Genomic DNA, 113,676 nt, shown 5'->3' on the forward strand with positions numbered 1-113,676 from the left:
TGGCGGCAGCGGAACTCAAAGTGATGTTTGGAGTCGGAATGATATCAATGGTTATTGAGTCGTAAGGATTTGAACATCCAACGACTTTGACATCATATGTTGTTTGAGTTGTAGGATTGACTGTAAAACTGATAGGATTATTATTGCCAGAAACAGCATCTAATACTGATCCTCCTGATATAATTTCGTAACTATATCCACTTTGGCTACCACTCAAAGTAATAACAACAGCATCGCCCGAGCATACTGATGAAACATTTGAAGATAGTGTAAAACCAGCTGCGCAGTTTTGACTAAATCCATATTGTATATAAAGTAAAAACAGGAATCCAAAAAAGTAGCTTTTTTTCATGATCCTCAAGGTTTGCGTTAGACAAATTGTTATTATTTGTATAGGAACCTTGGTTTTTGGGAAAATAATTTAGAGAACTTTGAATTCTACGTGTTTTAACCCTTAAAGGCTTTGTTTTTTGGAATAGTATTTAAAGCTACTTATTTAATTTTTATTGTTGTACCGTTGATGAATGCTTTTCGATGAATTGGTTTTTACGTTCGATGAACTACGCTCACTGTTTTTGAAAACTATATTTTTTAATTGCATTAGTTCGTTTTTTACAGACTTAGAACTCTTTATAAATTATTAGCCCCGATTAAATCGGGGCTTTGGGTTATTTAATACTTAATTTTTCGCTGTGAATTTTCGAGTTCATGGTCTTTAATTGCACTATATATATTCCTGTACTCAGATTTGTTTTGGGAATTTCTATCAGTTGCTGGTTTCTGTTTTCGGTATTTATGGTTTTTATTTTCTGACCGAGAATTGAAAATAAGGTTACTTCGGTAATGATGTCATTTTTAAGTTGATTACTAATTTGAATCTGCTCTGTGTTAGCATTGTAGAAAATGTTGAAGGAATCCGCTTGCGCAATGTCATCAACAGATAAGGTTTCCTGAGTGAAACGCAATGTAAAGCGGGATGCAGTGGTGCCAGCCGGAAGCCACAATTCAAAAATGTGATTTCGGATGTCGTGATAGCTGTCTGTAACTTTATCATAGATATAAATCGGTTGCCCGTTGTCAAAATTTTCAATCCCGTCAATCATAAATTTAACTGTTCCGGCTGTACTCGATTGAATGGTCAGCGGAATAATTCGTGCTGTATTGAAATGACCCACACCCTGAATCAGCAGTTTTCTGTCACCCAATTGAAAATACATGTCGTTGGTTTGTATATCTAATACTTCTGCATCGTAACCCAAATTGAAATTGTCATCGGCATTCTCGTTCATGAAACCAAGCAACAATTGACGGTGCAGGTTTGTGACTCCTGTAAACCCAAGTCTGATTTTCCCGAAAGTATCGTTTTCAACAACATCATCATTATTGTTGTTATTATTGTTTTCGGTTTCATTGGTTCTGAACATAATGTTGGAATCGATATTGTCCTCTTTAATAAATTTGCGTTGACTGTTCTTATATACAAGCTGTCCCCCGACTAAATTCCCTTTGATAAAAAAGCCTTGTCCAACCGGAATAAATCTTCCCGGGATTCTTAAACTTGAGCCCAAACCACTAATAAGGGCCGGTGAAACAGGAATGGTTCCGCCAACTAAATTTCGGACCGCGTATCCACCCTGGTACCCCGCTAAAACATGGGTGTTGTTGGAAGGATAATGCTCCCAGAAATATAATGCTCCTGTTGTTCCGGCTAAGTTGTCGGTTATGAATTCATTGGCATCCAATGCAGAAGGGTAAGGGTTTCCTACCAAATTTTGATTGTTTGCCGCCACCTGAATTTCCACATTATTAATCAAACCATTATTTGGCTTCCCTTTGAATACATAATTTTGGGTGTTTATGGCAGGCGCAACTGCAATTCCGCTTCCTTTCATGGTAAAGGCCTGACCGGTTTGAAGAAGCGTGTTTTCATTTATCCGTTGCCAGTTTGCGTATACCGGACTCAGATTGGTGAATTTGAAAAGCCAGTATCTTGCCAGACGCATCGGATTTGCCGAACCGTCATAGCCACCTATCCAGGAGATAGGCTGTGGTGACAACGGATTTGTACCGTCCCTTAAGACGTTATTTACGGTGAATCCGGTATTGTTCGAAGTTGTGCTCGCTTGTGTGCTTACCGGAGAAGACCAGTAATTGTAATTGAATTTGTTACCAGTTCCCTGTTGATCCCTTTCCAGTTCTCCTGTACTTGCCGGGTCTAAATCGCTGTCGGCAGTCTGAACCAGTTGTGAACGTCCCTGTAAATCTATTTTTCCGTCTAATTTCAAATACCATTCGTTCTGAAGTTTGCTGTCGTTGTTAATCTCAACAAGTACGGACGGAGCCACAAACATTCCCAAATTGGTATGGTTTGATGTGGAATTGATATTGTGGTTGACTTGTATGATAGCCCAATTGTTGTCGGTCACATCCAAGCCTCTGATCTGTTTGGTGACAGAATTTGCCGCAGTGGAAAAACTTCCGTCCTGTTCTGTGATAAAAGGCATTGGGGCTTGTTGGGTATTGATTGTTTTTACGTTATAAATTCTCGCTCCGGGCGCAATGTCAATTGTTGCTGTTGCATGATTGTCTATCACATCGTCTTTATAGTTATCCATTCTGAAGTAGCGGATCATGTTAGTCCATGACAGACCGGTTATGTCCTTAGGAACAATTTCACCTCTCACGATACCGGAATTGTTTTTGATTTCCTGATAAATCATTTTCTGTAAATCAGTATCGCTTAAAGCAACATTGAAAAGGCGTACTTCATCGATTTTTCCTTTAAAGAAATTACTGCTTGAAGCCGGATTTTTACCTATGGTGAACAGGGAAGTGTCAGCTCCCAAATTGCCGGAAAGGGTAGTGGTAGCTACAGCTTGTCCGTTTACATATAATTTTCCGATACCTGTAGTGCCGTTGTATGATACTGCAACATGTATCCATTGTGAAGTTACTAATGGGGTTGCAGCTGTAAGTGTCGAAGATTTAACTACAGCCTGAAGGTTTTCGGAATTGTTCACTTTCAACTGGAAATTATTTTGCCCCACAATTACACCTTCAGATGTAAATGCGCTGTTAATATTTATCCAGGCCATTAAGGTGGCGTTGGATAAATTGTTTGTCAGATTGACATCAGTGGCATAATCGTTTCTGCCGTCAAAATCGAGAAGTAGTTTGCGTTCAAGATTTCTCGGAGATCCGAATTTAGCAGTATTGGTGTCGAAAGCATCTAGGATTCCGTCATGATCTATATCGGCTGTTCCGTCTATGATACCATTGTTATTTGCGTCAAGACTTGCGTAAAGTCCGAGCGAAATATCGAAATCAGTGCCATTTGATTTTACATCCATATAATCATGTATTCCGTCACCATCCGTGTCTTTAACGTAGTTTAAGAATGGTGCCACAGTACTCCCTTGGTCGAGATTACCGTACGAATTGAAGGCATAATCATAAATGTCTAATACTCCGTCACCATATCCTTCTGTGATTCCGTCTCCGTTGGTGTCTTTGTTTCTGAAAGTTTCGGATTCAGGACCGTCACCAACACCGTCACCATTGATGTCGCCGTCCCCGTTTTCATACCCTGCGTAGGCATTAATATTTCCTGCCCATGATTCATCAACATCAAAAACGCTGTCGTTATCGCTGTCTAAATCCATGTAATTTGGAGCGCCGTCACCATCAGAATCCAGTAATGTTAAAGCTTCGACACTATCGTGCAGACCGTTTGTATTAGCATCGGACCAGGCAACATCAAATCTCCCTTTTCCATTGCTCAGGTGTCCCAGCCCAACTTCAAGTATGTCTTCAATCCCATCGTTATCGGAATCTAAATCAAATACATCAGCCACACCATCACCGTCTAAATCGCATAAAGTTTGTGATATTAAGATGTCATCAAGTGCCAGGTCATTTCCTGCACCACCGGTTTCGTTATTAATGAATATTACTTTAAAAGCGCTTACGTTAAGGGTTAGGTTTGAGGTGAAGTTGTACCAGTCACCGGCAAGATTACCTGCAGTTGTCGGGGGGATGTCTCCTGTTTCAATGAAGGTAATCAGGTTGTTGCTCATGTCTCGGAATTCCACTCTCACATCCGGTCTTAGGCGGGTAGCTATTCCTGGTGCATTTGTTCGGTCTAAATTTAAAACCCAGAAACTATAAGAGATTGGAATATTGGGCAATGCCCCTGTAATGGTTGCGGTATAAAAAACTCCCGGAGTGTACGAAGCATTAAAAATAGCCATTCGTCCGTTAGTATCTCCTGTATGATCACCACCCATATGCCAGTAGGAAGCTGCCCAAGATGCTATTTGTGCGGATGCGCCTACAGTATACTTTCCGTCGTTCAAATCCGCGGAACTTAAATCCGGGCATTGTGGAGTGTTAGGTTCTCCCGTAGATCCGTTTTCATAGCAATAAGTGGTTGTGGCATTGTATGTGGTGTTGATAGTTGTTCTTGTTCCTGTTCCGAAAGTTTCGTTTAAAAATTTGTAATTCACTTTAGGACCATTAGCTAAGAGGCAATTGTTTTCTTCAACGCTATCTCTTATACCATCATTATCGTCGTCAATATCCACGTTGTCCAGCAGGCCGTCGTTGTCACTATCGTAGAAGGTCTGGATACCCTGTCCGGTTATTGCGAAAACATAGGGGTTTTCATCCGTGTCATTGCTGGCAATGGAAATCTGAGCAGATTTTGTTCCTATTGAGCTGGGGTTAAAAGTGATTTGAAACGTAGTTGAGCCTGAAGTGTTAATTGGAGTTATGGGCAATGAAGTAACTGAAAAGTCAGTGCTTCCGATTATGTTTACCAAGGGTGATCCGGTTAGGTTAATTGTGCTTGACCCAATGTTTTTAATGGTGAAATTTCGAAGAACCGGGGATGCTGCGATTTGCGTCTGTCCAAAATCGGTGCCGTTTGTGGTTGAAGCCAGCGAATTGTGTGCAACCGTATTATTGGATAATCCGGTTATGGTAATGGAACTGTTAATAGTTCCGTAAAGACTTACATTATCAATCAGATAGTGGTGCGTGGTGTTGTTTTCACCGTTATCTTCATCAAAACGAATTTTTATTTTTACTTGCGTAGTACCGTTGGGAATATTAAATGTATATGGAGAACCTTGCGTATTTCCGGTTGAGGCAACATGAGAAAAACCAAGATTATCACTGGTATCATTTTTACCATCGATTAACTTTATTGAGTTAGCTGAATTATATGTGCTTCCATTATCGTATGAGACATCTAAATACAAATCGTCTTTGTCAACCGGCGATCCGTCTGATGAAAAGGAGAGTGTTATATAACAGTTGGTATATGCACTTATGTTTACATTGTCAAATGTGATGTAGGGATCGTTGTTTGACGGGCCACCTCCCCCCGAGTTGTTTGATCCTGTAAGACGCAATGAATTTGGGGAAGATACAAAAGTAGTAGAATAAGTCGCAATTGTACCTGTGTTTAAAGTGTTTGTATAGGGCCACACATCTGAAGGTGTACTGTCAAATCCCTGGTAGGTAATAAGTGTTTGGGATTGGGATGTCAAACAGCCTAAAAAAAAGAAGGCAACGATTAGCAGTAGGTGGTAAATAGTTAGGGTATTTTTTCTTTTCATAATCCACTTTTTTGATTAAACAAATAACTTTTTCATTATCTGATTAACTCAAAAAAACAATTAATAAAGTAGGTTTGACCAAGACGGTAAGCATGAATTAAGGGCATTTAATTCGTGTTTACTTTTTATCAATTAGTAGTTTTTATACTTGTTGGAGCATTTAAAATAAAAATGAGTAGTCTTCGTCCATATTGATGTTTTTTCTGAATTAATATGCTTAAAACTAATTAATTAAAATTTGGAGAGGATAAAAATGTGCGAATTTTCGATGAATTGACTTTAACATTCGGTGAACTGCTTATTCGGGTTTTTAAAATTATATTTTATTAATTGTACGATTTTACTTTTTTTGTTTCAGAATACGGAGACACAATTAAAAAGCCCCGAAATTATCGGGGCTTTAAATTATTTGATACTGATTTTTTCGCTGTGAATTTTCGAATTCGCTGTCTTTAACTGTACTATGTATATTCCCGTACTTAGGTTTGCTTTGGGAATTTCTATCAGTTGCTGGTTTTCGGTTTCGGTATTTATGGTTTTTATTTTCTGACCAAGAATCGAAAATAAAGTTATTTCTGTTATGGTGTCTGTTATTGTTTCTGTTTTGTTAGGGTTGTAGATCTGAATTCGTGCCGTGTCGCTGTTATAAAAAACATTGTAGGGATTTTGCTGTACTTTGCTATCTGAAGCTTTCGATTTTTGCTGACGGAATCGCAATGTGAATCGGGATGCTATTTCCCCTGACGGAAGGGATAATTGAAGTATGGAATCACTTATGTCGTGGTAAATGTTTGTCAGATTGTCATGAATGTAAATGCGTTGATTGCCCCTGAAGTTTTCAAGGTCGTCAATCATGAATTTTACGGTACCTGGGGTTTCATTTATTACAGTCAGTGGATAGATGGAATTGATGTTAAAGGAGCCAACACCCTGAATTTGCAATTTTTTGCCTTCTAATGGGAAATACATATCACTTGATTGTGTATCCAGTATTTCACCATCATAGCCAAAATTAAAACCGGCATCAGCATTTCTTTTCATGAAGCCCAGTAGCAGTTGGCGGTGAAGGTTTGTTACACCTGTAAAACCAAGTCTGATTTTTTTGAAATCTTCATTTTGTGAAGAGTCATCGTCGTCATCGTCATCGTTATCATGATCGTGATTGCGATTGTCGGCATTATTATTTGTATGATCAGGTTGTGACCCGCTGGCAGTCTCTTTGGAATTAGTATCTCTATTTTTAAACATGATGTTCGAATCAGTGTCGTCTTCTTTGACGAATTTGCGTTGACTGTTTTGGAAAATAAGTTGTCCTCCTGTTGTATTTCCTTTTACAAAGAACCCTTGGCCTACCGGGATAAATCTTCCGGGGATTCTGCTACTTGATCCAAGACCGCTGATTTCAGTGGGAGAAACCGGAGTGGTCCCTCCAACTAAATTGAGTGCGGCATAGCCTCCCTGATAACCTCTTAAAACATGCGTGTTGTTGGTAGGATAATGTTCCCAGAAATATAATGTTCCAGTGGTTGCGGCTAAATTATCGGTTATGAACTCATTGGCATCTAAAGCAGAAGGATAGGGATTTCCGATTAAACTTTGATTGTTTGCTGCCACCTGAATTCCCGCATGATTGATCAAACCATTGTTTGGTTTTCCCTTAAATACATAATTTTGGGTGTTAATGGCAGGAGCAATTGCTATTCCACTTCCTTTCATCGTAAAAACCTGGCCTGTCTGAAGAGCTGTGTTTTCAGTAATACGTTGCCAGTTCGCATAAAGTGGACTCAGATTGGTGAATTTGAAAAGCCAGTATCTTGCCAAACGCATCGGATTAGCCGAGCCGTCATAGCCTCCTATCCAGGTAATTGGTTGTGGAGCTAATGGATTGGTGCCATCTCTTAATACATTATTTACCGTAAAGCCGGTATTGACAGCATTAGCAGTTGCTTCAGTACTAACCGGTGAAGACCAGTAATTATAATTGTATCTGTTGCCGGTTCCTTGTTGGTCTCTTTCCAATACTCCCGTACTTGAAGGGTCCAAATCACTGTCGATTGTCTGAACCAGTTGCGAACGCCCCTGTAAATCAATTTTTCCGTCTAATTTTAAATACCATTCGTTTTGAAGTTTGCTGTCGTTGTTGATTTCAACGGTTGCCGCAGGGTTAATAAACATACCCAAATTAGTGTGATTTTCAGTGGAATTGATATTGTGATTCACCTGAATAATCGTCCAGTCGTAATCAGTAACGTCCAAACCTCTGATTTGTTTAGATACAGAATTTGCAGCTGTTGAAAAACTTCCGGCCTGTTCGGTAATAAAAGGCATTGGGGCTTGTTGGGATTTGATTGTCTTTACATTATAAATTCGTGCTCCCGGCGCTGTGTCAATTGTTGCTGTTGCGTGGTTGTCAATCACATCATCCTTGTAATTGTCCATTCTGTAATAACGGATTAAATTTGTCCATGAAAGACCTGTTATGTTTTTAGGGACAATTTCACCTCTCACAACTCCGGAATTGTTTTTGATTTCCTGATATACCATTTTCTGTAAATCGGAATCGGTTAAAGCACTGTTGAATAAACGCACTTCGTCTATTTTACCCTTGAAAAATGTGTCATTGGCAATAGGGTTTTTTCCGACAGTTAACAGCGAAGCATCAGCAGAAATGTTTCCGGATGTTGTCGTACTCATTACCATTTCTCCATTAACGTACAGTTTCAGCAGTCCGTTGGTTCCTTCAAAAACCGCAGCGGTGTGAATCCATTGTGAATCATTTAAAGGAGTGTTGTAGCGTAATGTTGCTCCGTTTGCGGTTACCTGAAGTCTTTTTGAATCATCAATGCTTAGTTTAAATTGGTTCTGACCTGCAATAACGCCTTCTGTTGAAAATAAACTGTTTATGTTTACCCAGGCCATTAATGTGGCATTTGGCCATCCGGATATAACATTTGCATCGGTTGCATAATCGTTTCTTCCGTCAAAATCAAGGTACAGCTTGCGTTCAAGATTTCTTGGAGAACCGAATATTGTTGTATCGGTATCGAAAGCATCCAATATGCCATCATGATCGATGTCGGAAGTACCGTCAATGATACCATTATTATTTCCGTCTAGAGTAGTGTAAAGTCCTAATGAAATATCGAAATTGGTTCCGTCTGATTTTACATCCAGATAATCCGGAATACCGTCACCATCCGTATCTTTAACATAGTTTAGAAAAGGAGCTGTGTTCAAGCCTTGATCAATATTTCCGTACGAATTGAAGTCGTAATCATAGATGTCCAGAATCCCGTCACCAAATCCTTCGGTAATTCCGTCTCCGTTAGTGTCTTTGTTTCTGAAAGTTTCCGATTCGGGTCCGTCACCAACACCATCACCGTTAATGTCTCCGTCTCCGTTTTCATAACCGGCATAAGCGTGAATGTTTCCCGCCCAGGATTCATCCACATCGAAAACACTGTCGTTATCGCTATCTAAATCTATGTAGTTTGGCGCTCCATCCCCATCGGAATCCACTATGGTTAAAGCTTCGGCGCTGTCGTGAAGACCGTTACCGTTGCCATCAGTCCATGCTGTGTCGAATCGTCCTTTTCCGTTGCTTAAATTGCCCAGACCTGCTTCAATTATATCCTCAATGCCATCATTGTCAGCATCCAAATCGAAAACATCGGCCACACCATCACTATCTAAATCACATAAAGTTTGCGATATTAAGATATCGTCAAGTGCTAGGTCGTTTCCGGTTCCTCCAGTTTCGTTATTGATGAAAATCACTTTAAAAGCACTTACGTTAAGGTTTAGATTTGAAGTGAAATTGTACCAGTTACCGGCCAGATTACCCGCTGTGGTCGGGGGAATGTCACCTGTTTCAATGAAGGTAATCAGGTTGTCATTCATGTCGCGGAATTCCACCCTTACATCCGGTCTTAAACGGGTTGCGATACTTGGTGCGTCAGTTCGGTCGATATTCAAAACCCAGAAGCTATAAGTGATAGGGATATTTGGTAATGCTCCGGTAATTGTTGCAGTATAAAAAATGCCAGGTGTGTAGGAGGCATTAAAAATGGCCATACGACCGTTTGGGTTTCCGGTATGATCGCCACCCATGTACCAGTATGACGGAGCCCAGGAAGCTATTTGAGCAGATGGACCAACGGTGTATTTACCGTCATTTAAATCAGCAGTGTTTAGATTAGGACATTCTGTGGTGTTGGTTTCACCAGTGGATCCGTTTTCATAGCAATAAGTTGTTATTGCATCGTAAGTGGTGTTGATTGTGGTTCTTGTTCCGGAACCGAAAGTTTCGTTTAGAAATTTGTAATTTACTTTTGGGCCATTGGCTAAATTGCAATTGGTTTCTTCCGTACTGTCTTTGATGCCGTCATTGTCATCGTCTATATCGATATTATCTAAAATTCCATCATTATCACTGTCATAAAAAGTCTGAATAGATTCTCCTTTTATTTCGAAGATATAAGGATTTTCATCAGCGTCATTACTGGCAATGGAAACCTGAGCGGTTTTTAAGCCTGCAGAGCTCGGATTAAAGGAGATTTGGAATGAAGTTGAAAGTAGGCCGTTAATAGGAGTTGTTGGTAATGCGGTAACTGTAAAATCGGTACTTCCAATAATATTAACCAAAGGTGTTCCGGTTAAATTGATTGTATTCAAGCCTATGTTTTTTATGGTAAAATTTCGGGTGACTGGGGCTAATCCAACTTGTGTTTGTCCGAAATTGGTTCCGTTTGTGGTTGAGGCTGATGAATTATGAAGGACAGGGTTGTTTGATAGTCCTGTAACGGTAATGGAATTTTCGATCGGGGTTCCATACAGGCTTATATTATCAATATGATAGTAATCAGAGGTGTTGTCTTTGTTGTTGGCTTCGTCAAAGCGCACCCTTAACATTACCTGTGTCATGCCACTGGGTATGCTAAAGACGTAGGGAGAGCCTACGCTAGTTCCGGCTATTGCGGTATGTGAGAATGATAAATTGTCTCCTGAGTTTTTGCCGTACACCAATGTTGCTTGAGTCAGATAATTTGCTCCGCCGTCGTACGAAACTTCTAGGGTCAAATTGTCATTGTCATCCGGTGATCCGTCTGAATAGAATGAAAGGCTTATGAAGTTATTGGCGTAACCGCTTAAGTTTGCATTGGAAAATGTTATATAAGGGTCACTTGATCCTCCGTTGTCTGATCCTGTAAAACGTAATGAGTTTGGAGTAGATACAAAAGCAGCAGTGTTAACAGCAATTGTGCCGTCGTTTAAAGTGTTTGTGTACGACCAAACATCCTGAGGGGTACTGTCAAATCCTTGATAGGAGAGAAGTGTTTGGGATCGTAAAGTTGCAGAACTTAAAAAGCATGTGAAAACACATAGTAGGTAATAAATAGATAGAGTAGATTTTCTATTCATAATATTGGGGGTATTAAAGATTAGAATTATTGCTAAAATAATTAAAATATTTTAACAAAAGTGTTTAATTGTTAGTTTATCAATAAAATAACAATTTTTTTGTTGTAAATCTTTTTGTCACGGTTAGTTGCGGATTTGTTATTTTTTAAATAAATATCTTACAAAAAAATAGATATTGAAAGGAAAGTTGGTAAGAATTGTTTGAAGCGAGAAATGACGGTTTTCTGGTTTTGACTTGAAGAGTATCGGTTATGAGTGACAGATGTGGTGATTTTTGTATATTTAGGATGATGTTATTGTATAAAAAAAGAAGGCCGCCTATCAGACAGCCTCCCTTCCTTTTTGGAGAATCGTTTTATCGGATGATTACTTTTTTACTGAATGAGCCATCGGATGTTTTCGGTTTTACAACATAGGTTTCGGAACGAATGTGTTCCACAGGAATTTTAATATTTTTCTGTTCTTCATCTGCCACATTCCATTTTGTAATCGATTGTCCTAAAATATTGAATAGATGCACAGACTCTATTCTGGTGTCCAAAATAGTATTTTTGATATTCAGGATATTATTGGATCAAGTCTAAAAGTTGTGGGGAAGTGTAAATAGTAAAAAACCCTAACTATTTGATTAGTTAGGGTTTTGCCTTTTGTAGCGAAGACGGGAGTTGAACCCGTGACCTCAGGGTTATGAATCCTGCGCTCTAACCGACTGAGCTACCTCGCCATTTTTTTCGGTTGTACATCCTTGCTGAATGCGGGTGCAAATATAAGACTTAAATTATAGCTTCCAAATATATTTTGAAAAAAAAATATTTTTTCTTTTTTTTCTTTTTTTTCTTTTTTTTATTAAGGTAAATGCTATATATTTCAGGAAAATTTATTGCAAATATGGAAGGTAAAGTAAGATACGAATTAGAGTTTCCCATCATGTCATCGCCCCAATTATTATATCAATACATCTCAACACCTTCAGGATTGTCAGAATGGTTTGCTGATAATGTGAATTCCCGAGGAGAGTTTTTTACTTTTATCTGGAATGATTCAGAAGAGAAAGCGCGTCTTGCTTCCAAGAAAACAGGGGAAAAAGTTAAGTTTCGATGGATTGACGAGAATAATAAGGATGGTGATTATTATTTCGAATTGCGGATTCTGGAAGACGAAATAACCAAAGATGTTTCCTTGATGATTGTAGATTTCGCCGAAGAAGATGATTTGTCGGAAGCAAAAATGCTTTGGGAAAACCAGATTTCCGATTTAAAACATGTTATCGGTTCCGTTTAAAAAGTCATTTTTATAACCTATATTTGCCCCGATTAAATCGGGGTTTTTTTATGATTAATTATAACGGGTCATTAGTAAGTAATTCGGAAATTACGTTGCATCAGAACAGGGGTTTTCTTTATGGAGATGCTGTTTTTGAAACTATTAAAGTGTTGGATGGTAAAGTATTGTTTCTTGAAGATCATTACTTTAGGCTAATGGCTTCCATGCGTATTGTTCGTATGGAGATTCCTATGAATTTTACCTTAGAGTATTTCGAGGAACAAATTTTGAATCTGGTTCGCGAAATGGGTGTCTCCCCGTCATTTCGGGTTCGATTCTCTGTTTTTCGCAAGCCGGGCGGATTTTATCTTCCGACAACCAATGATGTTGAATTCATTGTTGCTGTTGAGCCTCTCGAGGTGGCTATGTATTCTTTTGATTCTAAAGCCTATGAGGTGGAATTGTTTAAAGATTTTTATGTAACCAAACAATTGTTGTCTTCCATTAAAAGTAATAATAAATTGGTTCAGATTACCGGAAGCATTTTTGCGTATGAAAATGGTTATGAAAACTGTCTTTTAATGAACGACGAGAGGAATGTGGTAGAAGCGCTTCAGAGTAATTTGTTTATGTTAATCGGATCTAAATTGGTTACGCCTCCGGTCTCGGATGGTTGTTTAAATGGGGTAATGCGAAAACAAATCTTAGCTATAGCACTAAAAATGGAAGGTTTGGAAGTGGTAGAGGAGTCGATTTCTCCTTTTGATTTGCAAAAAGCCGATGAGTTGTTTTTGACAAATGTCATAAAGGGTATTCAGCCGATCACCAAATACCGTAAAAAAGAGTACAAAACTGAATTTGCTGCAGGATTGCTAAAGAAGCTTAACGCACAAGTACGCCTGGGTTAGTTCAAGATCGGATTTTCCGGTGCATTAGACCAAATTAAATAATCGCCGCCCTGTTCCATGATTTTTTCTTTCCAGAAGTGAGTGGTTGATTTTCCGATAATTTTGTTCTGATAGCTGTTTTTGGAGACAATCCAGGAGTTTTCTTCGAGTTCGTCTTCCAATTGGTGGGATTCCCATCCTGTATAGCCTAAAAAAAAGCGAATATTGGTTCTTTTTATTTTTCCTTCGTTGATAAGGTTTTTGGTGTGTTCAAAATCTCCGCCCCAATAGATGCCGTTCGAAATTTCGATGCTGTTCGGAATCAGTTCAGGGATGTTGTGGATAAAGTACAAGTTGTCTTGTTCTACAGGACCGCCATTATAAATTTTGAAATTGGCATTAATTTCAGGAATCAGATCATGGATGGTATACTGCAAGGGCTTGTTCAAAATAAATCCAACAGATCCTTCTGTATTGTGGTCTGCAAGCAGGACCACAGATCTGTTAAAAGATAAATCTCCGATAATTGAAGGTTCTGCTACAAGCAAATTTCCTTTTTTAGGTTTAACTGATATCATCTTCCTGCGAGTTTAGAATTAAATTTAGAAAAAAATACCTATCCAAGCAAAATAAAATCGTTGAAATGTAAAAAAGCCTCGCTATTGCGAGGCTGTATTTTTTAAGCGGGATAGACTATTTTTTGTTTAAAGAACCTTCTAGCTCAGCTCCTGCTTTAAATTTCACTACATTTTTAGCAGCAATTTTGATAGTTTTTCCTGTTTGAGGGTTTCTTCCTTCTCTTGCAGCTCTTTGAGATACTGACCAAGAACCAAAACCTACTAATGATACTCTTCCACCTTTTGTTAAAGTTCCTTCTACATTGTTTAAGAAAGACTCTAAAGCTAATTTAGCAGCTGCTTTAGTAATACCTGCGTCAGCAGCGATTGCATCGATTAATTCTGATTTGTTCATAATAATAGTTATTAATGGATTGATTAATTAATTATTGTCCTACAAATTTATATGAATTTCCCGATTACGCAAGTGTTTTTCGGTTTTTTACAGGTTTTTTGCTAAAAATGTTGATAACTTGCCTTTATTGTTAATAAACTTACTTGTATTTTTCAAAATTTCGGCAGTCTTAGTGTTTATAGGGGTTACAGCGCTATGGCTTTTTCGCTGAATGATATTCCGTTTAAAAGTTCGTGGGTCAGCATTCTTTTCTTCCCCGGAAACTGTAAACTGTGAATTATCAGGAAACCGTCTTTTACCGCAATTTTCAATTCTTTCTTAGTCGAAATAAGTCTTCCTGATTCATGCTGATGTGTTGCTTTATCAAACAAAGTTTCGTAAATCTTAACATTCCACTCCTGTTCGTTGTCCTTAATAAAACACCAAGCGGCAGGATACGGACTCAAACCGCGCACCAGATTGTGAATCTCATTTCCGCTTTTGCTGAAATCGATTTTGCAATTCTCCTTGTTAAGCTTGTAAGCGGTCTTTATATCATCGTTGGTAGGCTGAATCGTAGTGGTAACATTTCCTTTTTCAATCAATGATAATGTTTTTAAAACAGTTCCGCTTCCCAAAACCATCAATCGGTCGTGCAGTTCTCCTGCCGATTCGTTTTCGCCAATCGCAATTTCGTCACTCAGAATCATCGCTCCGGTGTCAATTTTATCATCAATGAAGAAAGTAGTAACGCCTGTTTTGGTTTCACCGTTAATAATCGCCCAATTAATAGGTGCAGCTCCGCGATATTCCGGTAAAAGAGAAGCATGTAAATTAAAGGTGCCCAATTTCGGCATACGCCAAACCACTTCGGGCAGCATTCGGAAGGCAACCACAATCTGAAGGTTCGCATTCAGACTTCGTAATTCCTCCAAAAAAGTTTCGTCTTTCAGGTTAGTAGGCTGCAGCAATCGAAGGTTGTGCTCCAAAGCGTATTCTTTTACGGCCGAATATTTAATCTTTTGTCCGCGCCCCGCCGGTTTGTCCGCAGCGGTGATTACGCCAACGATTTCATAATTATTTTTATATATAGTGTCAAGGATTCCTACGGCAAACTCCGGAGTTCCCATAAAAACAATGCGTAACTTTTCCATTATAAACTAATGTATTGGTTTTGATTATTGATTTTGACTTTATTGTTTTCCAACAAAAGCTGAAGTGCAAAGATAGTTTCCTCCGGACTTAAATCCAGTGAATTTTCAATTTCTCTTGATGATAAAGGCGAATTTTTAAGCAAAGCCAGTATGTTTTGCGCAATTTCAAGCGGACTTTTATCCGACTTTTTCTGAGTGATGCAATACGAACAGATGCCGCAGTCTTTCGAATCGGTTTCGCCGAAGTAATTCAGCAACAATTTGCTTTTGCATTGCTTTTTATCCGATACATAACAAATGACCGATTCAAACTGTTTGGTTTTGATCTCATTCTGTTGTTGCAGAAATTTCGCAATCCGGTTAATCGTCAAATCGTCTTCCCTAACTTCGTTAAAGGTAAGTTGGCTGTCATTGGACTGACTGTGCAAAACACAAATTTCCTTCTGATGCATCCGTTTCAGTACTTCAATTAAATTTTCTTCGGAAGTGTTTGATTTTCGGGCAATCAGACTGGTGTTAATCGCTGTTTCGATTTCATAAATTCCGGTGTAATTCCTAAGAATAGCAGTAATCACGGGTTCGTCAGCCGGATTTAAACTGATATACCGCAACATTTCCCGACTGTCCAATAAAAATTGAAGACTAATCTTCTCTGAAAATTCTTTTGAAAGCGAAATAATGCCCTGGTTGTCCAGAAACTGCATTGCATTGAAGGTTTTCAGTACGGGAAATTTATACTGATGACAAAAATGATTCAGATTAAAGGAAAAAGTTTCGTTAATCCCTTCGCCATAACCCACCTGAAAATAATTGTTCAGTTTGATGTAGACTTCTTTTAAAAAAATCTTATCGGGTAATACGGAGAGAAACTGACTTTCGGTTGTTTGAATGTCTGAAGGAGCAAGCAGTAAAACCGCAAAGGCTTTCGCGTCGTTTCGTCCTGCACGACCGGCTTCCTGATAATAATTTTCCAGATTTTCGGGTAACTGAATGTGAATTACCGTGCGAACATTGGGTTTGTCAATTCCCATTCCGAAGGCATTCGTGGCGACCATCACCTGAACGTCTTCCAGTAACCACGATTGCATGTTTTTCACTTTTTCTTTCTGGGTCAGTCCGCCGTGATAAAACGTGCTTTTGAAACCCATCGCTGCGACCTGCGCCGACACATCATGGCAGGCTTTGCGGTTGCGGACATAAATAATGGAGGGCTCCGGGTTTTTAGTCAGTATCTGTTTGATGCGAAAGAGTTTGTCTTCGGCTTCAAAAACCATGTAGGCAATGTTTTCTCTTGCAAAGGATTTTTTAAAAAATACCGGACTTTCCAATCCCAATTGCGTGCTGATGTCGTCCTGAACTCTTGTGGTAGCCGTAGCTGTTAATGCCAAAAAAGGTACTTTCGGAAAATGTTCCTTGAGTTTCGAAATTTTAAGATAGGCGGGACGGAAATCGTGTCCCCATTGCGAAACACAATGCGCTTCATCAATGGCGATCAGGTTTATCGGTAGTCCTTTGATGCGTTCCAAAATCCAGTCGGATTGCAGTCGTTCCGGGGAAAGATAAAGGAATTTGTAGTTTCCGAACTGACAATTGTCCAGTAAATCAATGGTTTCATCAGAGGAAATCCCGCCGGTTAAGGCAATGGCTTTAATGTTTCGTTTTTCCAGATTCTGAATCTGATCTTTCATCAGGGCAATCAGCGGAGAAATAACCAGACAAATTCCGGGTTTCATCATCGTCGGCACCTGAAAACAAATCGATTTTCCGCCTCCGGTTGGCAATAGCGCAAAAGTGTCTTTCCCTTCCAGAACCGATTGGATAATTGCTTCCTGCGGTTCACGGAACGAATCGTGATTCCAGTATTTTTTAAGAATTTGTTGCGCTTCCAAATTGTAAAACTTAATATCTCTTACGAATATAGCTTATTAGTATTAAAAATCAGTAAAAAGCTGGTGTTTTAGTGTGTTTCGTTTTGACTTTAAAAATAGTTTAACTGTAAATTGTAAATATCTTTGGAAGATAATTTGTGTTAATCTGTGTAATTTGTGGCCTATTAAGAAAGCTGTTTTTTTAATTGTGTTAGCTAAATTTAATATTCTAAAATATAGTTTGAGATTGTGTGTTTTAGTGTATCCGGTTTTTAGCTGTTTTTTTTTGCCACGAATTACACAGATTGGCACGAATTAATTTTATAAAATTAGTCAATTCGTGGCTAAATATTTAGTTTATAGTAGCTTTAAGTATATAATGTGCTATTTCGCAAGACTTTCTAAAATAAAAGCAATCCGGTTTTCCAAAGTGTCTTTCGGAACTTCAATCAGCGAATAACCGTAATTTTCGTAGGTTTCGATAAGGTGTTGTTGAATAAGAAGCGCCTGTTCGTAAGTTTCATAACGGGCCTCATCACTGGTGTAAATTTCCTCCCATGGCGGAAGGATGAAAACTTGGGAATATTTGTGATCGCGACACGCCTGATCAAAAAACGAAGGGTAAGCGTCGCCAATATAATGCATGTAGGCCAAAACATCAGGAATGCCGCGGTCGATAAAAACAAGCTCTTTTTCTTCCTGAACGGCGCTGTGGAACTGTTTTTTTCTTCCTTCCAATAACAATTCGCTGAATAAAAGCGGTTTTTCAAGGAACAATTGTTCGATTCCCTGTTTACGGGCTTCGTGAATCACTTCACGCGAAACTTCGGGATAGCACAGGTATCCTTTTTCGGTCAAACCTTCTATAACAGTGGTTTTCCCTGAGCCTGGTCCGCCGATAATCAAAACAATTTCTTTCGCCACTTTTTTTGAAAATAAGGCGCAAATCTACTCAAATGAATCGGGATTTTAAAAATTAATTTTCGGGAATGTAAGGTAAACACATGGCTGTAATTTATTTAAAATGGTAATGATTCTTGAAAAATCAGCCGGCTTTCGGCGTAAGTCTGCGGAGTCTGCGTGCAACTTTCTCGCTGACTCCGCAGATTTACGCAGATTTTAAAAATAAAAACCTGAATTTACTGAGGTATACTCGAAATTGAGGTTTCGAAATGTTGCTAAAATACGAAATCAAAAAACTCATGTGTTTGTCTTGTTCGGGAACGAATTGCTTGGGCTTTTTCAGGAAACGCAATTCCTGCTGTACGTTGCAATCTCCCGAAAAAAATCGGGAGGATTTCCACTCCCATCAGGGTTAGGGAGGTAATGTATTGATTTTTTGTAAAATTCTTCAATTCATACGGAGTGCTTTATAATTCACAATTATAAGTGTATATTTGCTATTATTTTTTGATTAAAAAATGGATAAGAAGACAGAAGAATTTTACCAAAGGCTTAAAGAAGAATTAATAAACTCAACGATTTGGCCTTCAGAATATTTGTTTAAATTTATAGTTCCCACGGATATGGATAAGATTCAGATTATTGAAACTTCATTCGACGGGATGGGAGCCGTTATCGAAACCAATCAGTCCAAAACAGGAAAATACACCAGTGTTTCGATTAATGTTACCATGAAGAGCGCTCAGAGTGTTATCGATAAATACCTTGAGTTGACAACAGTTGAAGGAATTATTTCTTTATAAAAACAAAACAATGCAATTTACACCACAAGAAGCGGTACATTTTTTAGAATACAATGCGGAACGCCCGCATCTGATTATTCCCGAGTACGGTCGTCATTTACAAAAACTGATTGATCAGGCAACGGTAATCGAGGACCGGGAAGAGCGTAACAAGGCAGCCAGATATATTATTTCGGTAATGGGAGGCTTGAATCCGCACTTGCGTGATGTGCCCGATTTTCAGCACAAGCTTTGGGATCAGATTTTTATCATGTCCGATTTCAAACTGGATGTGGATTCACCATACCCGATTCCGAGCAAGGAAGTCTTGCATCAGAAACCGGAAAAGTTAAATTATCCGCAGAATTTCCCGAAATATCGTTTTTACGGAAATAATATCAAGTACATGATTGATGTGGCCAACAAATGGGAGGAAAGTGATCTGAAAAACACGCTTATCCGGGTGATTGCCAACCACATGAAAAAATGTTACCTGAGTTGGAACAAGGACACGGTAAAAGACGACGTAATTTTCGAGCATTTGTATGAGTTGTCGGGTGGAAAAATCAATCTGCAAAAAACAGACGAAGAACTTTCCAATACCACCGATCTGATGCGCGTGAACAAGAAAATGTCCAACAAAACGCAATTCAACAATCCTAAGATTAAAGGAAATACCGGAGGAAAGAATTTCAACAATCCGAGAAACAGCAATAAGAATAACAACAGAAAACCATTGTAAATTAATTTATGAGACGTGTAATCGCGGCTTTTTGAATTCCGCGACTAATTTCATAATTCAAATTTATAACAGATAATCATACATGGGAACATTTAAGATAGAAGGAGGAATCCGATTAAAAGGAGATGTGCATCCTCAAGGTGCAAAAAACGAAGCATTGCAGGTTTTATGTCCGGTTTTATTGACTTCAGAAAAAGTGCGGGTGACCAACATTCCGGATATTATTGATGTTAACAAACTAATCGCCCTACTTGGGAATTTAGGCGTTAAAATTCAGAAAAACGGTGCCGGGGATTATACTTTCCAGGCTGATGAGATAAACATAAACTATCTTGAAACGGAGGCTTTCAAAAAAGAAGGAGGTTCGCTTCGTGGTTCGATCATGATTGTAGGACCGCTTTTGGCCCGTTTCGGAAAAGGATATATCCCAAAACCGGGAGGTGATAAAATAGGTCGTCGTCGTTTGGATACCCACTTTGAAGGATTTATCAACCTTGGGGCGAAATTCAGATATGAAAGAGCTGATCATTTTTATGGGGTTGAAATCGAGGGAAGATTACAAGGAACCTACATGCTTTTAGATGAAGCATCGGTTACCGGAACTGCCAATATAGTTATGGCAGCGGTTTTAGCCGAAGGAACAACAACAATTTACAATGCAGCTTGTGAGCCTTACTTACAACAACTTTGTAAAATGTTGAACTCGATGGGTGCTAAAATCACCGGAGTGGGTTCTAATTTATTGACCATCGAAGGTGTTGAAAGCCTTGGTGGTTGCGAGCACCGCATTCTTCCGGACATGGTTGAAATCGGTTCGTGGATTGGTTTGGCAGCGATGACTCAAAGTGAAATCACCATCAAAAACGTAAGTTGGGATAATCTTGGTGTAATTCCGAATGTTTTCCGAAAACTGGGAATCACTTTGGAACGACGCGGTGATGATATTCACATTCCGGCTCACAATGACGGTTATGAAGTAAGAACTGATATTGATGGTTCTATTTTAACCATTGCCGATGCGCCTTGGCCAGGATTTACACCGGATTTGTTAAGTATCATTTTAGTGGTAGCCACACAGGCAAAAGGAGACGTGCTGATTCATCAGAAAATGTTTGAAAGCCGTTTGTTTTTCGTGGATAAATTAATCGACATGGGAGCAAAAATCATGTTGTGTGATCCGCACCGAGCGGTGGTTATGGGGCACGATTTCAAATCCCAACTGAAGGCCACTACCATGAGTTCCCCTGATATTCGTGCGGGAATTTCCTTGTTGATTGCTGCGCTTTCCGCAAAAGGAACAAGTACAATCCAAAATATTGAACAGATTGACAGAGGTTATGAAAGAATCGATGAGCGTTTGAGAGCCTTAGGCGCAAACATCATCCGAGCGTAATTATGTTGTACTACTAAATATATAAGAGCTGAATTCGTTTGAATTCGGCTCTTTTCTTTTTACTATGGAAATTGATATCTTATTTTTTCTTTGCCTCGCTTCCTTTGCCGCCGGATTTGTGGATGCTATCGTGGGGGGAGGCGGATTGATTCAGACTCCGGTAGCGTTAATTCTGATGCCTAACGTACCGGTTGCCAATATCATCGGTTCGTTAAAAATCCCGGCGTTCAGCGGAACAAGTTTTGCTGCCTTCCAATACCTGAAAATGGTAAAGATGAATTGGAAACTTCTCGGGGTAATGGCTGTTGTTGCTTTCGCTTCAGCCTTTGCGGGTTCTACATTGTTAACGTATGTCAGTAACGATTTCATGAAACCTTTGTTGCTGGTTGTGCTGACTTTGTTAGCTGTTTATACTTTTATGAAGAAAAATTTCGGGCAACATCAGGAAAAGTTGTTGCCCTTTAAAACGCAATTGCTTTATGCCCTGATAATAAGCATAACCGTTGGTTTTTATGACGGTTTTATCGGTCCGGGAACCGGAAGTTTTTTTGTGGTGGCTTTTGTTTCTGTATTAGGATTTGATTTCATGCACGCATCCGCGAACGCGAAAATGGTCAATCTGGCCACTAACTTCGGGTCGATTTGTCTCTTTGTACTGAAAGGAAAAATTCTTTGGGCAATGGCGCTACCGATGGCGGTTTGCAATGCACTCGGCGGTTTTTTCGGCGCTAAATTAGCTATCAGCAAGGGTAACGGGTTTATTCGCGGGTTCTTTTTAGTTGTGGTTATCGGAACATTGATTCGTTTTGGATATGATGTTTTCTGGAAATAAACGTTGTTAGAAAAGACAATTGTCAGGATACAATTCAGAAGTTTATTTAAGCACATATTTCACAGATTCGCACAAATTAATCTGTGGCAATCTGTGAAATATGTGTTTGATTATTAATGTAATATACTGGTTGTCAGTTTGGATTAATCAAGAATATTCAGGAACTTCATTCCAAACACAATTCCGTCGGTTTGGAAACCATCCTGATAAGAACGCACATAATCAATTCGGAACAAACGGAATTTTCCAAAACCAACATTGTCAAAACCAACAGTATATTCCTGATACGGCTTGAAATTAGGCACGTTCAGCATATGGAAACCTACAACCAGATTCCACTGCAGTTTGTTGATAAGCGGAATTTTATTCATGATAAACCCTTTGTCATTGTGTTCCATGTGGGTTTCCATATAAGCATCATTGGTACTGTTGGTGTAATACGGCAACATGTTGAAAACATTCAGATATTTGTCGGTTGTGCCCACATGCGTCTGGTTTCCGTTAAAGTGCTTGTAATCTACAAAGGAAATGTTATCGGCATTAAAAAACTTCCCTGCTTTCAAACGAATCGCGAAGTCACCTTTATTGCCTAAAGTTTTGTCGTAATCAACCAATCCGGAGATGAAATCATAATTGTAAAAATCCTCGCTTCCGGCAAATCCTTTTTCATAATTAAATGAAAGGGTTGGGTAGTCGCTGTTCGGAATGTTGATTTTGCCGTCCGGTCGTGTGATGTATTTGTTTCCGAAACGAATGCGTGTACCGATATTGGCCTTCATTAAATTGTGTTTTTCAATTGCCGCTGTTGTATTGTCGTCGGGTAAAAGCGGGTTGTTGGAGGTGTATTCCTTGTCATTTTTAATCAATACATAATCGGTCGTGTTGTAAAGCGGCTTTCGAGCGGAATATTCTAAACTTCCGTTTGCCGAAATCCCGTTCAGTACATTCTGACTGTAGCCCAATCGGATGTATTCCTTGTTGTAATACTTTGCATAGTTGTCCTTGAAGAACAGGGTGCTAATGGAATTGATAAGATTTGAGATCGGATTCGAAGCATTAAACTGGTTGATGCTGCTTCCGCCCGATGCTGATACTGCTGCGTAATTCGTGGTGTTGAAACGGTGGTAAACACTTCCGTTAACACGTAAGCGGTCTTCAGAAAAACCATAATTAAAGGTCGAATTTATGGTTGTATATGTTCCTTTATCCTCGTTGCGTTTCGTGAATGAGAACCCGGAATCAAAATTCCATCCCTGTACGGTATTGTAACCAAGGGATGTAAAGTCTAAAACACCTTTATAGGAAGCCGACCAATTATGATAAGAGTCTTTGTAAGTATAACCGGTGAATAGTTTCAGGAATTTGAATTTATTGCCTTTTCTGTCCAAAGAATCCATATAAACCTGCGATTTCCGAATAGTCTGAATACTGTCTTTTTTGTGATAATCGCCAATTTCTTCTTCGGTTAACGGAACCGGACGACTCTGATTCCAATAAATGGAGTCTTTTTTGTTGGCGTCTTTTACGATTTTGGCAATCTCATTGGTGAAGGTTTTTTTCTCGAATTGCTCTTTGAAAACGTAGTTACTGAAGACATGCGTGAACTTTCCGGTAAAACTCATTCCGAAAATAGAAGCCAGAAAATCGATTGTCTGTTGGTTTTTTGCCCATATTCTTGTGTTCGGATTGTAATTATAACTCTGCGTAAGCGTAATGTTTTCTAAAATAGGTTGTTGCATCCGGTAACCTTTACTGGTTAAATCGACCGCGTAAATAGCCCAGGTGTCTTCCACTATATAAATGTATCCTTCAAAAACAGGTTCTTTATCGCGTTTAGCAATTACTTTAATTTTATTAATTAACTGATTGTGATTGTCGGTAAAAATGCTCTCCAGTTTGTATTTGTAGTATGTAAGTGCTTTATCAGCAATGGGAGAAACCATATTCATCCCCATGTCTACATAATTAGTATAGAAATCATAATTGGTGCCTTGAGCGGTATTGAAACTAAAACCGTTGTCGTTTCCGCTGACTTTCGAAGCTATAATTTCTTCCTTTATTTTGTTAGGTTTTTCAAAGGCTATTTTTGAAACCGTTTCCGACAAGTAAAGTATTCCGTTCCCGGTCGAATCTAAAGCACCGTTCATATCCCCGATTTCCATCCCCAGGAATTTTTTCGGAATATTTTTGGCCCTGAAAATTCCACGTGAGTAAAAATCGGCTTCAAATTTATCGGTTTTGTCTGAATTGCTCTTTTTGCTTTTTATAGCGTTTCGGATGATTTCGTAGGCGGGGTCTTCCTTGTTTGGCTTTATTATCATTTCTGATAAAGTATAATTTTCATCTTCCAATACCACATCGACAATATGTGGGAATGACTGAATATCGGCTGAAACTTTTTTTGTTTTATAACCTAATGATTGAAAAATGACGGTGTATTTGCCTTTTTCTTTTACGATCAGTTCATAGGAACCATTTTCATTAGCAGAAGTTCCGTTATAGGTGTTTTCTATGATTACGGTGGTGAAGGGGATGGGTTGTCCTGATTTGTCGGTGACTTTTCCTTTAATTTGCGCGAATAATGTGGCGGATAGTAATAAAAAGGTAATCAGATAAAAATGTTTATTCATGGATTGGTTTTTAACAAGAAGACGCTAAAAGAAGCTTCAGGGTTGTATGGGTTATAAAAAAGATTTCAGGGCCAGTTCATAGCTTTTCATCCCGAAGCCAATGATGATGCCTTTTGCATTTGGAGAAATATAGGATTGATGGCGAAACGACTCTCTTGAAAAAGTGTTTGATATGTGAACTTCCACAACGGGTGTCGAAATGGCTTTTACGGCATCGCCTATACCTATTGAGGTATGGGTGTATGCCGCTGCATTCAGGATTATGCCGTCATAGCTGAACCCGATTTCCTGTAATTTATTGATTATTTCTCCTTCGATATTGCTTTGGAAATAATGCAATTCTACAGTTGTGAATTTGTTTTTCAGGAGAAAAAAGTAGTCTTCAAAAGTCTCGTTGCCGTATATCTCAGGCTCGCGTTTTCCCAGCAGGTTCAAGTTGGGTCCGTTGATGATTATTATTTTCATGACGTTTTGTTTTTTGTAAATGTAGTAATTATCTCTTGATTTTATTTTTGATCTTACCTGAAACGAGTGTTTTTGGGAAATTTATTTGTAATTCTTTTCTTCTTTTTATTGTTTAGTTCGGCGAAATAATTCTTTTTTATAAGAAAAAACGCTAGCTAAATACCCCTTTTTTGTTTTTTTAAGAAAATTTTATGAGAAAAAATGATTTTGTATATTTTTGAAAATCAAATAGATAGGTTTTAATAGTCATTTTCTGAGTTGTTTTTTGATAACTTTTTTTACTGTAAATTTTTTCGGAATGGAATTTTTATACATTTGTCGGGTAAATTTTAAAATTTAAACTAAACATGAAAAAAGTAATTTTAACAGTAGCTACAGTATTCGCTTTCGGATTTGCTAACGCACAAGACAAACAAATGAGTTTTGGTGTTAAAGGTGGTTTGAATGTTGCAACTTTAACTGGGGATGTAGAAAATGTGAAATCTTTGGTTGGTGCTCACATTGGTGGTTTTATGGAGTATAAACTTAATGACAAATTTGCTATTCAACCAGAATTGTTATTCTCAATGCAAGGTGCAAAATCTGAATTCACATTCTCTGATGGTTTTGACACTTATAATGTTGAGAGCACAGTTAAATTGAATTATTTGAATCTTCCGATCATGGCAAAATATTACGCAACTGAGAAATTAGCTATTGAGGCTGGACCACAAGTTGGTTTCTTATTAAGTGCTAAAAATGAAGCTGAAGTTTCTGGATTTGGTTCTGAAGAAGTTGATATTAAAGATGAAACAAATTCAATTGATTTTGGCTTGAATTTAGGTTTAGGTTATGATTTTACTGAAAATATTTCTGCAGGTGCGAGATATAATTTCGGTTTATCAAATATTGATGATTCAGAAGGATCTGATGATACAGTTAACAATGGAGTATTCTCCGTATCTGTTGGTTACAAATTCTAATCTTTAATAAGATTCTTATAAAAAAAGCCCCGCATTGCGGGGCTTTTTTTGTTAATTAAATTGTTGATATCTCTTGTTTTGACTTAGTGATTCTGCTTTGTTTTTATGGATAAATTTATAATGTTAATTTTAAAACAAGGAAATTATGAAAAAAATTATTTTATCAGTAGCTGCAGTGTTTGCCTTTGGATTTGCTAACGCGCAGGAAGAGGCAAAAAGCGAAGCTGCATATGGTTTTGTTAAAGGTGATATGTACGTCGAGGGAGGGATTTCGGTTCGGTCGGATGACGATTCAAATTCTTTCTCTTTCAATCCTAAATTCGGTTATATGATGACTGATCAAATATCGGTTGGAGGTGATTTGGATTTAGGATCTTCTAAGCAGGATCGAATTGGTGCTTTAGATCCGGATATGAAATCTACTAGCTGGGGAATCGGAGCGTTTGCCAGATATAATTTCTTGGAATTAAATGACAAACGTTTTGTTGCTTACGGAGAGGTAGGTTTAGGATTTAGTTCAACTAATGTTGAGAATGATTATATCGATCCTATTCCTGATAGTGATGATACAACAAATGGAATCAAAGCTAACGTTGATTTAGGGATGAATTATTTTATTACTAAAAACTTTGCAGCTGTATTCACTGTGGCCAATATCATCTCATACAATAATGAGAATCCAGAGAATGGAGATTCAAGGAATTCGTTCTCAATGGATATTAACTTGTTTAACAACCCATTTGCTCAGGCTCAATTCGGGTTATTGTACAAATTCTAATTGTTAGAATTTTGAGATTAAAAAACCCGCTTTTCAGCGGGTTTTTTGTTGTTTTGAAAAACGTGATGTAGGTTTGGTTGGCAAAATGTCGCTATTTAAACAAATTGGGTTCTGTTTTTTGAAATCACCGGCTTATTAGTTGTGAAAACCTGGTATTAATCGGTATTTTTTTTATTTTTAGACTCATGAAAGTATGGCCTTCTTTTTTATCGGAATATAAAACCTACCTGAAGTTGGAGCGGGGATTGTCTGAAAATACAATCGTCAATTATGTTTTGGATGTCGAAAAACTAATTCAGTTTCTCGTGGAAAACAAAGTTGAAGTGTCGCCAATCGATATTAAGGAAGAGCAGATTCAGTATTTTATTTACACTATATCGGCAACTCTTAATGCGAGAAGTCAGACCCGGATTATTTCCGGTTTAAAGAGCTTTTTTAATTATCTCATTTTTGAGGGATATCGCAATACCACTCCGCTTGAACTGATTGAAGTGCCTAAAACTGGTAGAAAATTACCTGACACGTTATCCGTTCAGGAAATCGATTTGTTGATAGGTGGTATAGATTTGTCTAAGGATGAAGGAGAACGCAACAGGGCGATGTTGGAAACGCTTTACAGTTGTGGTTTGCGGGTTTCGGAATTGGTCAGTCTGAAAATATCCGATTTGTTTTTTGAAGAAGGTTTTATAAAAATTACCGGAAAAGGGAATAAACAACGTTTTGTGCCGATTGGCTCATCAACGCAAAAATACATTTTACTCTATAAGGATGTCGTTCGTTCGCATCTTGTTATACAAAAAGGACATGAGGATACGCTTTTTCTTAACCGGAGAGGCCGCCAATTAACGAGGGCAATGGTTTTTACTATTATAAAAGATTTGGCTGTTAAAATCAATTTAAGTAAATCGATCAGTCCGCATACATTCCGTCATTCTTTTGCGACCCATTTGCTGGAAAACGGCGCCGATTTGCGTTCCATTCAAATGATGCTGGGACACGAGTCCATAACTACTACAGAAGTCTACATGCATCTCGACAGGAAGTTTTTGTCAGAAGTGCTGAATTCGTTTCATCCAAGAGGGTAGGAGTTGGTGTTTGGTAATCAATGTTCAGGGGTTAGTGTACAATAATCAGTTTGTAATAAAAAAAGAGACCTGTTTTTCAACAAGTCTCTTTTGTGTATAAGTTTGATATTTTTAATCCTGTAAATCACCGCCGACTGAGCACTGATTACTGAATACTATTTTGCAATATTCACCGCTCTGGTTTCACGGATAACCGTAATCTTCACCTGACCCGGATAAGTCATTTCGGTTTGGATTTTCTGAGAAATGTCAAATGATAAGCTTCCTGCCATTTCATCGCTTACTTTTTCGCTTTCCACGATTACACGAAGTTCACGACCGGCTTGAATTGCGTAGGCATTCTTAACGCCGTTGAATCCGTAGGCAATATCTTCAAGATCTTTTAAACGTTGGATGTAAGAATCCAATACTTGGCGTCTTGCTCCTGGGCGTGCTCCTGAAATAGCATCACAAACCTGGATAATCGGGGAAATCAATGATTTCATTTCGATCTCGTCATGGTGTGCTCCGATCGCGTTGCATACTTCTTCTTTTTCACCATATTTCTCCGCCCACTGCATACCTAAGATGGCGTGAGGTAATTCACTTTCTGTGTCAGGTACTTTTCCGATATCATGAAGTAAACCGGCTCTTTTTGCCAATTTCACGTTTAAGCCTAATTCGGCTGCCATGATACCACAAAGTTTAGAAACTTCTCTTGAGTGTTGTAGTAAGTTTTGTCCGTAAGATGAACGGTATTTCATTCTACCAACGATTTTGATTAATTCAGGGTGTAAACCGTGAATTCCTAAATCGATAACGGTACGTTTACCAACTTCAATGATCTCTTCGTCAATCTGTTTTGCTGTTTTGGCAACAACTTCCTCGATACGTGCCGGGTGAATACGTCCATCGGTTACTAATTTGTGTAATGCTAAACGTGCGATTTCACGACGAACCGGATCAAAACAAGAAAGGATGATGGCTTCCGGAGTATCGTCAACGATGATTTCAACTCCTGTAGCAGCTTCTAAAGCACGAATATTACGTCCTTCACGACCAATGATTCGTCCTTTAACATCGTCAGATTCAATATTGAAAACAGAAACGCAGTTTTCCACGGCTTCTTCCGTTCCTACACGTTGAATTGTGTTGATGATGATTTTCTTAGCTTCCTGTTGAGCAGTAAGTTTGGCTTCCTCAATCGTTTCCTGAATATGAGCCATGGCGTTTGTTTTCGCTTCGGCTTTTAAGCTTTCCACCAATTGGTTTTTAGCGTCTTCAGCAGAAAGGCCGGAAATGGTTTCCAGTTGTTCTACCTGACTTTTGTGAAGGCGCTCCACTTCCTGTTGTTTTTTCTCAACGTGCTCTATACGATTAGTGTAATCGTTGATTTTAGCTTCAGCTTCGTCGTTTAATTTTTTGGTTTTAGCTAATTCGTTGGAAACCTGAGACTCTTTGTCACGGGTTCTTTTTTCTGCCTCTGCAATTTTTTTGTCCTTGGCTAAAATCTCTTTTTCGTGCTCCGATTTAAGTTCCAGGAATTTTTCTTTGGCCTGCAGCAATTTATCTTTTTTGATGGATTCCGCTTCGGCTTTAGCATCTTTTAAGATAGAGGCTGCTTCTTTTTTAGCGTTTTTTATCAGGTTGGAAACATTTATTTTTTCCAGGTATTTCGCTATTCCGAAACCAATTCCGATTCCGGCAAGACAGCCAATGATTATGATTAATGTGTTCATAGTTTGTTTGAAAATTATATATAAAAAAAGCCTACATTAGGGGTATTGCATAAACTCGTAAGGACAAGTTTTGAGTTAACTCGCTGTTCAAGGACCTGCTCAGGGCAGTTTGCTTTAGAAACGAAGATTCACTCATTTGAATTTGTTAGTGTTGAGTTTATCAAATAGGTACTAATGTAGGCAGTATCTTAGTTTATGTAAAGAACGTGTTTATTTTGAAAGAATCGAACTCATCTTTTCATCTATTTTTTGCAGGCGTTCCAAAGCGCTCTCTAAATCCGTGGATTTATCGATTTGTTTTTGTTCTACCTGCGAAGCAAACTGAAGTGCGCACATGGCCAACACGTCCTGTTTGTCTCTCACTGCATAGTTTTCTTCGAATTGCTTAATCATGGCATCAATCTTTTTTGAAGCGGTTCTTAAACCTTCTTCCTGCGAATAATCCACGGTTAGCGGATATACCCGGTCTGCAATTGATATTTTTATCTTAAGCTTTTCACTCATTCTTTATTAATCAGAAAGTTGTGCTATACAATAATCGATTTCGCGAATTAATGAATTTATTTTGAGTTTCGTTTCTCTTTTATTTTCGTCACTGCCCAGTAATGAATTCGCCATTTTGAGGGTTTCGTATTGGCTTTTTAATGTGCCAATCTCCTCAGATTGCCTGTCGATAACGGTGGAAGACTTCAATAATTCATTGCGTAATTCCTGATTTGTTCTTTCTAAACTTTCCAGTTTTTGCGCCAGTTTAGAGAATTTAATTTCAAGAGAATCAATGATTTCAGTTAATCCATTCATTACAGACCTGTTTCATTACACGATTTCACAAAGTTAGTATTCCATTTGATATATAACAATACTTTTGTTTAAATTTTCAAAAATGTTTTAACTCTTCGGGTAATAATTTGTGGTGTAGTGAGTTATATAAATTTTAAAGCGGAGTTTATTTAGTGGGTGTTTTTTTATATATTAGCTACCTATTAGCCAAAATTGATAATTATGAAATTGCCGTACTTTCTGTTGTTTTTATCCGCCTATTGTCTTGGTCAGACTCCTGATTATCCCAAAGACTATTTTCAATCTCCTTTAAATATTCCATTGTTTGCTTCGGGTTCCTTTGCGGAATTGCGCGGCAATCATTTTCATTCCGGTTTGGATTTTAAAACCCAGCAAAAAGAAGGGTTGCCTGTTTATGCAGCTGCAGACGGTTTTGTATCGCGTATCAAAATTTCCGAGAAAGGATACGGGAAGGCCATTTACGTTACACATCCAAACGGTTATACCACGGTATATGGACACCTGAAAAAGTTTGAAGGACCTCTTGCCGACTTCATCAAAAAAAGACAATACGCTCAAAAATCTTATGAAATTGAGGTTTTTCCCAGTGCCGGTGAGTTGACTGTTAAAAAAGGGCAGACGATTGCATTTTCCGGAAATACGGGAAGTTCCGGAGGTCCGCATCTGCATTTTGAAATTCGGGACACGAAAACGGAAGAAACCATAAATCCGATGTTTTTTGGTTTTGATATTCTGATGCCGGACACTAAAATTCCTGCGGTTAATGATCTGATAGTTTACGCTGTTGGTGACAGCGCTGTTGTAAATAGTTCGCAACGGCCAATACCTGTTAGTCTTTCTTTACAGCCTGATGGAAGTTATCTCGCAGCTAAAGTTTTAGCTAAAGGAGCGATTGGTTTTGGTGTTAATACCTATGATTTGTCGGATAAAAATTATAACTGGAACGGAATTTTTAAAGCGGAAACCTTTTTAAACGGAAGCAAATGGTTTGGTTATGAGTTCAACCGCTTTGCCTTCGATGAAACGCGTTATATCAATAATTTTATCGATTATTATCGTTACAAGACTTTAAAACAATCTGTTCAGAAACTGTTTTATAAAAGGAACTATCCTTTTTCGCTGGTTAGCGGCAATAAAAAAAATGGTCAGATAGTGGTGCTTCCCAATTCTGTTTACAATTACCGTATCGAGATTTCCGATTTTCACAATAACAAACGTGTTATTAACATTCCGATACAGTATTCAAACGCTGAAGCCACAATAGCAAAGGAGGAAAAGACAACGCCTTATTTTGTGAAATCGAAAAACGATAATAATTACACGAAGGACAATGTTTCGGTTTTTATTCCGGCGGGATCATTTTACGAGGATTTTTATTTGAATTTTAATGTGAAAGATAACGTACTGTTTCTTCATAATGAAACGGTTCCGGTACACAGTAATCTGACGGTAACCTTTGATGTTACGGGTATTCCGGATGTAAACAAGGAAAAAGCATTCATCGCCAGAATGGACGGAACTACTCCGGAATATTTTACGACTTACAAAAAGGGAAATCTCTTTTCCGTCCGAACAAAAGACTTGGGGAGATTTCAACTAATGACTGATACCATTGCTCCAAAAATTTACCGCCCTTCCTTTACAGAAGGTGGAAATCTTGACAAATCGGATTCACTGAGCGTGCGGATAAGCGATGATTTGTCGGGTATTAAAGAATACAGTGGCTATATCAACGGTAAATGGATATTGATGGAATATGATTTTAAAACGAAAGCGTTGACGCATTTTTTCAGTGATGCGGTTTATGAAGAGGGCAAAAACGAATTAAAAGTGGTTGTCTCCGATAAAATGGGAAATTCCACTATCTTTGAAACTCATTTTTTTAAAACCCAAAAACAATCATCTGTTGAAAAACCTAATTAAACTCCTGATTCTTTTTATTTTTATTGCCGGATATACTTCTTTCGCCCAAACAGCCCGGGTTAAAGGTGTTTTGTTGGACGAATCCAATAATCCTATAGAAAATGCCACAATTAAAGTTGGCGAAACCACTACAAAATCAAATGAGAACGGTTTTTTTCAGATTAAAATTCCTGCTAATCAAAAGGTAACGGTGGAAATTACGCATGTGTCGTATAAAAAATCAGCAGTTATCATTGAATTGAAAAATAATGAGGATTACGAACTTAATGTGGTTTTAAGTAAAAATGAAGAACGCTTAGGTGAATTAATTATTTCTGCAGGTGGAAGGAAACGGGTGGAAGGAATTACAACCATCGAGCCACAGGTAATCCGAATGATACCGGGCGCCAATGCCGGAGTGGAAAACATTTTAAAAACCTTACCCGGAGTTTATTCCAACAATGAATTGAGTACGCAGTATGCGGTTCGCGGCGGGAATTATGACGAAAATCTGGTATATGTGAATGAAATTGAAGTGTACCGACCTTTTCTGATTCGCTCGGGACAGCAGGAAGGTTTGAGTTTCACCAACACGGAAATGGTTTCCAATGTGGATTTTTCTGCCGGTGGTTTTCAGGCCAAATACGGTGACAAATTATCATCGGTTTTGGATATTACTTATAGAAGACCGACGAAATTTCAAGCGGCTTTAGATGCGAGTTTGTTGGGAGGTAGTGCTACGGTCGATTTGGTTTCCAAAAATCAGAAATGGAGCAATATCACCGGAATCCGATACCGTAATAACAGCTTGCTGGTGAACAGTCAGGAAACACAAACTAATTATACACCAACATTTGCCGATATTCAGACCCAGGTTAATTTTGATGCTTCCGCAAAGTGGCAATGGAGTTTTCTCGGAAACATTTCCCAAAATAAATATCAATACGAACCGTTAACGCGCCAGACAAATTTCGGAACGATTGACGAACCGATTGCATTGCTGGTTTTTTATGACGGACAGGAGAAAGACGAATATCTGACATATTTTGGGGCTATAAAATCGACCTATCAGCCCAACGATAATTTCAAACTGAAGTTTATTGGGTCTGCTTATCATACTCAGGAACAGGAATATTTTGATATTCTGGCACAATACCGTTTGGGTGAAGTGGATTCCAATATCGGTTCGGATACGTTTGGCGATGTGGTGTATTCCCGCGGTGTGGGTTCACAGCTTACGCATGCCAGAAACAATCTTGATGCCTTAATTGTAAATGCAGAAGTAAAAGGCTTTCATGATATTACAAAAAAAAGCAGTCAGGTCGAGTGGGGGTTCAAGTACACCAGAGAAGATATCCGTGACCGGGTAGTGGAATGGGAAGTGATTGATTCTGCAGGGTTTTCGTTACCACAGCCAGATATCGTTCTACCCAATGATCAGCCTTACACACCTTATTATGGCCCTTTGGCGCCTTATCAGAATGTTCGTGCAACCAATTTTGTTCAGATCAATCGCTTTTCGGGGTACGGACAATGGAATTACCGGGGGAATCTGGGTTCGAGTCAAATTTGGGTTAATGCCGGAGCCCGTGCACACCAATGGCAGGTTCAGGGCGATAACCTGAATGGGAAAAATCAGGTTGTCTTCAGCCCGAGAGCACAGTTTGCCATCAAACCGGAATGGGAACAGGACATGGTTTTTCGTTTATCGGGAGGTTTGTATCAGCAACCGCCCTTTTATCGAGAACTGAGAGATGCAAATGGAACGGTAAATCCGGATGTGAAAGCGCAAAAGTCCTATCATATCGTATTAAGCAATGATTACAGTTTCAAATTGTCGGGCCGACCTTTTAAATTGGTTTCGGAAGCCTATTATAAAATTCTGAGCGATGTCAATACCTATACGATTGACAACGTACGGATTCGCTACCGCGCCAATAATGATGCAGCGGCTTATGTTTATGGTGCCGATTTCCGTCTGAATGGGGAATTTGTTCCCGGAACAGAATCGTGGTTCAGTTTCGGATATCTGAAAACCGAGGAAAATCAGAACGGTCGCGGAAACATTGCCCGTCCGACCGATCAGCGACTGAAGTTCGGATTACTGTTTCAGGATTATATGCCTGCACTTCCGAATATGAAATTGTATCTGAACCTAGTTTATAACACGGGATTGCCCGGAGGTTCGCCTTCGTATGCAGATCCGTACCAATACCAATTGCGTCTGAACGATTACCGTCGTGCCGATGTTGGTTTTTCGTATGTGTTTAAAGACGCATCCATTCAATCCGACAAAAATTGGCTGAAACGATTCAGGGAGCTAACTTTAGGATTGGAAATTTACAACATGTTCAACAATCAGAATGCCATTACCAATACTTGGGTGCGCGATGTATACACCAAAAGTCAATACGCTATTCCGAATTACATGACAACGCGTACATTCAACATAAAAGTGAATGTCAGATTGTAGTTCCTGATTTAATTGTTTTATATTTGATAGACCAAATTGTTCCGAAATGAAAAACTTCTCAAAATATACTGTATTGGTTTTGTTAGCTCTTTTAGCTAGTTGTAAGGAAGAAACTGAAAAGCCGAAAGTAATCTATGAGGAAGAAAAAGATGCAGCTGCAAAGACAGTTGCTAAGGATTCTTCACAAATTAAGATTGCTGATTTGCCAATTCACATGGAAGGGACAAAATACCTTATTCACGCTATCGGAGATGTTCGTGTGTCTGCCGAAAGAGGGAGTTACGGTTCGAGCAAGACGAATTCGATGAGTTATGCAATATCGAATTACAACCGTTTCGAACTCACGGGATATTTTGAAAATTTAAAATTTCAGCATATTGATTCCACGGCGTTGCGTCCGATAACTGACAAGCCGATGCAAATTCAGACGGCAACCTATCTCAATACAATTTCAGACAAATCAAATAAACAGATTTTGGTGTATTCTGTAGTGGATGCCGATACGAACAAAGACGGAAAATTGGATGCAAACGACATCAAAGCACTTTATATAAGTGCCATAAGCGGATTGAAATTCACAAAGTTGTCTGTTGATTTACAGGAATTGCTTGACTGGAACGTGGTGGAAGCTCAGAACCGTTTGTATTTCAGAACGATTGAGGATATTAACAAGAACGGTGCCTTTGATGAAAATGATAAAGTACACTACCATTTTGTGAATTTACTTTCGAAGGATTGGACAGTGGAGGCTTACGAACCGATAAAGTAAGTGCTGATTTAAATCAGAATATCGCTTTCCAGATCTGATTTTTCTATTTCAAAGTCGAAGCCCAGCTTGGAAACGACTTCGATTACTAATTTTTTATACCAGTTTTCACTTTTGGGATGGATGTAGATTTTTTCAATCATTTTGTTGATGTCCACATTTATTTTCAACCCGTCGTTGATGCTTAATTTCTGAGATGTAACATCGGAAATAATGCGGATTTCATTTTCATACTGAAAACTTTTCCGCTTGAAAAGAAAAGGGAAGAACGCATCGTCAAAAGGAATCAGTTCTTTTTTGTAGTCGATGTAATTTACTTCTCCGATATATTGTTCCGTGTACTTTTCCTCCCGCAGGGCTTCTTTGAGTCTTCCTATTGTTGATTGTATTGCTAAGCCTTCGTTGTTTTTGGTGAAAATCTGCCACATGGCAAAGCTTTCATATTCGTTGGTGTGCCAACTGCTGATGACCACATTTTCGCGGTGTGATTTATAATAGTCCAAAAACTTCGGGTTGTTCTCGGATATTTTTTTGATCTCTTCAAATGTAGGCTCACTGAAGGTGCCCTCGTACTGGTCTTCAAACTTATCCGATCGTGACATAAACATTTTACCCGAAATCAACAGGTCTAAAAACTTAGACAAATCCATGTATTTCCAGATAATGGTATCCGGATTTTCAGGGATTTTGATGTTTGGGTTGTTTGTATACATGAAGAAATTATGAATTACGAGTTAGAAATCAGAACATTACTTAGCGATCTAATAATCTAAGCAGTATAATTCTCTACTCAAAAGACTGCATCATCACTAATTTGGAATAGGTTCCGTTTTTGGCTAATAATTCGTCGTGTGTTCCCTGTTCTACGATTTCCCCTTTTTGCATTACGACAATCGTATCGGCTTTTTGAATGGTGGAAAGACGGTGCGCAATCACAATGGAAGTTCTGTTTTGCATCATGTTTTCCAATGCCACCTGAACAAATTTTTCGCTTTCCGTATCTAATGCCGATGTAGCCTCGTCCAAAATCATGATTGGTGGGTTTTTCAGAACGGCTCTGGCAATGGATAAGCGTTGTTTTTGTCCTCCCGAAAGTTTGTTTCCGGCATCTCCGACATTGGTTTCTATTCCGTTAGGAAGGTCTTTAACGAATTCATAGGCATTTGCTATTTTCAACGCTTCAATGATTTCATCGTCTGTAGCATTTTGATTACCTAAAAGAATATTGTTTTTTATCGTGTCGTTAAACAGGATGCTGTCTTGGGTAACCAATCCCATTAAGCCGCGAAGCGACTGTAGATTCATGTCTTTGATGTCAACATCATCGATTTTTATGGTTCCTTCCTGCACATCGTAAAAACGCGTCAGTAAGTTGGCAATCGTACTTTTTCCACTTCCGGATTGTCCCACTAACGCTACTGTTTTTCCTTTCGGAACATCCAAAGAGAAATTCTTTAAGACGTTTTCATCTTCATATCGGAAGTTGATATTCTCAATTGAAATCGTATTTTCAAAAGTTGTTTTTTCAATAGCGTTTGGTATGCTGGTAATTGTGTTTTCCACTTCTAACACTTCAAAAACACGTTCTGCTGCTGCCAGTCCGTTCTTTACGGAATAGGAAGCTTTTGATATTGCTTTTGCCGGGGTAAGAATGTTATATGCGAGTAACATATAAACTAAAAATAGAGATCCTTCAAGTGTTTTTTCTACCAATACTAAATTCCCTCCATACCATAGTAAAATAGCAATAGTGACTATTCCCATAAATTCACTCATTGGTGAGGCCAGATTGTTTTTGTTACCTATGCTGTTGGATAGTTTTAATATACGGTTTATGGAATCATTGAAGTGATTCTTAAAGGTTGGTTCGGCATTATAGCTTTTCACGACTTTTAAGCCGCCTAAACTTTCTTCTACGATTGAAATAAGATAACCGCTTTCACTTTGTGCACGTATGGATTTTGATTTCAGATTTTTTCCAATTCTTGAAATAATAAATCCGGATATTGGAATGAATATAAAAACAAATAATGTTAATTTGATACTGATGTTAAACATGGTGCAGATTGCAAACACAATGGTTAGTGGCTCTTTAACAATCAATTCCAAAATAGAGAAAAATGAATTTTGCACTTCGTTGACATCACCCAGCATTCTCGCCATTACATCGCCTTTGCGTTTTTCGGAATAATAAGAAATAGGAAGCTCTATGATTTTGTTAAACATCTTTTTTCGCAAATCTCTCAAAACACCATTTTTAAGGTGCATGATATGGTAAGATGCCAAATAATTAAATAAGTTTTTGAATAAAAATGTTGTGATAACCAAGGTTACAGCCAGCAAAAGAGCATACTGTGGCCCGTGTTCCTTATTTAAATTTGTGATGTGAAAATATAATAACTCCTTCCCGTAATCCATTAAGTTGCTAATACCCGTATAGATTGGTTTTTTTGTGATTTCCTTACTGGTTTTAAACAAAACTTCCAATAGAGGAAACATTGTTACCATAGAAATAGTACTAAACAAGGCATACAAAATATTAAAAATCACATTCCAAATAATGTGTGATTTGTAAGGTTTTGTGTAAGGGAGTAATTTTATAAGGTTTGTATCCATTAGTTCAATTGCATTTCAGCAATAATATTTTTGATTTTTGTATCTAAATAAGCTTCGGCTTCGGGAACATCGGTAACTGTTTCAATGGCACAGTTTACACTGAAATAGAATTTTATTTTAGGTTCCGTACCACTTGGGCGTGCACAAATTTTACTTCCGTCTTCCAGATAATATATCAATACATCCGATTTCGGAATGGTAATGGGCTCAATTTCATCGGTAAACAAATTACGTACCGTCGAATTCTGATAGTCTTCGATGCATACCACACGTTCTCCGTTTATTTCGCGTACCGGATTTTCACGTAAATCCACCATCATTTTTTTGATTTCGTTCGCTCCTTCAATTCCTTTTTTGGTGATTGAAATCAGGTTTTCTTTGTAAAAACCGAAATCAACATATAACTGAAGCAATTCCTGATAAACGGAACTTCCTTTTTCTTTGGCCTGAGCCGCAATTTCGCAGATTAAAAGAGTTGAAGCCACTGCATCTTTATCCCGAACCGAATCGCCAACCATATACCCGAAACTTTCTTCGCCGCCGCCAATGAATTTCTGATCAGGAAAATCCTTAATCATTTTGGCAATCCATTTGAAGCCGGTCAAACCAACTTTGCATTCAATGTCGTAGGCCGAAGCCAATTCCAATATCATTGGAGTGGAAACGATTGTGGATCCAACAAATTCTGTACCGGTCAGTTTTCCTTGTTTTTTCCATTGCTGAAGCAGAAATTGTGTCATGACAACCATGGTTTGGTTGCCGTTCAATAATGTCATTTTGCCGTTGGTATCACGAACCGCAACGCCTAATCGGTCAGAGTCAGGGTCGGTTCCCACAACAATATCTGCGTTGGTTTGTTTTGCCAGTTCCATGGCTATGGCTAAAGCTTCCGGTTCTTCGGGATTTGGCGATTTTACCGTCGGGAAATTTCCATCAGGTTCAGCCTGCTCTTTAACGATTTCTACATTCGGATAGCCTGCTTTTGCTAAAACAGCCGGAACCAATTTAATGGAAGTGCCGTGAAGCGAAGTGAAAACAATCTTAAGGTTCTCTTTGGCTGAGGCCGAAGTGTTAAACGTGGCATTTTCAATCGTTGAATTGATAAAAGCTTCGTCAATTTCTGTGTCTATGTATTCGATTAAATCATCGTTTGCTTCAAATTTTATTTCACTGTAATCCAGTGCTTCAATTATCTGAATAATTTCGTTGTCCTGAGGCGGAACCAATTGGCCACCGTCTTGCCAATAGACTTTGTATCCGTTGTATTCCGGCGGATTATGTGAGGCGGTCAGCACAATTCCGGAATGGCAGCCTAAATATTTTACCGCGAACGATAATTCGGGAGTCGGACGCAAGTCGGAAAAAAGATAAACCTTAATTCCGTTCGCCGAAAATACATCAGCCACTACTTTCGCCAGCGTATCACTGTTATGACGGCAATCGTAGGCAATCGCCACTTTTAATTGTTCGCCTGGGAATGACTTCTTTAAATAATCAGATAATCCCTGTGTGTTTTTTCCTAAGGTATATTTATTGATGCGATTCGTGCCCACGCCCATAATACCACGCATACCGCCGGTTCCGAATTCCAGATTTTTATAAAAACTGTCTTCAAGTTCTTTCGGGGCAGTGGTCATCATTTCACGAATTGCTTCGTGGGTATCGTTATCAAAAGTTGGTGTTAGCCAAATGTTTACCTGGTCTAAAATTGCTTGTTCAATGTGCATTATATTATTTTTTTAGGAGCTATTCCTGCTTTTCGTTTCTCTCGTCCCAAAAGACGAGATCCACTGCTCCCGATACCTATCGGGACAGGGCTAAACCTATGTGTGATCTTTATTTTTTATACCCAATTTGGGGCCTGTTTGTATTCTCTTCGATTGTCTTGTCTTTTTCAACTAGATAATTCAATGCTTTGTAAATGTCAGGAAACTGATTTTCTATTTCAATAATTCTGTCTTTTAATTCATTATATGTTAAGGAAAATTGCCTAAAAGTAACAAAAGCCCTAATAATAGAGATGTTGACTTCAATTGCTTTTTCACTGTTTAATACACTTGAAAGCATAGCTATTCCTTGTTCGGTAAATGCGAATGGCATATATCTTAATCCTCCATAACTTGAGGACTAAAATTTCGACCTCAAGTTTGCGAACTCCTTTTCAGTTAATTCAAACATGAAATCTTCGGGAAATCGATTTATGTTTCGTCTGACAGATGCTTTAAGTCTTTTGTTTTCAACACCGTATAATGTCGCTAAATCAAAATCTAACATTACGTTTTGACCACGAATTTCGTGGATTTTACTTCTAATGGCTTCTAAATTATTCATTTTGGCTTGTATTTTTAAGTTGTAATTGACTTGAGGTCGCAATTTTCGGCCTCAAGTTTTTAAGGACTCAATTTGTGACCTTAAAGATTATATTTGTTTTTATAAATCGATTTGTATCAATTAATGAAATTCGTTTTTTAAAATTATATATTTATCTCATTCGCTATCTTATAGCGTTCCTCGTTGTTTTTGGTTCGCAGGATGATTTCGCCTAAAAAACCGGCAAGGAAGAGTTGTGTTCCTATAATCATCGTGGTCAGGGCAATATAAAACCATGGGTTGTTGGTTACTAAAATAGCGGTTTCATGGCTGTATATCTTGTATAATTTCATGATACCGATGTATCCGGCAGATAAAAATCCGATAAGGAACATCACCACGCCCAACGCGCCAAAAAGATGCATCGGACGTTTTCCGAATTTCGAAATAAACCAAATCGTGATCAGATCCAAAAAGCCGTTAATGAAACGTTCCATGCCGAATTTGGTCGACCCGTATTTTCGTGCCTGATGAATTACCACTTTTTCACCAATCTTTCCAAATCCTGCATTTTTTGCTAAAACAGGGATATAACGGTGCATTTCGCCGGAAACTTCCACGTTTTTCACTACTATGTTTTTGTAGGCTTTCAGTCCGCAGTTAAAATCATTCAGTTTAACGCCCGACGTTTTTCGTGCCGCCCAGTTAAATAACTTTGAAGGCAGGTTTTTAGCAACAACCGAATCATAGCGTTTCTTTTTCCAACCCGAAACCAAATCGTAATTGTCGTTGGTAATCATGTTGAAAAGCCCTGGAATTTCGTCCGGACTGTCCTGTAAATCGGCATCCATGGTGATGATAACATCGCCTTGTGCTTTGGCAAAACCGGCGTGAAGCGCTTGTGATTTTCCGTAATTCCGTAAAAACCTTATTCCTTTTACATTGGTGTTCGTGGCAGAAAGTTGCTCGATAAGGCTCCAAGAATTGTCGGTGCTTCCATCGTCGATGAAAATAACTTCATAGGAGAAATTATTTTCTTTCATGACTTTTGCAATCCACGAATGGAGCTCGGGTAGTGATTCCTGCTCGTTGAGTAAAGGAATTATAATGGATAAATTCATTGAATTATTCTAAATTCGATTGTTTGTTTCTGAAAATCAAGGCTAAAATTGAACCGAAAATTGCAGTAAATACGAAGCTGAAAACAAGCCCTTTTAATAAGTTCATTACAGAATAGTTGTCTTTATTCTGCATGTCTTCAACTGCTTTTGTTATAGTTTCTGTTGGTGTGTTGAATTTTTTCATCATTTCTACAGAATATTCAATAGCCAACGTATTTATAGTTTCTTTGGCTTCGGGATCAATTGCATTGAAAAGTAAAATGTTAAATAAAACGGACATAGTGGCTCCGATAGCCCCTGCAATAAAGTAAACGGTAAAGGCTTCTTTAAAAGTAATTAAGCCATTTAATTGTTTTTTTGTTTTTGATACCAAAACTATCCCAATAATTAAAAAAAGAATGATGCTTGTAATTCCAATCCACATGTTGATGAATAATTTCAAGTCAATTGCGTAAATTGATGCAGTAATAAGGATTGAAATAATTCCGATGATTATTCCGTAATTTACTCCGTTTTTTTTGATTACTTCGTTCATAGTTTTGTTTTTGGTTTAAATAATTTACAAATATAAGAATTCTGTGCTATCTTAGGTTAGTTAACGAAGTTGAAAAAAAGTTACACAATAATTTGATTTTTAAAAATTAGTTGTACATTTGCACCCTGAAATAATAAAGATTATAAACAAAAAGTTGCAAACGTTTATACCTTTTACAGAATAAAAGCATCAGGACGGTTTGCAGCCAATTAATAAAAACGATTTACCATGAAAAAAGGAATTCACCCGGAAAATTACAGATTAGTAGCATTTAAAGATATGTCAAACGAAGACGTGTTCATCACTAAATCTACTGTTGAAACTAAAGATACAATCACTGTTGATGGTGTTGAATACCCAGTATACAAAATGGAGATCTCAAGAACATCTCACCCTTTCTATACAGGTAAATCTAAACTTATCGATACAGCAGGTCGTATTGATAAATTCAAAAACAAATACGCTAAATTCAGCAAATAATCGCTGTTTTAAGATATACGAAAGCCTCTCAGTTTTGAGAGGCTTTTTTGTTTTTATCTGACAGAAAACTTTGTAACTTAGCAACTCAGAAACTCAGCAACTAAAAACATGAACTATATACTTTTTGACGGAACTGTTCGCGATGCGTTACTTCCCTTTACGTTTACCCGACCTGTTGCCGATATCCGTATCGGGATTTTGACTATTCGTGAAAAATGGGAGAAATATTTAGGATACACCACAACCACCTTAACGGAAGAATACCTGATGGAGAAATTTCCCATGGTGGAAATGGAAGAAAACGTGATGATTAACGCCTCGTTTTTGCCTAATGAAATACTTTCGGAAATGGTTCGTTCCCTCGAAGCTAATCAGGCTATTTTCAGTAACGACGAAGTAGTAGCTTTTTTTAGTCATGAAAATCAGGAAGAAGTTGATTTTGACACCTATGAAATTATTCAGTATACTGAAGAATGTCTGAAAATAGAACATACGTGGGATATCTTTCAGAAAAACGATGCTGCCTTACGCGAAGATTTTGAACTGATTACCGAAGGTCGTTTCTCGCAACCGATTCCGAAAAGTGTCAACGTAATTTCGCCGGAAAATATCTTTATCGAAGAAGGAGCAAAACTGGAATTCGTAACGTTAAACGCTTCCACAGGTCCTATTTATATCGGGAAAAATGCCGAAATTATGGAAGGTTCCGTAATTCGTGGACCTTTTGCCTTGTGTGAAGAGGCGTTGGTGAAATTAGCTACTAAAGTATACGGTGCAACTACGGTTGGGCCACATTGCCGTATTGGCGGTGAAGTGAATAACTCGGTGCTTTTCGGGTATTCCAATAAAGGCCATGACGGATTCTTGGGGAATTCGGTTTTGGGTGAATGGTGTAATATCGGTGCCGATAGTAATAATTCGAACCTGAAGAACAATTACGAAGAAGTAAAGTTGTGGAGCTATGAAACTGGAGGCTTTGAAAAAACAGGTCTTCAATTTTGCGGATTAATGATGGGTGATCACAGTAAATGCGGTATCAATACGATGTTTAACACCGGAACTGTTGTAGGGGTGAGTACCAATATTTTCGGCAGCGGATTCCCTCGTAATTTTATACCGAGTTTCTCCTGGGGTGGTGCATCCGGATTTACAACCTATATTACCAAAAAAGCTTTCGAAACCGCGAAAATTGTAATGTCCCGTCGTCATGTGGACTTCACTGAACAGGATGCTGCTATTTTAGAACATGTTTTTGAGGAATCGAAAAAGTGGAGAAAAGAGTAATCTTAAAAATATAAAGTAGCTTAAACTTTAAGCAAATTATAACACCACGATTGTGAAAACAGTCGTGGTTTTTTTTGTAAATTTATTCTCTAAACTTTGAAAATCATGTACAGAACAGAGAACGATTTATTGGGAGACATGCAGATTCCCGCCAAGGCTTATTACGGAATTCAGACGCAAAGAGCTATAGATAATTTTCATATATCCGGTGTGAAATTGTATCAGTTTCCGGAATTTATCAAAGGATTAGCGTATGTGAAATGGGCGGCCGCTGAAACTAATTTTCAATTGGGTTTATTGGATGAGAAACTCAAAAATGCTATTGTGGAGGCCGCTAAAGAAGTTATATCCGAAAAGTTTAACCTGGAGTTTCCGATCGACATGATTCAGGGTGGCGCAGGAACTTCCACTAATATGAATATCAACGAGGTTTTGGCGAACCGCGCTCTGGAATTGATGGGATATCAGAAAGGCGAATATCAATATTGTTCTCCTAATGATCATGTGAACTTGTCACAATCCACTAATGATGCTTATCCTACTGCCATTCGAATAGCAGGGGTTAATTCCAATATGCAATTGATCGGTCATTTGAAGGATTTGATTGATTCGTTCCGAAAAAAAGGTGAGGAATTCAAAAGCGTTCTGAAAATGGGAAGAACCCAATTGCAGGATGCCGTACCAATGACATTGGGTCAGGAATTCGAAGCTTTTGCGGTAACGTTGGAAGAAGAAATCGATCGTTTAACTCAGAATTCCAATTTGTTTCTGGAAACCAATATGGGAGCAACCGCCATCGGAACCGGACTCAATGCCGCTCCGGGGTATGCAAAACTGTGTGCTGAAAATTTGGCAAAAGTCACAGGTTTGGCGATTGTTTCCGCTCCCAACTTAATTGAAGCGACTCCGGATACAGGAGCTTATGTGATTTATTCCTCGGCTTTGAAACGTATGGCGATTAAAATCTCGAAGATCTGTAATGATTTGCGCCTGCTTTCCTCAGGACCGCGCTGTGGCTTGAACGAAATTAACTTACCGCCAATGCAACCAGGTTCTTCCATCATGCCCGGAAAAGTTAATCCGGTAATTCCCGAAGTGATGAATCAGGTTTGCTTCCGTGTCATCGGAAATGATTTGACCGTAACCATGGCTGCCGAAGCCGGTCAGTTGCAATTAAACGTAATGGAACCGGTATTGACCTATGCGATTATGGAATCCATGCAATTGCTGACGAACGGAATGGATACGTTGCGCCAGAAATGCATCGACGGTATCACAGCCAATGAGGAGCATTGCCGCGAAATGGTATTGCACAGCATCGGAATCGTGACGGCTTTGAATCCGTACATCGGTTATAAAAACAGTACTAAAATTGCTAAAGAAGCTTTGGAAACAGGAAAAAGTGTCTATAATCTGGTATTGGAACACAATATCTTATCGAAAGAGCAGATTGACGATATTCTGAATCCGGAAAATATGCTGGCCCCTAAAAAAAGTTAGCGATTTAAAAAGCCATGAAATATCAATCGTGGCTTTTTTTTATGGGATGCGGATTTAGATTTCAGATAGTTGTTTAGACTTATTTTGGTCAGTCTTCCCATCCGCAAAGTTCTAAGCCTTTATCCAGCGCCGAAGATTTAGTGACTTTCTTAATTTCATGTTTGCAATTCGATAAGCAGTTTTCTTTGTAATGGTATTTTTTAGCATTTGGACTTACACAGATATAAACATCTGATGATGAGAATGATGTTAATGAAGAAAATAGTAAAAGCGCTATTACTTTTTTCATTTTAATGTATTTTTTTCAAAGCTACTAAATTCAACAGGTTAATTCTTAATGGCTTATGTTTTTTGTTTGAGAGTTTCCAAATAATTGAAATATAGCCGGTTAATAATTTTATCGGATGAATATTTGTGTGTAAATTTGCGCTCTTAATTTTTGACAACGATTTCATTAATTAAGCTATCTTATGGAAAACAGAAAAAAAGTCGCTTTTTACACCTTGGGCTGTAAACTGAATTTCTCAGAAACGTCAACCATTGCACGTAATTTTCAGGACGAAGGTTTTGATCGTGTTGATTTTGAAGAGGTTGCCGATATTTATGTGATCAACACCTGTTCGGTTACCGAAAATGCCGATAAGCAATTCAAACAGATTGTTAAAAAAGCAATGAAGCTAAATGATAAAGCCTTCGTTGCCGCAGTTGGTTGTTACGCGCAGTTAAAACCCGAAGAACTTGCCGATGTGGATGGTGTAGACCTTGTTTTAGGCGCCACAGAAAAATTTAAAATTACCGATTACATCAATGATTTGTCCAAAAACGATATGGGCGAGGTGCATTCCTGTGAAATTGAAGAAGCCGATTTTTATGTGGGCAGTTACTCGATTGGCGACAGGACCCGTGCCTTTTTGAAAGTTCAGGACGGTTGCGATTATAAATGTACGTATTGTACCATTCCTTTGGCGCGCGGAATTTCCCGTAGCGACACGATGGAAAACGTGCTGAAAAATGCCAAAGAAATTTCCCAACAGGGAATCCGGGAAATCGTATTAACCGGTGTAAATATCGGTGATTACGGTAAAGGGGAATTCGGAAATAAGAAACACGAACATACGTTTTACGAACTGGTTCAGAATCTGGATAAAGTGGAAGGAATCGAGCGTTTGCGAATTTCGTCTATTGAACCGAACCTGTTAAAAAATGAAACCATCGATTTTGTCGCGCAAAGCCGAACGTTTGTACCGCATTTTCATATTCCGCTACAATCGGGAAGTAATGAGATTCTGAAAAAAATGAAACGTCGTTACATGCGCGAGCTGTACACAGAACGGGTTGCTAAAATCCGTGAGGTGATGCCACATGCCTGCATTGGTGTGGATGTTATAGTTGGATTTCCTGGAGAAACAGACGAACTGTTCCTGGAAACATATCATTTTCTGAATGAACTGGATATTTCGTATTTACACGTTTTTACATATTCGGAAAGAGATAATACCGAGGCTACCGAAATGGAAGGTGTTGTTCCGGCGAATGTACGTGCAAAACGAAGTAAGATGTTACGCGGACTTTCGGTTAAGAAAAGACGAGCATTTTACGAAGGTCAGATCGGGACCAACAGAACAGTATTGTTTGAAGGGGAAAACAAAGAGGGTTATATCCACGGATTTACCGAAAATTACGTAAAAGTAAAAACGCCATGGAACCCGGAATTGGTGAATACGTTACATGAAATTACTCTGACAAGAATTGATGAAGACGGAAGTGTGCGAATGGAATTTTTGAATGCGGAAGTGAGGGATAGAGAATAGAAGCAAGAAGCAAGAGACAAGAAGCAAGGGATGAGAAAAAAGAAGGTAGATATTAATATCTGTTTTTCTTGCTTCTTGTCTCTTGCTTCTTTTTTTTTTCTCTAATATTTATAATGAAAACGCACCTTGGTAATCCGGTATACGTTTTCTCCCAATTGTTCGATGAATTCGAATTTATTTCTGCCCGGTTGTGAGAAAGAAACAATGGAACCGGCATCAATTTCGTAGTACAAATTTTCACCTTCCATCATAAAGCGGTCGCCATTTTTTCGGTAGGCGGAACGAACTAAGTCAAATTCAAATAAATTCCATGTGGATGAATCGGCATTAAAATCACCGGCAGAAGTGCAGATGCCTTCTGTGACTTCGGTTTTGCTGCCGTAGTATTTTTCTATGTTTTCAAAAAAATGAATGATATCGGTGTAGAATTCTTCTGGTGTCATGCGCTAAAAATACACTAATTTTTTAGAAATAAAAAAGAGTTTGTTTAAAAACAAAATTGATAATTGTAATATTTTACCAACAATAGTGGTGGTTTTTGTTTTAAAATTATAGATTTTTTTTTTGAGATTCATGAATCTGTATTTTCGTAGAAACCTTAAAATCAAATCTTATGTATGGAATTTTATCGCCTATGGGAGTGATTGTATTATTGCTGATTTATTTGTCATTAACAATCTTCTCTTTGGTTAAGATGTTTGGAAGGGAAAAAAAGCTGATGCTTTTTCTTTGGCTTTTTGTGATTGTTGCATTTCCTTTTGTTGGTTCATTACTTTATTTACTTTACTTCTATGTAAATAGGTTAAAACCTGTGGTTAATTAAGGAAAGGGGGAATCTGTCGATATAAGAAAAGGTCGGTTTTTTTTCAAAACCGACCTTTTTTAATTTTTAAACTGACTGAAGAATTTTCAGCAATTTTTTTTAGCTTAAATCTTAATTCCTGGAGGAAGTAATTCTCTGTAAACCGGATTCTTTCTGAAAAAAGCGGCAACTTTCGGATGAATCGGAACTACTTTCCATTTTTTCTCTTCTGCTACCAACAGGATTTGTTTTAAAAAATCCGACATGGTTTCCGAACCTTCAAATTGCTCCGGAATATTCACTCTCGACAGAAAAATCTTTTTTTCCTGAAATGAATATTCAACTGTGAGTAACTGGCCATCAACAGTCGTTTCAAACTGTCTTGAGAATTCATTGTTTTTAATAATCATTTAAGGAGTTTTGTTCGTGTATAATTACATTGCAAAGTTACTCATTTGAGAATCAATATCAAACTGTTTCTGAGGGTATTGAGGAAAGTCGGGCTTATTTTAGATTTTAAACGAAAATTTAAGTCATGGAAAACCTTATGCAATTGGGAAAAAGTGCTATTTTTATGAAAATTTCAAGGCTAAAGTTTAACAGAATTCAATTTCCAGTCAATGAGCAAAATACCTGTTTATTTTATGCCGGGTTTGGCGGCCAGTCCGAAAATTTTTGAAAAAATACAGTTGCCGGAAGATCGGTTTGAAATCTATCTTCTGGAGTGGTTTTTGCCTGAAAAAAAAGAAACACTTGTGAATTACGCCAAGCGAATGGCTGCTGAAATAAAACACGAAGATGCTGTTTTGATTGGAGTTTCCTTCGGAGGAATTCTGGTTCAGGAAATTGCGAGAATCAGACTGGTTCGGAAGACCATAATCATTTCGAGTGTCAAATGTCAAAAGGAATTTCCCATGCGAATGAAGTTCGTGAAGAACACCAAAATGTATAAACTTATTCCGACCCGTTTGTTTTCCAATGTGGAATACCTGCTTAAATACAGTAAGAATGAGAGAATGAAAGAGCGATTGGTGTTGTATAAAATGTATCTTTCGGTAAACGATGTGAAATACCTGGATTGGGCCATTGAAAATGTGCTGATTTGGAAAAGAACTGTGGCTGATGAAAAAGTTGTTCATATTCACGGCGATAAAGATGATGTGTTTCCAATCGAAAATATTAAAAATTGTATAGTGGTAAAAGGAGGCACACATGCTATGATTCTGTTTAAATACAAATGGATGAATGAAAACCTTCCGAGAATAATAAGCGAATAAAATAAGGCGTATGAAGTTGATTAAAAGAGCAGCGGTAGTTGCTGCAGTGGTAGTTGTGAGTGGGGTGTTTATTTATGCCGCATCATCGGCAAAAACATCCGATAAAGGGTATGAATTTACAAGAATTCCTGTCACTATAGATTTTGCAGGTGAAAAAACCCCGTTGAGCATTTCTGATGTCCGGGAGCGTTTTGACCGCGAGCTGACCGTAAACATAAATCTGCATGCCACAACCGAGCTGGTTATAAAAAGAGCCAATCGTGTCTTTCCGGTTATCGAACCTATTTTGAAGAAAAATGGTGTACCGGATGATTTCAAATATCTGGCTGTAATTGAAAGTGGTCTGATAAATGTGACATCGCCATCCGGTGCGAAAGGAGTGTGGCAATTCATGCCTGAAACGGCTAAACAGTTCGGAATGGAAGTGAATGATATTGTTGACGAGCGTTATCATCTGGAAAAATCAACCGAATTGGCGTGTCAGTATTTGTTGAAAGCCAAAGCGAAATTCGGAAACTGGACTATGGCGGCGGCATCTTATAACGGCGGAATGAACGGAATGGATCGTTTTATGGAAGCGCAGAAAGTATCGGATTATTACGATTTGCTCGTGAATGAAGAAACGTCGCGTTACGTTTTCAGAATTTTGGCACTGAAAGAAATCATGCAAAACCAACAAAAATACGGCTATGCTTTGCCTGCAGAAATTTTGTATCCACAAATTCCAACCAAAAAAATTGAAGTGACTGCCAATATTGATGATTTGGCGACATTTGCTATTGAACAGGGAATTAATTACAAGATCTTGAAAATTCACAATCCATGGTTGCGCGATAAGAAATTGGTGATTCAGCCGGGTAAAGTTTACACTATAGAAATTCCGTTAGAAGGATATACCAAGTAAAAATGAAAACCATGACCTTAGCTACATTTTTTGCTTTAATGGCTATTGGCCTGTTGGCCGGTATGTTGAGTGGGTTAATCGGAATTGGAGGCGGAATCGTTATGGTTCCGCTTTTACTGTTGTTGGGGTTTTCCCAACACCAGGCACAGGGAACCAGTCTGGCAGTTTTGGTGGTTCCGGTAACGGCCGCCGCAGTTTTTAATTATTACAAAGAAGGGTATCTTGATTGGCGGTATGCAGCTTTGATAGCTGTCTTTTTTGTGGTTGGCGGTTATTTCGGAAGCAAACTTGCTATTACTATCGATCAGAGAATGCTGAAAAAAATATTTGGGATAATATTGCTGATTGTTGCCGGAAAAATGATTTTCGAAAAATAATTATTTTGACAGGCCACTGCTTTGGTATCTGTTTTCGTTGATGAGCAAGGGACTGATACTGTCATAAAACCGATCGTAATTCTGTGTAAAGGATTCTTCGTACGATATTTTTGAACCCAGATTGATTCCGCCTCTCCTGATGTCTAACAGGTTCATGCCTTCGTCAATCAGAAAGGTTGTCGGAATGCCAAGGGTGTGTTTTAAAGTGGAAACCAGTAAATCGTCTTTATTGTAGGTTTCGTGGGCGTAGCAGACTTCAATCGGGCTGTTAAACTGTGAAGCTATTTTTTTTATCTCCTCCTTTCTGTTCCAGAAAACCACGACAATCTGAATGTCTTTCCGGTATTTTTTTGCCAATTTGTTTAAAGCCTGAATTTCTCCGTTGGCTGTAAGGCACCATGAGGTATAAGTAAGCAGGTAAACCGGTTTTTTGAAGGAGTTGAGAAAAAGTCGTTTTTTATTGATGCGCTGAATGCTGAAATTGTCAAATTTTGTACCGATGAGATAGTTGTGAATCAGGGAGTCGAACATTTTTTTGCCTAGATCGGTATCGCCTCTTTCAAATGCGGCATTGGCTTCTTTTATATAAGGTTTGATATTTTTGTGGATGTTGTAGGAGAGCAAGATGTGCGCGTTGTCTTGTGCAGTAACTGTATAAGACAGAAGATAAAAAGCGATAATTTTTAAGTAAAATTTCGGCATCTTCTTTGTTTTTGTCCGATAAAATTACGTTTAAAATCGGCGAATAACTTTATTTCCCGACGAGTGGCTTAAATAGTCGTCAGAATACATTCAGGAATAAAAAAAGCGCTTCGAAAGCGCTTTTAATGTATTGATAATGAAGTGGTTATATTTTTTTCATTTGTTCTTTCATCATTTTGATCTGATCTTTCAGCATGTTTTGCTTGTCCAGTTTTTTGGCTTCGTTCAATAAGCCGGTAGCCTCCACTTTTCTTCTTCGTGTCATGGCGATTCCTGCCAATTGCAATTTAGCCAAAGCCAAATCTTGATCCATGCTTAAACCTAATTCAATGGCTTTTTTGAAAAACTTTTCAGCTGCCGATAAATTGGTTTGTGATACCATGATTCCGTTAAGGTAGTTGTAATACCCCTGTTGTTTGCGTATTAAGGCTGTTTCCGGATTTTTGATGTAGGATAGCCATTTCTGTGCGCCTTCCATGTTTTGTTTTCTTAACTGAAGGAACGCCAACAGTATGAATTCGTTTTTAAAGTACAATAAAATGAAAATCAGGGAGAAAAGGATAAGGAAAATTCCGTTTCCGATGTTGCTTTCAGTAAACTGCCAGATACCTGTGGCGATAATCAGTCCGGCGATAATCAATTTAATATTTCTGTGAAACATAATGTTTTTATTTTTAAGTTTGCAAATGTAATAAATAGTAATGAGCAACTGAAATAGTTTTTTTTAAACTATGATAATTCGGGTTAAAACTTGTTCTAACTGTTTAAATTGTAAATATATGGCGTGAGGAGAAAAAAAAATATCAAACCTCTTGTCAGAAATAAAAGTCTTTGTATATTTGCACTCGGTTTTGAAGCGAGGTTAATTTCAAAGCTGGAACTATTTAAAAACACGATTTAAAGATAAAAGCAATGAGTAAGAGAACGTTTCAACCATCGAAAAGAAAAAGAAGAAACAAACACGGTTTCATGGATAGAATGGCTTCTGCTAACGGAAGAAAAGTATTAGCAAGAAGAAGAGCTAAAGGAAGACATAAGTTAACGGTTTCATCTGAGCCTAGACACAAAAAATAATGATTTTTTAAATCATAAATAGAGCGTTACTTTTTATCGGTAACGCTTTTTTTATACCTTACCGAGAATAAAGACATAACTTTGTGTGTCTTAATAATTACAACAACACAACACAATGCCAAAAGACAATTCAATCAAATCGGTTTTAATTATTGGTTCGGGACCAATTGTAATCGGACAAGCCTGTGAGTTTGACTACGCAGGATCGCAATCTGCACGATCATTAAGAGAAGAAGGAATTGAAGTTATCTTAATTAACTCCAATCCGGCAACCATCATGACGGATCCGTCAATGGCGGATCATGTGTATTTGAAACCACTGACGACCAAGTCAATCATCGAAATCCTTAAAGCACATCCGCAAATTGATGCTGTTCTGCCTACAATGGGAGGTCAAACGGCTTTGAACTTATGTTTGGAGGCTGATGAAAAAGGTATCTGGACGGATTTCGGAGTACGATTAATTGGTGTTGATGTTAATGCCATTAATATCACCGAAGACCGTGAGCAATTCAAGCAATTATTAGAGCGAATTGAAGTTCCGACAGCTCCTGCAAAAACAGCGAACTCTTTCCTTAAAGGAAAAGAAATCGCTCAGGAATTCGGTTTTCCTTTAGTGATTCGTCCTTCGTTTACCCTTGGGGGAACCGGAGCGGCTTTCGTATTCAAGAAAGAGGAATTCGACGATTTGTTAACAAGAGGATTAGAAGCGTCTCCTATCCACGAAGTCTTGATTGATAAAGCACTTTTGGGATGGAAAGAATATGAGTTGGAATTACTTCGTGATAAAAACGACAACGTTGTTATTATCTGTACGATTGAAAATATGGATCCGATGGGAATTCACACCGGAGACAGCATCACGGTGGCGCCTGCAATGACCCTTTCGGACAGAACGTTCCAGAGAATGCGTGATATGGCAATTCTGATGATGCGCAGTATCGGAAACTTCGCCGGAGGTTGTAACGTGCAGTTCGCCGTTTCACCGGATGAAAAAGAAGATATCGTAGCCATTGAAATCAATCCGCGTGTATCACGTTCATCAGCATTGGCATCGAAAGCGACCGGTTATCCAATCGCAAAAATTGCTACGAAATTAGCGTTAGGTTATTCGCTTGACGAATTGCAAAACCAAATTACAAAATCAACTTCTGCTTTATTCGAACCAACTCTGGATTACGTTATCGTGAAAATCCCGCGTTGGAACTTCGATAAATTTGAAGGCGCCGACAGAACATTAGGACTTCAGATGAAATCGGTTGGTGAGGTAATGGGAATCGGACGTTCGTTCCAGGAAGCGTTACACAAAGCAACCCAATCGTTGGAAATCAAACGTAACGGTTTGGGAGCTGACGGAAAAGGGTATACGAATTACGATCAGATCATTGAAAAATTAACCTACGCAAGTTGGGATCGAGTTTTCGTGATTTACGATGCGATTGCGATGGGAATTCCGTTAAGCCGAATCCACGAAATCACCAAAATCGACATGTGGTTCCTGAAACAATACGAGGAATTGTTCGTATTGGAAAGAGAAATTTCAAAATATAAAATAGATTCGTTACCGAAAGAATTGCTTTTGGAAGCGAAACAAAAAGGGTTCGCTGACCGTCAGATTGCTCACATGATGGGTTGTCTGGAAAGTCAGGTGTACAACCTTCGTGAGCAAATGGGAGTGAACCGCGTTTACAAACTGGTTGATACTTGTGCGGCCGAGTTTAAAGCGAAAACACCTTACTATTACTCAACATTTGAAGCGGAAATCGAAAAAGCGGACGGAACACGTTATGTTGATAACGAAAGCGTGGTTACAGACAAGAAAAAAGTAATCGTTTTAGGTTCGGGTCCAAACCGAATCGGACAGGGGATCGAGTTCGATTATTCTTGTGTGCACGGTGTTTTGGCTGCATCAGAATGCGGTTATGAAACGATCATGATCAATTGTAACCCGGAAACGGTTTCTACCGATTTCGATACGGCAGACAAATTGTACTTCGAACCGGTGTTCTGGGAGCATATCTACGACATTATTCGTCACGAAAAGCCGGAGGGTGTGATTGTTCAGTTGGGTGGTCAAACGGCTTTGAAATTGGCTGAAAAGCTTTCAAAATACGGTGTGAAGATTTTAGGAACAAGTTTCGATGCTTTGGATTTAGCCGAAGACCGAGGACGTTTCTCTGATTTATTAACCGATTTACACATTCCGTTCCCGAAATTCGGAATTGCGGAAAGTGCAGAAGAAGCTTCAAAATTAGCTGATTCATTAGACTTCCCGTTATTGGTGCGTCCTTCGTATGTGTTGGGTGGACAGGGAATGAAAATCGTAATCAACAAGCAGGAATTGGAAGAACACGTAATTGATTTGTTAAAATCGATTCCGGGTAATAAATTATTATTGGATCATTATTTGGATGGTGCGATTGAAGCGGAAGCCGATGCGATTTGCGACGGTGAAAACGTTTACATCATCGGAATCATGGAACATATCGAGCCTTGTGGAGTTCACTCTGGTGACAGTAATGCGACTTTGCCACCGTTCAACATCGGTGAGTTCGTGATGCAACAGATCAAAGATCATACGCATAAAATTGCATTAGCTCTGAAAACGGTTGGGTTAATCAATATTCAGTTTGCAATTAAAGACGATATCGTTTACATCATTGAAGCGAATCCGAGAGCATCACGTACCGTACCGTTTATCGCAAAAGCGTATGGCGAGCCGTATGTGAACTATGCAACAAAAGTAATGTTGGGTCACAACAAAGTAACCGACTTTACTTTCAACCCACAACTGAAAGGATTTGCCATCAAACAGCCGGTGTTCTCTTTCAGTAAGTTTAAAAATGTGAACAAAGCTTTAGGTCCTGAGATGAAATCAACGGGAGAAAGTATCTTGTTTATCGATGATTTGAAAGACGATCAGTTCTATGAATTGTACTCTCGTAGAAAAATGTATTTAAGTAAATAGTCTCAAATTATGATAAAAAAAAGCCGCCTGAAAAGTTATTTTAGGCGGTTTTTTTATGCTAAGTATTGATTTGAATCCTAGATCAGGTGCCGACTAAGGAAAGCTATAAAATAATAGGTTTTTTTATTTTTGCGAATTGATATAATCACGCAGATCAATCATCGACTGTTGAGGAACCGTAATATAGTTGTTTTCAGGTCTGTCTAGAATCGCAATCAGGGTAATCACAATTGAAAAGGAAATTGTCAAAATTAAAGTCGACCATGATCTGCTGGAACCGGCTATAGCGGTTTGGTACCCGACAGCAAACATGGACAGAACAATAAGTATAAAAAGGACAGTCCAGATTCCATTCGGAATTCGAGCCTGCCATCCGACTGCTACCCGCATAAAATGGAGATTTATCATCTCATTTAGTGATTCAATATAGAGTGCTGCCACATCGGAATTCATGTCTTTTCGTGCATTTGTTACAGCAATGGCAAATAATTTATCTTGTGTTTTTGTGGACAAAGCTATTTTTTCTTCCAATTGATTGGGGTTTTCAATCTGATGAACATTTGCACGTGAATTTACATATTCTTTAATGAGATTTCTTGTTGTACTGCGGTCGGGTTCCGGCAAAAATTCGGATCTTAACCACGTTGCTCGTATCGCGCCGGCTTCTTGCCGGACAAGGCTTCTCTTTGTATCGTATCGTTCGGATACGATGTTGAAAGTAAAAACTAAAATAAAAACCAATAACCCCAGAATTGATCCAGAGATACCGGATACCGGAGATTCCTTTTCCGAGTCGGAAGTTTTGTGAATGGTCTTCCCAACTCTATATCCCACATCAATCGAAAGTACAACGATAAGGCAAGTAGCTAAGAAAAATACCGAAATTGGAATATTGTCCATACTTGTAATTTATTAAAGATTAATAAACTATTTCAAGGTTGTTTGGCGCTCTATTAAAAGTACGAAAGAATTTTCAAATAGTTATGAAAAAATAAATTGGAATGTGTTTGTCAGGGTATCTGGTTTTTAATTATTGGATATTTTCGCTATTTTTACGGGATAACCAACAGTAAGAAATGGCTTTTTTGAAGAAAATAAATGCAAGGGCAAAAGCCGATGCCAATACCGGATTCGGATCGAATTCATCGAATTATGGCGGTCGTTTTATTACCAAGAACGGAAATGCTAACGTAAAGAAAAAGGGAATCGGTTTTGTAGAAAGTATCAGTTGGTATCACACTATGCTGGTGATTCCGCGTTGGAAATTTATGTTGACTATCTTCGTGTTCTATTTCTTAGTGAATCTCTTTTTTGCCAGTGTTTATTGTCTGATTGGAGTAGAACATTTAAATGGGATTTCCGCTGATAATGCTGTTGATAAATTTGGGCAGGCGTTTTTCTTTAGTGCTCAGACGTACACTACCGTTGGTTACGGACATATCAGTCCGACCGGCTTTTGGGCCAGTTTTGTTGCTTCTGTTGAGGCTTTGTTTGGATTATTGAGTTTTGCAATTGCCACTGGTTTGTTTTACGGAAGGTTTAGTAAACCAAAAGCATTCATTCGTTTTTCGGAGAATGCCATTATTGCCCCATATAAAGACATGACCGCGTTGATGTTGCGAATGACGCCGTATAAAAATACCAATCTTACCGAAGCCGAAGCCCGATTGACACTGGGAATGACATTAGAAGAAAACGGAAAAACAATCAACAAATTTTATTCGCTGGATCTGGAATTACAGCGTATTAATGCATTGACATTGAGTTGGACTTTGGTACATCCCATTTCGGAAGAAAGTCCACTATACAATTTCTCGAAAGAAGATTTTGAGAAAAATCAAGGTGAATTGGTGGTGTATGTAAAGGTTTTTGATGATATGTTCAGTGCTTCTGTGGTGAAAAGAACTTCTTATACTTTTGACGAGATTGTTTACGGCGCCAAATTTATACAGATGTTTTCACGGAGTGATAATAGTATGCACACCTTGCTTTTTATCGACAAGCTTAATGCTTTTGATAAAATGGAATTATAATAAAAAAAGCCTTTCAGTATTTGAAAGGCTTTTGCGTTTTTAGGCTTTTTTCAACAGAATTTTTTCCTGATTGAATTGGTAGGCAGCATCCAGGAAGTCTACCATTTTACCCCAGTTTTTGTTTGGCTGGAAATAATCTGTGTAGTACTTGACGGTTTTGATCGTTAATTTGTTTCCTTCCAATACAGCAGTACTTGTAAAGCCTCCCGTTTCGTTTTCTACAGTTTTATTTAGTTTTTCAATTCCAGTGGCGGTATAGCCTTCCGGGATTTCCAGAACAATCAGGTCTTCGAAAGAACGCGGGAAGGAGAAGTAAATATTGTTGGTTCTTGTTTTTTCTTTTTTAGTCACTTCAAACTGCGATCCGATTAACTTACCGATTTCAAAAATGTAATTCTCACCGGCCTTTTTAATCAGGTTGTTTTTGATGGTGAAATCTTCTTTGTATACAAACGGAGTTGTTTTTCCGAAGCGTCCTGTGTTTACAATTTCCAGTGAATGATCGTCGATTTCAATTCCGTATTCTTTTCCGGTATCTGCTTTGAATTCTTCTTTTCTTTGGTCTTTTAGTTTATTGATAAGCGCTTCAAATTCTTTCGTGTACTGTGCTTTTTTCTTTTTGTTTTTCACTCGGTCCAAAAGCGAAACGGTTCCGTATTTGGCATAATCTTCATTGACATAGTCAAAGAAATACAACTTATCCGATTGTTCTTCATCCTTGTTATGACCGTTTAAAGACGTTTGCCTGTTTAGTTGCATCGCATTAAAATCGGTGTTGATTTTTACGGTGGTAAGCTGTTTTGAGGTGTTGTCATTATACGTAGATGAAGGAAGTTTTACGTTTTCAACATCAACAACTTTTTTTAGTTTTGTTACTTTTAAGGCGTAAGCATCTGTGTTTTCCAATTGTGCCGAAAACTTGTCCAAATCCGAGAACGGGGAGAAGTAATCGATGTAAATCGGGTTTTCGGTATTTACTCTCAACAAAGCCGTAGCGTTTTTTTGAATCAGCAAGTCCTTTATTGGTCCGTTGTGGCGGTTGGTCCCCACAATAATATCGTATTCGATTTTATTATCTTTTAAGAACTCCATAAAGTGATCGATGAAAGCAATGTCTGACCGGAAGAATATAGGGTTGTCACCGTACAAATCAAACGGATACATTATGTTGGCTTCTTTGGCTACAAAAGCTTCTACATATTTGGTGTAGTAACAGTGTCTTGTAAAATAATATACCGCCCTTACTTTTTCTTCAGTATTGGTAAATGTTTTGTTCTTCAAAAATTTCTCAATGTCGTACAAATCTCCATATGGTTTGAACTTGCTTGTGTAATAGTTAAGAACATCCTCTTTTGAAACTGTTTTTTTAACGATATCTTCTTTTTCAGGAAGGAAAGCATCAGCCATTTTTTCGAATTTTCCTGAACGGGCAAAAAATACCTGAAATTTATAACAAGGCAACTCAACTAACGGGTAGAACCATGTTGGGAAATCGTTTTTTTCGATATCTGTAGCCACGATTTCGTACTTTCTTTCGCCGCGTTTATCTAACGAAATTTCTTTAAGTTCAGGACCACCATTGTAGCTGTTGAAGTTAACAAAGAAATCGTTTTCCGTCTGGAAAGTAAGTTTGTAATTCATAATCGGGTGGTTGCCTCCGAAAGTTCGCTCCACTTCGTCAAATCCGTAGTCATAGGTTGACTGAAAGGATTCGGTCGTGTAGTCATAAATATCAATAATATCACCGATTTCCAGATTGGGAACAGCAATTTTTTTATTATTATCAACGGTTACAGCCTCTTTATCAACATCGATTTCAATTTCTTTTCCGTCCGGCTTCAGTACTTTGATTCCGATTACGGTTTTGATAGTTGTTCCGTATCTTGGCTCTGAATTTTTGGGAAAGGTGAATTCGGAAAACTCAGTTACTGCAGCCTGATCCTGAAGCTTTATTTTTCTTCTGATGGCTGATCGGTAGGTTACGCTTTTGCCGAATTTGTGAAAATCATAATCTTCATATTTGCAGATTACTACTGCTGATTCGTTTTTCCATTTTTCAGGAATGGTGTTCACTTTTTTGTAAGCGTCATTATTGCCCCAAAAAAAATCCTTGATTTCTGTCTTATCCTGTGCAAAAGCAGTTACGGAAAATAACAATAGTGTCAGCTTCAGCATTTTTAATTTCATATATGTATAATTTATTTTTTAGTGGTCATATATGTTATCGCCTTATGTTTAATTGATGTTTACTCGCGCAAACTTTTTGTTAATGGCGATTTCATAGTGATTATGATTTTGTTAATGTAATTTGTTCGTTGTAGATTTTGTTCATTTTTTCGATAAAGGTGTTCCATTCTGTGAAATCAGAAGCTTTAACCAATCCTTTTTTAAATTCGAATTTCTTCTTGTACAGAATTTCATTGCCAACCTGCTCATAGCTTATAGTGATGTTGTAATCCGGTTTTTGGATGGATACAGATTCCGGTAATTTGGTGACTTTATAGCCAGCCGGAATTTCAAGTGTAAACAGAGCTTCGTAATTTTCTTTGTGCGGGAACTCAAAATCGTTTTTACGTTCTTTGAAAACTAAATGGTTGAAATCTTTTTTGAAATCCAGATCGATGTAAATGTCATTGTCAAAGCGGGAAACTTTATTGTTTATTTTTATATCATATTCCAATGACAGTTTTTTGTCCCTGTTGGCTAAATCAGAGGTTGTAACGGATGAAATATTTAGATTTTTGTCATTGTCTGTCAAATAATTCTGAAGCGCCTCTTCTTTGTTGTTGTTTTTTATATTGTTGTAGCTGTACAAAAACGTAGCTCTGCTTTCTCCCATGAAAGAATTTGCCGTTTTACCTGTTATCAGATCATTTTCGATGTGTAGTTTTGCAGTGAAAGTTTCAGTGTTGGCAAGTGCATCCGATGTTGGAATTTTTTCTACGATGAAATTGTCTCCGTCTTCAATTAAGACTTCTTTGCCCTGAATGCGTTCAGCATATTCACCAAAGGAGTTGTACTTCTCGGTACCGTCAAGGAAATATTTTTTTCCGTTATGAAAAAGGGTGCAAATCATATGATTGTCTACGGAAAGTGACGGAGTTGTGTAATCATAAGCAATTCTCTTGGTTCCGATCCATGTTAATCGGGCGTCAAATCCTGCTTCTTTCAGCATTTGTTTTGTTAGGTTGGCCATCCCTTTGCAATCACCATAACGCTTTTGAAAAACGTTTTGTGATTCATCGGGTTTGAAGCCTGCAATTCCGTCTTCAAAGGCGATGTAGCGTATATTATCCTGAACCCAATAATAGATATTTTTAATTTTTTCTTCGTCCGTTTTTGCTTTTTCTGTCAGTTCTTTTACTTTGTCTTTCAGTAATGCCGGATTTTCTTTCATCATGTTTACCAGCGATTTGTACCATTTGTACAAATCGGCTGTAGTATTGAAAAGAGTTGTTTTTTTATCGTTTTTTGTATACGATTTTGCAATAAGCAATACGTGCGGATAAATATAACTCGGTCCGGGTGATAGTTTTTCATTTACGCGTGGCGCTACATTTTCTACTGTGTAAGTGTATACTGTATTATTGGATTTTGGATCCGTTTTTATGTCTTTTTTGATTTCAAAACCGTTAAAGTTGAATTCCTTGATTTCCAATTCCAGCCAGTTTGGGATAGTGATTTTGATTTCTTTCTTTATGATAGGATAGTCATCGTTAAAATAGATGGAGGTGAAATATTTTACGTCTTTGTATTTTTTGTTGAGTTCATAATTATATGAGTACCCCTGAACCGGAAAATCGATATTCATGTATTTTACCCGGGCATCGTTATAAAATAAATCGTCACTTTTGTAAAATTCATCCTTAATCATGAAGGGGGCTTTTTTATCATTTCTGAATTTCATTTGAAAAGTTTCTATTTCGCTCTCGCTGTCATAGAATTCAAATTTCTGAATATCGGAACGATGAGTGATATTCATTAAATTTTCTCTGATATTTTGATTTACGGTGACTTTCTCTTGCTTAGCATTAAGGTCAAATGTGATGTTTTCACTGCTGGATAAAAGTGCGACATCCGATTTACTGTGTTTTTCACGGATTTTCTTAGCTAAAGCAATATCGTCTATTGTCGGGTCTATGTTTTTTTGTGAAAACGAATACTGAAACATAAAAAAGGACAGTAAAATAAAGGGTAGTTTTCTTGTCATATGAAGATTGTTTGGAATGCGAATATAGTTAATAATTACAAAAAAAAACGCCTTCAGGTGTTTACCAAAAGGCGTTGTAATATAATAACTAACTAACACAATTTATTTAAGAGTGCAATCAAGGCTTATGTTTACCTGCTTGGAAACCTTGTTGCTTACCATTTTAGGAATTTCAATATCGAAATCATCTGAATTTACAGTAAAATATGAAGTTAAATGAATACCGTCTTCTGTTTTTCTGATCTTAGCCGGAACTGTGATTTTCTTAGATTTTCCATGCAATTCCAGCGTTCCTTTAATGGTGAATTCTTTTTCGTTTTCAGACAGTTTGGCCACGTCAAAGTCGACAACGTTGCCCTTAAAAGTTGCTTTAGGGTATTTGTCGCTTTCTATATAGTTTTCGTTGAAATGCTCTTCCATTAAGGCGACCTTAAAACGAAATCCTTTTATCAGAGCTAATGCTGCGATATCGCCGTTTCCAGTGTTTAGGACAACTGTTGTTGTTTTGTTCTCTGCTTTTACTTCTTCAAAGGAAGGTACGGAGGCTTCAAATCGTACTTCTCCTGTTTTTGTCATCTTTTTAGATTGGGCGAGCCCTAAGAAAGACAGTGAGAGAAGGGTTGCTATGAATAATTTTGTTTTCATGGTTTTTGTTTATTCAGGGAAATCGGCTTCTTCCCAGGCTATTATCTGGTTAATTTGTGACTGTGGTAATCGTTGTCCTCCTCGTGGCATTAAAAAAGCCGCGTCAAAACTTGAAATCCGATCGATCAAACCTCGATTTATAATTGCTTCTTTCAAGTCGTCGTAAGTTTCCAGTGACATTGGTGCCCCGGCTTGGGGAGGCTGCGAATGACACATGATGCAATTTTGTGTGATTATTGGTTTTATTGTTCTGTTGTAAGTGATGTTGTCAGGACTGTTGTCGGTCAAATCTGATTCGGAATCATTTGTACAGCTTAAAACAGCTACGGCAGTCAGGCCTAAAATAATTTTTTCTGATAAATTCATTTTAAATTATTAAATAATTCTAAAGTTATGATTTTTATTGTTAATATGAAAAAATAATTTGTTAATTTTGTAAGAAATAATTATCTAATCATGAAAAGAAATAAAATTATTGCGATTCTGATACTGGTACTAATTGCGGGTTATTTAATTTATTCATACATATATCAGTCCCATCGCGATATTGCCTCCGAAGAGGGGAGTTTTACCGTTACGGCTGATCAAATTCACAACGAATTCAAAACAGACGAAAAGAAAGCAAATGAGAAATATCTTGACAAGACCATTGCTGTAACCGGTACGGTTTCCAGTTTTGATGTGGCGGAAAATACCATAGTTCTCGATGAGAAAATGTTTGCTGTTTTTAAAGATAAACTGCCTGCCGACCTTAAAGTACTTTCCAAAATAAAAATAAAAGGTCGTTTTATGGGGTATGACGATCTGCTTGAAGAATTGAAAATGGATCAATGTGTATTTGAATCGGAATAATATGAAAAAAGTAATTGCGGCTTGTTTGCTTTCTCTTTTTTGTCAAATCGGTTTTTCGCAAGCCGATGTTTTTGACATCGCCAGAAAAGGGACGGTTTCGGAAATGAAAAGTGTAATCGGTGAAAACCCTGCCCTGATAAATTCGGTCAACAAAGAAGGCTATAGTTTGTTGGTGCTGGCGACCTACAGAGGAAACAACGAGGTAGCAAGGTACTTAATTGAAAATGGGGCAGAGATAAACGGGACAAGTAATTACGGTTCACCTCTTATGGCTGCTGTTGTTAAAGGAAATTTGGAAATAGCGAAATTGCTTTTGGAGCATAAAGCCGATACAAGTGTTGCGGATCAAAGCGGGAATACGGCATTGATTTATGCTGTGATTTTTAAAAAATATGATATAGTCGATTTGTTAGTGAAAGCTAAAGCAGATATTGACATAAAGGATATTCGCGGAAAATCGGCGATGGACTATGCAGTAATGACCAACGATGAAAAATTAGTACAACTATTAAAAAAATGAAGCTATGAAAAAAATTACATTTACAATTTTGGGGCTTTTGTTTACGGCCGGTGGATTATTGGCTCAAACGTATTCTACCGGTACTGTTCCTTTTTTTGGAGGAGGTCCAACGTTGGCCTATTCGGGTAAAGTGGACGTTACTGCCACAACAGTAACTGTTACGCTTATTGGTCCTTCTACAAGATGGTTTGGGATTGCTTTTAATGTCGCAGCACCGAATCAGATGGATAATATTGGAAGTGATGTGCTTATTTTTGACGGAACCAATATGACCGACAGAAGTTTTAACGGTCAAGGAATTGTACCGCCTCTAGATACTCAAAATTGGACGGTTACCTCTAATACCATAAGTTCCGGGGTCAGAACCGTCGTAGCTACAAGAAATAGGGTAGCAACTGAGGGGACAGATTACACCTTCCCGTTAGGTGCTCAGCCTTTGAATCTGACATTTGCAAGAGGGGTGTCTTTAACAGTTGCCTACCATGAATCGGGAAATTGCGGAAGTACCGTATCTAATCTTGCCACGGATAGTTTCGACATTATGAGTTCCAAAATTTATCCGAATCCCGCCAATGATTTTGTTACGATAGAATTAGGGGATTTGGTTTATGAAGCCGATATTTTGATTTATGATGTGCAAGGAAAAAAAGTAAAAGAAACAGCAGTAACCCGTGAAAACAATAAAGTTGATCTTGCCGGACTGCACTGCGGTTCCTATCTTTTGAATATAAAAACGGCGAGTGGTGAGGGAAGTAAAATGATAGTAATCAATTAAAATATGAAGAAGCTTTTACTGTTCTTTTTATTGTTTCCGGCATGCGTTTTTTCTCAGGATGATTTGCTTGCTGAAATAGATACTGTTAAAGCTGATAAAAAAGTTGAATCCGCCTTTAAATCACTTAAAATTGTTAACCTTGAATCGACAAAATTAGCCGCAAAAGGCGACTTATACTTTGTGGTGGCACACCGGTTTGATTATATGAAAAATGGCTTTGATGATTTCTTCGGATTGGATAATGCCAACACACAGCTTAAATTCGTATATGGTGTAAGCACATGGCTCACGGTTCACGTTGCCCGAAGTGGTTTTCAGGAAACCTATGATTTAGCGGTAAAATATAAATTAAAAAGACAGGAGAAGGATGGTTTTCCGGTAGAATTGGTTGGGTTCAACAGTATAGCAATCAATTCGGAAATGAAGGAAGAGAATTATCCGGGGATGGAATTTGCCAATCGATTGAGTTATGTAACCCAATTATTGGTTTCGAGAAAATTTGATGAGAATTTATCGCTTCAGGTGGTGCCAACGTATTTTCATGAAAACACGGTTCGTGATGTTTTGGATGATAGCGGCATGCCTATTTTACCGAATCCTCAGTCCAACAGTCAGTTTGCCATTGGCATGGGAGGTAGGTATAAATTAACAAAGCGTTGGTCCGTAAACATGGATTATGCGGCACATTTGAACCGGGCTTCCGAATCGATATACAAGAATCCGCTTTCGGTGGGGGTTGATCTGGAAACGGGCGGACATGTTTTTCAGATGCATTTTACCAATTCCAGAGCGATGCACGAAACCGGTTTTTTGGGACAGACTGCGGGAGATTGGTCAAAAGGGGAGATCTGTTTCGGTTTTAATCTGGTGCGTGTTTTTTAGCACTTGTTTTATACATAAAAAAAGTCCCGATTTTTTCGGGACTTTTTTGTGGGTTAGTTTTTGATAAACTTACCGGAGAATTTTTTGCCATATTCGTTTTCGAGAACAATCATATAGGTTCCGTTTTGTAAATCCTGTACGGATACTGCATTGCCGGAAGCAGTGTCTTTTTTAACCACTTTCCCAGAAATATCATAGATGGAAACCGATTTTATTTTTTCATCCGAATTTGAAGTGTTAAATCGGATGTATTCTCTCGTCGGGTTCGGATACATTGTGAAATTGCCTAAACTGTTATCTGTCATTTCCAATGTATTACTTCCTTCAATTACGGTTAAAACCTGGTTTGAGGTTGGATTAAGAATGGTGTCCACTACTCCCGAAGGCCAGCGGATGATAACCTGAGTGATTTGTGTTTCGGTTCCTATTCCGAAATGCGTGTTCAGCGTACTCATATATCGGAATCCGTCCCCACTTCTTACATCCCGGATTTGTCTACCCCAGGCACCGTAAATTTCCACACGGGCCCCGATTCCGTTACTGTTACTCTGAATACCTCTTAAGTTGATTTTAATCCAATGATTGGCATTTGGGTTGTTGTAATAAATGGTACTGCCGTTTTGGATGTCTAAAAATCCGTCGTTATTCAAATCCCCAATCGGGCCATTGGAAGGTGTAACTGCATAAGGGGAAAAAGTCATGTTTCCGTTATTGATCATAATGGTATTCCCGGCTCCAAAAACATCCACGAAACCGTCGTTATTGAAATCGTGGGCCACATGTTCAATCCCCATGGAGGAAAAAGTATCATAACCGGATCCGGCCGTAACATCGCTAAAAGTACCGTTTCCGTTATTTCTCATCAGTTTGTGCATTCCGTTTGCGCTGGAACTGGCACCAACTAAAGCATCCATGTCGCCATCGTTATCAAAATCACCCCAGGCGGAAGACCAGGTTTGTATAGGGTCTGCCATATTTGCGGCAACACTCACATTGGTAAAGGTGCCATTGCCATTATTTCGGTGTAATTCGTTAATATTTGCGGTTGTTGATCCGCCGCGACACTTGGCAATGAAAAGATCGGAGTCACCGTCGTTATCGTAATCTACCCAAATGGAACCGTAATTCCCACCTTCCGTATGGTCACCTAAACCTCCTTGGTTGTATGTCAGAATACCGCTTCCGTTGTTCATAAAATAAACATTGGGATCAACGTCATGACAGACAAAAGCATCGAGATTACCATCTTTGTTGATATCGGTAAAATTGGAACGCTGACAGAAAATGTACTGTGCATAATTCACAGAATTATAAATCGTACCGCTATTTGCTGTCTGAAGAAAGGTTGCCCCGTTCCCGCCACCTAAAAGTAAATCGTTATATCCGTCTTTGTTGTAATCCCCTGCTGCTATACTCCAGGTGGGCAGGTTAGTCACACTCGTTGTCGGTATGACTGTACTTGTGAAGCCCGCTGTCGATGTGTTTTTGTATAAAATCTGGAGTTGAGAGGTGCTTACGGAAACAATATCATCCAAGTTATCTCCATTCATGTCAACGACACAGTTGTTGTAGGTCCCGCTAAGAGAAACCGTTTGAGGTGAAAATGAAATCACCGGAACCACTAAAGGTTGTTCAATGATATCAAAAGTAAATCCGGAAGCATTCCATCGGTTATCAAAAGCTATGTAATACGTTGTTCCGGAGGACATATTTAAAGTGGCAGTGGATAGATAACCGTTTCCGATAACTCCACTGTCATCGTCTCCGGCCACACAGCTTAAAGCTGCGCAACCACCTGTGTATACATTGAATCGGGTGTCTTTTCCCGAGTTGATGGCTAAATCGGTTGTTATTGTTACCGTGTAGTTGTTGGTTGGAGTGTAGCTGTACCATTCACTAAGGGTAGCATTGGTAGTGTTTGGTCCGCACAATATTGTAATTGGGGTAGGACCGTCAACAGCATTTACCACATGGCTTCCCGCAGATATGGGAAGAGCCGCAGCACAAGTGTTTTGTGCGTTTGTCATCCAGGAAGTTATCCCGAGAATAATTGAAAGAGTAATTTTTTTCATAGGCTTATTCGTGAAGTTGATTGGTTAAAGTGTTAATTACATGCCGGGTCTAAAGAGTCAATCCAATCCTGAATCAGTTGTACCCCTTCCTCGTGAACAATGGTTCTTCCCAAAAGAGGCATTCGGGTTGCTTCATTTACAGAACTCATCCTGAAATGCATTACCGATCGTTGTGAATTTCCTTTGGTTATTATATAAGTAAGCGAATTGTCAATGTTTTCCTGGGGAGCCACACATATGCCCAAATTTACGGGGTTAGTAGTTTCACTGAACGCAAAACGCATGGGGCGGTAGTCACAATGGCTGTTAGTGGAGTGGCAGTGCGCACAGTTGGCATCAATATAGGAGCGCACTCTTGTTTCCAGCGGTTTAGAAGTGTCTTTCCAATCGACAGTACTTACAATGTTGTCTGAATAACTTTCCAGATAGCCTTCTTCCACCCATTTTGCCAATTGGTTTTTAGTACCATCAGTATAGGTGTAACTGAAATTCAGGTTTTGAGGTTTAGGTCCGATGGGAATGGGTCTTTCGTTTGATTTGTGACACATCAGGCATTCAGTTTCAGACGGAATTCTGTAATTGGATGATTTTACCACATTGTTTTCATTCTTCCAGGAAATAGGGGAATAACTTCCGTTCATGTCCAAATAAGCTTCTGTTTGTTCATCGTTCCATACGTAATTGGCGAAAGTCCACTCATCCTGTAAAGTGACTGGATTGACGCTTTTTTTGATCATTATTCTGGTTTCGATGATTTGTCTCGTTTCAGACGGTTGGACATTGTCGTAATAAAATGTTTTAATTAACGCAGTACCAACCGGAAACTTTAAAATTTTTCCATCGCCGTCATAAGTGGCTTTTGTACCGGAAGGCATCCATACAAAACGTTTTTTTAGGGCATAATCCGTAAATAATCCGCTGGCAAGTTCATAAGGAATCACCTTGTAAGAAGGGTTGAGGTTTTTTAAAGTACCTTCAAAGAATTTGTAATCGGATAATTTTGGGTAGGGAACCCGGGTCAAATCCATGCTTACGGGTGAGACCGGAGTGTACTCCGTATCTTCACTGGAATTGCAGGCAAGAAGAAAGACGAATGCTAAAAGTGATAAGAAAAGAAATGTTCTTAACAGGTATTTTTGTTGCATAAAAAAGATATATTTAAAACTTATTTAATCAAATATATGATAAAAATATGTTTTCTATGCAAAAATGTTATTTTTGGACAGTAGTTTGTTTGTGAGTTATATCTTTAACTTCACGTTAAACAGCTGCAGGTTCTTTAATGCCTCATCGGAAGAAAAATCGAAAGTACGTTCAATGGCCTGATGTTCTTTTTTGGAACTGATTCGACGTAAGGCATCGTAAAAGCGACGGACTTCTTCCAGATTTGATAAAATTAAACCCGGTACCGGTGAAGACTTTCCGTTTCCGTCTTTGGCTACCATGGTAAAATAGGAAGAATTGCAATGTTTGATTTTTCCTGTCTGGATGTTTTGTGATGTTACCCGGATACCGACAACCATGGATGTTCTTCCAACGTAATTTACCGATGATTTCAGCGTCACGAGTTCGCCCACTTCGATCGGATTTAAAAAATCTACGGTATCAACTGAAGCGGTAACACAATACTTTCCGGAATATTTGGAGGCACAGGCAAAGGCAATCTGATCCATCAATGATAAAATATAACCACCGTGAATTTTCCCGCTGAAGTTGGAATGGGACGGCAGCATTAATTGACTTAAAGTGATTCTGGAAGCGCTTACTTTCTTAAAATTCTCCATTGGGTTTTATTTTTTAAAATGCGGAGATTCCTCCAATTGAACTTCGGTGACAAAATATTTCGTGTCTCCCCACCAGGCAAAAGTTTTATACCGTTCTATATAGGTTACTTTTACATATCTGCCCTGGTAAGACTGCAGATTATCAATAACTTTCTGATCCTTGTCCAAAACGGAAAAAGCGAATATCTGGGCGCCCGAAATCCCTTGGCTTATTTCGCCTTCCCAGGTTTTCATTACAACACCCTTCTTACTGATCTTAATCAATTCACCGGATCTTACCCCCTCGCTGTAGGGAATGTAGTAGATAAAAGCGAAATAACCGGCAAACATCAGTAAGAAAGCGATTAATCCGAAAAGAATATATTTTCTCATAGTCTTTGATTTTAGATGTTTTGTTCTTTCTCTAAGGCGCGTGCCAGAACGTTTTCCGGTAACGACTTCTTAGCTTTGGCTCCCATTTTTTTGAGTTTCTCCACACTGGTAATCAGGTTTCCTTTTCCGTCAACCAGTTTGTTCATGGCATTGCCGTATTCGCTTTTGGCTTCGTCCATTTTCTTTCCGATTTTAACCAGGTCGGATACAAAACCTTCAAACTTGTCATACAAAGCTCCCGCCTGACGCGCAATTTCATAGGCATTCTCCTGTTGTTTCTGATTGGTCCACATGCTGTCAATCGTTCGGAGTGTCGCCAATAGGGTAGACGGAGTCACAATTACGATATTCTTCTCAAATGCTTTGTTGTAAAGCGAATTGTCTTCGTTTAAAGCCATGGCAAAAGCGGGTTCCATCGGGATAAATAACAACACGAAATCAGGACTTTCGATCTGATATAAATCGTGATAATTTTTCGCGCTTAACTGTTCCACATGACGTTTGATGGAATTCACATGTTCTTTTAAAAAGGAAGCTTTGGTGTCTTCGTCTTCTTCGTTGATGTAACGTTCGTATGCGGTTAAGGATACTTTGGAATCCACTATCATTTTTTTTCCGTCCGGAAGGTTAATCACCACATCGGGTTGCACGCGGGAGCCGTCTTCGGTTACAAAACTTTGCTGTACTTCGTATTCTCTTCCCTTTTCCAGGCCTGATTTTTCCAATACGCGTTCCAAGATCAATTCGCCCCAGTTCCCCTGCATTTTATTGTCGCCTTTTAATGCTTTGGTCAGGTTCAGTGTTTCCTTGCTCATTTGTTCGTTCATTTCGCGCAATCCAAGGATCTGCTGGCGTAAAGCGGCATGATAGTCGATGCTTTCCTTATGGGTGTCTTCCACTTTCTTCTCGAACAACTGAATTTTATCCTGTAGTGGCGAAAGGATATTTTTAAGATTTTCCTTGTTCTGCTCGGTAAACTTGCTCGTTTTTTCTTCCAGTATTTTGTTGGCCAGATTTTCAAATTCCTTGGTGAATTTCTCCTGAAGCTGATTCACTTCCTCTTTCTGTTCCTTATTGCGTTCCCAAAGATTCTCAAAATCGACTTCCTTTTTGGATAATTGTATGGCAATCGCTTCTTTCTCGGTACGAATGGTTTCCTTTTCAGAATTTAATTGCGATACTTGTTTTTCGAAGGTATTGCGTTCGTTCTGAAATTGCTCTTTTGCCTGTTGAATTTGGGAAGTCAGACCATTGATGCGTTCTTCCAGACCTGATTTTTCAGATTGGGATTTAGCGGAAAACAGTAGCTTTCCAATGTAAATTCCTATTCCCAAGGCGATACAAAATGCGGCTATTACTAAAAGGGTTTGCGACATGGTTCTGTGATTTATTGTTTACCGTAAAAGTAGCAAAAAATACAACGTTTTTTTCAACGATTTGAGGTGGGCTGACTTTAGTTCAAAATAGGCTCCTTTGTAATTTATAATGTCTGAAGTGATGTAAGAGGCTTGTTGTTTTGTGAATTGTGTGTTTTTAACTGTTTGATAATTAGTTTAGTGGTGTGGTTTTTTGTCCGATTCGGTGATGGAATGCATGTACTGTTTGAACTGATAATTCTGTTTAGTTCTATTCTGAATGAAATGGGTTTTATTAGGATTTTTATTGTTTTAAAATGGTTAAAATGATGATTTTTAATATTTTGTATTCAAATAAGTAGTAACTTTACTCAACGGTTTTTGATTTGTTATTTGAATTTATTCATCCGTGAGAAGAGAATCTATTCGATAGTCGTTTCTACTTGTATAGTGAAAGGGTAATAGTAAATCAAGTACTGTATTGAGGCCTGTAAAAAGGCCTCTTTTTTTGTTGTTAATACTTCTCTTATTTCTGAATGTCTGCCAAATCCTAACTGTTTTATTAATAAAAGTCGTAATTTTAGCGTAATAAAAGTACGATGAAAGTATATATTAAAAATATGGTTTGCCACCGATGCATTTTGGCAGTGGAAACAATTCTGAACAATTTGAATCTTGATTATAAAAGTGTCACTTTAGGCGAAATCGAGTTTCAGCATCCGTTAACCGCCGATACGAGAGAAAAAATGGCACAGCAACTTGAAACGATTGGCTTTGAACTCATCGACGATAAAAAACATCAGTTAATTGAGCGTATTAAAAATTATATCGTGCAGTTTATTCATCACGATAAGGAACTTCTGAAAATTAATTTATCCGATTTTTTAGCTAATGAATTAGGTTACGAATACAATTACCTGAGCAATTTGTTTTCGGAAGTGGAAGGAACGACCATCGAAAAATATGTTATTCTGCAGAAAATTGAAAAGGTAAAAGAACTCATTGTGTATGATGAACTTTCATTGAAAGAAATCGCGAACCAATTAGGGTACAGCAGTGTGGCTTATCTGAGCAATCAGTTTAAAAAAGTAACCGGATTAACGCCTTCGCATTTCAAATCGATAGGACAACAGAAAAGAATTCCGCTTGACCATCTGTAAAAGTTACAACTCGTGATGTGAATCCTGTAATACTTTCTCTTGTTAGTTGACGGAACTTTGTGTTATCAAATACTAAGAGATTATGGAAACACATGATAAAATACTGACTATCCCTCTTGAAGGCGTTCACAGCGAGCATTGTGCGTTGATTGTGGATGATGTACTTGCTAAGACCGAAGGCGTTTTATCCCACAAAGTGGAACTCAACAACCATCAGGCGAAAATAGACGTAGATTCAAAACAATTCAAATTAGGACAACTCACCAAAAACATTCGTGATTTAGGCTATGATGTTACTACCGTTAAAAAAAGTTTCCCGGTAGAAGGAATGACCTGTGCTTCCTGCGCCGTGAGTGTGGAAAGCATCCTGTCTTTTGAAGAGGGTGTCATTTCTTCATCGGTAAATTATGCCAATGCAACGGCTACGGTAGAATATGTCCCCGGAATTGCAAAGTTGGAAAATTTTAAAAAGGCAATCCAAAGCATCGGTTACGATTTAATTATTGGCGAATCAGAAAATCAGGAAGCCGAAATCGAAGAACGCCAAAACGAACAATTCACACTATTAAAAAAACGAACCATTGCAGCCGCCCTGTTCACATTGCCGGTATTTGTTATCGGAATGTTTTTTATGGAGATGCCTTATGCGAATTGGATCATGTGGGCGTTTTCCACTCCGGTTTTGTTTTGGTTCGGAAAAAATTTCTTCATCAATGCCTGGAAACAAGCCAAACACCGCAAAGCCAATATGGATACATTGGTGGCATTAAGTACCGGTATCGCTTATCTTTTCAGCGTTTTTAATACGTTAAATCCCGATTTTTGGTACAGTCGCGGTTTACACGCCCATGTATATTTTGAAGCTGCCACGGTAGTTGTCACTTTTATTCTTCTCGGGAAAGTACTGGAAGAACGTGCCAAAGGGAATACTGCTTCGGCAATAAAAAAACTAATGGGGCTACAACCAAAAACCGTTACCCGATTAAATCAAGAAGGTAATCAGGAGGAAGTAAAAATCAGTAATGTTGTTTTAGGCGATGTGCTTCTGGCAAAACCAGGTGAGAAAATCGCTGTTGACGGGAAAGTCATTTCCGGAACTTCGTTTGTGGATGAAAGCATGATTTCCGGGGAACCTGTTCCGATTGCTAAAAGTGTTGATGATTCAGTTTTCGCGGGAACCATCAATCAGAAAGGAAGTTTGCAATACACGGCAGAAAAAATTGGTGCGGAAACATTGCTCTCCCAAATTATTCAGATGGTGCAAAATGCGCAAGGCAGTAAGGCGCCGGTGCAAAAACTGGTCGATAAAATAGCCGGAATCTTTGTGCCGATTGTTCTGGTGATTTCATTGCTGACGTTACTGGCTTGGATTATTTTAGGAGGCGAAAACGGATTGACACACGGACTTTTAACCATGGTTGCTGTATTGGTAATCGCCTGTCCGTGCGCTTTAGGACTGGCAACCCCAACCGCGATTATGGTCGGAGTAGGGAAAGGTGCCGAAAAAGGAATTCTCATTAAAGACGCCGAAAGTCTGGAACTCGCACAAAAGATTGATACCGTGATTTTTGATAAAACAGGTACGCTTACCGAAGGAAAACCGTCTGTAGTAGCTTCGTTGTGGAAAGAAGAAAATAAAAAAAATGCTGCAGTTTTATTTTCCATTGAACAACAATCGGAACATCCTTTGGCGGAAGCCGTGGTTAAAAACTATTCGGGAGTTACACCATTACTGGTTTCGGATTTTGAAAGCATGACGGGATTCGGCGTAAAAGCGAAAGTAGAAGGGCAATCCTATTTTGTTGGGAATAAACGGCTTTTGGATGAAAACAATATTGCAACGGACGGTTACTATACCGAGTTCATCGCAAAACATTCGGAGTTGGCGCACACCCTTTTATATTTTTCGGATTCCGATAAAGTGTTAGCCGTAATCGCCGTAGCCGATCAGATTAAAGAATCCTCGATTGAAGCCATAGCCCAACTGAAAGAGCAGGGGATAGAAGTGATTATGCTTACCGGAGATAATGAACAAACAGCTGCATCGGTAGCCAAAACCGTCGGATTGAACCGATACAAAGCGGGAATATTGCCCGAAGATAAATTGTCTTTTGTAAAAACCCTGCAATCGGAAGGAAAAGTGGTTGCGATGGTGGGCGACGGTATCAACGACAGTGCCGCTTTAGCTCAGGCCAATGTGAGTATCGCCATGGGAAAAGGATCAGATATTGCGATGGATGTGGCGCACATGACCATCATCTCTTCCGATTTGCTGAAAGTGCCCCAAGCCATAAAACTTTCCAGACAAACGGTAGCGACCATAAAACAGAACCTGTTCTGGGCTTTCATTTATAACATAATCGGTATCCCTATAGCCGCAGGGATTTTATATCCGATAAACGGATTTTTGCTGAACCCGATGATTGCGGGAGCTGCCATGGCGATGAGTTCCGTCAGCGTGGTTAGTAACAGTCTGCGGCTGAAGTTTAAAAAATTACAGTAAATTTTACAAAACAAGGTTGTAATAGTATAACAACAACGTGACAACAACTTCCGAAATTTGTATAAGAATAATCACTAAATTACAATGCAATGAAAACGAAACAATTCAAAACTAATATCAACTGTTCCGGCTGTATCGCCAAAGTGACTCCGTTCTTAAATCCGTTATTGGGAGAAAAGCAATGGGAAGTGGATACGGCAAATAAAGATAAAATTCTAACCGTACCTGCTGAGAATCTGGATGAAAAAACACTTTTGGAACAGGTTAAAAACGCCGGATTCAAAATCGAACTATTAACTGAAAACAAATAAATTATGAAGACTTTATTTTTAATTCTGATGAGTTGGGCCGGAATGGTGACAACTCAGGCACAAAGCAAAGATTGGAATCAATTGCTTAAGGACTATTTGGTTCTCGAAGATGCTTTGGTCGCTTCAAATGTAAACGATGCCAAAGACGCGATGGGAAGAATGCAGAAAGAAGTACTGCAGTTACAACCCGAAGCCTCCGGAAAAGCCTATCAAAAAGAACTGAAATTTTTGGCAGCTTATCTGGACTTATATGCCAAATCAGATTCATTGGACGAAATCAGAACCGGATTCGGGAAAATATCAGGATCCATGATTGCCTTGGCAGATCAGAAAGTATTTGGCAGCGATACGTTGTACGTACTATTTTGCCCTATGAAAAAAACCAGTTGGCTCGATGACACCAAAGACGTTAAGAATCCGTATTACGGAAAAGCTATGCTAACCTGTGGTAGTGTAAAGAAAACAATCAACTAAAAGATAAAGATTATGAAAAGGCTGTTCCTTCTGTTGTTTTTAACGAACTTCTCTTTTGCTGTAATCGGACAAACGGTAAAGCGTTACGATCTGCATATCAAAGATACGTTGGTGAATTTCACCGGAAAAACAAAACCCGGAATAGCTATTAACGGTCAGATTCCGGCACCCACTTTGGAGTTTACCGAAGGGGATACCACCGAAATCCACGTTCACAATCACATGCACCACGAAACGTCTTTGCATTGGCACGGACTCATTTTACCCAATGAAATGGACGGAGTGCCGTATCTGACCACAGCGCCCATCAAATCCCATTCTGAGGCAGTTTACCGTTTTCCGATAGTGCAAAACGGAACCTATTGGTACCATTCACATACGATGTTGCAAGAGCAGATAGGCATGTACGGTGCTTTAATCATTCATAAAAAAGAACCTTCTGCGATTAAGGAGAAAGTAGTCTTGTTAAGCGACTGGAGCGATGAAAATCCTAACCAAATTGAACGTTCCCTGCATCAGGCAACCGATTGGTATGCGATAAAAAAAGGCGCAACGCAAAATTATGCTCAGGCCATAAAAGAAGGTCATTTCACTACAAAATTGGAAAACGAATGGAAACGCATGATGGCCATGGACGTGAGCGACGTTTATTATGAAAACTTTCTGGTGAATGGCCGTCTTTCGGATGCGGTTTCCGATTTAAAGCCCGGAGAGAAAATCCGGTTGCGGGTAATTAACGGAAGTGCGTCGACTTACTTCTGGCTTCAATTTGCAGGCGGAAAGATGGAAGTGGTTGCCAGTGACGGTGCCGATGTAAAACCTGTAGCTGTTGACCGGTTGATTGTAGGGGTTTCCGAATCGTATGATATTCTGATTACGATGCCTGAAAAAGGGAGTTATGAGTTTCTAGCCACTTCAGAAGACAGAACCGGAAGCGTTTCGCTTTGGTTAGGTGAAGGAAATAAGATGCCGATGAAACCCATGAAACGTTTACAGTATTTTGAAGGTATGAAAATGATGAACGACATGATGACGGTAGGCGGAAAAATGAATGATATGGGGATGAACATGAGTCTGCAGCAAATGGATATGAACGCCGTGATGTATCCTGAGATTACAGGAAGTACTTCTGATGAGAAGAGTAATACTTCCGAAGAAAGCCATCACAATCATAAAGAAATGTCGGAGGAAGAAAAGGTGACGCTGAATTACAATATGCTGCAATCGGTAACCAAATCAACATTGCCCGATGCGCCTTTTCGGGAATTTACGTTCGAATTAACAGGAAACATGAATCGCTATATCTGGACGATGGACAACAAAACGATATCCGAAGAAGATAAGATTCTGATCAAGAAAGGTGAAAACATCAGAATCACACTGAAAAACAATTCGATGATGCGCCATCCGATGCATTTACACGGCCATTTTTTCAGAATCGTCAACGAACACGGCGACTATTCTCCGCTGAAAAATGTAATGGATATCATGCCGATGGAAACCAATGTGATTGAATTTCATGCTTCGGAAGATTATGGCGACTGGTATTTTCATTGTCATATTTTGTATCACATGATGTCGGGTATGGGAAAGATTTTCAGTTATGAGAACTCGCCTTTAAATCCGGAATTGGGCGACCCGAAAAAAGCCTTGCGAAAAGTATATGCCGACGATCGCCGTTTTTATCTGGGTGCAGAAATCGGTCTGGAAAGCAACAGTAGCGATGGTGAAATTCGCTATTCAAACACAAGATGGATGCTGCAAACCGAATGGCATGTGGGTTTCCAAAAAGAATATGGTTATGAAAACGAACTTCGGTTTGGCCGTCTTTTAGGTGTAAATCAGTTTTTGATGCCTTATGTAGGTTGGGATTTTCGTTATCGACCGGGAGGTGAAACCGAAACAAATGTATTCAATCAGACCAATACGAAAGATAAGCGAAGTGTTTTTTCCATGGGATTACAATATACTTTACCGTGGTTTATTGTTACCGATGGCCGGATCGATACAGATGGAAAAGTCAGAGTATCGTTTTCCCGCGACGACATTCCGGTTACCGAAAGATTGCGCTTACGTGCTATGTGGAATACGGATAAAGAATGGACCGTTGGTGCGAAATACATCTTCACAAAATACTGGGCAGTATCGACGCATTACGATAGTGATATGCGATGGGGAGCCGGAATTACGTTTCAGTACTGATTTTTGAAAAATCGAAATCTTTTGGTTTAGGCAGGGTTACGGTAAATGTGGTTCCGATGTTTTTTTCCGAATTTACGGCTATGTTTCCGTTAAGGTATTCGGCAGCTTCTTTAACGATATAAAGACCCAGCCCTGATCCCATATTATTATCGGTTACAAAAAACATATCGAAAATCTTTTGAAGGTGGTCTTTTTTGATTCCTACTCCGTTGTCTTCAATTTCCATTACATAACAGGAATCCTTTTCATGGGTTTTAATGGCAATGTGTTTAAACGGTTTATTGGCATCGGAATATTTTACGGCATTGGATATCAGGTTGTTCAGGATGATCCGTAGTCTCAGACTGTCGGTTATGATTTCATCGGCTAAAATGTTCTTTGTGATGGTAATCGGGTTTTCCTCCTTTATGTGCTGGTGCTGGGAAATTGCCTCGTCAATTAATTTGTTTAAGCTGACCGATTCAATACAAACCTGATTTCGTTTGTTTCTGGAGTAATCAATAATGTCGCGTATAAACTGGTCTTGTTGGGTAAGACTTTGATGCATCAGATTGAGGTATTCTTTTATCTGACTAATATTGTCTTCTTTTTGGGCAATTTCGACTAATCCTTTTACTGAAATAATCGGAGAGCGCAAATCGTGGGATATGCTGTATACAAACTTATCGAGTTCTTTGTTGATATTTAACAGGTTGTTGTTTTGTACTTCCGTTTCCTGTTTGGAAAGCATCAGTTTTTTTAGTTTGGCCGAATAGTAAATCACCAGGATGCTGATAATCGCCAGAATAAAAAATATAGCGGTGATGATGAGGTAGTTTTTTGCCATACACACAATCAGTTAAATTGTTAAATATTTAACCAAATTAATGAAAAATTTTATAAAAAAATGAATTATCGTAAGAAATATTCTTTATTTTTTTAAAAATTGAAATAATCGCCTATATTTTAAGGGTTTGTTTTTAAAACGAAATTAGGCATTGAGTAATGTTTCAATGTCAAATTTTTTCATTTTGAGGAAGGCTTCCACAACTTTTTGCGATTTTTCCGGATTGTTCATCAGATTTTCTAAAATTTCAGGAATAATTTGCCATGAAACGCCGTACTGGTCTTTCAGCCATCCACACATACTTTCTTCTCCGCCTTCGGTTAGTTTTTCCCAGAAATAATCAATTTCTTCCTGATTTTCACATTCCACCACAAAGGAAACCGCTTCGTTAAAACCGAATCCCTTTGCCAGACCGCTGTCCATAGCCATAAAAACATTTTTATTGAGTCGGAATTGCGCGTGTTTGACTGTTCCGGCAACATCATGGTCGTCTTCAGTATATCTGAGGATGCCAATAATATCCGAGTTTTTAAATACCGAAGTATAGAAGTTAATTGCCTGTTCCGCTTTACCGTGAACATTTTCGGTGAACATTAGTGTTGGTGTAAATTTCTGACCCACATCGGCTAATTTTCCAAACGATAATTGCCAATTAACACCAAATTTATCCTGCACCCATCCGTATTTTTCACTCCACTCATATTTATCCAATGCCATGAGAACCGATCCGTCGTCAATGAGAATGTTCCAGGCTTTCATGAGTTCTTCTTCGGTTTCACACACCACAAAAAAGGAAATGGAAGGGTTTATTTTAAATAGAGACCCACCGTTCAAACACATGAATTTTTGTCCGGCCGATTCAAAAGTCACCACTATCGGATTTTCGGCGGTAATTTCAGTATCATTGAAAACGGTGCAGTAAAAAGCAGCGGCGTCTTTAGCCTGATTGTCAAACCAAAGACAAGGATAAATCGGATTTTTCATTTTTCAGGTTTTATTGTTTCGGGAATTTGCTGATATCCATATAAAAAACTTCCCAACAATGACCATCAGGATCTTCAAAACTGCGCTGTTGCATAAAACCGTAATCTTTGGGTTCGGAATATTCAACGGCACCGGCTTTTACTGCTTTGTCTGCCATATCATTCATTTTTTCAGTACTTTCAAGTGAGAGGGAATTGATAACTTCGGTAGTTTTCGACGTATCGGCAATCTCTTTTACGATAAAATATTTAAACTTCTCATGCGTTAGCAGCATTACGAAAATTTCCTCGCTGAAAACCATGCAGGCTGCGGTTTCATCTGTAAACTGCGGATTGTTGGTGAAACCGATTTTGGTGTAAAAATCCATTGCTTTGGCGAGGTCTTTTACCGGAAGATTGATGAAAATCTGTGATTTCATGTAGTGTGATTTTGTATTTAGTTAGATTCCGTATATTTTTTAAAGTTGTTCAGTATGGATTGCCAGCCGCCTTGTTGTAATTCTACTGAGTTGGTTTCTTCTGCTTCAAAGCATTCTGTGATGACTGTTTCAATACCAACAGTTTCGAAATGAATCTGAACCTTCCGTCCGTCAGCAATGGTGTAATCGATAAATTTGTTTGTTTTAATTTTGTCGTAAATGCCTTCAAAATCAAATCCGAAACTTCCGTCTTTAGCTTCCATTCTGAAACTGAATTTACCTTCAGGGCGTAAATCATTACTGGCGTGAGGAGTATGCCAGTCGTCAGAGGCATTATTCCATTTTGTAATGTGTTTCGGAAGCGTCCAGAATTCCCATACTTTCTCGACGGGAGCATTTACTTTTGCAGAGATTGTAACAGTGGTTTTTTGTGTTGTTGTCATTGTATCTTGTTTATAATGAAACGAATAGTGAACGAGTGTCATAAAATTACGATACTTTTGGCAAGCGATAAAACATAAAATGTACTTTTGTAAAAAAAAATAGTCAATGCACCGCCACTTTTTGCTTCACAAGCCACACGGTTATTTGAGTCAGTTTATCTACGAAAAGAAGCGCTCCAAGAAAAAATTAGGTGAACTGTTTCCTTTTCCCGATGGAACCATGGCAATCGGCCGTTTGGATGAAGATTCCGAAGGATTGTTATTGCTGACTACCGACGGCATGATGAGTGAGTTGGTAAGGAGCAAAACGGTCGAAAAAGAATATTTTGCACAAGTGGATGGCATCGTAACCCAGGAAGCTATCGAACAACTCAAAAATGGAGTGGAAATAGGTTTTAAAGGGATTCGTTACACCACCAAAGAATGTAAAGCAAGAATAATTACTGATTTACCCGATTGTATTGGAGAGGGCAGACGTATCCGCGATGAACGCCACGGTCCGACCAGTTGGCTTTCGATTACGCTGACGGAAGGAAAATTTCGGCAGGTTCGTAAAATGACCGCGGCAGTAGGTTTGCCTACCTTGCGACTGATTCGGGTAAGAGTCGGAACAATTGATTTACACGATTTAAAAGCCGGAGAAGTTTTGGAAGTCAGTGATTTTCAGGTGGCAGTTAGCAGTTAACAGATATCAGAAGGCAGATAGCAAATTCCAAACAACCAAACAATCAAATAATCCAAAAGTCAAATATGTTAAACATCGTTTTAGTGGAACCTGAAATCCCCAACAATACTGGAAATATTGGCCGTTTGTGTGTCGGAACCGAAAGTAGACTGCACCTGATTCATCCGTTTGGGTTTGAGATAACCGATAAAAACCTGAAGCGTTCCGGATTGGATTATTGGGTACACCTGGATTGGCATCAGTATCAGAATGTGGCCGAATGGAAAGCGCAAATACCTGATTTATCGAGAGTATTTCTGATGAGCTCCCACGCCGAACAATCGTACCTTGAAGCGGATTTTCAGGATGGTGACTGGTTGGTTTTCGGAAAAGAAAGCGTTGGTTTGAGCGATGAGGTTCTTCGTCAGTTCGAAAATCATCTGACCATTCCGATGTCGGATAAAATCAGAAGTTATAATATCGCCAATTCGGTTGCTTTTGTGGTAGGCGAGGCAAAACGTCAGATTGGCCTGAAAAAATAATTGTATGGCAAGTCGCAATCCGTCAATCGATATACTGAAGTTAGGGCTGTCCTTTCTGATTGTGGCATTGCATATTTTTCCGGTTTCAGGATTAAAAGGAGTTTCCGGAATACTTTCCTATGAAATTGTTAACGGAATAACACGCATCGGTGTGCCGACATTTTTTATTATTTCCGGTTACTTTCTTCGGAACAAAATAAACGATAAAGCCTATCTGATGAAATACGGCAAGCGAATTCTGTTCCTCTTTATTGTCTGGCAGCTTATTTATCTTCCTGACCTGATTCGATTTTACAATTTAGGAAGATTTTCAACTTTTGATCTGATTTTAAAACTCGTTTATGGGTATTGGCATTTGTGGTACCTCATGGCAACAGTTGGTGGTGTGCTGTTGTTGTACTGTCTGAGAATGAAATCGGTACAACAAAAAATAATAGTAGCGCTCTTTTTGTTTTTTCTTGGATATGCGTTTCAGTTGGCTTATAAGACCAATTTGTTAAATGATTTTCCGGCTTTGAAACTCACATACGAAGTAATGGGAACATCTCGTAATTTTATTTTTATGGCATACCCTTTTTTGGTATTGGGTACTTTGTATGAGTATTGGAAAAACACTGTTTATAAAATCCGTTTTTTGTTTGTGCCTTTTCTATTGCTGTTGTTTCTGGAGTCGTATCTGTATTATACCTTAAAAATTGGAGCTTTAGATTTTCTGATAACGATATTGCCTTTGAGCTCGCTGTTGTTCTCATTGGCAGTTGAAAATAAGATGGCTTCCGTTCTTCAAATACCTTCAACCCTTTCGCTAGGCGTTTATTTGTGTCATCCTTATGCGGTTCGATTGGTTTATGAATTCTTGCCTCAAAAAACGTTTGGATATGTTTCGCTCAAATATGTTTTGATTTGTCTTTTGGCTATCGCATTTTGGTTTATCGTGGAAAGAATTAACCGTAAATTTTCTTACTTCCTGTAATTATTTTTTTAAATTTGGATCTAATCAAAAAACTTTAAAAAATATGGCAGCAGTTAATCCGTACATTACCTTTAACGGTACATGCGAAGAAGCATTTAATTTTTACAAATCGGTTTTTGGAGGAGATTTTGCTTATATAGGTAAGTTTAAAGATATGCCTTCCGAATATCCGATGGCGGAATCTGAAAAAGAAAAAATCATGCACGTTTCCTTGCCGATCGGAAATACCGTTTTGATGGGAAGCGATGCGGCAGAAGGTTTTGGTGGGGATTATAAGGAAGGTAACAATATCACGGTTTCCATTAATACAGATAGTGAAGAGGAGGCAACAAGAATTTTTAACGGACTTTCTACAGGCGGAAAAGTAGGTATGCCGTTAAATAAAACGTTCTGGGGAGCTTATTTCGGAATGTTTACCGATAAATTTGGAATCAATTGGATGGTTAACTACGATTACGAACAAAAATAATTTCTGCAACTATCAATATAAAGGCCCTATTTATCGGGCCTTTTTTATTTAAAAAAACTTGGTTGATTTTGTTACGTAACGGGCTATCGACAGCTATCATGGAAATCTTTGTAATAAGATTGTATAAGTTTAAGACGTGTTGAAAACTTTGTTTTAAAATTTGAGGTAATTTCGTACTTTTGCTGTCTTGGCTATTTCGAAATACCTTTCATTAAGTAACGGAAAGGTATGGTGTTATGGTTAGTGTAAACAATTTGTATGCAATTCGACAAAAAATCAAAACCATTATTTATGACAAAAAATCTAATCTTATTCCTTATTTTGGGAATAGTAACAGCTTGTTCCAAAGATGATTCTTCAGAGAACACAACACCAACAACAACAGCAACAATAATTTTAAAGGACGCAGGTGGAAACGCTGTTCCAAATGTTGAGGTTTATGCTTATGAAGAAAATAATTGGATTTTGAATAACGATAATCCATCTTTTGCTGATTTCACAGTCACTTCAAACAGTGAAGGAAAAGCCATTTTCTCAAATATTGATGTAAATGACAACTTTAACGAAAGCAATAATTATTACAATAATTTCAAATTTTCTGTTCATTATACTTTAGATGGAAGTGACATAGCTAAAATTGTAGCAATTCCTTTTAACAAAAATGATAACAAAACTGCAACTTTGATTTTAAATTAATTTTTACCGCCATGTTGATTTGTTGAATTGCATACTTATCGAAAAATACTGCATTCAATGCCAATATCACAATTGGCACACGAGCATATCGATCACTGAAGGAATCTATAAGATCGGATAAATTCGGAATCAACTGGATGGTTAACTACGATTACGAAAATAAATAATCATGATTATCTAAAAGCTTCCAGCCTTTCAAAGGCTGGAAGCTTTTATTATTGGAACAATTCATCAAAGAAATCCAACATGGCTCTCCAAGAGCGTTTATCAGCTTTTTCGTTATAGGCAACGCCTTTGCTTTTGTCGCTTCCGGCGTCTTTATGGGTGAACGCGTGAACGGCATCGGCATAATACACCATTTGCCAATCGGCTTTTGATGTACGCATTTCCTCCTGAAACGCTTTTATCTCTGCTTCGGGAACAAAAAAATCATCGGCACCATGAAGTACTAATACTTTGGGTTTTATCGTTTCAATAGTTCGGGAAGCATCACGACCCAAGCCGCCATGAAACGAAACGATACCTTTAACATGCATATTGGCTCTTGCGGCTTCCAAAGCACCAGAACCTCCGAAACAATAACCGATTACGGCAATCTCATTGGGATTCGCGCCGGATTTTATCAGTTGTTCCAAAGCCAACTGAATGCGTTTCTGGTATTCTTTATAATTGGTTTTGAAATGACCGGCTTTTTTTCCGGCCTCTTGTGTGTTGGTTGGTTTATTCCCCACACCATAAATATCGGCTACAAAAGTATAATACCCTAATTTTGAAAGCGATTCCGCTCTTTCTTTCGAATTGGCATCAATTCCCATCCAGGCAGGTAAAATCAATACCCCGGCTTTTTTTGGGGGACTTTTTTTCGGGGTTCCGGAAAGACCTTCCAGTTTTTGATTTCCATCAGTGTATGCAACCGTTTTCAGTTGTGCCTGAGTTAGTACTGTTGTTGAGATAGTCAGTATTAAAGCAAGAAATGTTTTTGTTTTCATAATCCGAATTTTGAAGTATAAAGTTACAAAAACTTTCAGTAGTTTTATTGGTCTCTAAAATACTTAAAACTTTGTATTTCAGTATTTTTTTGCTTTACTCAGGGAGGTGAATTTAGGTTTTCGTGAACCGTTTTGGCGTTACAGCTTCTGAAATATTTTTTTTGTCACGCATTCACAAATTGAAACTAATTAATTTTTGAAAATTTGTGAATTCGTGGCTGATATCTAGTTTGTGGTTGACTTTTAGTTTATAGCAGTTTAGTTACCGGATGATAAATTTCCCCTTTTCAGCATCAAAAAAGATGTGTTCGTCTTTGAAAATAGTATTGAAAGTTCCGTCTGAAATTAAATTGCAAGGTTCATTCTGAACTACCTTTTCGGGAGTCATCACAATCATCTCATCGCTTAACTGAATGGCCAGATCAACATCGTGCGTGGAAAATAAAATGCATTTCTTGGTTTCGTGGGTTAGCTTTTTCAGTAATTTGAAAAGCGCTACTTTATGAACCAGATCTAAATGCGTGGTAGGTTCATCAAGGATAATCAGATTGGTGTCTTGTGCCAATGCCCGAGCGACCAATACGTTTTGCAGTTGTCCGTCGCTGATTTCGTAATGCTTTTTGCCCGAGAGATGTGTTATTTGCGTCAGCTCCATGGCTTCATGAACTTTACGGATATCTTCTGCGGATAATGTTCCGATCCAATTCGTGTATGGCTGACGGCCAAACGCGACCAATTCAAAAACAGTTAAGTTACTCGGCGGTAATTTTTCGGTTAAAACGATGCTGAGGTTTTGTGCCAGTTCCATCGGTTCGTAATCGGTAACCTTTTTTCCATTCAGAAAAACATCACCTTCCAATGGTTTCTGAATTCCGGTAATGGTGCGCAATAAAGTCGATTTTCCGATTCCGTTGGCACCAATCAAAGCGATCAGTTTTCCTTCGGTTAATGTAAGATTCAGGTTATCAGCAATGACCGTTTTCCCGGCTTTGGAAGTGTAGCCAGTAGAGAGGTTATCGGTATGTAAGATTGTTTTTGTCATCGGATAAAAAATTCTGAATACTGTTTACTAATTACTGTCTTCTGCTACCTGACCATTGAATACTGACCATTGCTTCAATTCATCATTTTTCGTTTCCGAACCAAAAGCCAAATCACCACCGGAGCCCCAATTAGCGACGTTATGGCATTTATTGGTAAAGTAACTTCCATGCCCGGCATTTGGGAAACCACATCGCAAATCAGCATGGTTGCCGCGCCGAGGAGTAGCGTACTCGAGTATAAGACGGAATGATTACTGGTTTGAAACAGTAATTTAGCAATATGAGGCACCGCCAGTCCGATAAAAGCAATCGGCCCTGCAAAAGCCGTGATGCTTCCGGTTAAAACACTGGTGGCAAATAAAATGATTAGTCGGTATCTTTTGAAATTTAAACCCAAACTTCGGGCATAATTTTCACCCAGCAGTAATGCATTTAAAGATTTTATGCTGAAAAGACTCAATAGTAAACCGATAAGCACGCAAACCGTCAGTATTACTATGGATGTCCAGGATAAGTTGCCTAAATTCCCCAATGACCAGAAAGTGAATTTCTGAAGTTGCTCGGCCGAACTGAAATAAGTCAGTATGCTTACAAAGGCATTGGTGAAACTGCTGAACATAAGTCCCATGATTAATATGGCCATCGTGTCGCGCAAACGTTGCGAAACCAAAAGAACCGCAAGTAAAACAACAGAACTACCAAATATGGAGGCCAGAACCAAACCATAGGATGAGAGCAGGATTGTACTTAAAAATGGAGGCATAAAACCCGCGCCCAATATGACAAACGCCACACTTAAACTGGCTCCGGAGCTTAAACCCAAAACATCTGGTCCGGCAAGCGGGTTTCGAAACAACGTCTGCATTAATAATCCGCTGACGGAAAGTCCCATTCCTACGAGAATGGCGGTTATGGCTTTCGGTAAACGATAATTAATGATAATATATTCCCAAGTCGATTTACTTGCCTGGCTTCCGGTTAAACTAGCGAAAACCTCTTCAAAAGGAATGGTAACCGAACCGAAACTGATATTAACCAGCAATAGCGCAATTAATCCTAAACCAAGGAGAGTAAATAAAATCGTATTTCGTTTTCTGTTGGCCAATTTAATTCGGTTTTTCTAGATAGACCTGACAGGTTTTTAAAACCTGTCAGGTCTGAAATGTTTAAATATTAATTTAATTTCTGAGCAAAAGTAAGTGTGTAGTCCGGCAACAATTCCGGGTGGAAGATCTTGATGAAATCTTTCAAAACCAGATCGGGTCGGCTTGGTCCCGATTCATAATAAACGGTTCCTCCGGTCGCTCCCAGTTTCGCTTCAAAAGTATAAACGTTTTTCTTTTTAAAAGCGTCGAACTGACTGTAATGCGGGTTGCTTTCTTCCAGCTCCGCCAAGGTTTTATAAGGTCCTGCGGCAATCCAACATCCAGCATTTTTTGCCTTATCCAGAATGTTCTCGAAAGATAATCCCAGGCTTCCGGTTCCTTCCAGGTCTTTCCAGAGATAATCCGCTTTCGCATCTCTTAAAAATTGGGCTACCCAACTGTTCCCTTTAGCAACATACCATTGGTCCTGATACATTGAACCATATAAAACAGTGGTTTCCGCTTTACTGTTTTTAACCGAATCCAATGCCTGATTGTAATTTTTTACAATATCGTCAAATAATTTTTTGCCTTCTTTTTGTTTTCCGAATAAAGCTGCGTACAGTTTAATCCATTCGGCTTTTCCAAGCGGGGATTGTTCCATCCAATCGCCCTGAATCATAACTTTCAATCCGCTTTTTTCCAGATTTTGAATCATCGGATTGTTGTTGTCCACTCCGAAAGTCACGATTAATTCCGGAGCCAGTTCGATAAGTTGTTCCATATTCAGTTTTTCATTCTGACCTACGTTTTTCACCAAACCTTTATCGATTAATGCACGGGTTTTTTCGGAAGAAATATAATCGGTATGCGGAAAACCTACAAGTTTGTTTTCAACGCCCAACATTTCCAAAAAAGGGACATTCGTGGTGGATGTCACAACAATCGATTGCAAAGGCACCTGAATGGAGAGGTGTTGTTGCAGACTGTCAGGGACTACGGCGTTTTTTTCTTTCAGAACATAAGTGAAATCCTTATTCGCATCGGGCCACGGATTCGTCACTTTCACTACGGAATATCCATCGTATTCATAAATGGCTAGCCCGCTGGCGTATTTGATGGTGTTTTCTGCAGTTGTTATTTTAACGGAATCCGTTTTTTCGTTGTTCTTGCATCCGACCAAAGTCAGAAGAAAGAACACAAACAGCATTTTATAAAAATAATTCTTCATTATGTTGTATTTCGATGTCCGCAAAGGTATAAGAATTTACAAAAAAATCCTGCTTATTTTCTGAGCGTAAAAAACGCACAAATAGTATCTTTACGGCATGAATGTCATAAAAGTCAAAAAATGCTCTACCTGTGGAACAGCCTTTAATTGCGGAGATACACCGGAAGGAAGCAAATGCTGGTGCAATGATTATCCGCCTATTTTTACTCCAACCGATGTTATTGATTGCCTTTGTCCGGGTTGTTTCAAAAATGCCTGTGCGGTAAGAATTGAGGAATATGTGGCCACAGTTTCACCGGAATCCGCATTGGAAAACAGAGCGAAAGACCTTCCGAAAACTACAAACCTGATTGAAGGAATTGATTATTACATCGAGAACGGAAACTATGTTTTTAAAGCCTGGTTTCACTTAAAACGAGGACATTGTTGTGAAAACGCCTGCCGTCATTGTCCGTATGGTTTTGAAAAACAGCATTGAGGTAAGTTAGAAAAATGCCTACATTTACTATAAAAACATAGGAATCATGATAGCGAATTTACCACCCTATATTTCAGCTGTTTTTGCACTGACCACAATTGCAACTTTGCTGCTTTTCCATCGGATAATTAAGAATTCGGATGATGAGGCAATACGAAAAAAAGCAAATGGTATTGCATTAGTTTTGGTTGTTTGGCTGGCGCTACAGGCGGTTCTGGCACTTAACAATGTTTACAATTCGGATCTTGATTTTTTTCCTCCCAAAATTGCAATTTTTGGCGTTTGGCCAGCAATTATAACGATTGTTGTTTTGTTTGTTTCAGCGAAAGGAAGACGATTCATAGATTCGTTGCCGTTGGTAAATATCACGTATTTGAACACGATCAGAGTTGCCGTTGAGATAGTTTTATATTGGCTGTTTCTGAATAAGACGATTCCGCAGTTAATGACTTTTGAAGGTCGGAATTTCGACATCCTTGCCGGACTCACAGCACCTTTTATTGCTTATTTCGGATTTACGAAAGGTATATTGAACCAAAAAATTATCTTAGCATGGAATTTTATCAGTCTCGGACTTTTGGCGAATATTGTTATAAACGCAGTACTGTCATTACCAACGCCAATACAGCAGTTCGCCTTTGATCAGCCTAATATTGCACTCCTGAATTCCCCTTTTAATTGGTTGCCCACTTTTATTGTTCCGATTGTTTTGTTCGGACATTTGGTATCTATCAGGCAGCTTTTAAAGAGAAAATAGAAGCAAGAGACAAGAAGCAAGAGGCAAGAAGCAAGAGGCAAGAGACCAGAAAATAGAAAATAGAAAATAGAATAAGATTAGATATATAGATGATTTACTTAATAACAGGTGGGGAGCGCTCCGGAAAAAGCAGTTATGCCGAGAATTTGGCAAAAGAATTATCAGAGAAACCAATGTATGTGGCCACCGCGCGAAAATGGGATGATGATTTCCAGAAGCGTATCGACCGCCATCAGAAAGACCGAGACGAAAGATGGGTCAACATTGAAAACGAAAAGAATATCAGCGAAATTGATTTTTCGGGTAAAGTGGCTGTTGTTGACTGCGTAACACTCTGGCTGACGAATTTCTTCATCGATACCAAAAACGATGTGCAGGCAAGTCTGGAGCAGGCTAAAGCCGAATTCGATAAAATCGCGGCTCAGGAAAATACAACTGTCATTATCATTACCAATGAAATCGGGATGGGCGTGCATGCGGAAACCCATATCGGCCGTAAATTCACCGAACTGCAAGGTTGGATGAACCAGTATCTGGCTAAAAACGCCGATGAGGTTGTTTTAATGGTTTCCGGAATTCCGGTAAAAATAAAAGAGAAGAAATAATTTATTGTTTTCAGCTTGCCCGAAATCATAAGTAGTGATTAAATGAAATGACAGATTTATACGAAATTTTACAATCGCGCCGTGACACACGCCATTTTACCAATGATGCAGTTCCCGATGAGGTCATTGAAAAAGCATTACAAGCTGGGCATTGGGCGCCTTCGGTTGGTCTGACTGATGCTACAAAATATTATTTGATTACATCCGATGAAATAAAAAAAGCAATAAAAGAATTGTTTCTGGAATATGATGCAAAAGCCGCCAGTCAAACCGATAATCCCAGTCAGAAAGAGCAGTATAAAAACCTGAAACTGGAAGCTATTGAAGAGGCGCCACTGGGTTTGGTCATTTGTTACGATCGCTCGGTTCTGAATAATTTTACCATTGGGACTGTCGGAAGTAATGAAGCGATAAAGTTCAGCGCCGTTTGTGCTGCCCAGAATATATGGCTTTCGTTAACGGAGCAAGGATATTCGATGGGTTGGGTTTCGATTCTGAATTATTATCAGTTTAAAAAATTATTGGGCTTACCCGAAAATATTGAACCACTTGGGTATTTCTGCATCGGAAAACCCGCTACGAACTACGACAACCAACCGATGCTGCAACAATTGCATTGGAAACAGAAATCGGAAAAACCTTTTGTAGAGAAAATTTCAATGCTTCATGAAAGCGAGAATGAAAGGATATTGACGGTTGATGAAGATGGTGAAGCAGTGTCAGCCGAATTCGAATCGTCTTTACAACATAAAATCGACAATAAAACAAAGCCCACCGGAGCTTTGGGAATATTGGAAGTTTTGGCAAAGCAAATCGGAACCGTTTTTAAAACCCTGGAACCGAAAATCATTCAGCCGAATATCGTGGTTTTTGCTGCCGATCACGGAATTGCCAATCACGGTGTAAGTGCGTATCCGCAGGATGTGACAAGACAAATGGTTGCCAATTTTCTGGAAGGAGGCGCGGCGATTAACGTATTCTGCAGACAAAATGATATTCAGTTATCGATAGTAGATTCTGGCGTGAATTACGATTTTCCACCCAATTCGAATCTGATTTCTGCAAAGATTGACCGGGGAACAAAATCGTTTTTACAAGGCCCTGCCATGAGCAAGGAACAATTGGAACTTTGTTTTGAAAAAGGAAGCGAAATTGTTTCGGCCATAGCAAAAAAAGGAAGTAATTGTATCGGTTTTGGTGAAATGGGCATCGGAAATACTTCCACAGCTTCTGTATTGATGAGCATCATTACGGGAATTCCAATTGAAGATTGTGTTGGAAAAGGTACCGGTGTAAACGATGAGAAACTCCGATTCAAAAACGAAATTTTAAAAAAAGCGATTGATACTTACTCAGGAAATGAGTTCTTAGATGATAAATTGGCTTACTTCGGAGGATTTGAAATTCTTCAGATGGCAGGCGGAATGCTCGAAGCGTATAAAAACAACATGCTGATTCTGGTAGACGGATTTATTTGCAGTGTTGCTTTTTTAATTGCTTTCAAAAAGAATCCCTCGATTATAAAGAATGCGATTTTCAGTCATCAGTCAGCTGAACAGGCGCATATTAAACTGCTTAATTATTTGAATACGAAAGCGATTCTGCAACTCGACTTGCGTTTAGGTGAAGGAACAGGTTGTGCGGTTGCGTTTCCAATTATACAGTCGGCTGTGGCTTTTTTGAATGAAATGGCTAGTTTTGAAAGTGCGGGGGTGAGTAATAAGTAGGCAGATTGCAGGCAGCAGAAGGAAGAAATCAGAAGGCAGAAGATAATCTAAAATAATAATAAAAGCAGAGTAAACCGTGTTCGAATCAAAATGAAGAAAGAATTACATATATTTTTTACAGCATTGATGTTTTACACCAGAATTCCGTGTCCGAAAAACATTGATCATAATCCTGATTATCTCAACAAAGCGTCCCGCTATTTTCCATTGGTGGGTTGGATTGTGGGGAGTGTGGCGTTTGGTGTGTACAGTGTTTTTAATTTTCTGATGGGTTCAGAAATTGCGGTTTTATTTTCGATGATTGCATCCATTTTAGTAACCGGAGCTTTTCATGAAGACGGTTTTGCCGATGTTTGCGACGGTTTTGGCGGAGGCTGGACCAAGGAAAAAATTCTGATGATCATGAAAGACAGTGCGATTGGTGCTTATGGTGCGATTGGAGTTGTCTTATTGTTATTGATGAAGTTTATGGCAGTAAGTACGCTTTTTAGAAATACAGAAATTGCCTCTCTGAATTTATATTTCGTTTTTTCATTACTGTTTGTAACCGCGCATTCCATAAGCAGATTGGCGGCAGTTTCCATAGTTTTTACGCACCAATATTCCCGAGAGGATGCTTCGAGTAAGAGCAAACCCATCGCTCAGAATTATACCTGGCGCGAAGTGCTGGGAGCTTTCTTTTTCGGATTGTTGCCGTTGGTTGTTTTGTCGTATTTTCAATGGCAATTGCTTTTGGTGTTAATCCCGGTTTTTGTTACCCGATTTTTTATGGCGCGTTATTTTCAGAAGTGGATTGACGGTTATACCGGCGATTGTCTGGGGGCAACTCAACAGGTTTGTGAAGTAGTTTTTTATCTCTCAGCTATCGCGATATGGAAGTTTATTTAGTGCGTCATACCGAAACCGTTTGCGAAAAAGGGATTTGTTACGGTCAGGCCGATGTTGGTTTATCGGAACCATTCCTGCATCAATTTGAAATCATTAAAAATCAGATTCCTGAAGATGCGGTGATTTATTCCAGTCCGCTGCAACGTTGTACGGTTTTAGCCGATTATTTATCAGGTGCCAATTATCAAACCGATTCCAGATTGATGGAAATGAGTTTCGGCGATTGGGAAATGAAAAAATGGGATGCCATTCCGCCAGAAGAAATCAACCCGTGGATGAATGATTTTGTGAATGTGAAAGTTCCTAATGGAGAATCATTTACCGAATTATATGCCAGAGTCATTGATTTTACAGAAATAGTCCTTCAATCGGATAAAACAAAACCGATTGTTCTGATAACCCATGCCGGTGTGATACGAAGTGTTTTATGCAAAATATCCGATTTGCCTTTGAATGATGCCTTTCAGAATAAGGTCGATTTCGGACAAGTGATTAAAATCATAATGATATAAAATGAAAACGACATCAAAATAAAGATGCCGTTTTTTTAATAAGACTATTTTTTTATGATTTTATAATTGCTGCTTTTCCCATTTTCGAAGTCGAGTTGTAAAAGATACATTCCCGAATTTAATTTAGAGGTTTGCGTGTCCAACTCGCTTTTTTCAGTCGTTTTTATTAATTGTTTTCCAGTTACATCAAATAAGGTATATTGACTGATTTGCTCTTGATTTTCGATTTTGAAAGTTGTTGTGAATGGATTAGGGTAGATCGAAAAAGTGTTTTTATCAAACTCAGTGTTATTTAAAAGGTATATAGCAGTTGAATATTGAGTGCTTCCTGCCTCGATAACAGTTGTATAGTTGTCCAAAGCGGTTTTAAGCTGTACATTATCGCAATTGCAAACTACGTTATAATAGCGTAACAAAGGATGGTGAGATTGCAGATGGATAAGCCTGCGTATAGTAAAAAACATTATAATTTTGAAAAATTTGATTCAAACCTGCATCATTTGTGGTTATAATATTGTTGGAGCTTCCTGTTGGAATACCAATTCCCTGAGTTGCAATTTTCGTTTGAACAGCGTCTTTGAAAATGCCATAACTTGAAATCACTGCTTTTTCAACTACAGAGCTATATGTATTTAAGGCTGCGATAAATTGGTTAAGGTCTCCTGAAGCATAAATTTCCATCATTTTCATGCTGTAATCCGGATAAGGGTGTCCTGCTTTGTGTGTGTAATTATAAACGCCATAGGTCTGGAAAATTGCATTGAGCCCTGGATCACTTGAAGTTGTCACAGGGTTACCACAACAAGAACTACCACCAACAGGATTTCCTACCTGTGGATTCACCAATCGAATATCTACAACAGTTTGCCCAAAAGCGAAAGTCGTAAAAAGTAAAAAGAGGATTATTTTTTTCATAAAGAAAAAATTAATTTCAAATGTACGAAAAATACGGATGTAATACTATGTTGCTTAGCAATTTGATTTAAGATACGAGCGGATTTCGGATCGGTTGTTAAAATTCATTTGTAAAATTAACTTCAAAATAAGAGGCGAATAAAAGTGTTTTTTTTAGTTATTGTTTAAAAAAACTTTCAAAAACAGCAACAAGGTTGCATTATTGATAATTATAACTTTATATTTGCGCTCGATTAAGGTTGTGATTTACTTTTTTTTAAATCGCATTAAAAGGGAATTAGGTTCAAAACCTAAGCTGTTCCCGCAACTGTAAGCTATAAAGCTTGTTGTTAACTACAAAACCACTGTCCGCCAAGGCGAGATGGGAAGGTAAACAACAGGACGCAAGCCAGGAGACCTGCCTTTTTCTTAACGAATATCGAACTTTCGGGAAAAAAGGTTCAGAAATTATGACTGCGAAAAAGCTACTTTTATTTTGTTTTTTGTTTTTGTGCCAATTAGTTTCGGCGCAAAATGACTCTATAACAAAATTAGAAGAATTGATAATTTCGGATGTTTACCTGAAGAACAATCAATCGCAATCGATTCAGGTCCTTACGGATTCGGTAATCAATAAAAACCAACCCTCACTTACCGATTTGCTGAAATATAACAGCGTTATTTACTTTAAGGAATACGGTCGCGGTATGTTGTCTACAGTTTCTTTCAGAGGAACAACAGCATCGCAAACGGCGGTAGTCTGGAATGGAATCAACATTAATTCGCAACTCAGCGGCAGCACCGATTTTAATACCATCACAACAAACGATTTTAATTCCATCAGCGTAAAAGCAGGTGGCGGCAGTGTGATTTACGGCAGTGGTGCCATAGGAGGATCGGTTCATTTAAACAATGATTTGGTTTTTAAAAAACAGTTCTGCAACGATTTCAGAATAGCTTATGGCAGTTTTGCGACTCTGGGAACGAATTACAGAATGGTGTTTTCGAATGAAAAGTGGAGTTCGCAAATCGGATTTTCGTATAACGGTTCGGAAAATGATTACCCTTATGTGGGATTATATACATGGAAAGGGGAACAGCGTAAAAATGTAAACGGGCAGTATGAAAACACGAGTGTGAATGCCAGTTTAGGATATAAAATCAATGCGAAGAATAGTGTCAAGTTTTACAGTCAGACTTCCAATACCGACAGAAATATGGCTTTGGTTTCAGAGTCGGATACCAAAACGAAATACATTAATGGTTTCAGTCGGAATCTGATTGAATATCAAACGACACAAAACAAATTGACTGCCAATTTTAAAACGGCCTACATTTCTGAAAATTATCAGTATTTCGGAGATATCAATAGCGATTATTTCAGTTTCGGAAAAACAGAATGCTTTATAACAAAATTTGATTTCGGATATGAAGTGTTGGAAAATCTAAAACTTAACGGTGTTGCAGATTATAGTCATACCAACGGCTATGGCACCAGTTTTGGGAATAACGTAAGGGAGATCGGATCGGTTGCCTTGCTGGCACAATTTAATCCGATTCAAAAATGGCAAAGTGAGTTCGGTATCCGTAAAGAAATCACAGATAATTATCAGAGTCCGTTATTGTTTTCGTTGGGAACGTCTTATGCTTTCAGTAAGTTGTATACGTTGAAGGCTAATTTTTCAAGAAACTTTAGAATTCCGACTTTCAATGATTTGTATTGGGAAGAGGGAGGAAATCCGGATTTAAAACCGGAAAGTGCTTATCAGGCCGAAATCGGAAATGTTTTTTCGTATAAAAAAATCACATTGTCGCAAACGATGTATTATATGAAAATAAGAGATTTACTGCGCTGGGTTCCGGGAGATGGAAGTTTCTGGTCACCACAAAATACAGACAGGGTAAACTCTTATGGTACCGAAATTTTGTTAGGATGGGCAGCGAATTACGGAAAACATTATTTCAATTTAAACGGTACTTACGCGTATACCATTTCGGAAAATGAGGCAACCGGCAAACAACTTTTCTTTGTGCCGTTTCACAAAACAACGGCTTCCGTGGCTTATTCCTATAAAAAGTTGTCGGCAAATTATCAGTTTTTATATAACGGATTTGTTTATACCAGATCCGATAACGATCCCAAAGAAATCATAGAAGCCTATAATGTATCCAATATCGGAATTGATTATGATTTCGGATATTTTACCTCTTCAAAACTGGGTTTTCAGGTGTTGAATTTATTTAACGAAAAATACCAAAGCCTTGAAGACAGACCTTTACCCGGTAGAAATTTTAATATATACATTAACCTTAAATTTTAATAATAATGAAGTTCAGTAAGTTTTTTTTAGTTGCTCTGGGGAGTATTTCAATGTTTGTTTCGTGTACCAATGACGATAGTGATTCAACAGTTGATTCAGGTGCGTATGAAAATGGTGTTTTTATTCTGAATGAAGGTTCGTCAGGACAGGGTTCGGTATCTTATTTAAGTAGTGATCTGACGAATTTCACTCAGAATGTGCATGAAATAGTTAATCCCGGAGATTTGTTTGGGCAGTATGTGCAATCCATGTTTTTTAATGGTGACTATGCTTATATTATTGCAGGCGGATCCAATAAAATTAATGTGGTAAACAGAAAAACATTCAAATTGGTTGCGAAAATAGAAACGGGTCTTGCAGCGCCGAGATATGGTGTTGTGAAGGACGGTAAAGCTTATGTTGTTAATGCGAATACATATGCAGATTTCGGAGCTCCAGCCGATGCAATAGGTAATACGGACGATTATGTGGCTGTTATCAATCTTGCCACGAATGTAGTGGAAACAACAATTCCTTTGAATGCTACAGGAAACAGAATCCTATTGGAAAACGGAAAATTATACATTTCAGAGCCATACAACAATTCCAATATTCTGGTTGTTAATCCAACGACTAATACACTTGAAACGCCTATAAATGTTGGTTCTGATGCAGATACCATGGAAGTGAACAACGGATTTTTATATGTGTTAAGAAGTCCATACGGAGGACCAAGTGAAATCGTAAAAGTGAAATTGGCGGATTCCAGTATGACTAATATTGTCTTCCCGGCTGAATTAAACGATGCTAAAAATTTAGATATCTACGAGAATAAAGTGTATTATACCGTTGACACCTCTGTTTATGCAATGGATGTAACGGCTTCATCAGCTTCAACTACTGCGATTTTAAGCTATCCATCTACATCGGCTTATGGAAAAATGTATGGTTTCGCTGTTAATAACGGACACATCTTTATCGCTGATGGTGGCGATTTTACGGCAAACAGTAAAGCATATGTTTATTCTTTAACCGGAACTTTGCATAAAGAAGTAACTGTGGGTGTTGGTCCAAACGGTTTTTATTTCAATAACTAAGGAAAAAGGACATACGATTTTTAGTAGTAATTAACCATTATCAGTATGTTTTATCCCGATGTGAAAGCGTCGGGATTTTTTTATTTTAAAAGAGTGCATTTTTTTTATTGTACCTTGTAACAAACCAATGAGTAGTTCGTCTAGATTGTATAAACCAACACCAAACCAATGAAATTATGAATCAGCAGGAGTTTGTGAATTTAATTTCTCCTTTTAAAGACAAGTTGTTTCGGATGGCAAAAAGGCTGCTCGTGAGCACCGAAGAAGCCGAAGACGCAACACAGGAGGTTTTGGTGAAATTGTGGAAAAATAATAATGTTCTGTCGAATTATTCCAGTGTGGAAGCTTTCGCAATGACGATGACCAAAAATTACTGTCTCGATCAGTTAAAATCGAAAAGGGCATCCAATTTGCAGATTGTGCACAATAATTATTCGGACCGGACGGCAAGTGTTCAAAAACAGATTGAAGATAAAGACAGTTGGGATTGGGTGGAAAAAATAATGGAAACCCTGCCCGAACAACAAAGGTTGATACTTCAGATGCGGGATGTTGAAGAATATGAGTTTGCGGAAATCGCAAAAATTATGGAAATGAGCGAAACAGCAGTTCGGGTTGCTCTTTCCAGAGCGAGAAAAGAAATAAGAGAACAATTGGTTAAAAAGCATAATTATGGAATTACATACAATTGAAAAACTAGTAGAAAAATACTTTTCGGGAGAAACCAGTATTGCCGAAGAAAAGCAGTTGAAAGAATACTTTTCATCCCCGGATGTGGCGCCCCATCTGGAACAATACAGAGCAATTTTCGGTTACTTCAAACAGGCAAAGCAAGAACAATTTACCAAAACGGTTCCATTACAACCCAGAAAACGAAGTTATGTAGCGTGGATTTCCGTAGCGGCCAGTGTGGCGGTTTTGTCAGGGACGCTTTACTTCATGAACCAACTATCGGAACAGCCTAATCTAAATCAGGATTTGGGTACGTTCGAAAGTCCGGAGGTAGCTTTCCAGGAAACGCAAAAAGCATTGCAGATGGTTTCGGAAAACGTAAATGAAGGCGTAAAAAGTATCGACTATATTAATGAGTACAATCAAACAACAAAAACAATCTTTAAATAATCAAAAAAAATGAAAAAGTTATTTTTAACCTTAGTAATAGCCTTGTTTTCATCAACACTATTTGCTCAGGCAGCTTTTGATAAGTTCGACGGACAGGAGAATGTAACATCGGTTATCGTAAACAAAAAAATGTTCGAATTGATGAGCAAGGTGAAAGTGGACGCTACCGATAAGGAAGCTCAGGCTTACATGAGTTTGCTTAAAAAATTAGAAAATCTGAAAGTGTTTACTACCAACAGTTCGAAACCGGCTTCCGAAATGAAATCAACGGTTAACAGTTATTTGAAATCCAATCCGTTAGACGAGTTAATGCGTGTTAATGATGGTGGGAAAACCGTTAAGATTTATGTGAAATCAAGCGCAAACGGCAATCAGGTAAAAGAACTGTTGATGTTCATCGAAGGAGCCAGCGCTAAAAACGAAACTGTATTGCTTTCTTTAACCGGAAACTTTGACTTGGAGGAAATCTCTGCGCTGACTGAAAAAATGAGACTTCCGGGCGGAGATTCCCTGAAGAAAGCTTCTAAAAAATAGTTTATGAAACGTTATATCTATTTGGGACTTTTTACAGCACTACTTTTTGCAGGTTGCGAGCAAAAGCCCACGTTGCAGAAGTATTTTGTAACCAATTCCGAGAATAAAGAATTTATTTCACTGGATTTGTCGCCAACTTTCATCAATGTCGATAAGGTAACGCTGACGAGCGAGGAGAAAGAGGCGTTGCAGGCATTTGAGAAAATTAACATCCTTGCTTTCAAATCCGATTCGTTAAACCAAAACAGGTTTAATGAGGAACGGGATAAGGTAAACGCGATACTTAAAGATCAGACTTATCAGCAATTGATGAAAGTGGGTTCCGGTAAAGAAAGCGGTGCGATTTATTTTGTGGGTCAGGACGAACACATCGATGAGTTTGTGTTGTATGCCAATAAAAAGGAAAACGGTTTTGCCGTAGTTCGGATTATAGGCGATGATATGAATCCGACCGATGTTTTAAATCTGATGCGTCTGATGCAGAAAGCCAATATCGATATGGAGCAACTCAAACCTTTACAAGCGCTGATACAGCCTTAAATAAAGCTGATACAGCCTTAAATAAAAAAGTCCCGATTTTATCGGGACTTTTTTATTGTTTGAAATATTTTCTTGGAAAAAGTAGCATCCCAAAACATTCACCGTCTTCTTTACCCATATGTTTATGATGCATTTTATGCGCTCTTCTAACCGCTTTGGCATAACGACTGTTAGCATTCCGGAACAATTTAAAACGTTGATGAATGAAAATATCATGAACCATAAAATAGGTTAAACCATAAACGAAAATACCAATACCGATGGCCAATCCGATGGATAGGATGTCAAATTTCCAAAGCAGGAAAAAAGTAATGCTGATGATGGCGTAAAACACAAAAAAAGCATCGTTGTGTTCAAACCAGGAATCGTGGTTTTTGCGATGATGGTCTTCATGCAAACACCATAAAAAACCATGCATGATGTACTTATGACTGAACCACGCCATGAATTCCATCAAGCAGAAGGTAAGCAGGAAAACTAATATATGTAACCACATAGCGTTGATTTTAAAGTAAATTTAAGCGATAATTTAAATAGCATTTAGCCAAAAGTCCTATTTTTTCATAATCAGGAACACGGATTCTCGTGTTTTTAATTTCCACGGAAGACGTTTTTTTTAATTTTGAAAGCAATTTTTTATAGTAAACATAAGCAGTGTAAACTCCGAATTTGGCTTCCAAAGGTAATTTTAGGATGCCTTTGAACCCGGCATCAAAATCAGCTTCGATCTCGGCAATAATCTGTTGTTTGGATTCTTCGTTTAAACAAGACAGATCGGTTTCCGGAAAATAGGTTCGGTTTAAATCCTCGTAATCGGCTTTAAGATCTCTCAGGAAATTCACTTTCTGAAATGCCGATCCTAATCGCATGGCAGATTCTTTCAATTCGTCATATTTTTTATCATTTCCGTTAACAAAAACCTTCAGGCACATCAAACCGACCACATCCGCCGAACCGTAAATGTATTCGTTGTATTCCTCAAAAGTGGTGTATTCCTTTTTGTACAGATCCAACTTCATACTTTTCATAAATGCACCGATTAATTCTCGGGGGATAGCGTATTTGTGAACCGTGTGCTGAAAAGAATTCAACACCGGATTCAGACTGATTTTGTTTTGTAAAGCTTTTTCCAGATCCTCTTCAAAATAGGAAAAAAGTTTTTCCTTATCGTAGTCATGGAAGGTGTCTACAATTTCATCGGCAAAGCGAACAAAACCATAAATGTTATAAATGTCCTGCCGGATAGCGGGCGCCAACATTTTAACGGCACTCGAAAACGAAGTGCTGTAGGCTTTCGTTACATTCTGACTGCATTCAAACGAAACCTTATCAAAAGTTGCTTTCATAGTTTTTGTTTTTCGGGTTTGTAGTGCTTTTTAATCAAATCGGAAACCAGTTTTCCTGAAATTAAGGAAGGAGGAACACCCGGTCCCGGAACGGTAAGTTGTCCCGTGAAATAGAGGTTTTTAACCTTCTTACTTTTTAATTTCGGACGCAGAAAGGCGGTTTGCAACAGCGTATTAGCCATGCCGTACGCATTTCCCTTGTATGAATTGTACTCTTTAATAAAATCGTTTACGCAAAAAGATTCTTTAAACAGAATTTTACTTTTAACCGATTGACCGGTAAGTTTTTCCAATCGGGTAATTATCTTTTCGAAATAGTGTTCCCGTAATTCGGGCGTATCTTCAATTCCCGGAGCGAGCGGAATCAGAAAGATACCCGTTTCTTTTCCTTCCGGAGCCGAATTGGTATCAGTTTTTGATGGAAAACTGGCGTAGAACAGCGGGTTTTCCGGCCATTTAGGAGTGTCATAAATATCCGATGCATGTGCATCAAAATCAACATCAAAAAATAAGGAGTGATGTTCGACATTGTTTATTTTTTTATCAAAACCAACGTAAAAAAGCAGGGAAGATGGCGCAAAGGTTTTTTTGTTCCAATAGGCTTCAGAATACGCACGGTATTTTTCATCCAGAAGCGTTTCCGTATGATGATAATCGGCGCCGCTTACGATAATATCGGCATCAATCTCCTGTCCGTTGACAACTATTCCGGAAGCTTTTCCGTTTTCGACAGTGATTTTTTCGATGTTGGCATTGGTGTGGATTTTCACTCCCAATTCTTTTGCCAGAGTTTCCATCGCCATTATAACGCTGTACATGCCGTTTTTCGGATGCCAAGTACCCAGTCCGAAATCGGCAAAATTCATGAAACTGTAAAACGAAGGTGTATCCGATGGCTTAGCACCAAGGAATAAAACCGGAAATTCAAGAATCTGAACCAGTCGTTTGTTTTTGAATTGCTTTCGGATATCACGGGAAATGTTACCGAAGAATTGTCCGATTTTCAGCGTTGTTTCCGGAGTAATCAATTCTAAAGGCGATTCTCCCGGACGGTACACCAAATCTTTAATGGCAATATTGTAATTGCTCTGCGCTTCTTTCATGAAAGCTGCTAATTTTTGCCCGCTTCCTTTCTCGATGCTTTCAAAAGTGATGATGATTTCGTCTAAGTTATCCGCAATCGTTATAAAATCGTTTACATCAAAATACACCTGATAGGCCGGACTTAATTTGACGAGCTGATAATAATCGGAAGGTTTTTTATTGAAATCGGAAAAAAAACGCTCGAACACATCCGGCATCCAATACCAGGTCGGACCAATGTCAAAGGTGAAGCCGTCCTTCTTTAGTTGCCTTGCTCTGCCTCCAACAGTGCCGTTTTTCTCAAAGACAGTTACATCATTCCCTTCTTTGGCCAAATAGCAAGCCGCAGCCAATGAAGAAAAACCGGAACCTATTATGTGAATTGTTGTTTTCATATTTTGTTTAACAAATGTACGAAAAAGTTAAACAAAATAAGATTTATAAAATTATTTCTTTCGTAAGTTCTTCAAACGATTTATAAATGGTTGTTTTTGGTGAGATGTTCTTACTTTCAATATGTTCTGTCAATCTTCCGAACAACCATAAGTTTGTATCGGTATCGTTTAGTAAAGCGGTATTCACGTCAACGAGATATTGGTTTATTTCTTCGGGAGATGGTTCTACGGTAATGTAGCTCACAAAAGTTATCTTTTGAAAGTGTTTTTTAACTTCGAGTAAAGAGCTTATCGGAATGCTTGGACCTAAGTAAATGGTTTTGTAGCCTCTGTAGAGTATTTCGTAGTTCAGGTATAAAAGGCCTAATTCGTGAATTTCATTGGGAGGTAAGTATAATACAAACAGTTTGTCTTGTTGCTTTTTTTCAAGACTTTGCAGTTTTTCGGTGTTTATCAGTAATTTTTGTTTGATCAGATAGGATATGAAATGTTCGTGTGCCGGGCTTATGGTTTCCGTCTGCCACAATAATCCCAATTCTTCCAATAACGGAATGAAAACCTCATGAAAAACTTCTCTGAATGATTTTTCCTTTAATAGATCGTTGTAGTTTTTAAAAAACATGGCCGAATCGAAATTCATCATTGCCATTTTAAAAGAATTCAAGGCATGGTTTTTAGCGTTTTTTTCAGAGGCGATTTCGTTGACCAGTGCCGCTATTTTTGCGGAGTCAAGGTTTGCGAGTTTTGAAATTTTATAACCGTGCTGCAACAGCAGGCAAATGTTTAACAGTTTTTGAAGATTTGCTATATCATAACTTCTGATATTGGTATCAGTTCGCATAGGTTCCAGAATGGCATACCTTTTTTCCCAGATGCGAATGGTGTGTGCTTTAATCCCGGATAGGTTTTCCAGATCTTTTATACTGAAGATACTTTTGATAACGTTCATCTTTTTGTCATTTTCATTAAACAAAATTACAGGTTTATTTACTTCGATTGGTTACATTTGTTATAAATATTTCTGGAATGACTGGATACGATTATATTTTTGCCGGAACCGGTTTAGCCGGTTTGATGGTACTGCATGAAATGAATAAGTCTGGTGTGTTGTCAGGAAAATCGGTTTTGCTTTTGGATCCGGAGGAAAAGGATAAAAATGATCGTACCTGGTGTTTTTGGGAAAATGGAGCAGGGGAATGGGATTCTGTGGTAGCAAAACAATGGTTCAGCGGTTTTTTTGTTAACCGTGAATTACGAAAAGAATGTTTTGGAAGCGGGATGAGTTATAAAATGATTGAATCGCAATCGTTTTACAATCGGATTTTTGATGAGTTGAAATCGTTTCCGGATATCGTTTGGAAGCAAGAAAGGCTGCTGTCGTTTGTTGAAAGTGATTTGGAGGTTATTATTACTACTGATGTCAATACATATTCGGGCTCCGTTTTTTTTAACAGTGTTTTGGATGCTGAAACTTTACGAAACAAGAAAAAATATCCCTTGCTTTTGCAGCATTTTCAGGGTTGGTTTGTGAAAACATCGGTTCCGTTTTTTAATCATGACAGCGCCACGTTCATGGATTTTTCCGTTCCTCAGAATGGGAATACGCGGTTTATGTATGTGTTACCGATTTCCGATACGGAGGCTTTGGTAGAGTATACCTTGTTTTCAGCGGATGTTCTTGCGGACGCTGAATATGAAAATGCTATTGCGGTTTATCTGAAGGAGAAAGGAATTGCGGATTATGAAATTGTCCGAAAGGAAAAAGGAGTTATCCCCATGACAACCTATCCTTTCTGGAAGGGAAATTCAAAACGAATACTCCATATCGGTTCTGCTGGCGGTTGGACGAAAGCCAGTACGGGATATACTTTTAAAAATTCTGTAAAGCAGTCCAAACGCGTGGCGGCTTATTTGAAAAGTAATCCGGTTGATTTTACTCATTTCTACAAACCAAACCGTTTTACTTTTTATGACAGTCTGTTTGTGGATGTTTTGTATGGTGAGAATCAGTTGGGATGTAAATTGTTTAGCGGAATGTTTACCAAGGTACAACCGAAGCTTGTATTTGATTTTTTGGATGAAAAGACAAGTTGGAAAGAAGAAATGAAAGTGATTTGGAGTTGTCCGAAGCTTCCCTTTTTGAAAGTGTTGCTGTTCCGATTGTTCCGGTTTTAATTTGTAAGCATAAAAAAATCCAAACAACTAATTTTAAGTGTTTGGATTTTTTTCTGAAGTGACCACGATCAGATTCGAACTGACACGTCTTGCGACACCACCCCCTCAAGATGGCGAGTCTACCAATTTCTCCACGTGGCCGTAAATAAAAAAAGTCATTCACCTTGGCGAACGACTTCTTTTTGTGACCCGGCTGGGATTCGAACCCAGGACCCCATCATTAAAAGTGATGTGCTCTACCAGCTGAGCTACCGAGTCGTTGCTTTCAGGATATGAATTAGGTCATTTTTGTGACCCGGCTGGGATTCGAACCCAGGACCCCATCATTAAAAGTGATGTGCTCTACCAGCTGAGCTACCGAGTCTGAAATCATATCCTGATTGCGGGTGCAAATATAGGGAGTATTATTTATTATGCAAGGGAAATTTATTATAAATTTGACTTTTTTTTAATCCGAATTGGTAAGCATTTAATTTATAAGGTTTTATTGTTATGCAAAAAATTATTTTAGTGGGGTATATGGGAAGCGGAAAGTCGACAATTGGTAAATTATTGGCTGAGAAAACAGGAATTCCCTTTTTTGATTTGGATGAAATGATCGAAAAAAATACTCAAAAAACGATATCGGAGTTGTTTTTCGAGATGGGAGAGATTCAATTCAGGAAATTAGAACACAAAACGCTAATCGATTTTATGGCAATTCATCAATATTATGTTTTAAGTTTGGGTGGAGGAACGCCATGCTACGCAAATAATCATTTGCAATTGCAAAAAGAAGATGTTGTTTCGGTTTATTTAAAAGGATCAAATGGAGAGCTTATAAATCGTTTAGCGCCACAAAAGAAACACCGCCCGTTGATAGCACATCAAAGCGATGAGGAGTTGCACGAGTTTATTGCCAAACATTTGTTCGACAGAAGTTATTTTTACCACCAATCAAAACACACTGTTTCGGTAGATGGTAAAAATCCTGATGCTGTGGCAGACGAAATAAAGGAGTTGTTAACTTAAATAGGCGTACTCATCGTTTTCCTCAAATACCACCTGAATGTGCTCCAGTAATGATGTGGATAAAGAAATGCCTTTAAAATCGGCTTTTACGGGATATTTTTTGTGATTACGGTCTACCAGTACCGCGGTTTTGAATTTCTTCAAAGGAACGGCCAGAAAATACTTCACGCCATAAATCAAAGTGGTGCCCGAATTTAGGACGTCGTCAATCAGTACCAATCCTTTGTTTTGGTATTCTTCCGGTTTTAATGAGGTGATGATTTCGTCCTGCGGATTGTTTTTGTTGATCTGTACTTCACACAAAATCACATTCAGATCGGAAATCAAGGCAAGTTCGTTTGCAATCTTCTGTGCGAAAATATAACCGCTGTTGGCAATCCCGGCCAGTACCACTTCGTTTTCATCTACAAAGGTTTCATAGATTTGATAAGCAATACGTTTGGTTTTATGCTGAATTTCACTTTTTGTCAGAATGATGTTTTTCATGTGTTGTGTTTCTGTTTTTTCAAGCCGACAGACTCGGGTTAAATAAAAATCAAAAATAAAGAATTTTTAATAAAGGCTGCTTTCTTCCCGGATTTAATGTTATTTCGGAAGAAAGATAAAAAACAATTCACGTGCTTTTCGGGGCTGTATTGAATTATGAGCTGTTTCCAATGTTTTGATATGGAAAGTTTCCGAGAATAAACTCAGATATTCTTCTTTGCTTCCTCCAAATGGAGGGCCTTCTTCCGTTAATGGAAAATCAAACAGTAAACCGAACAGTTTTCCTTTGTCTGAAAGTAAGGAATGCATTTTGGAAACGTAATTTTTTCGGAGTTCCGGTGATAAGGCGCAAAAGAAGGTTTGCTCCAGGATCAGATCAAATTTTCCTTCCAATTCGAAGAAGTCGCTTTGGATGAGTTGTGCTTCGGGGAAATCGGGAATTCTATTTTTGATGTTCTTAAGTGGACTTGCCGCAAAATCCGCCACAAACACATTTCTAAATCCTTTGGATACAAAATAGTCCAATTCATAACCGTTTCCTGCTCCCGGAATCAGTATTCTAATGTTTTTGTCTTCAATCTGATCGATATAGTCTTTCAGTGGAGTGGTTATGGTGCCGACATCCCATCCGGTTTCCTTCGTTTGATATCGGTTTTCCCAATAATCCTTATTCAGTCGGTTCTTCATTTTCGCCTGGTTCTGTTGTGTAATCGTCGATATCTCTTCGGTCTTTTTTTGTAGGTCGACCTTGGCCTTTGGTACGATAATGTTCTTTTGATAGTTTAAGCAGTTCCAAATGTTCAAAAGCTTCTGCCGGGGTTTCGTCTTTGCGGTAAATATCAACCAATTTAGGGCCTACACGATTTTGAGGAACGTCCAAAACGGTCAAAACATAGTTGATCTGGTCTTTTCGGAGTGTGATTTTATCTGTAGGAAAAACTTCTCTTGAAGGTTTGGCATCCTGTCCGTTCACGGTAATATGTCCTTTTTTACAGGCTTCGGTGGCGATACTTCGGGTTTTGTAATAGCGAACACACCACAGGTATTTATCGACTCTCATGCGAATTCGTTAAAATCAGTGTTAATAGCACTACAAAAATAAATGAAAATTGTATCTTGCGGCCATTAAAATAAACTAATAATGAATAGAATTTTTAAGATATTTAGTATTTTGACTCTTGGGGTACTTTTTACCGCCTGTCCTAAGGATGATGCTCCGGAGCCGGTTCCTGCAAGACCTCATGCCGATGTTTACCCTGAAGATCTGATTAAAATTGAGGATTATCTGAAATCACATTATGTTGAAATTACAGACGAAGATTTGGATGGTGAAGTGGATGTGGCGGATATGAAAATTGATTCATTGGATGATACACATACGGTTTCCATTTGGGATCAGACCGAATATCCTTTGGAAAATAAAATTGTGAAACTTTACGGTGTTGACTTTAAAGTGTACTATCTGAAATTTGACGGAAAGGCCGATACAGATGCGGAAGGGGACAAACCTTGTGGTACTGATCGTGTACTTGTTTCATATAGAGGTAGTCTTTTGGATGGATATCAGTTTGATTACGCACCTAATCCTGTCGAATTTAATCTGATTGATGTTGTCAAGGGATGGGAATATATTATGCCTCAATTTAGAGCCGGTTATTTTGATCCTGTAGGTGGTGATGGTACACTGAATCCGAGAAATTTCGGTTCCGGAGTGATGTTTTTACCTTCAGGTTTGGGTTATTATAGTGGTGGTTTCGGGAATATTCCAGCGTATGCGCCTCTTGTTTTTACCTTTAATTTGTTTGCGGTAACGCGTTTGGATCAGGATATTGATAAGATTGAAGATAGATACGAGTATGAGTTTAACGAAGATGGTAGTTTAATTGATACGGATGCAGACGGAATTCCGAATGTGTTTGATAATGATGATGATGGTGATGGTTATAAGACAATAAATGAAATTAAACATACTTATGTTGATAACGGGGTTACTTATACGGTATATTATCCGTTTACTGGAGCTGCTGTAGATAATCCAGCTACACCATTTGTGGATGAGACACAAGGTATTCCCAGATGTTTTACGGGGCCAAACAGCACAGAGTCTCCTTTTTTACCAACATCTGTTCCGGCTGATTTTACCGAGCCAACCAGGTTAAGAAGACATTTAGATCGTAATTGCAAACCGCCATTTGGAGGATAATAAAATAAGTTGATGTAAAAAATCCCGTCTAGTTGTTACTAGACGGGATTTTTTTATGAGTAAAAGAGAAAGATTATTTTCTCTTCATTACTTTTTCTACAGCTTCCACAATCGCCTGATTGTTTAACTTGTATTTTTCCATTAACTGCTCAGGTGTTCCTGATTCACCGAAGCTGTCCTGAACCGCTACGAATTCCTGTGGTTTCGGATTGTTCAAAGCCAATGTTCTGGCAACGCTTTCCCCTAAACCGCCAAGGATGTTATGTTCTTCAGCCGTAACCACACAACCTGTTTTGGCAACCGATTTTAAAATCGCTTCTTCATCCAAAGGTTTGATGGTGTGTATGTTGATTACTTCGGCAGAAATACCTTTTGCTTCCAAAGCTTCTGCTGCAATTAACGCTTCCCAAACCAAGTGACCTGTAGCAATGATTGTAACATCAGTTCCTTCGTTTAACATAATCGCTTTTCCGATTACGAAAGGCTCGTCTGCAGGAGTGAAATTAGGCACTACCGGACGACCGAAACGCAAATAAGCCGGACCGTGATGGTCTGCCAATGCTAAAGTGGCCGCTTTTGTCTGATTGTAATCACAAGTGTTGATAACGGTCATGCCTGGTAACATCTTCATTAATCCGATGTCTTCTAGGATTTGGTGTGTTGCACCGTCTTCTCCTAATGTTAATCCTGCGTGAGAAGCACAGATTTTTACGTTTTTATCAGAATACGCCACTGATTGACGAATCTGATCGTAAACTCTTCCGGTTGAAAAGTTAGCGAAAGTTCCTGTGAAAGGAATTTTACCTCCGATAGTTAAACCGGCTGCGATTCCGATCATGTTGGCTTCAGCAATTCCAATCTGGAAAAAACGCTCCGGGTGGTTCTTTTTGAATTCGTCAAATTTTAACGAACCGATAAGGTCGGCGCAAAGTGCTACCACGTTTTCGTTTTTCTGACCTAATTCGGTCATTCCCGCTCCAAATCCTGAACGGGTATCTTTACTTCCTGTATTTGTATATTTTTTCATTGTTTTCTTTTAAGGTTCTGAGCCACTAAGGCGCAAAGGCTCTAAGGTTTTGAAATCAGTAATCAAGCTGACTGAGTACTGCGACTGAATACTAAATTAATAGTCTATTTCGTCTTCAGAATAGTTTTGGCTTAAGGCAGTTGCCAATTGCTCGTCGTTTGGTGCTTTACCGTGCCAAGCGTGAGTATGCATCATGAAGTCTACACCATGTCCCATTTCGGTATGTAGCAAAATACAAACCGGTTTTCCTTTTCCTGAAAGTGCTTTGGCATGGTTTAATCCTGCGATAATGTCTTCAATATTGTTTCCTTCTTTGATTTCAACAACATCCCAGTCGAACGCTTCAAATTTAGCTTTCACACTTCCCATGTTTAAAACTTCATCCGTTGTTCCGTCAATTTGCTTTCCGTTTAAATCGATAGTGGCAATTAAATTGTCAACTTTTTTAGCAGAAGCATACATGATAGCTTCCCAGTTTTGACCTTCCTGAAGTTCTCCGTCACCTAATAAAGCATAAACGGTATGGTTGTCATTATTAAGTTTTTTAGCCTGAGCAGCTCCGATAGCCACAGACAAACCTTGTCCTAATGAACCGGAAGCCATTCTCACACCTGGTAAACCTTCGTGGGTGGTTGGGTGACCTTGTAATCTTGAATTCAATTTTCTGAAAGTAGCCAATTCCGAAACCGGAAAATAGCCGCTTCTTGCCAGAACGCTGTAGAAAACCGGAGAAATATGTCCGTTCGATAAGAAGAATAGGTCTTCTCCGATACCGTCCATGTCAAATCCCGGTTTACGTTCCATGATGTTTTGGTATAAAACCACTAAAAATTCGGTACAACCCAAAGAACCTCCCGGGTGACCAGAATTTACAGCGTGTACCATACGAAGAATGTCTCTTCTTACCTGAATCGTTAAATTGCTTAATTGTTGTGTGTTACGCTTCATTTTGTGTGTAAAAGTTAAACTGGTGCAAAGATAATCAGATAATTGGAATTTTTGGTGATTTGATAATTTGATAATTTGGAAATTTGAATGTCCGATTATTTGATAATTCAATAGTTTTGCTGTTTGGGACTTATTTTTTGGAATTTGGAATTCAGAATTTCTTCAGGATGTTAATTAAATTCATAATTCATAATTCATAACTGACAATTCTTTTATCTTTGCCGATTGTAAAATGTATATATGAAGTTCGATTTATTAAAGAAAGACCCGCAAACAAAAGCGAGAGCCGGATCCATAACCACGGATCACGGTGTAATTGAAACACCTATTTTCATGCCTGTGGGAACTGTTGCTTCCGTAAAAGGAGTGCATCAGAGAGAATTAAAAGACGATATTAATCCGGATATTATTCTGGGAAATACCTATCATTTATACCTACGTCCGCAAACGGATATTCTTGAAAAAGCGGGCGGATTACACAAGTTCATGAATTGGGACCGAAACATACTGACAGATTCCGGAGGGTATCAGGTATATTCGCTTTCTTCCAATAGAAAAATTAAGGAAGAAGGAGTGAAATTCAAATCCCATATCGATGGTTCGTATCACGTTTTTACGCCCGAAAATGTAATGGAAATCCAACGTACCATCGGGGCCGATATTATCATGGCCTTTGATGAGTGTACGCCGTATCCATGCGATTATCGTTATGCGCAGAAATCCATGAAAATGACGCATCGCTGGTTAGACCGTTGTATCAATCATTTGGAGAAATTACCTTTCAAATACGGTTACGAACAAACTTTTTTCCCGATTGTTCAGGGAAGTACATATAAAGACCTTCGTGCACAATCGGCGGAGTATATTGCCAATGCCGGCGCACAGGGAAATGCTATTGGCGGACTTTCAGTAGGGGAACCGGCAGAGGAAATGTATGCAATGACTGAAGTCGTTACGGCTATTCTTCCGGAAGACAAACCCCGTTATTTAATGGGGGTGGGAACTCCGGCCAACATACTTGAAAACATAGCTCTTGGAATCGATATGTTCGATTGTGTTATGCCTACCCGTAATGCAAGAAACGGAATGTTGTTCACCGCTAACGGAACCATCAATATCAAAAACAAAAAGTGGGAAGCTGATTTTTCACCTATCGATGAGATGGGCCACACTTTCGTGGATACCGAATACAGTAAAGCTTATTTACGCCATTTATTTGCGGCCAACGAATATCTTGGGAAACAAATCGCCACGATACATAACCTAGGTTTTTACATGTGGTTGGTTCGCGAAGCAAGGATGCATATTTTAGCCGGCGATTTCCGTGAATGGAAAGAAATGATGGTAAAAAACATGAGTCAGAGATTATAGTTAGTCTGTTGGTTTGGTTATTTGTTGATTTGATCAGCAGATAACCAATTTAACGAATAACCGAATTAACCAAGGAAGAATGAAAATAATCGATAAATACATTTTAAAACGCTATTTAGGGACTTTTACCGTAATGTTGCTGTTGTTTATTCCAATCGGAATTGTAATAGACGTTTCGGAAAAAGTTAATAAGATGATTGAAAACAAAGTTCCGTTTGTTGATGTCGCTAAATACTATCTGGATTTTACGGTTTATTTCGCCAACATGCTTTTTCCGATATTTCTGTTCTTATCGGTGATCTGGTTCACTTCCAAATTGGCTAATAATACGGAGATTATTGCTATTCTGAGTTCCGGAATTTCATTTACACGTTTTCTAAGGCCTTATATTATAGGAGCTACCGCAGTTTCTTTGTTTGCTTTGGTGATGGCCTTTTTCTTAGTTCCCAATGCGAGTAAAGGCTATAATGATTTCCGATACACCTATCTGAAAAACAATCCGAAAGTAAGGGAGAATCTGGATGTTTACCGCCAAATCAGCAAAGACGAGTTTATCTATGTGAGTAATTTTAATTACCTGACAAAAATGGGCTTTAACTTCTCGCTGGAAAAATTTAAAGGCGATAAATTAGAGTATAAAATTACCGCAAACCGCATAAAATGGAATGAAGCCGACAGTACATATACCTTGTTCGGGTTCAAAAAAAGGATTGTAGGTGACTTGGACGATAGGTTGATTAACAGCGATCAGCGAAAAATGAAACTGAATTTCGATATAGATGATTTAACACCGGTAGTTTATATCGCAGAAACGATGACTTTCGGAGAATTGAGTAAATTCATTGAAAAAGAAAGGGCAAGGGGTTCGTCCAATATCAATACTTATGAGGTTGTAAAATATAAAAAATTTAGTTTACCGATTTCGGCTTTTATCCTGACAATTATTGCTGTAGCTGTATCAGCAATGAAAAGAAGAGGGGGAATGGGTGTTAACCTGGCCCTAGGAATCGCGCTGGCGTTTACCTTCATCTTCTTTGATAAAGTATTCGGAGTGTTAGCCGAAGCTTCAAGCATCCCACCGATAGTAGCAGTATGGTTACCCAATACCATTTTCGGAATCCTGGCAATTTATTTACTGAGAAATGCAAAACGATAAGGTAAGGAGTTATTTTCATCTCCACTTCATTGTATTCATTTGGGGATTTACGGCGGTTTTAGGAAAACTGATTTCGCTTGATGCCCTGCCGTTGGTTTGGTATCGTATGGTGATTGCCGTTTTGATTATTTTCGCCTACGTAAAAATCAGAAAGACTCCCTTAGCACTGTCAAAGCGATTGCTGTACGGATTTATATTTTCCGGATTAGTGATTGCATTGCACTGGCTTACCTTCTTTCAGGCTATTAAAGTGTCGAATATATCAGTAACCCTGGCGTGTTTGTCTACCGGGGCTTTGTTCGCTTCAATTCTGGAGCCCATTTTTTACGGAAAAAAAGTAGTGATCTACGAAGTGCTGTTCGGATTATTGGTTGTTTTTGGTCTGGGAATCATATTTAAAGTAGAGGGTAATTACGTGGAAGGTATTTTGTTAGCATTAACTTCCGCTTTCTTATCCGCGCTTTTTTCTGTAATTAACGGAAAGTACGCCCAGCATACTGATGCAGCGGTTATCACCTTTTATGAGCTTTTTGGTGGAATCGGATTTTTGTCTGTTTACTTGTTGTTTTCAGGCGGTTTTTCGAAAGCCTTTTTCCAGATTTCCGTTTCGGATTTACTGTGGTTGTTCGTTTTAGGATCGGTTTGTACGGCATATGCGTTTCTGGCTTCCGTCAAAGTGATGAAGTTCCTGACGCCGTATACCGTAATGTTAACCATTAATCTGGAACCGATTTACGGCATCATACTGGGGATTATGGTGTTTAGCGAAAGTGAAAAAATGAGTCCCGAGTTTTATATAGGTGCTTCCATCATATTGATAACCGTAATATTGAACGGAATCATAAAAAATTACAAGAAAGTTAAAAACTAATTATGAAATAGTTTCTGCATTGTGAAATGAAAATTTTATCTTTGCCGTCCAAACTAAAGTCAAAAGAATCAAACAAAATGGAATACTTAGATTTTGAACTTCCGATTAAAGAGCTTGAAGATCAATTGGATAAATGCCAGATTATAGGTCAGGAATCGGATGTAGATGTTTCCACAACCTGCAAGCAGATTGAGCAAAAACTGGAAGAAACTAAGAAAGAAATATATAAAAATCTTACAGCGTGGCAACGCGTTCAGTTGTCAAGACACCCAAACCGTCCTTATACGATGGATCACGTAAGAGCGTTGTGTGGTGAAACCTTCCTAGAGCTGTTTGGTGACAGAGGTGTGAAAGACGACAAAGCCATGATTGGCGGACTTGGAAAAATCAACGGGCAATCGTTTATGATTGTTGGTCAGCAAAAAGGATACAATACAAAAACGCGTCAGTTCCGTAATTTCGGAATGGCAAATCCTGAA

At 38.5% G+C, this 113,676-nt stretch carries 111 protein-coding genes, 4 tRNA genes, 1 other RNA gene and 1 riboswitch (1 of these 117 only partly in view); of the genes, 56 read left to right on the forward strand and 60 right to left on the reverse strand.

Features of this window, described 5'->3' with window-relative positions; genetic code table 11:
* The 5 genes from FLJC2902T_RS10935 to FLJC2902T_RS10950 form a co-directional block, all read right to left on the reverse strand.
* The coding region (locus tag FLJC2902T_RS10935; protein ID WP_035678430.1) for a hypothetical protein at nucleotides 1-352 on the reverse strand (352 nt) is incomplete at its 3' end.
* Between the two features lie 316 nt (nucleotides 353-668).
* Nucleotides 669-5,621: a LamG-like jellyroll fold domain-containing protein gene (locus FLJC2902T_RS10940; protein WP_023579853.1), complete on the reverse strand. Its 4,953-nt coding sequence runs from the start codon at nucleotides 5,619-5,621 to the stop codon at nucleotides 669-671.
* Between the two features lie 405 nt (nucleotides 5,622-6,026).
* Nucleotides 6,027-11,042 carry a LamG-like jellyroll fold domain-containing protein gene (locus FLJC2902T_RS10945; protein ID WP_035678433.1) on the reverse strand — a complete coding sequence of 1,672 codons (5,016 nt, stop codon included), beginning with the start codon at nucleotides 11,040-11,042 and terminating at the stop codon, nucleotides 6,027-6,029.
* A 355-nt stretch (nucleotides 11,043-11,397) separates the two neighbouring features.
* Nucleotides 11,398-11,607, reverse strand: coding sequence for a T9SS type A sorting domain-containing protein (locus FLJC2902T_RS16060; RefSeq protein WP_081712558.1), 210 nt, complete (start codon nucleotides 11,605-11,607; stop codon nucleotides 11,398-11,400).
* Between the two features lie 85 nt (nucleotides 11,608-11,692).
* Nucleotides 11,693-11,766 (reverse strand) — tRNA-Met (locus FLJC2902T_RS10950).
* Nucleotides 11,767-11,930: 164 nt separating this feature from the next.
* On the opposite strand from FLJC2902T_RS10950, the gene FLJC2902T_RS10955 reads away from it, so the two are divergent.
* Nucleotides 11,931-12,323, forward strand: coding sequence for an START-like domain-containing protein (locus tag FLJC2902T_RS10955; protein ID WP_035678480.1), 393 nt, complete (start codon nucleotides 11,931-11,933; stop codon nucleotides 12,321-12,323).
* Between the two features lie 50 nt (nucleotides 12,324-12,373).
* Nucleotides 12,374-13,213: an aminotransferase class IV gene (locus tag FLJC2902T_RS10960; protein ID WP_023579858.1), complete on the forward strand. Its 840-nt coding sequence runs from the start codon at nucleotides 12,374-12,376 to the stop codon at nucleotides 13,211-13,213.
* On the opposite strand, the gene FLJC2902T_RS10965 is transcribed toward FLJC2902T_RS10960, so the two are convergent.
* The 5 genes from FLJC2902T_RS10965 to FLJC2902T_RS10985 all read right to left on the reverse strand — a co-directional run bounded on the left by FLJC2902T_RS10965 (nucleotide 13,210) and on the right by FLJC2902T_RS10985 (nucleotide 18,089).
* Nucleotides 13,210-13,770, reverse strand: coding sequence for a YqgE/AlgH family protein (locus FLJC2902T_RS10965; RefSeq protein ID WP_023579859.1), 561 nt, complete (start codon nucleotides 13,768-13,770; stop codon nucleotides 13,210-13,212). The genes FLJC2902T_RS10960 and FLJC2902T_RS10965 overlap by 4 nt on opposite strands.
* Before the next feature lie 115 nt (nucleotides 13,771-13,885).
* Nucleotides 13,886-14,164 (reverse strand): HU family DNA-binding protein, encoded by a 279-nt coding sequence (locus FLJC2902T_RS10970; protein WP_023579860.1) that lies wholly within the window; start codon nucleotides 14,162-14,164, stop codon nucleotides 13,886-13,888.
* Nucleotides 14,165-14,349: 185 nt separating this feature from the next.
* Nucleotides 14,350-15,297 (reverse strand): methionyl-tRNA formyltransferase, encoded by a 948-nt coding sequence (gene fmt / locus FLJC2902T_RS10975; RefSeq protein WP_035678436.1) that lies wholly within the window; start codon nucleotides 15,295-15,297, stop codon nucleotides 14,350-14,352.
* Nucleotides 15,297-17,186 carry a RecQ family ATP-dependent DNA helicase gene (locus FLJC2902T_RS10980; RefSeq protein WP_023579862.1) on the reverse strand — a complete coding sequence of 630 codons (1,890 nt, stop codon included), beginning with the start codon at nucleotides 17,184-17,186 and terminating at the stop codon, nucleotides 15,297-15,299. The genes fmt and FLJC2902T_RS10980 overlap by 1 nt, the downstream gene beginning before the upstream one ends.
* 363 nt (nucleotides 17,187-17,549) lie before the next feature.
* On the reverse strand, nucleotides 17,550-18,089 hold the full coding sequence (locus tag FLJC2902T_RS10985; protein ID WP_023579863.1) for an AAA family ATPase: 540 nt from the start codon (nucleotides 18,087-18,089) through the stop codon (nucleotides 17,550-17,552).
* A gap of 497 nt (nucleotides 18,090-18,586) precedes the next feature.
* On the opposite strand from FLJC2902T_RS10985, the gene FLJC2902T_RS10990 reads away from it, so the two are divergent.
* The 4 genes from FLJC2902T_RS10990 (at nucleotide 18,587) to FLJC2902T_RS11005 (ending at nucleotide 21,817) form a co-directional block, all read left to right on the forward strand.
* Nucleotides 18,587-18,871: a DUF493 family protein gene (locus FLJC2902T_RS10990; protein WP_023579866.1), complete on the forward strand. Its 285-nt coding sequence runs from the start codon at nucleotides 18,587-18,589 to the stop codon at nucleotides 18,869-18,871.
* Nucleotides 18,872-18,881: 10 nt separating this feature from the next.
* Entirely contained in the window at nucleotides 18,882-19,592 is a 711-nt protein-coding gene (locus FLJC2902T_RS10995) for a DUF4290 domain-containing protein (protein WP_023579867.1), read from the forward strand.
* Between the two features lie 82 nt (nucleotides 19,593-19,674).
* A complete protein-coding gene (murA, locus tag FLJC2902T_RS11000) occupies nucleotides 19,675-20,985 on the forward strand; it encodes a UDP-N-acetylglucosamine 1-carboxyvinyltransferase (RefSeq protein ID WP_023579868.1) in 1,311 nt (436 codons plus the stop codon).
* A gap of 64 nt (nucleotides 20,986-21,049) precedes the next feature.
* Nucleotides 21,050-21,817, forward strand: coding sequence for a sulfite exporter TauE/SafE family protein (locus tag FLJC2902T_RS11005; protein WP_023579869.1), 768 nt, complete (start codon nucleotides 21,050-21,052; stop codon nucleotides 21,815-21,817).
* 143 nt (nucleotides 21,818-21,960) lie between these two features.
* Here FLJC2902T_RS11005 and FLJC2902T_RS11010 read toward each other — a convergent pair whose 3' ends face one another.
* Both FLJC2902T_RS11010 and aroQ read right to left on the reverse strand, forming a co-directional pair.
* Nucleotides 21,961-24,447 (reverse strand): DUF5686 and carboxypeptidase regulatory-like domain-containing protein, encoded by a 2,487-nt coding sequence (locus FLJC2902T_RS11010; protein WP_023579870.1) that lies wholly within the window; start codon nucleotides 24,445-24,447, stop codon nucleotides 21,961-21,963.
* A 51-nt stretch (nucleotides 24,448-24,498) separates the two neighbouring features.
* Complete coding sequence (aroQ, locus tag FLJC2902T_RS11015; RefSeq protein WP_023579871.1) at nucleotides 24,499-24,912, reverse strand: type II 3-dehydroquinate dehydratase; 414 nt, start codon at nucleotides 24,910-24,912, stop codon at nucleotides 24,499-24,501.
* Nucleotides 24,913-25,259: 347 nt separating this feature from the next.
* On the opposite strand from aroQ, the gene FLJC2902T_RS11020 reads away from it, so the two are divergent.
* From FLJC2902T_RS11020 to FLJC2902T_RS11030, 3 genes are all read left to right on the forward strand, one after another.
* Nucleotides 25,260-25,874, forward strand: a complete 615-nt coding sequence (locus FLJC2902T_RS11020) for a porin family protein (RefSeq protein ID WP_023579872.1) — start codon at nucleotides 25,260-25,262, stop codon at nucleotides 25,872-25,874.
* Between the two features lie 145 nt (nucleotides 25,875-26,019).
* Nucleotides 26,020-26,652: an outer membrane beta-barrel protein gene (locus FLJC2902T_RS11025; protein WP_023579873.1), complete on the forward strand. Its 633-nt coding sequence runs from the start codon at nucleotides 26,020-26,022 to the stop codon at nucleotides 26,650-26,652.
* Between the two features lie 185 nt (nucleotides 26,653-26,837).
* Nucleotides 26,838-27,737, forward strand: a complete 900-nt coding sequence (locus FLJC2902T_RS11030) for a site-specific tyrosine recombinase (RefSeq protein ID WP_023579874.1) — start codon at nucleotides 26,838-26,840, stop codon at nucleotides 27,735-27,737.
* Nucleotides 27,738-27,892: 155 nt separating this feature from the next.
* Here the strand turns inward: FLJC2902T_RS11030 and rny are convergent, their stop codons facing one another.
* From rny to FLJC2902T_RS11045, 4 genes are all read right to left on the reverse strand, one after another.
* Nucleotides 27,893-29,455 carry a ribonuclease Y gene (gene rny, locus FLJC2902T_RS11035; protein WP_023579875.1) on the reverse strand — a complete coding sequence of 521 codons (1,563 nt, stop codon included), beginning with the start codon at nucleotides 29,453-29,455 and terminating at the stop codon, nucleotides 27,893-27,895.
* A gap of 51 nt (nucleotides 29,456-29,506) precedes the next feature.
* Nucleotides 29,507-29,612: non-coding RNA, 6S RNA (ssrS, locus tag FLJC2902T_RS16065), on the reverse strand.
* 53 nt (nucleotides 29,613-29,665) lie between these two features.
* On the reverse strand, nucleotides 29,666-29,959 hold the full coding sequence (locus tag FLJC2902T_RS11040) for a cell division protein ZapA (protein WP_023579876.1): 294 nt from the start codon (nucleotides 29,957-29,959) through the stop codon (nucleotides 29,666-29,668).
* 6 nt (nucleotides 29,960-29,965) lie between these two features.
* Nucleotides 29,966-30,256, reverse strand: coding sequence for a hypothetical protein (locus tag FLJC2902T_RS11045; protein WP_023579877.1), 291 nt, complete (start codon nucleotides 30,254-30,256; stop codon nucleotides 29,966-29,968).
* A gap of 201 nt (nucleotides 30,257-30,457) precedes the next feature.
* On the opposite strand from FLJC2902T_RS11045, the gene FLJC2902T_RS11050 reads away from it, so the two are divergent.
* The 3 genes from FLJC2902T_RS11050 to FLJC2902T_RS11060 are packed head-to-tail and all read left to right on the forward strand — an operon-like array spanning nucleotide 30,458 to nucleotide 35,400.
* Nucleotides 30,458-32,179 carry a M23 family metallopeptidase gene (locus FLJC2902T_RS11050; protein WP_023579878.1) on the forward strand — a complete coding sequence of 574 codons (1,722 nt, stop codon included), beginning with the start codon at nucleotides 30,458-30,460 and terminating at the stop codon, nucleotides 32,177-32,179.
* A complete protein-coding gene (locus tag FLJC2902T_RS11055) occupies nucleotides 32,163-34,631 on the forward strand; it encodes a TonB-dependent receptor (protein ID WP_051364385.1) in 2,469 nt (822 codons plus the stop codon). The genes FLJC2902T_RS11050 and FLJC2902T_RS11055 overlap by 17 nt, the downstream gene beginning before the upstream one ends.
* 46 nt (nucleotides 34,632-34,677) lie before the next feature.
* Entirely contained in the window at nucleotides 34,678-35,400 is a 723-nt protein-coding gene (locus FLJC2902T_RS11060) for a hypothetical protein (RefSeq protein WP_023579879.1), read from the forward strand.
* 8 nt (nucleotides 35,401-35,408) lie between these two features.
* Here FLJC2902T_RS11060 and FLJC2902T_RS11065 read toward each other — a convergent pair whose 3' ends face one another.
* From FLJC2902T_RS11065 to FLJC2902T_RS11090, 7 genes are all read right to left on the reverse strand, one after another.
* Complete coding sequence (locus tag FLJC2902T_RS11065; protein WP_023579880.1) at nucleotides 35,409-36,110, reverse strand: DUF2971 domain-containing protein; 702 nt, start codon at nucleotides 36,108-36,110, stop codon at nucleotides 35,409-35,411.
* 73 nt (nucleotides 36,111-36,183) lie between these two features.
* The gene (locus FLJC2902T_RS11070) at nucleotides 36,184-38,013 is read right to left on the reverse strand and encodes an ABC transporter ATP-binding protein (protein ID WP_035678442.1); all 1,830 of its coding nucleotides are present in this window, start codon (nucleotides 38,011-38,013) and stop codon (nucleotides 36,184-36,186) included.
* Nucleotides 38,013-39,740, reverse strand: coding sequence for a phospho-sugar mutase (locus FLJC2902T_RS11075; protein WP_023579882.1), 1,728 nt, complete (start codon nucleotides 39,738-39,740; stop codon nucleotides 38,013-38,015). The genes FLJC2902T_RS11070 and FLJC2902T_RS11075 overlap by 1 nt, the downstream gene beginning before the upstream one ends.
* A 109-nt stretch (nucleotides 39,741-39,849) precedes the next feature.
* Entirely contained in the window at nucleotides 39,850-40,113 is a 264-nt protein-coding gene (locus tag FLJC2902T_RS16510) for a hypothetical protein (protein WP_023579883.1), read from the reverse strand.
* A gap of 27 nt (nucleotides 40,114-40,140) precedes the next feature.
* Complete coding sequence (locus FLJC2902T_RS16515) at nucleotides 40,141-40,344, reverse strand: ORF6N domain-containing protein (protein WP_245594752.1); 204 nt, start codon at nucleotides 40,342-40,344, stop codon at nucleotides 40,141-40,143.
* Between the two features lie 143 nt (nucleotides 40,345-40,487).
* A complete protein-coding gene (locus tag FLJC2902T_RS11085) occupies nucleotides 40,488-41,444 on the reverse strand; it encodes a glycosyltransferase family 2 protein (protein ID WP_023579885.1) in 957 nt (318 codons plus the stop codon).
* Between the two features lie 4 nt (nucleotides 41,445-41,448).
* Nucleotides 41,449-41,979, reverse strand: a complete 531-nt coding sequence (locus tag FLJC2902T_RS11090) for a DUF4199 domain-containing protein (RefSeq protein WP_023579886.1) — start codon at nucleotides 41,977-41,979, stop codon at nucleotides 41,449-41,451.
* Between the two features lie 228 nt (nucleotides 41,980-42,207).
* Here FLJC2902T_RS11090 and FLJC2902T_RS11095 point away from each other — a divergent pair, with 228 nt between their 5' ends.
* The 3 genes from FLJC2902T_RS11095 (at nucleotide 42,208) to aspA (ending at nucleotide 45,243) form a co-directional block, all read left to right on the forward strand.
* Complete coding sequence (locus FLJC2902T_RS11095; RefSeq protein ID WP_023570958.1) at nucleotides 42,208-42,459, forward strand: type B 50S ribosomal protein L31; 252 nt, start codon at nucleotides 42,208-42,210, stop codon at nucleotides 42,457-42,459.
* 108 nt (nucleotides 42,460-42,567) lie between these two features.
* On the forward strand, nucleotides 42,568-43,743 hold the full coding sequence (locus FLJC2902T_RS11100; RefSeq protein ID WP_023579887.1) for a GlmU family protein: 1,176 nt from the start codon (nucleotides 42,568-42,570) through the stop codon (nucleotides 43,741-43,743).
* Nucleotides 43,744-43,848: 105 nt separating this feature from the next.
* The gene (gene aspA / locus FLJC2902T_RS11105) at nucleotides 43,849-45,243 is read left to right on the forward strand and encodes an aspartate ammonia-lyase (RefSeq protein WP_023579888.1); all 1,395 of its coding nucleotides are present in this window, start codon (nucleotides 43,849-43,851) and stop codon (nucleotides 45,241-45,243) included.
* An 88-nt stretch (nucleotides 45,244-45,331) separates the two neighbouring features.
* On the opposite strand, the gene FLJC2902T_RS11110 is transcribed toward aspA, so the two are convergent.
* A complete protein-coding gene (locus tag FLJC2902T_RS11110; protein ID WP_023579889.1) occupies nucleotides 45,332-45,532 on the reverse strand; it encodes a hypothetical protein in 201 nt (66 codons plus the stop codon).
* Nucleotides 45,533-45,713: 181 nt separating this feature from the next.
* Between FLJC2902T_RS11110 and mtaB the strand changes: the two genes are divergently transcribed.
* Entirely contained in the window at nucleotides 45,714-47,054 is a 1,341-nt protein-coding gene (gene mtaB / locus FLJC2902T_RS11115; RefSeq protein WP_023579891.1) for a tRNA (N(6)-L-threonylcarbamoyladenosine(37)-C(2))-methylthiotransferase MtaB, read from the forward strand.
* Between the two features lie 101 nt (nucleotides 47,055-47,155).
* On the opposite strand, the gene FLJC2902T_RS11120 is transcribed toward mtaB, so the two are convergent.
* A complete protein-coding gene (locus tag FLJC2902T_RS11120; protein WP_023579892.1) occupies nucleotides 47,156-47,497 on the reverse strand; it encodes a bromodomain-containing protein in 342 nt (113 codons plus the stop codon).
* A gap of 170 nt (nucleotides 47,498-47,667) precedes the next feature.
* Between FLJC2902T_RS11120 and FLJC2902T_RS11125 the strand changes: the two genes are divergently transcribed.
* A complete protein-coding gene (locus FLJC2902T_RS11125) occupies nucleotides 47,668-47,877 on the forward strand; it encodes a hypothetical protein (RefSeq protein ID WP_023579894.1) in 210 nt (69 codons plus the stop codon).
* 104 nt (nucleotides 47,878-47,981) lie between these two features.
* On the opposite strand, the gene FLJC2902T_RS11130 is transcribed toward FLJC2902T_RS11125, so the two are convergent.
* Complete coding sequence (locus tag FLJC2902T_RS11130; protein WP_023579895.1) at nucleotides 47,982-48,266, reverse strand: GNAT family N-acetyltransferase; 285 nt, start codon at nucleotides 48,264-48,266, stop codon at nucleotides 47,982-47,984.
* Between the two features lie 210 nt (nucleotides 48,267-48,476).
* Here FLJC2902T_RS11130 and FLJC2902T_RS11135 point away from each other — a divergent pair, with 210 nt between their 5' ends.
* From FLJC2902T_RS11135 to FLJC2902T_RS11145, 3 genes are read left to right on the forward strand one after another with little or no spacing between them, the layout of a single operon-like run.
* Nucleotides 48,477-49,133: an alpha/beta fold hydrolase gene (locus FLJC2902T_RS11135; RefSeq protein ID WP_035678444.1), complete on the forward strand. Its 657-nt coding sequence runs from the start codon at nucleotides 48,477-48,479 to the stop codon at nucleotides 49,131-49,133.
* Nucleotides 49,134-49,143: 10 nt separating this feature from the next.
* Nucleotides 49,144-50,037, forward strand: a complete 894-nt coding sequence (locus FLJC2902T_RS11140) for a lytic transglycosylase domain-containing protein (protein ID WP_023579897.1) — start codon at nucleotides 49,144-49,146, stop codon at nucleotides 50,035-50,037.
* Between the two features lie 11 nt (nucleotides 50,038-50,048).
* Complete coding sequence (locus FLJC2902T_RS11145; protein WP_023579898.1) at nucleotides 50,049-50,414, forward strand: sulfite exporter TauE/SafE family protein; 366 nt, start codon at nucleotides 50,049-50,051, stop codon at nucleotides 50,412-50,414.
* Here FLJC2902T_RS11145 and FLJC2902T_RS11150 read toward each other — a convergent pair whose 3' ends face one another.
* Nucleotides 50,415-51,116 (reverse strand): TlpA family protein disulfide reductase, encoded by a 702-nt coding sequence (locus FLJC2902T_RS11150; RefSeq protein WP_023579899.1) that lies wholly within the window; start codon nucleotides 51,114-51,116, stop codon nucleotides 50,415-50,417.
* A gap of 145 nt (nucleotides 51,117-51,261) precedes the next feature.
* Nucleotides 51,262-51,777, reverse strand: a complete 516-nt coding sequence (locus FLJC2902T_RS11155; RefSeq protein WP_023579900.1) for a hypothetical protein — start codon at nucleotides 51,775-51,777, stop codon at nucleotides 51,262-51,264.
* 251 nt (nucleotides 51,778-52,028) lie between these two features.
* Between FLJC2902T_RS11155 and rpmH the strand changes: the two genes are divergently transcribed.
* Nucleotides 52,029-52,190 (forward strand): 50S ribosomal protein L34, encoded by a 162-nt coding sequence (gene rpmH, locus FLJC2902T_RS16070; protein WP_008464848.1) that lies wholly within the window; start codon nucleotides 52,029-52,031, stop codon nucleotides 52,188-52,190.
* A gap of 115 nt (nucleotides 52,191-52,305) precedes the next feature.
* Complete coding sequence (carB, locus tag FLJC2902T_RS11160; RefSeq protein WP_023579901.1) at nucleotides 52,306-55,158, forward strand: carbamoyl-phosphate synthase large subunit; 2,853 nt, start codon at nucleotides 52,306-52,308, stop codon at nucleotides 55,156-55,158.
* 123 nt (nucleotides 55,159-55,281) lie between these two features.
* Here the strand turns inward: carB and FLJC2902T_RS11165 are convergent, their stop codons facing one another.
* The gene (locus FLJC2902T_RS11165; protein WP_023579902.1) at nucleotides 55,282-56,058 is read right to left on the reverse strand and encodes a bestrophin-like domain; all 777 of its coding nucleotides are present in this window, start codon (nucleotides 56,056-56,058) and stop codon (nucleotides 55,282-55,284) included.
* A gap of 176 nt (nucleotides 56,059-56,234) precedes the next feature.
* Between FLJC2902T_RS11165 and FLJC2902T_RS11170 the strand changes: the two genes are divergently transcribed.
* Nucleotides 56,235-57,191 (forward strand): ion channel, encoded by a 957-nt coding sequence (locus FLJC2902T_RS11170; RefSeq protein ID WP_023579903.1) that lies wholly within the window; start codon nucleotides 56,235-56,237, stop codon nucleotides 57,189-57,191.
* Between the two features lie 39 nt (nucleotides 57,192-57,230).
* Here FLJC2902T_RS11170 and FLJC2902T_RS11175 read toward each other — a convergent pair whose 3' ends face one another.
* From FLJC2902T_RS11175 to FLJC2902T_RS11190, 4 genes are all read right to left on the reverse strand, one after another.
* Complete coding sequence (locus FLJC2902T_RS11175) at nucleotides 57,231-59,378, reverse strand: DUF3857 domain-containing protein (RefSeq protein WP_023579904.1); 2,148 nt, start codon at nucleotides 59,376-59,378, stop codon at nucleotides 57,231-57,233.
* 100 nt (nucleotides 59,379-59,478) lie between these two features.
* A complete protein-coding gene (locus FLJC2902T_RS11180; protein ID WP_023579905.1) occupies nucleotides 59,479-61,401 on the reverse strand; it encodes a transglutaminase domain-containing protein in 1,923 nt (640 codons plus the stop codon).
* Between the two features lie 102 nt (nucleotides 61,402-61,503).
* Nucleotides 61,504-62,046 (reverse strand): YceI family protein, encoded by a 543-nt coding sequence (locus tag FLJC2902T_RS11185; RefSeq protein WP_035678445.1) that lies wholly within the window; start codon nucleotides 62,044-62,046, stop codon nucleotides 61,504-61,506.
* 9 nt (nucleotides 62,047-62,055) lie between these two features.
* Nucleotides 62,056-62,412: a cytochrome c gene (locus FLJC2902T_RS11190; protein WP_023579907.1), complete on the reverse strand. Its 357-nt coding sequence runs from the start codon at nucleotides 62,410-62,412 to the stop codon at nucleotides 62,056-62,058.
* Nucleotides 62,413-62,502: 90 nt separating this feature from the next.
* On the opposite strand from FLJC2902T_RS11190, the gene FLJC2902T_RS11195 reads away from it, so the two are divergent.
* The 4 genes from FLJC2902T_RS11195 to FLJC2902T_RS11210 are packed head-to-tail and all read left to right on the forward strand — an operon-like array spanning nucleotide 62,503 to nucleotide 65,075.
* Nucleotides 62,503-62,898 carry an OB-fold protein gene (locus FLJC2902T_RS11195; RefSeq protein WP_023579908.1) on the forward strand — a complete coding sequence of 132 codons (396 nt, stop codon included), beginning with the start codon at nucleotides 62,503-62,505 and terminating at the stop codon, nucleotides 62,896-62,898.
* 1 nt (nucleotide 62,899) lies between these two features.
* Nucleotides 62,900-63,418 carry an ankyrin repeat domain-containing protein gene (locus FLJC2902T_RS11200; protein ID WP_023579909.1) on the forward strand — a complete coding sequence of 173 codons (519 nt, stop codon included), beginning with the start codon at nucleotides 62,900-62,902 and terminating at the stop codon, nucleotides 63,416-63,418.
* A gap of 4 nt (nucleotides 63,419-63,422) precedes the next feature.
* Nucleotides 63,423-64,193: a T9SS type A sorting domain-containing protein gene (locus tag FLJC2902T_RS11205; RefSeq protein WP_023579910.1), complete on the forward strand. Its 771-nt coding sequence runs from the start codon at nucleotides 63,423-63,425 to the stop codon at nucleotides 64,191-64,193.
* A gap of 3 nt (nucleotides 64,194-64,196) precedes the next feature.
* A complete protein-coding gene (locus tag FLJC2902T_RS11210) occupies nucleotides 64,197-65,075 on the forward strand; it encodes a DUF5777 family beta-barrel protein (RefSeq protein WP_023579911.1) in 879 nt (292 codons plus the stop codon).
* Nucleotides 65,076-65,128: 53 nt separating this feature from the next.
* Here the strand turns inward: FLJC2902T_RS11210 and FLJC2902T_RS11215 are convergent, their stop codons facing one another.
* The 5 genes from FLJC2902T_RS11215 to rmuC all read right to left on the reverse strand — a co-directional run bounded on the left by FLJC2902T_RS11215 (nucleotide 65,129) and on the right by rmuC (nucleotide 70,679).
* The gene (locus FLJC2902T_RS11215) at nucleotides 65,129-67,147 is read right to left on the reverse strand and encodes an FG-GAP-like repeat-containing protein (protein ID WP_023579912.1); all 2,019 of its coding nucleotides are present in this window, start codon (nucleotides 67,145-67,147) and stop codon (nucleotides 65,129-65,131) included.
* Nucleotides 67,148-67,179: 32 nt separating this feature from the next.
* Entirely contained in the window at nucleotides 67,180-68,292 is a 1,113-nt protein-coding gene (locus FLJC2902T_RS11220; protein ID WP_023579913.1) for a hypothetical protein, read from the reverse strand.
* A 96-nt stretch (nucleotides 68,293-68,388) separates the two neighbouring features.
* Nucleotides 68,389-68,931 carry an acyl-CoA thioesterase gene (locus tag FLJC2902T_RS11225; RefSeq protein ID WP_023579914.1) on the reverse strand — a complete coding sequence of 181 codons (543 nt, stop codon included), beginning with the start codon at nucleotides 68,929-68,931 and terminating at the stop codon, nucleotides 68,389-68,391.
* A 6-nt stretch (nucleotides 68,932-68,937) separates the two neighbouring features.
* Nucleotides 68,938-69,303, reverse strand: a complete 366-nt coding sequence (locus FLJC2902T_RS11230; RefSeq protein WP_023579915.1) for a hypothetical protein — start codon at nucleotides 69,301-69,303, stop codon at nucleotides 68,938-68,940.
* A gap of 11 nt (nucleotides 69,304-69,314) precedes the next feature.
* Nucleotides 69,315-70,679: a DNA recombination protein RmuC gene (gene rmuC, locus FLJC2902T_RS11235; protein ID WP_023579916.1), complete on the reverse strand. Its 1,365-nt coding sequence runs from the start codon at nucleotides 70,677-70,679 to the stop codon at nucleotides 69,315-69,317.
* Between the two features lie 578 nt (nucleotides 70,680-71,257).
* Between rmuC and FLJC2902T_RS11240 the strand changes: the two genes are divergently transcribed.
* From FLJC2902T_RS11240 to FLJC2902T_RS11260, 5 genes are all read left to right on the forward strand, one after another.
* Nucleotides 71,258-71,818, forward strand: a complete 561-nt coding sequence (locus FLJC2902T_RS11240; RefSeq protein ID WP_023579917.1) for a helix-turn-helix domain-containing protein — start codon at nucleotides 71,258-71,260, stop codon at nucleotides 71,816-71,818.
* Between the two features lie 82 nt (nucleotides 71,819-71,900).
* Nucleotides 71,901-74,321: a heavy metal translocating P-type ATPase gene (locus tag FLJC2902T_RS11245; RefSeq protein ID WP_023579918.1), complete on the forward strand. Its 2,421-nt coding sequence runs from the start codon at nucleotides 71,901-71,903 to the stop codon at nucleotides 74,319-74,321.
* A gap of 89 nt (nucleotides 74,322-74,410) precedes the next feature.
* Entirely contained in the window at nucleotides 74,411-74,632 is a 222-nt protein-coding gene (locus tag FLJC2902T_RS11250; protein WP_023579919.1) for a heavy-metal-associated domain-containing protein, read from the forward strand.
* A gap of 3 nt (nucleotides 74,633-74,635) precedes the next feature.
* On the forward strand, nucleotides 74,636-75,106 hold the full coding sequence (locus FLJC2902T_RS15890; protein WP_023579920.1) for a DUF3347 domain-containing protein: 471 nt from the start codon (nucleotides 74,636-74,638) through the stop codon (nucleotides 75,104-75,106).
* Nucleotides 75,107-75,118: 12 nt separating this feature from the next.
* On the forward strand, nucleotides 75,119-77,308 hold the full coding sequence (locus FLJC2902T_RS11260) for a multicopper oxidase domain-containing protein (protein WP_023579921.1): 2,190 nt from the start codon (nucleotides 75,119-75,121) through the stop codon (nucleotides 77,306-77,308).
* Here the strand turns inward: FLJC2902T_RS11260 and FLJC2902T_RS11265 are convergent.
* From FLJC2902T_RS11265 to FLJC2902T_RS11280, 4 genes are all read right to left on the reverse strand, one after another.
* Nucleotides 77,292-78,134, reverse strand: a complete 843-nt coding sequence (locus FLJC2902T_RS11265) for a sensor histidine kinase (RefSeq protein WP_023579922.1) — start codon at nucleotides 78,132-78,134, stop codon at nucleotides 77,292-77,294. The genes FLJC2902T_RS11260 and FLJC2902T_RS11265 overlap by 17 nt on opposite strands.
* A gap of 144 nt (nucleotides 78,135-78,278) precedes the next feature.
* On the reverse strand, nucleotides 78,279-79,118 hold the full coding sequence (locus FLJC2902T_RS11270; protein ID WP_023579923.1) for a VOC family protein: 840 nt from the start codon (nucleotides 79,116-79,118) through the stop codon (nucleotides 78,279-78,281).
* Nucleotides 79,119-79,128: 10 nt separating this feature from the next.
* Nucleotides 79,129-79,536, reverse strand: a complete 408-nt coding sequence (locus tag FLJC2902T_RS11275; RefSeq protein WP_023579924.1) for a VOC family protein — start codon at nucleotides 79,534-79,536, stop codon at nucleotides 79,129-79,131.
* 17 nt (nucleotides 79,537-79,553) lie between these two features.
* Nucleotides 79,554-79,979 (reverse strand): SRPBCC family protein, encoded by a 426-nt coding sequence (locus FLJC2902T_RS11280; RefSeq protein ID WP_023579925.1) that lies wholly within the window; start codon nucleotides 79,977-79,979, stop codon nucleotides 79,554-79,556.
* Nucleotides 79,980-80,085: 106 nt separating this feature from the next.
* Here FLJC2902T_RS11280 and FLJC2902T_RS11285 point away from each other — a divergent pair, with 106 nt between their 5' ends.
* The 5 genes from FLJC2902T_RS11285 to FLJC2902T_RS11305 all read left to right on the forward strand — a co-directional run bounded on the left by FLJC2902T_RS11285 (nucleotide 80,086) and on the right by FLJC2902T_RS11305 (nucleotide 83,323).
* Complete coding sequence (locus FLJC2902T_RS11285; RefSeq protein ID WP_023579926.1) at nucleotides 80,086-80,664, forward strand: pseudouridine synthase; 579 nt, start codon at nucleotides 80,086-80,088, stop codon at nucleotides 80,662-80,664.
* A gap of 65 nt (nucleotides 80,665-80,729) precedes the next feature.
* Entirely contained in the window at nucleotides 80,730-81,185 is a 456-nt protein-coding gene (locus FLJC2902T_RS11290) for a tRNA (cytidine(34)-2'-O)-methyltransferase (RefSeq protein ID WP_023579927.1), read from the forward strand.
* A 4-nt stretch (nucleotides 81,186-81,189) separates the two neighbouring features.
* A complete protein-coding gene (locus tag FLJC2902T_RS11295) occupies nucleotides 81,190-82,158 on the forward strand; it encodes an acyltransferase family protein (protein WP_023579928.1) in 969 nt (322 codons plus the stop codon).
* 43 nt (nucleotides 82,159-82,201) lie between these two features.
* Nucleotides 82,202-82,627 carry a VOC family protein gene (locus FLJC2902T_RS11300; protein WP_023579929.1) on the forward strand — a complete coding sequence of 142 codons (426 nt, stop codon included), beginning with the start codon at nucleotides 82,202-82,204 and terminating at the stop codon, nucleotides 82,625-82,627.
* A gap of 291 nt (nucleotides 82,628-82,918) precedes the next feature.
* Nucleotides 82,919-83,323, forward strand: coding sequence for a hypothetical protein (locus FLJC2902T_RS11305; RefSeq protein ID WP_051364379.1), 405 nt, complete (start codon nucleotides 82,919-82,921; stop codon nucleotides 83,321-83,323).
* 215 nt (nucleotides 83,324-83,538) lie between these two features.
* On the opposite strand, the gene FLJC2902T_RS11310 is transcribed toward FLJC2902T_RS11305, so the two are convergent.
* From FLJC2902T_RS11310 to FLJC2902T_RS11325, 4 genes are all read right to left on the reverse strand, one after another.
* The gene (locus FLJC2902T_RS11310; RefSeq protein ID WP_023579931.1) at nucleotides 83,539-84,312 is read right to left on the reverse strand and encodes a dienelactone hydrolase family protein; all 774 of its coding nucleotides are present in this window, start codon (nucleotides 84,310-84,312) and stop codon (nucleotides 83,539-83,541) included.
* Between the two features lie 262 nt (nucleotides 84,313-84,574).
* Nucleotides 84,575-85,354, reverse strand: a complete 780-nt coding sequence (locus tag FLJC2902T_RS11315) for an ABC transporter ATP-binding protein (RefSeq protein ID WP_023579932.1) — start codon at nucleotides 85,352-85,354, stop codon at nucleotides 84,575-84,577.
* A gap of 74 nt (nucleotides 85,355-85,428) precedes the next feature.
* Entirely contained in the window at nucleotides 85,429-86,460 is a 1,032-nt protein-coding gene (locus FLJC2902T_RS11320; RefSeq protein ID WP_023579933.1) for an iron ABC transporter permease, read from the reverse strand.
* A 68-nt stretch (nucleotides 86,461-86,528) separates the two neighbouring features.
* A complete protein-coding gene (locus FLJC2902T_RS11325) occupies nucleotides 86,529-87,671 on the reverse strand; it encodes an ABC transporter substrate-binding protein (RefSeq protein WP_023579934.1) in 1,143 nt (380 codons plus the stop codon).
* Nucleotides 87,672-87,768: 97 nt separating this feature from the next.
* On the opposite strand from FLJC2902T_RS11325, the gene FLJC2902T_RS11330 reads away from it, so the two are divergent.
* The 6 genes from FLJC2902T_RS11330 to cobC all read left to right on the forward strand — a co-directional run bounded on the left by FLJC2902T_RS11330 (nucleotide 87,769) and on the right by cobC (nucleotide 92,638).
* A complete protein-coding gene (locus tag FLJC2902T_RS11330; RefSeq protein ID WP_023579935.1) occupies nucleotides 87,769-88,149 on the forward strand; it encodes a DUF5522 domain-containing protein in 381 nt (126 codons plus the stop codon).
* A gap of 46 nt (nucleotides 88,150-88,195) precedes the next feature.
* Complete coding sequence (locus FLJC2902T_RS11335; RefSeq protein ID WP_023579936.1) at nucleotides 88,196-88,906, forward strand: hypothetical protein; 711 nt, start codon at nucleotides 88,196-88,198, stop codon at nucleotides 88,904-88,906.
* Between the two features lie 89 nt (nucleotides 88,907-88,995).
* The gene (cobU, locus tag FLJC2902T_RS11340) at nucleotides 88,996-89,511 is read left to right on the forward strand and encodes a bifunctional adenosylcobinamide kinase/adenosylcobinamide-phosphate guanylyltransferase (protein WP_023579937.1); all 516 of its coding nucleotides are present in this window, start codon (nucleotides 88,996-88,998) and stop codon (nucleotides 89,509-89,511) included.
* A 47-nt stretch (nucleotides 89,512-89,558) separates the two neighbouring features.
* Nucleotides 89,559-91,238, forward strand: coding sequence for a nicotinate-nucleotide--dimethylbenzimidazole phosphoribosyltransferase (gene cobT, locus FLJC2902T_RS16075; RefSeq protein WP_023579938.1), 1,680 nt, complete (start codon nucleotides 89,559-89,561; stop codon nucleotides 91,236-91,238).
* A 90-nt stretch (nucleotides 91,239-91,328) separates the two neighbouring features.
* A complete protein-coding gene (locus FLJC2902T_RS11350) occupies nucleotides 91,329-92,126 on the forward strand; it encodes an adenosylcobinamide-GDP ribazoletransferase (RefSeq protein WP_035678451.1) in 798 nt (265 codons plus the stop codon).
* The gene (gene cobC / locus FLJC2902T_RS11355) at nucleotides 92,111-92,638 is read left to right on the forward strand and encodes an alpha-ribazole phosphatase (RefSeq protein WP_035678453.1); all 528 of its coding nucleotides are present in this window, start codon (nucleotides 92,111-92,113) and stop codon (nucleotides 92,636-92,638) included. Before FLJC2902T_RS11350 ends, cobC begins: the two co-directional genes overlap by 16 nt.
* 44 nt (nucleotides 92,639-92,682) lie before the next feature.
* On the opposite strand, the gene FLJC2902T_RS11360 is transcribed toward cobC, so the two are convergent.
* Entirely contained in the window at nucleotides 92,683-93,102 is a 420-nt protein-coding gene (locus tag FLJC2902T_RS11360) for a T9SS type A sorting domain-containing protein (protein ID WP_081712559.1), read from the reverse strand.
* Complete coding sequence (locus FLJC2902T_RS11365) at nucleotides 93,038-93,553, reverse strand: hypothetical protein (RefSeq protein ID WP_023579942.1); 516 nt, start codon at nucleotides 93,551-93,553, stop codon at nucleotides 93,038-93,040. The genes FLJC2902T_RS11360 and FLJC2902T_RS11365 overlap by 65 nt, the downstream gene beginning before the upstream one ends.
* A 219-nt stretch (nucleotides 93,554-93,772) precedes the next feature.
* Nucleotides 93,773-93,972: riboswitch (cobalamin riboswitch) on the forward strand.
* A 120-nt stretch (nucleotides 93,973-94,092) separates the two neighbouring features.
* Here FLJC2902T_RS11365 and FLJC2902T_RS11370 point away from each other — a divergent pair.
* From FLJC2902T_RS11370 to FLJC2902T_RS11395, 6 genes are all read left to right on the forward strand, one after another.
* Nucleotides 94,093-95,853, forward strand: a complete 1,761-nt coding sequence (locus tag FLJC2902T_RS11370; protein WP_245594753.1) for a TonB-dependent receptor plug domain-containing protein — start codon at nucleotides 94,093-94,095, stop codon at nucleotides 95,851-95,853.
* A 5-nt stretch (nucleotides 95,854-95,858) separates the two neighbouring features.
* Nucleotides 95,859-96,929, forward strand: coding sequence for a YncE family protein (locus FLJC2902T_RS11375; protein WP_023579944.1), 1,071 nt, complete (start codon nucleotides 95,859-95,861; stop codon nucleotides 96,927-96,929).
* Between the two features lie 176 nt (nucleotides 96,930-97,105).
* Nucleotides 97,106-97,621 carry an RNA polymerase sigma factor gene (locus tag FLJC2902T_RS11380; protein WP_023579945.1) on the forward strand — a complete coding sequence of 172 codons (516 nt, stop codon included), beginning with the start codon at nucleotides 97,106-97,108 and terminating at the stop codon, nucleotides 97,619-97,621.
* A complete protein-coding gene (locus FLJC2902T_RS11385) occupies nucleotides 97,602-98,051 on the forward strand; it encodes a hypothetical protein (RefSeq protein ID WP_035678454.1) in 450 nt (149 codons plus the stop codon). Before FLJC2902T_RS11380 ends, FLJC2902T_RS11385 begins: the two co-directional genes overlap by 20 nt.
* Nucleotides 98,052-98,060: 9 nt before the next feature.
* Complete coding sequence (locus FLJC2902T_RS11390; protein WP_023579946.1) at nucleotides 98,061-98,585, forward strand: DUF4252 domain-containing protein; 525 nt, start codon at nucleotides 98,061-98,063, stop codon at nucleotides 98,583-98,585.
* A gap of 3 nt (nucleotides 98,586-98,588) precedes the next feature.
* Nucleotides 98,589-99,125: a DUF4252 domain-containing protein gene (locus tag FLJC2902T_RS11395; protein ID WP_023579947.1), complete on the forward strand. Its 537-nt coding sequence runs from the start codon at nucleotides 98,589-98,591 to the stop codon at nucleotides 99,123-99,125.
* 52 nt (nucleotides 99,126-99,177) lie between these two features.
* Here FLJC2902T_RS11395 and FLJC2902T_RS11400 read toward each other — a convergent pair whose 3' ends face one another.
* From FLJC2902T_RS11400 to FLJC2902T_RS11415, 4 genes are read right to left on the reverse strand one after another with little or no spacing between them, the layout of a single operon-like run.
* Nucleotides 99,178-99,621: a sterol desaturase family protein gene (locus FLJC2902T_RS11400; protein ID WP_023579948.1), complete on the reverse strand. Its 444-nt coding sequence runs from the start codon at nucleotides 99,619-99,621 to the stop codon at nucleotides 99,178-99,180.
* A 10-nt stretch (nucleotides 99,622-99,631) separates the two neighbouring features.
* Nucleotides 99,632-100,471 (reverse strand): phytoene/squalene synthase family protein, encoded by an 840-nt coding sequence (locus FLJC2902T_RS11405; protein WP_035678464.1) that lies wholly within the window; start codon nucleotides 100,469-100,471, stop codon nucleotides 99,632-99,634.
* Nucleotides 100,468-101,949: a phytoene desaturase family protein gene (locus FLJC2902T_RS11410; RefSeq protein WP_023579950.1), complete on the reverse strand. Its 1,482-nt coding sequence runs from the start codon at nucleotides 101,947-101,949 to the stop codon at nucleotides 100,468-100,470. The genes FLJC2902T_RS11405 and FLJC2902T_RS11410 overlap by 4 nt, the downstream gene beginning before the upstream one ends.
* A 43-nt stretch (nucleotides 101,950-101,992) precedes the next feature.
* Entirely contained in the window at nucleotides 101,993-102,898 is a 906-nt protein-coding gene (locus FLJC2902T_RS11415) for a MerR family transcriptional regulator (RefSeq protein WP_023579951.1), read from the reverse strand.
* Nucleotides 102,899-102,975: 77 nt separating this feature from the next.
* Here FLJC2902T_RS11415 and FLJC2902T_RS11420 point away from each other — a divergent pair, with 77 nt between their 5' ends.
* Nucleotides 102,976-104,124, forward strand: a complete 1,149-nt coding sequence (locus tag FLJC2902T_RS11420) for a lycopene cyclase family protein (RefSeq protein ID WP_023579952.1) — start codon at nucleotides 102,976-102,978, stop codon at nucleotides 104,122-104,124.
* Nucleotides 104,125-104,183: 59 nt separating this feature from the next.
* On the opposite strand, the gene FLJC2902T_RS11425 is transcribed toward FLJC2902T_RS11420, so the two are convergent.
* From FLJC2902T_RS11425 to FLJC2902T_RS11435, 3 genes are all read right to left on the reverse strand, one after another.
* Nucleotides 104,184-104,265: transfer RNA gene (locus FLJC2902T_RS11425), tRNA-Leu, on the reverse strand.
* 44 nt (nucleotides 104,266-104,309) lie between these two features.
* Nucleotides 104,310-104,382: transfer RNA gene (locus tag FLJC2902T_RS11430), tRNA-Lys, on the reverse strand.
* 33 nt (nucleotides 104,383-104,415) lie between these two features.
* A tRNA-Lys gene (locus FLJC2902T_RS11435) sits at nucleotides 104,416-104,488 on the reverse strand.
* 128 nt (nucleotides 104,489-104,616) lie between these two features.
* On the opposite strand from FLJC2902T_RS11435, the gene FLJC2902T_RS11440 reads away from it, so the two are divergent.
* The gene (locus tag FLJC2902T_RS11440) at nucleotides 104,617-105,135 is read left to right on the forward strand and encodes a shikimate kinase (protein WP_035678467.1); all 519 of its coding nucleotides are present in this window, start codon (nucleotides 104,617-104,619) and stop codon (nucleotides 105,133-105,135) included.
* Here the strand turns inward: FLJC2902T_RS11440 and FLJC2902T_RS11445 are convergent.
* The 3 genes from FLJC2902T_RS11445 to FLJC2902T_RS11455 form a co-directional block, all read right to left on the reverse strand.
* A complete protein-coding gene (locus FLJC2902T_RS11445) occupies nucleotides 105,127-105,621 on the reverse strand; it encodes a phosphoribosyltransferase family protein (RefSeq protein WP_023579954.1) in 495 nt (164 codons plus the stop codon). The two genes, FLJC2902T_RS11440 and FLJC2902T_RS11445, sit on opposite strands and share 9 nt — an antisense overlap.
* A gap of 99 nt (nucleotides 105,622-105,720) precedes the next feature.
* Nucleotides 105,721-106,308 (reverse strand): methyltransferase domain-containing protein, encoded by a 588-nt coding sequence (locus FLJC2902T_RS11450; protein WP_035678470.1) that lies wholly within the window; start codon nucleotides 106,306-106,308, stop codon nucleotides 105,721-105,723.
* Nucleotides 106,289-106,681 (reverse strand): RNA-binding S4 domain-containing protein, encoded by a 393-nt coding sequence (locus tag FLJC2902T_RS11455; protein WP_023579956.1) that lies wholly within the window; start codon nucleotides 106,679-106,681, stop codon nucleotides 106,289-106,291. Before FLJC2902T_RS11455 ends, FLJC2902T_RS11450 begins: the two co-directional genes overlap by 20 nt.
* Before the next feature lie 81 nt (nucleotides 106,682-106,762).
* Between FLJC2902T_RS11455 and FLJC2902T_RS11460 the strand changes: the two genes are divergently transcribed.
* Complete coding sequence (locus FLJC2902T_RS11460; RefSeq protein ID WP_023579957.1) at nucleotides 106,763-107,824, forward strand: FKBP-type peptidyl-prolyl cis-trans isomerase; 1,062 nt, start codon at nucleotides 106,763-106,765, stop codon at nucleotides 107,822-107,824.
* Nucleotides 107,825-107,897: 73 nt separating this feature from the next.
* Here FLJC2902T_RS11460 and FLJC2902T_RS11465 read toward each other — a convergent pair whose 3' ends face one another.
* Together FLJC2902T_RS11465 and FLJC2902T_RS11470 are read right to left on the reverse strand one after the other, a co-directional pair.
* The gene (locus FLJC2902T_RS11465) at nucleotides 107,898-108,851 is read right to left on the reverse strand and encodes a transketolase family protein (RefSeq protein WP_023579958.1); all 954 of its coding nucleotides are present in this window, start codon (nucleotides 108,849-108,851) and stop codon (nucleotides 107,898-107,900) included.
* Between the two features lie 96 nt (nucleotides 108,852-108,947).
* A complete protein-coding gene (locus tag FLJC2902T_RS11470; RefSeq protein WP_023579959.1) occupies nucleotides 108,948-109,799 on the reverse strand; it encodes a transketolase in 852 nt (283 codons plus the stop codon).
* Between the two features lie 240 nt (nucleotides 109,800-110,039).
* Between FLJC2902T_RS11470 and tgt the strand changes: the two genes are divergently transcribed.
* From tgt to FLJC2902T_RS11490, 4 genes are all read left to right on the forward strand, one after another.
* The gene (gene tgt, locus FLJC2902T_RS11475) at nucleotides 110,040-111,170 is read left to right on the forward strand and encodes a tRNA guanosine(34) transglycosylase Tgt (protein WP_023579960.1); all 1,131 of its coding nucleotides are present in this window, start codon (nucleotides 110,040-110,042) and stop codon (nucleotides 111,168-111,170) included.
* Between the two features lie 79 nt (nucleotides 111,171-111,249).
* Complete coding sequence (locus FLJC2902T_RS11480) at nucleotides 111,250-112,326, forward strand: LptF/LptG family permease (RefSeq protein ID WP_023579961.1); 1,077 nt, start codon at nucleotides 111,250-111,252, stop codon at nucleotides 112,324-112,326.
* Nucleotides 112,313-113,197, forward strand: coding sequence for a DMT family transporter (locus FLJC2902T_RS11485; RefSeq protein WP_035678473.1), 885 nt, complete (start codon nucleotides 112,313-112,315; stop codon nucleotides 113,195-113,197). Before FLJC2902T_RS11480 ends, FLJC2902T_RS11485 begins: the two co-directional genes overlap by 14 nt.
* A gap of 77 nt (nucleotides 113,198-113,274) precedes the next feature.
* On the forward strand, nucleotides 113,275-113,676 hold the 5' portion of the coding sequence (locus FLJC2902T_RS11490; protein ID WP_023579963.1) for an acetyl-CoA carboxylase carboxyltransferase subunit alpha. 552 nt of this gene lie beyond the right edge of the window; only the first 402 of its 954 coding nucleotides appear in the window; it begins with the start codon at nucleotides 113,275-113,277; the stop codon falls past the right edge of the window.

It is taken from the genome of Flavobacterium limnosediminis JC2902 (genome assembly GCF_000498535.1).
Classification (GTDB): Bacteria; Bacteroidota; Bacteroidia; order Flavobacteriales; family Flavobacteriaceae; genus Flavobacterium; species Flavobacterium limnosediminis.

What these genes read in the sequence shown, in the direction of transcription:
- FLJC2902T_RS10940 (WP_023579853.1), bottom strand. Translation starts at nt 5,621, where the DNA reads ATGAAAAGAAAAAATACCCTAACTATTTACCACCTACTGCTAATCGTT.
- FLJC2902T_RS10945 (WP_035678433.1), bottom strand. Translation starts at nt 11,042, where the DNA reads ATGAATAGAAAATCTACTCTATCTATTTATTACCTACTATGTGTTTTC.
- FLJC2902T_RS10955 (WP_035678480.1), top strand. Translation starts at nt 11,931, where the DNA reads ATGGAAGGTAAAGTAAGATACGAATTAGAGTTTCCCATCATGTCATCG.
- FLJC2902T_RS10960 (WP_023579858.1), top strand. Translation starts at nt 12,374, where the DNA reads ATGATTAATTATAACGGGTCATTAGTAAGTAATTCGGAAATTACGTTG.
- FLJC2902T_RS10965 (WP_023579859.1), bottom strand. Translation starts at nt 13,770, where the DNA reads ATGATATCAGTTAAACCTAAAAAAGGAAATTTGCTTGTAGCAGAACCT.
- FLJC2902T_RS10970 (WP_023579860.1), bottom strand. Translation starts at nt 14,164, where the DNA reads ATGAACAAATCAGAATTAATCGATGCAATCGCTGCTGACGCAGGTATT.
- fmt (WP_035678436.1), bottom strand. Translation starts at nt 15,297, where the DNA reads ATGGAAAAGTTACGCATTGTTTTTATGGGAACTCCGGAGTTTGCCGTA.
- FLJC2902T_RS10990 (WP_023579866.1), top strand. Translation starts at nt 18,587, where the DNA reads ATGGATAAGAAGACAGAAGAATTTTACCAAAGGCTTAAAGAAGAATTA.
- FLJC2902T_RS10995 (WP_023579867.1), top strand. Translation starts at nt 18,882, where the DNA reads ATGCAATTTACACCACAAGAAGCGGTACATTTTTTAGAATACAATGCG.
- murA (WP_023579868.1), top strand. Translation starts at nt 19,675, where the DNA reads ATGGGAACATTTAAGATAGAAGGAGGAATCCGATTAAAAGGAGATGTG.
- FLJC2902T_RS11005 (WP_023579869.1), top strand. Translation starts at nt 21,050, where the DNA reads ATGGAAATTGATATCTTATTTTTTCTTTGCCTCGCTTCCTTTGCCGCC.
- FLJC2902T_RS11010 (WP_023579870.1), bottom strand. Translation starts at nt 24,447, where the DNA reads ATGAATAAACATTTTTATCTGATTACCTTTTTATTACTATCCGCCACA.
- aroQ (WP_023579871.1), bottom strand. Translation starts at nt 24,912, where the DNA reads ATGAAAATAATAATCATCAACGGACCCAACTTGAACCTGCTGGGAAAA.
- FLJC2902T_RS11020 (WP_023579872.1), top strand. Translation starts at nt 25,260, where the DNA reads ATGAAAAAAGTAATTTTAACAGTAGCTACAGTATTCGCTTTCGGATTT.
- FLJC2902T_RS11025 (WP_023579873.1), top strand. Translation starts at nt 26,020, where the DNA reads ATGAAAAAAATTATTTTATCAGTAGCTGCAGTGTTTGCCTTTGGATTT.
- FLJC2902T_RS11030 (WP_023579874.1), top strand. Translation starts at nt 26,838, where the DNA reads ATGAAAGTATGGCCTTCTTTTTTATCGGAATATAAAACCTACCTGAAG.
- rny (WP_023579875.1), bottom strand. Translation starts at nt 29,455, where the DNA reads ATGAACACATTAATCATAATCATTGGCTGTCTTGCCGGAATCGGAATT.
- FLJC2902T_RS11040 (WP_023579876.1), bottom strand. Translation starts at nt 29,959, where the DNA reads ATGAGTGAAAAGCTTAAGATAAAAATATCAATTGCAGACCGGGTATAT.
- FLJC2902T_RS11045 (WP_023579877.1), bottom strand. Translation starts at nt 30,256, where the DNA reads ATGAATGGATTAACTGAAATCATTGATTCTCTTGAAATTAAATTCTCT.
- FLJC2902T_RS11050 (WP_023579878.1), top strand. Translation starts at nt 30,458, where the DNA reads ATGAAATTGCCGTACTTTCTGTTGTTTTTATCCGCCTATTGTCTTGGT.
- FLJC2902T_RS11060 (WP_023579879.1), top strand. Translation starts at nt 34,678, where the DNA reads ATGAAAAACTTCTCAAAATATACTGTATTGGTTTTGTTAGCTCTTTTA.
- FLJC2902T_RS11065 (WP_023579880.1), bottom strand. Translation starts at nt 36,110, where the DNA reads ATGTATACAAACAACCCAAACATCAAAATCCCTGAAAATCCGGATACC.
- FLJC2902T_RS11070 (WP_035678442.1), bottom strand. Translation starts at nt 38,013, where the DNA reads ATGGATACAAACCTTATAAAATTACTCCCTTACACAAAACCTTACAAA.
- FLJC2902T_RS11075 (WP_023579882.1), bottom strand. Translation starts at nt 39,740, where the DNA reads ATGCACATTGAACAAGCAATTTTAGACCAGGTAAACATTTGGCTAACA.
- FLJC2902T_RS16510 (WP_023579883.1), bottom strand. Translation starts at nt 40,113, where the DNA reads ATGCCATTCGCATTTACCGAACAAGGAATAGCTATGCTTTCAAGTGTA.
- FLJC2902T_RS16515 (WP_245594752.1), bottom strand. Translation starts at nt 40,344, where the DNA reads ATGAATAATTTAGAAGCCATTAGAAGTAAAATCCACGAAATTCGTGGT.
- FLJC2902T_RS11085 (WP_023579885.1), bottom strand. Translation starts at nt 41,444, where the DNA reads ATGAATTTATCCATTATAATTCCTTTACTCAACGAGCAGGAATCACTA.
- FLJC2902T_RS11090 (WP_023579886.1), bottom strand. Translation starts at nt 41,979, where the DNA reads ATGAACGAAGTAATCAAAAAAAACGGAGTAAATTACGGAATAATCATC.
- FLJC2902T_RS11095 (WP_023570958.1), top strand. Translation starts at nt 42,208, where the DNA reads ATGAAAAAAGGAATTCACCCGGAAAATTACAGATTAGTAGCATTTAAA.
- FLJC2902T_RS11100 (WP_023579887.1), top strand. Translation starts at nt 42,568, where the DNA reads ATGAACTATATACTTTTTGACGGAACTGTTCGCGATGCGTTACTTCCC.
- aspA (WP_023579888.1), top strand. Translation starts at nt 43,849, where the DNA reads ATGTACAGAACAGAGAACGATTTATTGGGAGACATGCAGATTCCCGCC.
- FLJC2902T_RS11110 (WP_023579889.1), bottom strand. Translation starts at nt 45,532, where the DNA reads ATGAAAAAAGTAATAGCGCTTTTACTATTTTCTTCATTAACATCATTC.
- mtaB (WP_023579891.1), top strand. Translation starts at nt 45,714, where the DNA reads ATGGAAAACAGAAAAAAAGTCGCTTTTTACACCTTGGGCTGTAAACTG.
- FLJC2902T_RS11120 (WP_023579892.1), bottom strand. Translation starts at nt 47,497, where the DNA reads ATGACACCAGAAGAATTCTACACCGATATCATTCATTTTTTTGAAAAC.
- FLJC2902T_RS11125 (WP_023579894.1), top strand. Translation starts at nt 47,668, where the DNA reads ATGTATGGAATTTTATCGCCTATGGGAGTGATTGTATTATTGCTGATT.
- FLJC2902T_RS11130 (WP_023579895.1), bottom strand. Translation starts at nt 48,266, where the DNA reads ATGATTATTAAAAACAATGAATTCTCAAGACAGTTTGAAACGACTGTT.
- FLJC2902T_RS11135 (WP_035678444.1), top strand. Translation starts at nt 48,477, where the DNA reads ATGAGCAAAATACCTGTTTATTTTATGCCGGGTTTGGCGGCCAGTCCG.
- FLJC2902T_RS11140 (WP_023579897.1), top strand. Translation starts at nt 49,144, where the DNA reads ATGAAGTTGATTAAAAGAGCAGCGGTAGTTGCTGCAGTGGTAGTTGTG.
- FLJC2902T_RS11145 (WP_023579898.1), top strand. Translation starts at nt 50,049, where the DNA reads ATGACCTTAGCTACATTTTTTGCTTTAATGGCTATTGGCCTGTTGGCC.
- FLJC2902T_RS11150 (WP_023579899.1), bottom strand. Translation starts at nt 51,116, where the DNA reads ATGCCGAAATTTTACTTAAAAATTATCGCTTTTTATCTTCTGTCTTAT.
- FLJC2902T_RS11155 (WP_023579900.1), bottom strand. Translation starts at nt 51,777, where the DNA reads ATGTTTCACAGAAATATTAAATTGATTATCGCCGGACTGATTATCGCC.
- rpmH (WP_008464848.1), top strand. Translation starts at nt 52,029, where the DNA reads ATGAGTAAGAGAACGTTTCAACCATCGAAAAGAAAAAGAAGAAACAAA.
- carB (WP_023579901.1), top strand. Translation starts at nt 52,306, where the DNA reads ATGCCAAAAGACAATTCAATCAAATCGGTTTTAATTATTGGTTCGGGA.
- FLJC2902T_RS11165 (WP_023579902.1), bottom strand. Translation starts at nt 56,058, where the DNA reads ATGGACAATATTCCAATTTCGGTATTTTTCTTAGCTACTTGCCTTATC.
- FLJC2902T_RS11170 (WP_023579903.1), top strand. Translation starts at nt 56,235, where the DNA reads ATGGCTTTTTTGAAGAAAATAAATGCAAGGGCAAAAGCCGATGCCAAT.
- FLJC2902T_RS11175 (WP_023579904.1), bottom strand. Translation starts at nt 59,378, where the DNA reads ATGAAATTAAAAATGCTGAAGCTGACACTATTGTTATTTTCCGTAACT.
- FLJC2902T_RS11180 (WP_023579905.1), bottom strand. Translation starts at nt 61,401, where the DNA reads ATGACAAGAAAACTACCCTTTATTTTACTGTCCTTTTTTATGTTTCAG.
- FLJC2902T_RS11185 (WP_035678445.1), bottom strand. Translation starts at nt 62,046, where the DNA reads ATGAAAACAAAATTATTCATAGCAACCCTTCTCTCACTGTCTTTCTTA.
- FLJC2902T_RS11190 (WP_023579907.1), bottom strand. Translation starts at nt 62,412, where the DNA reads ATGAATTTATCAGAAAAAATTATTTTAGGCCTGACTGCCGTAGCTGTT.
- FLJC2902T_RS11195 (WP_023579908.1), top strand. Translation starts at nt 62,503, where the DNA reads ATGAAAAGAAATAAAATTATTGCGATTCTGATACTGGTACTAATTGCG.
- FLJC2902T_RS11200 (WP_023579909.1), top strand. Translation starts at nt 62,900, where the DNA reads ATGAAAAAAGTAATTGCGGCTTGTTTGCTTTCTCTTTTTTGTCAAATC.
- FLJC2902T_RS11205 (WP_023579910.1), top strand. Translation starts at nt 63,423, where the DNA reads ATGAAAAAAATTACATTTACAATTTTGGGGCTTTTGTTTACGGCCGGT.
- FLJC2902T_RS11210 (WP_023579911.1), top strand. Translation starts at nt 64,197, where the DNA reads ATGAAGAAGCTTTTACTGTTCTTTTTATTGTTTCCGGCATGCGTTTTT.
- FLJC2902T_RS11215 (WP_023579912.1), bottom strand. Translation starts at nt 67,147, where the DNA reads ATGAAAAAAATTACTCTTTCAATTATTCTCGGGATAACTTCCTGGATG.
- FLJC2902T_RS11220 (WP_023579913.1), bottom strand. Translation starts at nt 68,292, where the DNA reads ATGCAACAAAAATACCTGTTAAGAACATTTCTTTTCTTATCACTTTTA.
- FLJC2902T_RS11225 (WP_023579914.1), bottom strand. Translation starts at nt 68,931, where the DNA reads ATGGAGAATTTTAAGAAAGTAAGCGCTTCCAGAATCACTTTAAGTCAA.
- FLJC2902T_RS11230 (WP_023579915.1), bottom strand. Translation starts at nt 69,303, where the DNA reads ATGAGAAAATATATTCTTTTCGGATTAATCGCTTTCTTACTGATGTTT.
- rmuC (WP_023579916.1), bottom strand. Translation starts at nt 70,679, where the DNA reads ATGTCGCAAACCCTTTTAGTAATAGCCGCATTTTGTATCGCCTTGGGA.
- FLJC2902T_RS11240 (WP_023579917.1), top strand. Translation starts at nt 71,258, where the DNA reads ATGAAAGTATATATTAAAAATATGGTTTGCCACCGATGCATTTTGGCA.
- FLJC2902T_RS11245 (WP_023579918.1), top strand. Translation starts at nt 71,901, where the DNA reads ATGGAAACACATGATAAAATACTGACTATCCCTCTTGAAGGCGTTCAC.
- FLJC2902T_RS11250 (WP_023579919.1), top strand. Translation starts at nt 74,411, where the DNA reads ATGAAAACGAAACAATTCAAAACTAATATCAACTGTTCCGGCTGTATC.
- FLJC2902T_RS15890 (WP_023579920.1), top strand. Translation starts at nt 74,636, where the DNA reads ATGAAGACTTTATTTTTAATTCTGATGAGTTGGGCCGGAATGGTGACA.
- FLJC2902T_RS11260 (WP_023579921.1), top strand. Translation starts at nt 75,119, where the DNA reads ATGAAAAGGCTGTTCCTTCTGTTGTTTTTAACGAACTTCTCTTTTGCT.
- FLJC2902T_RS11265 (WP_023579922.1), bottom strand. Translation starts at nt 78,134, where the DNA reads ATGGCAAAAAACTACCTCATCATCACCGCTATATTTTTTATTCTGGCG.
- FLJC2902T_RS11270 (WP_023579923.1), bottom strand. Translation starts at nt 79,118, where the DNA reads ATGAAAAATCCGATTTATCCTTGTCTTTGGTTTGACAATCAGGCTAAA.
- FLJC2902T_RS11275 (WP_023579924.1), bottom strand. Translation starts at nt 79,536, where the DNA reads ATGAAATCACAGATTTTCATCAATCTTCCGGTAAAAGACCTCGCCAAA.
- FLJC2902T_RS11280 (WP_023579925.1), bottom strand. Translation starts at nt 79,979, where the DNA reads ATGACAACAACACAAAAAACCACTGTTACAATCTCTGCAAAAGTAAAT.
- FLJC2902T_RS11285 (WP_023579926.1), top strand. Translation starts at nt 80,086, where the DNA reads ATGCACCGCCACTTTTTGCTTCACAAGCCACACGGTTATTTGAGTCAG.
- FLJC2902T_RS11290 (WP_023579927.1), top strand. Translation starts at nt 80,730, where the DNA reads ATGTTAAACATCGTTTTAGTGGAACCTGAAATCCCCAACAATACTGGA.
- FLJC2902T_RS11295 (WP_023579928.1), top strand. Translation starts at nt 81,190, where the DNA reads ATGGCAAGTCGCAATCCGTCAATCGATATACTGAAGTTAGGGCTGTCC.
- FLJC2902T_RS11300 (WP_023579929.1), top strand. Translation starts at nt 82,202, where the DNA reads ATGGCAGCAGTTAATCCGTACATTACCTTTAACGGTACATGCGAAGAA.
- FLJC2902T_RS11305 (WP_051364379.1), top strand. Translation starts at nt 82,919, where the DNA reads ATGACAAAAAATCTAATCTTATTCCTTATTTTGGGAATAGTAACAGCT.
- FLJC2902T_RS11310 (WP_023579931.1), bottom strand. Translation starts at nt 84,312, where the DNA reads ATGAAAACAAAAACATTTCTTGCTTTAATACTGACTATCTCAACAACA.
- FLJC2902T_RS11315 (WP_023579932.1), bottom strand. Translation starts at nt 85,354, where the DNA reads ATGACAAAAACAATCTTACATACCGATAACCTCTCTACTGGCTACACT.
- FLJC2902T_RS11325 (WP_023579934.1), bottom strand. Translation starts at nt 87,671, where the DNA reads ATGAAGAATTATTTTTATAAAATGCTGTTTGTGTTCTTTCTTCTGACT.
- FLJC2902T_RS11330 (WP_023579935.1), top strand. Translation starts at nt 87,769, where the DNA reads ATGAATGTCATAAAAGTCAAAAAATGCTCTACCTGTGGAACAGCCTTT.
- FLJC2902T_RS11335 (WP_023579936.1), top strand. Translation starts at nt 88,196, where the DNA reads ATGATAGCGAATTTACCACCCTATATTTCAGCTGTTTTTGCACTGACC.
- cobU (WP_023579937.1), top strand. Translation starts at nt 88,996, where the DNA reads ATGATTTACTTAATAACAGGTGGGGAGCGCTCCGGAAAAAGCAGTTAT.
- cobT (WP_023579938.1), top strand. Translation starts at nt 89,559, where the DNA reads ATGACAGATTTATACGAAATTTTACAATCGCGCCGTGACACACGCCAT.
- FLJC2902T_RS11350 (WP_035678451.1), top strand. Translation starts at nt 91,329, where the DNA reads ATGAAGAAAGAATTACATATATTTTTTACAGCATTGATGTTTTACACC.
- cobC (WP_035678453.1), top strand. Translation starts at nt 92,111, where the DNA reads ATGGAAGTTTATTTAGTGCGTCATACCGAAACCGTTTGCGAAAAAGGG.
- FLJC2902T_RS11360 (WP_081712559.1), bottom strand. Translation starts at nt 93,102, where the DNA reads ATGTTTTTTACTATACGCAGGCTTATCCATCTGCAATCTCACCATCCT.
- FLJC2902T_RS11365 (WP_023579942.1), bottom strand. Translation starts at nt 93,553, where the DNA reads ATGAAAAAAATAATCCTCTTTTTACTTTTTACGACTTTCGCTTTTGGG.
- FLJC2902T_RS11375 (WP_023579944.1), top strand. Translation starts at nt 95,859, where the DNA reads ATGAAGTTCAGTAAGTTTTTTTTAGTTGCTCTGGGGAGTATTTCAATG.
- FLJC2902T_RS11380 (WP_023579945.1), top strand. Translation starts at nt 97,106, where the DNA reads ATGAATCAGCAGGAGTTTGTGAATTTAATTTCTCCTTTTAAAGACAAG.
- FLJC2902T_RS11385 (WP_035678454.1), top strand. Translation starts at nt 97,602, where the DNA reads ATGGAATTACATACAATTGAAAAACTAGTAGAAAAATACTTTTCGGGA.
- FLJC2902T_RS11390 (WP_023579946.1), top strand. Translation starts at nt 98,061, where the DNA reads ATGAAAAAGTTATTTTTAACCTTAGTAATAGCCTTGTTTTCATCAACA.
- FLJC2902T_RS11395 (WP_023579947.1), top strand. Translation starts at nt 98,589, where the DNA reads ATGAAACGTTATATCTATTTGGGACTTTTTACAGCACTACTTTTTGCA.
- FLJC2902T_RS11400 (WP_023579948.1), bottom strand. Translation starts at nt 99,621, where the DNA reads ATGTGGTTACATATATTAGTTTTCCTGCTTACCTTCTGCTTGATGGAA.
- FLJC2902T_RS11405 (WP_035678464.1), bottom strand. Translation starts at nt 100,471, where the DNA reads ATGAAAGCAACTTTTGATAAGGTTTCGTTTGAATGCAGTCAGAATGTA.
- FLJC2902T_RS11410 (WP_023579950.1), bottom strand. Translation starts at nt 101,949, where the DNA reads ATGAAAACAACAATTCACATAATAGGTTCCGGTTTTTCTTCATTGGCT.
- FLJC2902T_RS11415 (WP_023579951.1), bottom strand. Translation starts at nt 102,898, where the DNA reads ATGAACGTTATCAAAAGTATCTTCAGTATAAAAGATCTGGAAAACCTA.
- FLJC2902T_RS11420 (WP_023579952.1), top strand. Translation starts at nt 102,976, where the DNA reads ATGACTGGATACGATTATATTTTTGCCGGAACCGGTTTAGCCGGTTTG.
- FLJC2902T_RS11440 (WP_035678467.1), top strand. Translation starts at nt 104,617, where the DNA reads ATGCAAAAAATTATTTTAGTGGGGTATATGGGAAGCGGAAAGTCGACA.
- FLJC2902T_RS11445 (WP_023579954.1), bottom strand. Translation starts at nt 105,621, where the DNA reads ATGAAAAACATCATTCTGACAAAAAGTGAAATTCAGCATAAAACCAAA.
- FLJC2902T_RS11450 (WP_035678470.1), bottom strand. Translation starts at nt 106,308, where the DNA reads ATGAAGAACCGACTGAATAAGGATTATTGGGAAAACCGATATCAAACG.
- FLJC2902T_RS11455 (WP_023579956.1), bottom strand. Translation starts at nt 106,681, where the DNA reads ATGAGAGTCGATAAATACCTGTGGTGTGTTCGCTATTACAAAACCCGA.
- FLJC2902T_RS11460 (WP_023579957.1), top strand. Translation starts at nt 106,763, where the DNA reads ATGAATAGAATTTTTAAGATATTTAGTATTTTGACTCTTGGGGTACTT.
- FLJC2902T_RS11465 (WP_023579958.1), bottom strand. Translation starts at nt 108,851, where the DNA reads ATGAAAAAATATACAAATACAGGAAGTAAAGATACCCGTTCAGGATTT.
- FLJC2902T_RS11470 (WP_023579959.1), bottom strand. Translation starts at nt 109,799, where the DNA reads ATGAAGCGTAACACACAACAATTAAGCAATTTAACGATTCAGGTAAGA.
- tgt (WP_023579960.1), top strand. Translation starts at nt 110,040, where the DNA reads ATGAAGTTCGATTTATTAAAGAAAGACCCGCAAACAAAAGCGAGAGCC.
- FLJC2902T_RS11480 (WP_023579961.1), top strand. Translation starts at nt 111,250, where the DNA reads ATGAAAATAATCGATAAATACATTTTAAAACGCTATTTAGGGACTTTT.
- FLJC2902T_RS11485 (WP_035678473.1), top strand. Translation starts at nt 112,313, where the DNA reads ATGCAAAACGATAAGGTAAGGAGTTATTTTCATCTCCACTTCATTGTA.